Genomic DNA, 105,575 nt, shown 5'->3' on the forward strand with positions numbered 1-105,575 from the left:
ATATACGTCGATGAAGGGGATCGGGTTAGCGAAGGTGATATCTTGATGCAGCTGGATACCGAGCTGCTGGAGATTGAGTTCAAAGACCTACAGGCCCAGCTCCAGGTGATTGATGCCGACAGCGCGCTGGTGCGGGCCAACCTGCAACGGATCCGCTCCTTGAAGAAAAGCGGTTATGCCTCTGAGCAGAGCCTTGATGAGCTTACCGCCCAACAAAAATCCTTACGCGCTAACCGTGCCCGGGTTGAATCGTCGATTCAAGCCAACCGCACCCGGGTTGAAAAATCGACCTTGCTCGCTCCTTACGATGGCATCATCGACCGCCGCAGCGTGGCCGAAGGCACCGTGGTTGGCGCGTCTCAGCCGGTGCTGCAGGTACTGCAACAGGGTGGCAATGAGGTGAAGGTGGGGATCCCGGTACGGTTGATTCGTTATCTCGACCCGCGGCAAAAGCTAAGCGTTAGCGTGGGTGAGCAAAACTTTGCGGTGTCGCTGCTCACCAAAGGTGGCCAGGTTGACCCCACTACCCGCACGGTGCAGCTGCGCTTCGCGATTCAAGACCAAAACAACCAGTTAGTCAGCGGCCAGCTGGCCTACCTCAATGTGGTGGAGGATGTACCTGAGCCCGGCTATTGGGTGCCGTTAACCGCGATTACCGACGGCATTCGCGGCTTGTGGAACCTATACGCGATTACCCCCGCAGAGGATGGCTACTCGGTACTGGAGCGACGCGATGTGCTGGTGCGCTACGCCACCGAGACCGAGGCTTTCGTGCAGGGGGCACTGGCTGAGGATGAGGCCATTGTCGCCACCGGCATGCACCGTTATGTGCCGGGGCAGACGGTGGAAGTCTCCAACCCCAATGCCTTGCAAAACTAGGGGGAGGCCATGATTTCCTCTATCTACGCCAACAGTCGCTTTCAGTTGCTACTGGTGGCTCTGATTATCGTGGCCGGTTTGGGCGCAATCTCCAACCTGCCGCGCAGTGAAGACCCCAAGATTACCTCGCGCTTTGCTAGTATCGTGACCCAATATCCCGGCGCCTCGGCGGAGCGGGTGGAAGCGCTGGTGACCGAGCTGATTGAGAACAAGATCCGCACTCAGCCGGAGATTAATCTGGTGCAATCCTCCTCCCGCCCCGGTTTCTCGGTGCTGCAAGTGGAGCTCAAAGATGAGGTGATCGAGGTGGACCCGGTATGGTCACGGGTGCGCGATTTGGTGGGCGAGCTCAGCCCGCAGCTGCCTCCCGGCGCCTTTGACCCGGTGGTCGATGATGACCGCGGCTATGCCTTTACCACCTTGGTGGCGCTGCGCTGGGAAGGTCCCGGCGAAGAGAATTTGGCGATCCTCGGCCGCTACGCCAAGGAGCTGCAAAACCGTCTGCGTGGGGTGACTGGCACCGAGTTTGTCGATATGCAAGGGCAGGGCGAAGAAGAGATACTGGTGGAGCTGGAGCCGGAAGTGTCTGGCCGGCTGAATCTCAGCATCGAGCAGGTCTCACAACTGATTGCCGCCGCCGATGCCAAGGTGGCGGCCGGTGAACTAACCAATGATTTTAACCGCATGCAGCTGGAGCTGGTGGGCGAGCTGGACTCGGTGGAGCGCATCAAACGCATTCCACTGGTGAGCGCGGAAAATGGTTTTGTTTATCGCCTCGGCGATCTGGCCTCGGTAACGCGCCAGCTAAAATCGCCACCTGAGCAGCTGGCCACGGTAGAGCGCCAGCGGGCGATTGTGATTGGCATCCGTATGCTCTCGGAGTTTCGGGTCGATCGTTGGACCTCGTGGGTGAACGAGGAGCTGGATGAGTTTCGCGAGATCTTGCCGGCCAACGTCAGCGTCGAGGTGATCTTCGAGCAAGACGGCTACACCACCAAGCGTTTGGCGGAGCTGGTGGGCAATGTGCTGTTAGGTCTGGCGATTATCCTGGTGGTGCTGCTGTTAACCCTAGGCTGGCGCTCGGCGCTAATCGTCGGCTTCTCATTGCCGCTAACGGTGATGTTCACCTTGGCCTGTATGAATTTCTATGGCCTGCCAATTCACCAAATGTCGGTGACCGGCCTAGTGGTTGCGCTGGGGATCATGGTGGATAACGCCATCGTGATGGCCGATACGGTGGCGCAAAAACGCCAGCAAGGCTATTCCGGCAAAGACGCGGTCAGCTCGTCGATTAAGCACTTGTGGCTACCCTTGCTTGGTTCCACCCTGACCACCATACTGGCCTTTCTGCCGATTGTGTTGATGCCCGGTCCGGCGGGTGAGTTCGTTGGCGGGATCGCGCTTAGCGTGATCTTCTCGCTGATTGGCTCCTACTTTATCTCTCACGTGCTGGTATCGACCTTGTCAGGGCGCTTCCTGCCCGAATCCAAGGTGGCCGATCACTGGTATGAGCGCGGCATTCAGATCAACTGGCTGAGCCGGGTGTTCAAGGCCATGTTGGCCCTTAGCCTACGTTTTCCCAAGCTGACCATCTTGCTGGTGAGCGCGGTGCCGATGTTTGGCTTTTACAGCGCTGGTAGTCTGACCGAGCAGTTCTTCCCGCCCTCGGACCGGGATATGTTCCAGATAGAGGTGTATATGGCGCCGCAATCGAGCGTTATGGCCACCCAAGCGCTGACCGAGGACCTCACAGAGCACCTGTATGCCAAAGATGGCATCACCTCGGTGAGCTGGTTTGTCGGTAACAATGCGCCGTCGTTTTACTACAACCTGATGCTGCGCCAACAGGGCGCTAAGAACTACGCACAGGCGATGATCAAGACCGAAGACTTCCGCGCGGCCAACCGCTTGATCCCGGAGCTTCAGGCCGAGTTCGACCGCGACTTCCCCGAGGCGCAGATCCTAGTGCGCAAGCTCGAACAAGGCCCACCGTTTAATGCGCCCATCGAGCTGCGCATCTATGGGCCAAGCCTGGATGAGCTAAAACGCTTGGGCGAGCACTACCGTAGCCTGCTCTCGGAGGTGCCCCACGTATTACACACTCGGGCAACCTTGCTGGCAGGAACACCCAAGGTGTGGCTCAACGTTAACGAAGAGGCCTCGCGGATCAGCGGCTTGGCACTCACCGAGATGGCCAGCCAACTGCAGGCTCAGCTGCAAGGCCGCCTGAACGGTAGCGTGCTGGAGAGCAGCGAATCGCTGCCGGTGCGGGTGCGCATCGAAGATGAGCAGCGGGCGCGGGTGGAAAACCTCGGTAGTCTGACTTTGACCAGTATGGTTGCAGGCAGTATTCCTCTGGCCTCGCTGGCCGAGGTGGAAATTCGCCCTAGTCGGGGGGAGATCCCCCGCCGCGATGGCAAGCGGGTTAATACTGTGGAGGGCTATCTGGCGACCGACGTGCTGCCCGATCAGGTACTGGCGGTATTTCGCGAGCGTATAGCCAACGATGAGATGGTGCTACCGGCTGGCTACACCTTGGAGTTTGGCGGCGAAGGTGCTGAGCGTAACGAAGCGGTGGGCAACCTGCTAGCAAGCGTCGGCCTGATTGCGGTGATGCTGGTGACGGTGATTGTGCTGTCGTTTAACTCCTTCCGCTTGAGTGCGCTGATTGGTCTGACGGCGATTCAGGCGGCCGGTTTGGGTCTGCTGAGTGTGTTCCTTGGCCAATACCCCTTTGGCTTTACCGTGATTATCGGCCTGCTCGGTCTGATTGGTTTGGCGATCAACGCGGCCATCGTGATCCTCGCGGAGCTGCGCTCGGATGTGAAGGCCTGTAACGGCGACCCCGAGGCGATCCAGTTTGGGGTACTCTCGTGTACCCGTCATATCACCTCTACCACCATCACTACCGTGGGTGGCTTTATGCCGCTGATTCTGGCCGGTGGTGGTTTCTGGCCGCCGTTTGCGGTGGCGATTGCCGGCGGTACAGTGTTGACCACTATGCTGTCGTTCTTCTTTGTACCGACGGCGTTCTCGCTGTTGGCCAAGGGTAAGCGTGGGGTGGAGCCATCCGGCGATGAGCCAACGGTGGCTCACTAAGCCAGAGGCCGGTATCGGGGGTATCGTTAGAAGGTTGGAGGGGTTGCGGCGCTGATTAGCTCGCACTCTTCCTTGCCGGGGTTGCGAAAGCGGTGGGCTTGGCGGGTTTCAAAGTAATAGGCATCGCCCGCTTTGAGTCGCTCGGTTCGCTCGCCCACGGTTATCTCAATCTCGCCGCGTAACACTATCCCGCCTTCCTCGCCTTCGTGTTGGATAAAGTCAGGACCGGTATCGCTGCCCGGTGGGTAGATCTCGCGCAATATGGTGAGCTTGCGGCTGCTGGAGCTGGGGCCAACTAACAGCATCTTGATAATTCCATCGCCCAAATCAACCAACTCATCGGCGCGATACACCAGCTTTTCTTGCGGCTCTAGTTCGAGGCTAAAAAACTCGCCCATGGAGATGGGGATTGCATCGAGGATCTTCTTCAGCGAGCCCACCGAGGGGTTCACCTGATTCTGCTCGATTTGAGAGATCATGCTGTTGGTGACACCGCTAAGTTTGGCCAACTCACGTTGGCTCAAACCGCGCATGCTTCGTACACCTTTAAGGCGCTTGCCCAAATCCATGGCGTTGTACTCCTTGATGTCCCCGCCTTAGACCAAACTAACACGGGACTTTTGAACGGCTGGCTAGGTGTGGCCGACCAGGTGTGGCCGACTAGGTGCCGCCGGCCATACGCGCTTCCAGTATCCGGCGTTTCTCTGCCTTGGCCATAAACCACCACGCCAGGAAGCTGGCTAAAGCCACTACCGAGATAATGATGGTGGCCAGGGCGTTGATCTTGGGACTCACCCCCAAACGCACGCTGGAGAATACCACCATCGGCAAGGTGGTGGCGCTGGGACCGGAGACAAAGCTGGCAATCACCACATCGTCCAGCGACAGGGTGAAGGCTAGCAGCCAGCCAGATACGATCGCCGGCATAATGCTGGGCAGGGTCACCAGAAAGAACACCTTGAATGGGTGAGCGCCCAAGTCTTGCGCCGCCTCTTCGACGCTCAAATCCAGCTCTCGCAAACGCGAGCTTACCACCACCGCCACATAGGCGGTACAGAAGGTGGTGTGGGCAATCCAGATGGTTAACATGCCCCGCTGACTGAACAGGTCGAACACCTGACCGAGCGAGATAAACAGCAGCAGCATGCTCAGACCGGTAATCACCTCGGGCATCACCAAGGGCGCGGTAATCATAAAAGCGAAGCTGGTTTCACCACGCAACTTACCTAAGCGGGTCATGGCAAATGCGGCCAGAGTGCCGAGCACAACTGCGGCGGTGGCCGCCAAAAAGGCGATGGTCAAGCTAAGCACGATGCCGTTCATCAGCAGGTCATCACGGAATAGCTCGCCATACCACTTGGTGGAGAAGCCGCTCCACACGGTTACCAAGCGGTTAGCGTTAAACGAGTACACCACCAGGGACAAGATCGGCAGGTAGAGAAACGAGAAACCGAGACCGAGGATCAGCCATTTCCAGCGGGTTTTATAGACCGGGATCGATGACATCAGCTGGCCCCCATTTCACGTTTTTGATAGCGGTGGAAGTACATGATCGGCGCAACCAACAACAGCAACATAATGGTGGCAACCGCTGAGGCCACCGGCCAGTCGCGGTTGTTGAAGAACTCTTGCCACAGCACCTTACCGATCAATATCGAGTCGGGCCCACCGAGCAGTTCGGGGATCACGTACTCGCCCACCGACGGGATAAACACCAGCATCGAGCCTGCGATAATGCCGCCTTTGGCCAGCGGCAACAGCACCTTGAACAGCACCGTTAGGGTGGATGCGCCGAGGTCTCGGGCCGCTTCGATTAGTGAGTAGTCGATGCGCATCAGGGCGGTGTAGATGGGCAGAATCATGAACGGCAGGTAGGTATAGACGATGCCGATATACACCGCAGTATCGGTGTGCAGGATCTGCAGCGGCTTGTCGATAATCCCGATGCTCATCAGGAAGTTATTCAAGAAACCGTTGTTCCGCAGGATGCCGATCCAGGCGTACACCCGAATCAGAAAACTGGTCCAGGAGGGCAGGATAATCAGCATCAGCAAGATGTTGCGCGACGACGGGCTGGAGTGAACTATCGCCCAGGCCATCGGAAAGCCAATCAGCAGGCACAGAAAAGTCGAGATGGCAGCGATCTTCAGCGACAGCAAGTAGGCCGAGGCGTACAGGTCATCGTCGATCAGGTAGAAGTAGTTACCGACGTTAAGCAGGATCTGCAATTGCTCATCGGCGTAGCTAAGCAGCTCGCTAAACGGTGGAATGGCAATCTGCGCTTCAGCAAAGCTGATCTTGAACACGATAAAAAACGGCGCCAAAAAGAACAGCAGTAGCCAAAGGTAGGGCACACTGAGAACCAGGTACTTACTTGGTGGCAGCTTGCGACGGCGTTTGTTTTGGCGTGACTCACTCATATCTTCAGTACCACGCAGCTTTCTGCATCCCAAGAGAGACTCACTTGGTCTTCCCAGGTGGGCATGTTGTTACGGTGGCGCGCCGTGTTGGGCATGGTGGCGGTGATACGGGTGCCGCTGGGCAGGCGCACGTAGTAGATACTCTGATCGCCCAGATAGGCGATATCTTCCACCTTGCCGAGGCAGGCGTTGTAATCGTCGCAGTGATCGGCTTTGACCACCCGGATTTTCTCGGGGCGCACCGCCACCATCAGTGGTACGCCGGGGGCGGCCGACACGCCGTGGGTCAGCCGCAGTGGGCGGCCTAGCTGCTCGCTCTCGATCACCGCACCGGTGTAGTCGGTTTCTTGCAGCATACCATCGAATACGTTCACCGAGCCGATAAACTCGGCGCTAAAGCGCGAGTTGGGGTACTCGTAAATCTCTTCCGGCTCGCCGATCTGGACGAACTGACCACGATTCATAATGGCGACCCGGTCGGCCATGGTCATGGCTTCTTCTTGGTCATGGGTCACCATCACACAGGTGGCGCCCACTTTCTCAAGGATGTCTACCACCTCTAGCTGCATGCGCTCGCGCAGTTTTTTATCCAAAGCGCCCATCGGCTCGTCGAGCAACAGCAACTTGGGCCGTTTAGCTAGGCTGCGCGCTAGCGCAACCCGCTGCTTTTGCCCGCCGGAAAGCTGGTGGGGCTTGCGCTTGGCATAGTCTTGCATATGCACCAAGGAGAGCATGTAGCTGACCATGTCGGCGATCTCGCCCTTAGGCAGCTTGTCTTGCTTGAGGCCGAAGGCGATGTTCTGCTCCACCGACATATGCGGGAACAAGGCATAGGACTGGAACATCATATTGACCGGGCGCTGATGCGGCGGAACATTAATCAGCTCTTGGCCATCGAGTAGGATCTGGCCACTCGAGGGGCGCTCAAAGCCGGCCAGCATTCGCAGTAGTGTGGACTTGCCACAACCGGAGGCACCTAACAAGGCAAAAATCTCTCCCTTATCGATGGTCAGGGAGACCTGATCAACGGCCACTACACCGTCGAAATCCTTACTTAAGCTGTTTATCTGTAGCAGCGCTTCCTGGCTGGCTACCTTGGTTGCGGGTTTTGACACCACCGCCATAGGGCTATCTCCTTCGACAGTCGCGGGGCGCAGCGCGCCCCTTAGGACAGTTCAGTCCCAATGCCTTACTAATCTCTAGTTCTTCAAGAACCGGGTCCAGGAACGGGTCATCTCCCGGCTAACTTTAGCGGGCATGATTTTAGCGCCATAAAGCTTAGCCAAGGTTTCTTCACTCGGGTAGATGCCGGGGTGTTCCAAGATTTCCTGGTCGATAAATTCCCGCGAACTCGGGGTAGGGTTGGCGTACCAAACGTAGTTGGAGATCTCCGCTATCACTTCGGGGCGTAGCAGGAAGTTAATAAAGGCATGGGCGTTGTCCGGATGGGGGGCATCCGCAGGGATGGCCATCAAGTCGAACCAAGCCAGCGCGCCCTCTTCGGGGATCACATAGGCCACTTCCACACCGTTATCCGCTTCGGCTGCGCGGTCTGCTGCTTGCAGTACATCGCCTGACCAACCAATGGCAACACAGATGTCGCCGTTCGCGAGGTCGTTAATATACTGGGAAGAGTGGAAGTAAGTCACGTATGGACGCAATTTTTCCATCAAAAGAAAGGCTTCGGCGTCTTCTTTGTAATCGCTAAGCTCAGAACTGTTCGGATCTTTGCCTAAATAATGCAAGATGGCGGCATAGATCTCGGTGGGCGCATTAAGAAAGGCCACCCCACATTTTTCGAGCTTCGCCAGGTTCTCGGGTTTAAATACTAAATCCCAGCTGCCGATGGGGGCATCTTCGCCAAGCACTTCGGTCACCTTGGCCACGTTGTAACCGAGGCCGGTGGTTCCCCACAAGTACGGTACTGCATAGGTATTATCCGGATCGGAGGTCTCCTCGAGCATGCTCATGATCTTGGGGTCGAGATTGCCGTAGTTGCTTAGCTTGGACTTATCCAGTGGCATAAACGCCCCCGCCATCGCCTGACGCGCCAGAAAATCTGAGGTAGGAACCACTAAATCGAAGCCGGTGGAGCCGGCCAAGATCTTGGCTTCCAGCACTTCGTTGGAGTCGAATACGTCGTAGACCACATCAATGCCGGTTTCTTGCTCGAACTGCTCAATGGTCTCTTCGGCGATATAGTCCGACCAATTGTAGACATGCAGTACCTTGTCCTCGGCAGAGAGCGCCGGGGTGCTGAGCAGTAGGCTCGTGGTTAACGCGCTGGTAGCGAAGGCTGTTGAGTGTTTCATCCTTGAATCTCCTGATAATTGGGCGGGTGCCCACTATTAATCGTTACAACTAATCGATACAGCTTACTCTTCTATTTAACTCCCAATGTCGACGCGGTTTGATCCAAACTGCGGCGGATCAGCGTCAGCATTAAATCAATCTCTTCAATGGTCATCACCAGCGGCGGTGAGATAATCATGGTATCGCCACAGGCGCGCATGATGATGCCGTTCTCGATGCAGATATCGCGACAGACAACGCCGGCCTGGCGTGACTTGGCAAAACGCCCCATGGTTTGCTTGTTGGCGACCAGTTCGAGTGCGGCCACAAAGCCGCAGCTGCGCGCCTCACCAACCAGTGGGTGCTCGGCCAGCTTGGCCCATTGCTCGGCGAGGTAGGGGGCTAATTGCTCGCCGACTCGAGCCACATGGCCCTCGCTCTCCAGCAGCTCAATATTTTTAAGCGCAACGGCGCAGGCGGCTGGGTGGCCGCTGTAGGTAAAGCCGTGGGCGAACTCGGTATCGGCATCAATCAACACCTGCGCCACTTCGTCGCTGACCATTACCGCGCCCAGCGGCAGATAGCCCGAGGTAATGCCCTTGGCCAGGCACATCAAATCGGGGTGGATATTAAAGGTTTGGCTGGCGAACCAGTTGCCGGTGCGGCCAAAGCCACAGATCACCTCATCGGCCACCAACAGGATTTGGTACTTGTCGCAGATCCGCTGGATCTCCGGCCAGTAGCTATCCGGTGGAATGATTACCCCGCCTGCGCCTTGGATCGGTTCGGCGATAAAGGCGGCGACCTTGTCCTCACCCAGCTCTAAGATCTTCTGCTCAAGCTGAGCGGCGCGCTCTAAACCGAAGCTGTGCGGGTCTTGTCCTTGGCCTTCACCAAACCAATAAGGCTGGTCGATATGTTCGATATTGGGCAACGGCAGGCCGCCTTGGGCATGCATAAATTCCATGCCGCCGAGGCTGGCACCGGCCATGGTCGAGCCATGGTAGGCGTTGTGGCGGCTGATAATCACCTGTTTGTCAGGGTGGCCTTTGCTGGTCCAGTAGTGGCGCACCATCCGCACCACGGTGTCGTTACACTCCGAGCCGGAGCCGGTAAAAAAGGCGCGATTGAGATCCCCGGGGCACAGCTCTGCCAGCTTCTGAGAGAGCGCCATCGCTGGCGGGTGGGTGCTTTGAAAGAACAGGTTGTAATAGGGGAGCTGGCGCATCTGCGCGGCGGCGGCTTCGACTAACTCGTCGCGGCCGTAGCCGAGATTCACGCACCACAGACCGGCCATGCCATCGAGCAGGCGATTGCCCTTGTTGTCGAATACAAACACGCCTTCGGCGCGTTCGATAACCCGCGGCCCAGTCTGGTTGAGCTGTTTGTAGTTGGAAAATGGCGGTAGACAATAGTCGGCGCTGAGCTGTTGCATATTCACCTCAAAATTATCGTTAACAAGGGCTAGACGTTGAGCAGCAGGTACTCGCGTTCCCAGGAGCTGATGACCTTGAAGTAGGTCTGATACTCCTTGCGTTTTACTGCCACGTAGCAGTTCACGAAGTGCTCGCCCAACAGCTCTTTAAGCTCGTCACTTCGCTCTAGTTTGAACAGTGCCTCTTCCAAGGTGCCGGGCAGGGCATAGCGGTGCTCGCTGACATCGCGGGTCTCTTGGGCATTGGGTTTTAGCCCGCGCTTCATGCCCAAGTAGCCGCAAGCTAGGGTGACAGCCATGGCCAGATAGGGGTTGGCATCGGCGCCGGCAAAACGGTTTTCCACACGGCGATTGGCGGGATCGGCCCGGGGGACGCGTAAACCGACGCTGCGGTTATCTACGCCCCATTGCAGGTTAATGGGGGCGGAGTCGCCGAACATCAGCCGCCGATAGCTATTCACATTGGGGGCATAGAAGGAGATCGCGGCCGGGGTAAAGTGTTGTAACCCAGCCAAATAGCTGGAGAACATGGCACTGGCTTGGCCATCGGGCTGGCTAAACAGGTTGTTGCCGTTGCCATCTAACAGGCTTTGGTGGATGTGCATGGCACTGCCGGGCTCGTGCTCCATTGGCTTGGCCATAAAGGTGGCGTAGATATCGTGGGCCAGGGCTGCCTCGCGCATGGTGCGTTTAAACAGGAACACTTGGTCACACAAGTTGAGTGCTTCGCCGTGGTCGAAGTTGATCTCCATCTGCGCCGCGCCGGACTCATGTACCAGCGTGTCCACCTCCAGCTGCTGGATATCGCAGTAGTCGTACATGTCCTCGAACACCGGATCAAACTCGTTGACCGCGTCGATGCTAAAGGACTGGCGAGCGGTTTCCGGGCGGCCGTTGCGCCCTTCCGGTGGCTGCAGCGGGTAATCCCAGTCGAGGTTTTTCTTCACTAAGAAGAACTCCAGCTCGGGAGCTACGATGGGTCGCCAGCCTTCATCTTCATAGAGTTTGAGTACCCGCTTTAGCACTGAACGAGGGGCAAAGCCGATCAACTCGCCGCTGCTGTCGAAGCAGTCGTGGATCAGTTGGGCGGTGGGCTCCTTGGCCCAGGGGACTAAGCGCAGGCTGGATTCATCGGGCTCCAGCTGCATATCTTTCTCGGTCCAGTCGAACAGGCCCTCGTCTTCCGGCCATTCGCCGGTGACGGTTTGGAAGAAGATGGATTCGGGCAGGCGCATACCGCCTTCGCGCAGGTATTTCTTGGCCGGGATAATCTTACCCCGGGCGTTACCGGTGAGGTCGGGGATCAGACATTCAACCTCGGTAATCTGGTGTTGTGCAAACCACTTGGCGATACTTTCCATAGTCACCTTTTTCACAGGGTCCACAGTTTGATGTGGGCCGTCCTTTGAACATTATTTGCACATTAAGCATCGTCAGCTGATGACAAAAAGTCAATCAGCTGTTAAATATTTTGAAACAAAAACAGTCTCTACTGCCAAAGTTGCATGCTGAATTTGCGTTATACTGAACGCTAACGACGACATGGGAGGGATACCGTGTTCCAGCTGAAATCCACGCAAACGCTAGATAAAGGCTCCAGCCAATCGGCCTTGGAGCAGGAAGTTGCAGATTTTCTGGCTGCCAATCCGCAGTTAGAGAGCATCGACCTGATGCTCAGCGATATCAATGGGGTGATTCGCGGAAAACGGATTGAACCCGACAGCTTGGGCAAGATTGCCAAAGAAGGCATGTGCCTGCCTGCCTCGGTGTTTGCGCTGGATATCTGTGGCGAAACCGTCGAGGAGACCGGACTGGGCTTTGCCCAAGGCGATGCCGATCGGCTGTGCTTTATGGTGCCGGGCAGTCTCTGTTTGATTCCTTGGAAGCCGCAGGCCGCACAGGTGTTAGTCAGCATGTTCGAGCTTGATCATCGTCCCTTCTATGCCGACCCACGTCATTTACTCGAAACCCAGTTAGCCCGCTTGCACGAACAAAGCTTGTTTCCTTGTGTCGCCATTGAGTGGGAGTTCTACCTACTCGACCCCAAAGCCGATAACGAAGGCCAGCCGCGCCCGCCGATCCTACCCAAAGCCAAGCAGCGCATGCAGCAAACTCAAGTTTATTCATTGGATGAGTTGGACGAGTTCGAGGTGTTTATCCATGACGTGCACCTCGCTTGCCATGCCCAAGGCATTCCCAGCGACAATGTGATTGCCGAGTATGCGCCCGGCCAGTTTGAGGTGAACCTGCGTCATCAGCATGACCCGATGTTGGCCTGCGATCAGGCGATATTGCTAAAACGTACCATCAAGGCGATCGCCAAGCAGCACGGCTACGTGGCAACCTTTATGGCCAAACCTTACGCCGAGCACAGCGGCAATGGCTGCCATATGCACCTGAGCTTACTCGATGGGCAGGGGGAGAACCTGTTCGCCACTCAGCCTGCTTTGCTCGAACAGGCGGTGGCGGGGGTGTTGGACACCCTGCCCGATGCCATCGCCCTGCTGGCCCCCAATGCCAACTCCTACCGCCGCTTCCAGCCGGATATGTTTGTGCCCTTGCATGCCAACTGGGGCTGGGACAACCGCACGGTAGCGCTGCGCATCCCCTCGGGTACCGAGGAAAACACCCGTATCGAGAATCGTGTCGCCGGCGCCGACTGTAACCCCTACATCGCCATGGCCAGTATGCTGGCCGGGCTGCAACGCGGGATCAGCGAAAAGCTAAGCTGCCCAGCTCCTTGCGAAGGGGATGCCGGCGGCGTTGGGCCGACCTTGCCGTTGCATTGGCCGCAGGCCTTGGAACAGTTCCAAGACAGTGTGCTCTATCGTGAGTTGGGTGAGAATTTTAGCCATGTGTATTTAGCGAACAAGCAGCATGAACTGCAGCGTTTTGAGGCCAGTGTCTCTCCGCTGGAACAACGTTGGTACCAACAACAGGTGTAGGAGGCCTTATGGCGCGCGATGACAACGCTTCGTACTATTGGGCTTCGGCCAATCAACAGTTTGATTTAGACCCTCTGCGCGGCGAACAGCAGTTCGATGTGGCCGTCGTGGGGGCCGGTATCACCGGCCTGACGAGCGCCTTAGCGCTGGCAGAGCGTGGCTACAAGGTGTGTGTATTGGAAGGCCAAACGGTGGGCTTTGGTGCATCGGGGCGCAGCGGCGGACAAGCGATTTTTGGCTGGGCGGCCGAGCAAGATACTTTGGAAAAACTGGTGGGCAAGCAAGATGCCCGCACACTGTGGGAGTTAGCGTTGGAAGGACTGGCGCTGACCAAGCAGAACATCGCCAAGTACCATATCGACTGCGACTGGCAAGACGGTATGGCGCATCTGGGGATCAAGCCGCGGCATGCGCTGGATCTGGAAGAGTGGTATCACAGCCTGACCGAAGATTATGGCTATCAAGGGCTCGAGCTGTGGGACAAGCAACAGCTCGAGCAGCAGCTCGGCAGTACTCGCTACAACAGCGCGATTTTCGATCCCAACAGTGGCCACCTGCACCCCTTAAATTACACCCTTGGCCTGGCCAAGGCAGCGCTCGGGGCTGGCGTGAGCATCTTTGAGCACTCCCCGGTGACCAAGCTTGAGCGAGGTCCATCGACTTGCCTCCTCACTTCGCAAGGGCAAGTGCGTTGCCAGCATGTGGTATTGGCGTGCAATGCCTATATGCAGGGGCTGGAGTCTAAGCTGGAGTCGAAGGTGATGCCGGTGGGCACCTATATCTGCGCCACCAAGCCATTGGGGCAAGAGCGCGCCGAGCAGCTGATCCGCAACAATATGGCGGTGTGCGATATCAACTTCGTACTGGATTACTACCGCCGCTCGGTTGACCATCGCATGCTGTTTGGCGGGCGAGTTAGCTATTCCGGTGTGGCGCCGTGCGATCTGGCAGCCACCATGGCCAAGCGGATGCGCTGGGTGTTCCCGCAGCTAAGCCATGACGAGGTGGAGTTTGCCTGGGGCGGCAATGTGGCAATTACCATGAATCGCGCGCCCCACTTTGGCCGACTGGAGGATAACATCTACTTTGCCCAAGGCTTTTCCGGCCACGGTATCGCAGCGACGGCGCTGGCCGGCTCGTTGATGGCCGAAGCGGTGGCCGGCACCGCCGAGCGTTTGGATGTGTTCGAGAAGATCCCGCATTACCCTTTCCCGGGCGGGCGTTTGCTGCGCACGCCAGCGCTAGTGTTGGCAATGGCCTACTACCGGATTCGGGATCTGCTTTAACACCATGTGTTATCCCACCAAAGAGCCTCTGTTATGCGAGGCTCTTTTCATTTTCTGCGTGGGTTTTATACTGCGGGTGGGCGTCACGCTCTAACAATTACACAACAAAAGTACTGGGAAAGTGAACAATGTACAAAACTGCGATCTCTTCGCTCTATCCACAGGCAAGCCGAATGGTATACGGCTGCATGGGGCTGGGCGGCGACTGGACTGAGAACCCATATAACAGCGGGCATGTCGAGCAAGCGGCTGCAGCCATCGATGCAGCCATGGAAATCGGCATCAACTTCTTTGACCATGCCGATATCTACACCCGTGGCAAGGCCGAGCAAGTGTTCGGCGAGGTGCTGGCACAGCGCGCTGGCCTGCGTGAACAGCTGATTATCCAATCTAAATGCGGTATCCGCTTCGAAGACCAACACGGCTGCGGTCGCTATGACTGGTCGCGAGAGCATATTTTGCGCTCGGTGGAGCAAAGTCTGAACAACCTGAAGACCGACTATCTGGATATCTTGTTACTGCACCGCCCGGATCCGCTGGCAGACGTACATGAAGTGGCTGAGGTATTCGAGCAGTTGCGCAGCCAAGGCGTGGTGAAGCATTTTGGTGTGTCTAACATGCAGGCAGCGCAGATGGCCTATCTGCAAAGTGTGCTGCCAGAGCCGCTGGTGGCGAACCAACTGGAGTTGAGCCTGTCCCATCTCGATTGGTTGGAGCAGGGCATTGGCGAGAACAATGGCTTTGGCAAGAATCTGGCGTTCACTCCGGGCACCCTGGAGTACTGTGCCCAGCACAAGGTGCAGATCCAAGCATGGGGCAGCCTGTCGCAGGGGCGCTTCTCTGGTCGCCACTTCGATGATGCCTCGGACGCTGAGCGCCACACGGCCGAGTTGGTGGCGCGTTATGCCGATGAACTAGGGGCTAGCCGAGAGGCGGTGGTACTGGCTTGGCTGATGCGCCATCCTGTTGGGATTCAACCGGTTATCGGCTCTGCCAACGTGGATCGAATTAAGGCCTGCGCCGGTGCAGATCAGCTTGAACTGAGCCGCGAGCAATGGTATCAACTGTATGTGAGTTCTCGAGGTAATCCATTACCTTAGAGGCTTTGCCGCGCAAGCGTTGGCGTGTTTTAAGCCGTTTGTTGATTTCCTGAGCAAACAGGAAATTTTTTCGAAGAAACGGCTTTACAAGGGGGGGCGACTTCCCTAATATACGCCTCCGCCAGCGTTGAGCACCCGTAGCTCAGCTGGATAGAGCGTCGCCCTCCGGAGGCGAAGGTCACAGGTTCGACTCCTGTCGGGTGCGCCATGTGGCAACAAGCTCTAAAAAACAATGGTGGGTATAGCTCAGTTGGTAGAGCCCCGGATTGTGATTCCGGTTGTCGTGGGTTCAAATCCCATTACTCACCCCACTTGCGAAGGTGGTGAAATTGGTAGACACGCTAGCTTCAGGTGCTAGTGGCTTAACGGCCGTGGGGGTTCAAGTCCCCCCCTTCGCACCATAATCTTCTCGAAGATTATGAAACCTGACGATGAGCTTTTTTTGGTAGCGCATCGTTAATAGGGTAAACCAAAACTTGTCGGTGAATAGCGCAGTTTGGTAGCGCATCGTCGCGAAGCTCATAAAGAGCGGGACCTGAGGTCACAAACCTCAGCAAGTAATTTAGCCAAAATTTGTCGGTGAATAGCGCAGTTTGGTAGCGCATCTGGTTTGGGACCAGAGGGTCGGGGGTTCGAATCCCTCTTCACCGACCACTATTTTGAAGACCCGCTCGTTGAGCGGGTTTTTCTATAGATGGGTTTTAACCCATTACTCACCCCATTTGCGAAGGTGGTGAAATTGGTAGACACGCTAGCTTCAGGTGCTAGTGACTTAACGGTCGTGGGGGTTCAAGTCCCCCCCTTCGCACCATAATCTTCTGAAAGATTATGACCTGTCGGTGAATAGCGCAGTTTGGTAGCGCATCTGGTTTGGGACCAGAGGGTCGGGGGTTCGAATCCCTCTTCACCGACCACCTTCCGAAGCCCTGCTCAATCGAGCAGGGCTTTTTCGTTTGCCCAATGAAAGTGCCTGCGCATCTTCGCGAAGCCAATAAAGAGCGGACCAGAGGGGGCCGAAGGCCCGAATCCCTCTTCACCGACCACTTTTCGAAAGCCCAATGAACGTGCTAGCGCATCGTCGCGAAGCCAATAAAAAGCGGACCAGAGGGGGCCGAAGGCCCGAATCCCTCTTCACCGACCACTTTTCGAAAGCCCTGCTCAATCGAGCGGGGCTTTTTTCGTTTAAGCCCAATATATCCATTAAAAAAGCCCGCAAAATGCGGGCTTAGAAAGTCAGACTTAAGCTGTTAGCTCACGCAGCTAACAGCGGGTCATGATAGGGCAACCATGCGAAGTGGTAGTCTTGCTGGGATTGCTCGCGAAGCTGGGCGATGGTGGCAGATTCGTGTTGGTTAAGTGGGCGGCTTTCCCCCTGAGCCAGTCGTTCAATTTTCTGGATTTGCTGATAACGCTGGTGGTCGGGGCCATTTTTCAACTCATAGATTGAGCGCAGGTGTAGCTGCACCTCGGCAATCAAACCGGATTGAGGCAGGGTCACCAACACCTTCAAATCGCGATAGCCAGAAGGGCCGGGCTCGGCGAAGCGGTTCTTCACCGCAACTAACTCGGCCTGCTGCTCTAGCTGCTCATAGGCTTGTACCAATTGCTCCGGGCTGTCGGCGATAATGCTAGCGCGAACCAGATCGGTCAGTTCGGCGGCTTGATGGTTAAGCTCGGTGGCGACTTTGGTTTCGGCGCGTGCCGGAGATTTTACGTCGGCGATGACACTTTCGCAGTGGCTGTGCCCGGCAGAGCGTTCCAGTATCAAGGCCAGTTCTTGTTGGGCCTGTGGGGCCAGCTGATAGAGCTTGTCCAGCGAGTCATAGGGTTGCTGGCTGTCACGGCGGCGATTACGGATATCGTTGAGACGAAGGTTGCTGCGATGATTACCGCTGTGTTGAAAGGCTGAAGGGTTGCAAAGACTACGGCTGGGTGTAGCTGATTGAGAGGCCTGGCTGGGAACCAAAAATACCGCAGTAGAGAGAACCAGGGCTTTAAACAGATTCGACATATTGCTCCTATACAACAACACAAGTGCATTGAGTTTACGGCAGCTGTTAGTGCCATACAGTGGTATAGATCGCGTTTATCGGTGTTTAGTTCTGTAAAGTTGTGTAAATGCCAACCAGAACACGGTTAAAGGGTAAACAATTGGAGCATTCCGCTAGCGTTGCGCAAGCAGGTGAATGTAGCGTCCTAGCTCGATAAAGGGGCGGTGTTGCGAGTAGCGCAGCTCCATATCGATGATCTGTTGCTCATCGACTTGCTCACGCGCGCCGGCCTTAAAGTAGTCATTGATAATCCGCACCCCGCTGACCTGCTTGCTGGTTAACAGCCACTGTTGCATCCACTGCTTCACTTCGTCCAGCGTGAGTGGGTGTTGCGGGGTTAGCCTGACCGGTTTTTTCACCTTCAAGCCCTTGTTGATGTAATCGAAGTTGCCGCTCACCAGTGAGTGAAAGCGCTGGGCTTCGCGGTTGTAGAACATCAGTGACAGGTGGCCGCCGGGTTTGAGTAAGGGCAGTAGCCCCGCCACCGTAGCTTTGGCGTCGCTCAACCACTCCACCACGGCATGACACAGGATCAGGTCGAACTGGCCAAGCTGTTCAACATCGAGCTGCTGGATGGGGCAATGTAGCAGTTGCATATCCAAGGGGGTGGGCGCGGCGGCAATTTGCTCGCGGGCCTGAGCTAAGAGCTGCTCGGAGATATCGCACAACACAACCTGATGACCCATGGCCGCAAGCTGCTGGCTAAGGTGGCCATAGCCGCCACCGGCATCGAGGATCCGCAGCGGAGGACTGTTCTCGATGTTCAGCACTTGTTGCAGGTCGCGCCGCAGAACCGCCAGGCGGATCTTGCCCTTGATGGTGCCGTAGATGTTGCGGGTGAACTTGTTGGCGATGGCATCGAAGTTCTGATCTTGCATCGGTATCTCCTGACCCGTTGAGCAGCGGTTTGGCGGAAGTGACTGTGCGGGAATATAGAGAGCGGCGGCTTCCTTGTAAAGCGTGGCTAGATTTCATCTTGGCCTTACTAAAACTGACAACGTTGGTGTGAATTATGGTGGGTGGGGTTAATCGTTTACACTTGCAGTGAAAACTGTGAGCTGGTTAACGCTTCAATGGGCTCAGATCCCTTGTCAGCCATAGGGGCAGCCAACACAATGGGCGCAGTTTTGTTTTTATCATTTAATGGAGTTGGATTGTGACGAATCAATCGATGCCGGGTGCAGTCGTGCTGCGCAACAAGCAGGGAAGTGAGGCTCAGGTTATTGCGCTAGGGGCAACCCTGACCAGCTTTACTATCCGCCTGAGTGATGGCGAAGTGCGCGATGCTGTTTTGGGCTGCGCCAGCTTGGAAGACTACCAGCGTCAGCAAGGTTTTCTGGGAATGACGGTGGGGCGCTTTGCCAACCGCATCAAAGGTGCGCGCTTTGAGCGTGATGGCGTGGAATATAAAGTGACCGCCAACCAAGACGAGCACCAGCTGCATGGCGCCTGCGATCTTAGCCATCGTGATTGGCAGCTACAGCAAGTGGCCGACAATGAGCTGCTGTGCACCATCGAATCAGCCGACGGCTCGCTCGGCTACCCGGGCAACTTGACTGTCGAGCTGCGCTACCTGTTGGATGATGACAACCAGCTGCACCTGGATTACCGCGCCAAGGTCGACAAGGCTTGCCCTATCAACCTTACCGATCACTCCTACTTCAACCTCAATCCCGCGGCTGCCGATATCAAGCAGCACAGCGTATGGATTGGTGCCGACCATTATCTACCGGTTGGCGCAGATGGGATCCCGCCAGCGGGCCTGCGTGAGGTTAGCGGCACCAGCTTCGATTTTCGCCAGAGCAAGACTATTGGCCAAGACTTTCTGACCGAGCACGATCAAGAGTTGGTGGGTGGCTACGACCATAGCTATCTGATTAAGCCTGAATTGGTAGGCTGTGAGCAGCCGATCGCCCGAGTGATTGCTGATGACGGCAAGCTGGCGCTCGAGGTACTGACCACCAAGCCGGCGGTACAGCTTTACACCGGCAATTTTGTCGATGGTAATCCTCGTCGTGAAGGTGGCGAGTATGGAAAGCAAGCTGGCCTGTGTTTGGAAACTCAGTATCTGCCGGATGCGCCTAACCGCCCTGACTACCCGCATCAAAGCTGCTGGTTGGAGCCTGGTCAAAGCTATCAGCACAAAACCATCTACAAGCTCTACCAGCCCGCCTAGAAAACTGGCTCAAAGCACTCTTTATCGGTTATCCTGCAAAGACATTCGTCAAGGGACATCTGATAAGGAGTGCTCACAATGAAACGCCTGTTTTCACTCGCATTTTTATTGGTCTTCGCGCTGCCAAGCAGCTTTGCTGATGATTACTCAGCGACCATCGAGCAGTTTCGCGAATCCCCACGTACCCACTCATTTTTTGACACTGCCTATGGCTACGCTGTGTTCCCCACTGTGGGTAAAGGCGGCATCGGTTTAGGCGGCGCTTATGGCAAGGGCAAGGTCTACCAAGACGGCAGCCCAACCGGTGAGGCCAGTCTGGCGCAGGTGAGCTTTGGTCTGCAGCTGGGCGGCCAGGCTTTTAGCCAGATCGTGTTCTTGCAAGACAAGCGTGCCTACGACGCCTTCACCAGCGGTAGCTTCGAGTTTGGCGCTCAGGCCAGTGCGGTGGCGCTGACCCTTGGCGCATCGGCGCAAGCGGGCAGCACCGGAACCGGCGCGCAAGCGGCGGATACCCAGAGCAAGGCCAACTACGTGAGTGGCTATGCGGTGTTTACCATGGCTAAGGGCGGTCTGATGTACGAGGCAGCGATCAGCGGCCAGAAGTTTGGCTTCAAACCTTATTAGTCTTTACTGTCTTAAAGGAGTATTCAGTTGGGCAAGAAGTTAGCATTTATCGGCTTGGGCACCATGGGCTATCCCATGGCCGGCCACTTGCAGCAGGCGGGTTATCAAGTCTGCGTGTATAACCGCACAGGCAGCAAAGCTGAGGCGTGGTGCGAGCAATATGGCGGCAGCTCTGCAGCTACCCCTGCCGGTGCGGCGAAGGATGCGGATATCGTGTTCAGCTGTGTCGGAAACGACCAAGATGTGCGCAGTGTCTATTACGGCGAACAGGGCATTATCGCGGGCGCGAGAGCGGGTGCGGTGCTGGTGGATCACACCACCGCATCGGCAGAGCTGGCTGTTGAGCTGGCGCAAGCCGCGGCGGATGCCGGCTTGCAGTTCTTAGATGCGCCGGTGTCCGGCGGCCAAGCGGGCGCCGAAAACGGCTGCTTGACCGTAATGGTCGGTGGCGCGCAGGCAACCTTAGCCAAGGTTGAAGCTGTGATGGATAGCTACGCGCAAGCGATCACCTTGGTGGGTGAGCATGGTAAAGGCCAGCTATGTAAGATGGTCAATCAGCTGTGTATCGCTGGCATTTTGCAGGGCTTGTCTGAAGGGCTCCAGCTAGCCAGCAAGACCGGCCTCGATGTCACCACCTTGGTGGAGGTACTCAAGCACGGGGCTGCAGGTAGTTGGCAGTTGGAGAACCGTGCTGAGAATGTCGCTAAGGGACATTTTGATTACGGCTTTGCCATCGATTGGATGAGAAAAGACCTCGGTATCTGTCTTGAGCAAGCCAGCCAGCTTGGCCTGAGTCTGCCATTGGCCGAGCAAGTCGACCAACGTTACGCCGAGCTGCAACAGCGTGGCTTTGGCCGCAGTGATACATCGGTGCTGTACAAACAGTTCGATCAAGAACACCACGATTAGGTAACACATGAACAAGCAATTACGCGAATTAGAGGCACGAGTGATTGGCGTGCTACTGGAAAAAGAGACCACCACGCCGGATCAGTACCCGCTGTCGGTGAATGCTCTAACCGTGGGATGCAACCAGAAGAGTAACCGCGAGCCGGTACTCGAGCTGAGCGAGGCCGAGGTGCTGGACACCCTGCATGGCCTGCTAGAGAAGCGCTTAGTACAAGAAGCGCCACAAAGCGGCCGGGTGGTGCGCTATCAGCAGCGTTTTTGCAACAGCACCTTCGGTGGCCTGCAGCTTAGTGAGCAGCAGCGCGCTGTGATCACCTTGTTGCTACTGCGCGGCCCGCAAACCCCGGGCGAGCTGCGCTCGCGCTCAGGGCGCTTGGCCGAGTTTGCATCGGTGGCCGAGCTGGAGTCGTGCTTGAGCAGCCTACAGCAGTTTGAGTCAGGCCCGCTGGTGGAGCGTTTAGAGCGCCAAGCGGGCAAGCGTGAGAGCCGCTATGCGGAGCTGTTTACCGAAGGTAGTGGCGATGCACCAGCTGCCGCGGAGGCAAGCTCTCAGCCATCCTCGTTGGAAGATGCCGGTGAGGTGGCGCGGATGCGCACAGAGCTTGAGCTACTAGCCGAGAAAGTCGCCGAGCTGACTGCGCGGCTGGATAAAGCCGGGCTGTAGTTTCCAAACCAAAACGCAACGCACTGTGGGTGCGTTGCGTTCATTTCTTTAAGCCACTTCCATGATGTGGCTTCTAATCACGCTTAGAAGCGATATCCCATACCCAATGCTGCAAAGGTACCGCTGCTGTCGTAGAAGGTGATGTTGGCGTTGTTGCGACTAAAGCCTGTGGTCACGTTGAACATGCTGTTTTTCCAACCGAAGGGCTCTTGGTAGACGTAGAGCGCGAACAGCGAGTAGTGATCATCCTTTTGGGTGCGATTAAACACTGGATTCGCCTCGTCAAACTTGCGTTGTCCCCACTCCAGGTTGAGGTTTAACAGGTGCTGCTGTTGGCGGTAGACGGTGTTGATGCGCAGCATGTAATCATCGTTGCTCATGGCATCGCCGTCAGCGTTAACTCGGGTGTAGACAAACGAGGGAGACATAAACAGTCGTTGGCTTAGAGGGAAGCTTAGCCCCAGATCCAACCGGTGGATATCTGCTTCCCGGCGCAGCAGCGCAGTGTTGATGCCAGCTAGCGACTCGCCCGAGTGTTCGTCATCGATTTTGCGCTGGGCAAATACATATTCGGCGCTGAATGGGCTCTCGGCGATGGCCTTCCACTCGACCCGCAGGCCCTGTACCGACTCATCGGTTTTATGACGCTTGCTGCCGATAGCAAAGGGGTCTTCCCAGGTTTCACTAAACAGCTTGAGGCGCGGGAAGTAGGCGGCGGTTAGTTGGCTGCGCTCACCCATGGCACGGGTATAGCCGAGCTCGTATTGCAGCTGGCCACGACCGACGTTCTCCGGGCTGTTACCCAAGAACCATTGGTTTTTAAGATCCTGAGTGGTGTACTCCACCCGCAGTAAAGGGTAACCGAGAAAGCTGTCCTGCTTCTTGCCTGAGTTGTTGAGGTCATCGGTAACGGCATTATCGCTATCGGTATTGAACTGGCTTTCGCTGGAGGCGAAGCCGACGTTGAGATTAAGGGTGGTCGACCAACCCGGCTCTTTGGCGAGTGGCGCCGCCGCGCTTACATGACTTGCCAGTAGCGTGCCGATAGCCGTACAGACCAACAACTTGCGCATGGGGATATCCTTATCAAGTTAACTGTATGTCTTAGGTTACACCTGTAACCGACCGATAGATCACTTATTTATCATTATATTACATGTAGATAGCTGACAAAAAAAAGACAACCATAAAGTGGTTGCCTTTTTATCGAGTTATCCGGTTTTTGCTTATGATTAATCGAGCTCGGAGAACAGGTTGGTGCTGTAAGACTTCTCACAGTAGTGGCACTTGAGCTTGGTATCGCCGTCGTTGCTGCGCACATGGAAGCGACTATCCACCGGCTCGTTGTGGCTGATGCAGTTGCTGTTAGGGCAGGCAAACACTCGGGTGATCTGCTCGGGTAGCGCCACCTTAAACTTCTTCACCACATCAAACTCGTTAATCAAGTTAACCGTGGCGTTGGGCGCAAACAGGGCTAGCTGGTTGGCTTGCTCTTCACTGAAGGTGGTGTCTTCGATCTTGATCAGATCTTTGTTCGGGCGATTGCCGCTGGGCAGGTTCAACCCCACGGTGATGCGCTTATTGTCATCGGCCAGGTGGAAGAACTTGAGGATCTTAATGCCTTGGCCTGCCGGAATATGGTCGATCACGGTGCCGTGCTGAATGGCTTCGACTTGTAGTTGCTTTTTCATTAGGCCGCTCCGAATTCGTTGGTCATCACCAGGGCCAATAAGGCTTGGCGGGCAAATACCCCGTTGCGAGCCTGCTCAAAATAGTAGGCGTAGGGGGTGGCATCTACATCGGTGGTGATCTCGTCGACCCGTGGCAGTGGGTGGAGTACCTTCAGGTTCGACTTCACGCCCTCCAGCAAGTCGGCGCTTAGGATAAAGCTCGACTTAATGTGCTGGTATTCGGTCTCGTCGAAGCGCTCTTTCTGCACGCGGGTCATGTACAGGATATCGACCTGGTCGATCACCCCATCGAAGCCGTCGTGCTCGGTGTACTTGACGCCTTTCTCGCGTAGCTCTTCCAGCAGGTAGTCTGGCATCGCCAAGGCTTTCGGGGCGATAAAGTGGAACTCACAGCCAAACAGCGACAGCGCTTGGGTGAGTGAGTGCACGGTGCGGCCGTATTTGAGGTCGCCGACAAACGCGACCTGTAGCCCTTCCAACGACCCTTGAGTCTCGTAGATGCTGAACAAGTCCAGCAGGGTTTGGGTTGGGTGTTGGTTGGAGCCATCGCCACCGTTGATGACCGGTACGCTGGAGAACTCGCTAGCCAATCGGGCGGCGCCTTCTTGGGGGTGGCGCATAAAGAACGCGTCGCTGTACGAAGAGATAATCTTCACTGAGTCAGCGAGGGTTTCGCCTTTTTGCCCCAGTGAGGTGTTACCGCCATCGGGGAAGCCGATGACGCTGCCGCCAAGGCGTTGCACTGCGGTCTCAAATGACAGGCGGGTGCGGGTTGAGGCTTCGAAAAAACAGCTGGCGACAACTTTGTTTTTGAGAAGCTCGGGTCTTGGCTGGTCTTTAATTTTACCAGCGGTTTCGACGATAAGTTCCAGTTCTGCGCGAGAGAGGTCGGCGATGGAAACGATGTGCTTCTGATAGAGCGGGTTGGTCATGCTCGCAGATCCTAATCCGATATGAAATCGGGTGGAAAGTATATCAGCGAGTGGCGTTGGAGAATATGATCTTGGCGCATAAAGCTATCAAATAGCGTCAGCGCCAAGTTTTAAGAGGGAGATGAAGGGCTTACGCGTAGTGGGTTTGCTTGCGCTCGCGTAGGTCCTGACATTCGATGCAGTAGCGCGACTCAGGGCGCGCTTTCAGGCGTTGCAGGCTGATATCATCACCGCAGCTTTCGCAAAAGCCGTAATCTTCCTCACTGATCCGCTTGAGCGCATCACGAATGCTTTTCACATGGGCCAGGTCGTGCTGACGACGATTCAGCAGCATCTGTTGGTTCTCTTCCTGGCTGGCACGATCGGCCTCGTCACATTGCTCATTTTCCCGTTTAATCGCGCTGTCATCCTCAAGACGCGCTTGGATCTCTGCTAGCTGGGACTCCAGCTGCTGGCGGAATTGTTCGATTTGTTCGTGAGTGATCATTAGTGTGAAAACGGCTCCAATCTTTACTGGCCAGATGCTTGTGCTGCCTGGCTGAATTTAAACAAACGAACATTGTAGCCAAGTGGTTAACTAATGCCCAGATTTTAAACTAGATTATTTAAGCTATTGCACAAATTCTCGACATCTACATATTCACAGCGATTGGGGTTATGGGCTAGAATCGGCGGCAAAAATCCCTTCATCTATACGAGGATACTGAGGTGAAAACTCCACTACGTGCTTCACTGGCCCTATCAATGGGTCTGTTGGCCAGCTCGGTTGCCAACGCGCAAGAACAGGTTCTGCATATCTACAACTGGACGGATTACATTGCAGAAGACACCTTGGCCAATTTTGAAGCCGAAACCGGCATCAAAGTGGTGTACGACGTGTTCGATACCAACGAAGTACTAGAAGCTAAATTGCTTTCTGGCAGCACCGGCTTCGACATTGTTTCTCCTTCCCACGACTTTTACGCACGCCAAATCCTGGCCGGCGTTTACCAGCCGCTGGATCGCAGCAAGTTAAGCAACTGGGAAAATCTGGATGAAGGCCTGATGGAGGCGCTGGAAACCTACGATCCGGGCAACCTATACGGCATTCCTTACATGTGGGGCACCACCGGTATTGGCTATAACGTTGAAGCGGTGAAAGCGCGCTTGGGCGAAGATTTCCCCATCGATAGCTGGGATCTGGTATTCGACCCAGAAGTGGTGGCTAAGCTGGCCGACTGTGGCGTGACCTACCTGGACACCCCGGCCGAGGTGATCCCCTCGCTACTGGATTACATGGGTAAAGACCCGCATACCGCCAAGCCTGCCGATTACCAAGGCGAGCTGGAAGAGCGCCTGGACGCACTGCGCCCACACATTCGCTACTTCCACAGCTCTCAGTACATCAATGACCTGGCTAGTGGCGACATCTGTGTAGCGATCTCTTGGTCTGGCGATGCCCTGATTGCTGCTGATCGCGCCGCCGAAGCCGACAACGGCATCGAGATTGATTACATCATCCCGAAAGAGGGCGCTGGCCTGTGGTTTGATATGTTCGCCATCCCAGCCGATGCGCCAAACCCCGATGCGGCACATAAGTTCATCAACTACATTCTGCGTCCAGAAGTGATTGCCGATATAACCGACTACGTGTGGTACGCCAACCCAAACCCGAAGGCCGATGAGCTGATTGACCCAGAGATCCTGGAGCACCCAGGTCTGTACCCAAGCGATGAAGTGCGTGAGAGCTTGTACAGCTTTGAGAGCATTCCGCCTCGCGCCGAGCGTGCCCGCACCCGTGCCTGGACCCGTTTCAAGTCTGGCCGCTAGTTCGCGCTAAACGTAAAAAGCCACTCAATTGAGTGGCTTTTTTTATGCCGCTGACCCGTCCTAAATAAGGTTGACACTTTTCCTCACCCAGAAGGAGAGTTGTCATGAAACCAATCACTAAGCGCACTCAACGTGATTACAGCCTTGCCTTTAAATTGGCGGTTGTAGACCAAGTTAAAAAGGGCGAAATGACCTACCATCAGGCACAAACTCGTTACGGTATACAAGGGCGGTCAACGGTACTGGTTTGGCTTAGAAAGCACGGTAGGCTAGATTGGTCTGTAGGGAAGCCGGGTAGTATGACTGGGAGTGTTGCTATGTCAGGCAAAAAGACCACACTTACCCCCGAACAACGAATCAAACAGCTAGAAGCGCAACTGCATGAAGCCGAACTGAAGGCCCAGTTCTTTGAGGCTGTTGTCGACGTACTCAAGCAAGATTATGGGGTACGTGTGACAAAGAAGCACATCGTCAGGTCATCAAAAGTCGTCTCATCCTCGGACTAACTGTCACTCAAGCCTGCCGCTTTATTGGAATATCCAGACAGGCGTATTACCAGCAGTGTCAGGCTGCAACAGCACTTGAGCATAGGCAGCACGCGGTGCTGGACTTCGTGACGCAAGTGTGCTGCTCTCAACCGCGCTTAGGGGGCCGTAAACTGGCACACTTACTCGCGCTACATGATGAATCAATAGTGATTGGTCGGGATAAACTGTTTAGTCTGCTGCGTGAGCACCGTATGCTAGTGCCTTCCCGGCGTGCTTATCACAAAACGACTCAGAGTCATCATCGCTTCTACTGCCACCCGAACCTGCTAAAAGCAGGACCAGAGCAAGTGTTACCCCAGAGACCCAATCATGTTTGGGTGGCAGACATCACCTACTTGCCGGTACGCCATGGCGAAGCCTATCTGAGCCTGGTTACTGACGCCTTCTCAAGGAAAATCGTCGGCTATCATGTCCACGATAACTTGAAGGCGATATCGGTAGCCGAAGCCTTCAAGCACGCACTAAAGCAGAGGAAGGGAGCACAGCCTCTGATACACCACTCCGACAGAGGGATACAATACTGTTCGGGGCTGTATCAGCAGATACACCAACGCCATGGCGTTACCTGTTCGATGACAGATGGATACGATTGCTACCAAAACGCATTAGCTGAACGCGTGAACGGAATACTGAAGCAGGAGTACCTACCTGCCAAAGGCTATGATATGAAGGAGATGGTGACGCTGGTTGCGGAAGCGGTTGAGCTATACAACACGCGACGGCCGCATATGTCTTTAGAATACAAAACGCCCGATGAGATACACCGGGCGCTTTAAGAAAAGTGTCAACCTATATCAGGATAACACACGCCAGCGGGGCTGGCGGTATCGGCAGAGTATTAGTCTTCCAGTTGCGGTCCTGCTGCAACCAGTGCCTGACCTTCTGCATTATCGGTATAACGTTTGAAGTTATTGATAAAGCGTTGGCCCAAGTCTTCTGCCTTGCTTTGCCACTGCAGTGGATCCTGATAGGTATCGCGTGGGTCGAGGATCTCTGGGTCGGCACCAGGTAGTGAGGTTGGCACTTCCAAGTTAAAGATAGGCAGTTGCTTAGTTTCCTGCTTCTCAATCGAGCCGTTGAGGATCGCATCGATAATCGCGCGGGTATCCTGAATCGAGATACGTTTGCCAGTGCCGTTCCAACCGGTGTTCACCAGGTAGGCTTCTGCGCCAGCCGCTTCCATACGCTTAACCAGTACTTCTGCATACTTGGTTGGGTGCAGGGTCAAGAAGGCTGCGCCGAAACAAGCGGAGAAGGTTGGGGTCGGCTCGGTGATGCCGCGCTCAGTACCAGCTAGCTTGGCGGTGAAGCCAGACAGGAAGTGGTACTTGGTTTGCTCTGGAGTGAGCTTGGCAACCGGAGGTAGTACGCCGAAGGCGTCAGCGGTTAGGAAGATAACCTTCTGTGCGTGGCCTGCTTTAGACACCGGCTTAACGATGTTCTCGATGTGATCGATAGGATAGGTAACACGCGTGTTTTCGGTCTTCGAGCCATCATCGTAATCAACGCTGCCATCGTTAAACACGGTGACGTTTTCCAGTAGCGCGTCGCGTTTGATCGCGTTGTAGATATCAGGCTCGGCTTCTTTACTCAACTTGATGGTCTTGGCATAACAGCCGCCTTCGTAGTTGAATACGCCGTCGTCATCCCAGCCATGCTCGTCATCACCAATCAGGCGACGTTTTGGATCGGTAGATAGAGTCGTCTTACCGGTGCCTGATAGGCCGAAGAAGATGGCCACATCGTCTTTTTCGCCGACGTTGGCCGAGCAGTGCATGGACGCGATGCCTTGCAGCGGCAGGTAGTAGTTCATCATCGCGAACATACCTTTCTTCATCTCGCCGCCATACCAGGTACCACCGATGACCTGCATCTTTTCGCTCATGTTGAACACGGTGAAGTTCTCGGAGTTTAAACCGTGCTCTTCCCACTTCTTATTAGTGGTTTTCGAGCCATTCATTACCACGAAGTCTGGCTCATAGTCTTTCAGCTCTTCTTCGGTGGGGCGAATGAACATGTTAGTGACGAAGTGGGCCTGCCATGCAACTTCTACGATAAAGCGCACTTTGAGGCGGGTATCTGGGTTAGCGCCACAGAAGGTATCAACCACGAACAAGCGTTTGCCAGATAGCTGTTCAACAACAGTCTGTTTAAGGTCGTTCCACACTTCAGTGGTGATGGGTTTGTTATCGTTGGGAGCGAATTCGCTGGTCCACCAGAAGTCTTTCGCGGTGGTATCGTCGAGGACGATGTATTTATCTTTGGGAGAGCGGCCGGTGAAGATACCGGTGTCTACGGCAACAGCACCACTTTCGGTGACTACCCCGCGTTCATATCCTTCAAGGTCATCGCGGGTCTCTTCTTGGAAGAGTTGCTCATAGGAGGGGTTTCGTACAATTTCAGTTACACCTTTAATGCCGTATTGTTCTAAGTCTACGGTCTGGCTTTTTTCTGCAACGTCTAGCATGGCAGTCTCCTGATTTGTAATGTAGAGAGGTAGTTTTGTTATCTAATATTTTCATTATTTTATTTATTAAGTTTGTTCACATTCTATCGCTTAAGACTTAAGCAAAAGATAGAGTTAGTTCAAATTACCGTAATTTTAATATGGTTATTGTTTGTTCTAATTGGGAAGTGAGAAGCAGCTCCCACTTCCCCGGATATTTTAGTGAACTTGATCCTGCTTTGTCGCGGTTTGATTGCTGAAAATGTTTTCTACGTCTGCCGCATTAAATCGATAATTGTGCCCACAGTAGTCACAATGCATGGCGATTTCGCCGCGTTCCTCGCAGATATCTCTAAGCTCTTGCAGATCCATAGTCAATAGTGCTGACTCGCAACGCTCTTGGGAGCAGGTGCATTTGAATTGCACGTTTTGTGGTTCATACGTGCGAACGTCTTCCTGATGATAGAGACGGAAGAGTACTTGTTCGGCATCTAAGGTGAACAACTCGTTGGCGGTCATGGTTTCGTTGAGCTGAGAAACGTGGCTGAAATTTTCCTCATTTTTTTCATCATCGCCCGGCAGTGCTTGTAGGAACAAACCGGCGCAGTGGAACTGGCCGTCTACTTGTCCGGTGTGCAGCCATAGACGAGTCGGCAACTGTTCGCTTTGGGCGAAGTAGTTTTCCAGGCTCTTGGCAACGCCAGCGCTATCCAACTCGACAATGCCTTGGTAGCGTTCGCCTTTCTCTGGGGTGATGGTGATAACAATGTGGCCTTTGCCAACCAGCTCGGCAAAGGGCAGATCTTGTACCTGTTCGCCTTCCCAGCGGGCAATACCGCGTAGCTCTTGGCGGTGGTTACCGCTGATTGCCACGAAGTTAAGCGGGCCATCGCCTTGCAGCTGCACGGTAATGTCGCCTTCAAACTTTAAGGTGGCGGTTAGCAGGCTGGTGGCGCTGAGCAGTTCACCGAGCAGCTTCTGAACGGAAACTGGGTAGCTACGTTGTTCGAGGATCGACTGATAGCTTTGCTGAAGCTGTACCAGCTCGCCACGCAGGTGGTAGTTGTCGAAGGTGAAACGGGTGAGCAAATCTTGCTTCATCTTATATACCTACTGTTGTTTAAACTGGATGATTTGACGGCGTTGCTTTTTGTCCGGGCGACGTTCAGGCGCTTGATTTTGTGCGAGCAGCTTGCGTTGGCTGGCTTGCTGTTCGCGCTTAGCGATGCTGTCCGTTGTCTCCTGATAGAGCTGCTGGGCCTGGGGCGCCGGGCCGCGCTTATCACTCAAGGCTTGCACTACCACTTCCAAAGGCTGGTGTCCCTGCCAGAGGTTAATAGTAGCGCCAATCTCAACAGATCGGCTGGGTTTGCAGCGCTGTTGGTTGTAATGCACTTTTCCGCCTTGAATCATCTCTCGAGCCAGGCTGCGAGTCTTGTAAAAACGCGCCGCCCAAAGCCACTTATCGAGACGGATCTGCTGAGAATTATCGCTCATTTAGTTACATCGTCATGTTTGTTTCATATTGGCACGCGATTATATACCCAAACCGCCACTTGGTGCATGAGTGAGCGTTCGTTGACCACGATACTCTGGTGTAACGCTCTGCAGACGCACTGAAAACCAGCACAGCGCTATGGTTTTGGTCGACCTACTACAAAAGGTTAACTAATTTGCGTTAGATCCATAGGCAATCCTTATAAAAGGTATATTGTTACAGCCCGCACTTTTTCTCTTATAAGCCCTTGTCCTTAATAGCAGTCTCTTTAGAATGGGCAAACAAATTGCTCATTAGGACAGCACTTGGGCCGCGAATACAAAGCATGAATACTCAGCCCTAAAAGACCAAAGGATGAACGCATTTCTATCTGTTACTAAAGCCGGTGAGCGCCTCGCTTTAGCCCCTGCCACCGCACGCACCTGCTTCGCTGCACTACTCTGCGTTGTTGCCTATCAACTGGCGGCGTTGACGTGGCTAGCATTTCCTCAGCAGCAGAGCGCCAGCGCTTGGCAGCCAAACATTCGTGCCAGTCAGTCGGGTAGTCGCGGCATCGACCTCGCACCGCTGTTAAGCGCCAATCTCTTTGGTAAATATGTGTCGCCCGAGTTGGCCAATCAGCAGAAACCGGTGGAAGAGGCTCCCTCCAGTGCCGATGCGCCGAAGACCCAACTGCGGGTTAAGTTGGCCGGGCTGGTCGCCAGTAGCGATCCGAGCCGCTCCATCGCAATTATTGAACATCGTAACAAACAGCAAACCTATGCCTTGGAAGAAGAGATTGATGGCACTAAGGCGACGGTGGTTGAGATCTATGCCGATCGGGTGATTTTGGATAACCAAGGCAAGCTGGAAAGCCTGCTGTTAGACCCTGATGGTAAGTCATCACCGCGGGGCGCGGCCTCGCGTCCACAGCGTACCACCCGACCAGCTGCGCAGAATACTGCGTCAAATACCGGTTCGAGTGCTGCAGAGGTACGCGAAGCGCTGCGTGATCCCTCGAAGATTACCGACTTTGTCCGCATCAACCCGCACCGCGAGGACGGGCAGTTGCGCGGCTATCGGGTCAACCCGGGCAAGAGTCCACAGATTTTTAACGAATTTGGGCTACGGCCAAATGATTTGGCGGTAGCCATCAATGGTTACGATTTGACCGACAATGCACAAGCCATGCAGATAATGCAGGAACTCAGCGAGCTCACCGAAGTTAGTTTGACGGTTGAGCGTGAAGGGCAGCTAGAAGAGCTCTACCTGAGCCTGCCAGAATAAGTAGAATTGGAGATTGGGAAGTAAATGAAATTTCAATTGGGGAAACTGGCTCGGGCTGCATGTCTTGCGCTTTGTGGTTTTAGTTTAAGCTTGTCTGCGGTTGGCGACGAGCTGAGCTTTACACCTGATTTCACTGATACCGACATCAGCGAGATGATTACCACGGTGGGCCGCAATTTAGACAAGACCATCATTGTCGACCCCTCAGTGCGCGGTAAGGTTAACGTACGTAGCTACGATGAACTGACCGAAGAACAATACTACCAATTCTTCTTGAGCATCCTCGATGTCTATGGCTTTGCGGTTGTGGACATGCCCAACGGCTTTGTCAAGGTTATTCGCGCCAAAGATGCCAAAGGTGCCGCCATCCCGGTGGTTGACTCCGACAGCGATGCGATCGGCGATGAGATGGTCACCCGTGTGGTGCCGGTAAAGAACGTATCGGTACGTGAACTGGCCCCGCTGCTGCGCCAGCTCAACGACAACGCCGGTGGCGGTAACGTGGTGCACTACGACCCCTCGAATGTGATCATGCTGACTGGCCGCGCCGCTGTGGTGAACCGTTTGGTGGAGATCATCCGCCGCGTGGACAAGGCCGGCGACCAAGAAGTGGACATCGTGAAGCTGAAATATGCCTCGGCCGATGAAATGGTGCGGATTATCTCCTCGCTAACCGCAACTGCAGCCAAAGGCGGTGGCGGCGGTGCGGCGGCAACCAACCTGCTAACCCCGAAAGTGGTGGCCGACGAGCGTACTAACAGCATCGTGATCTCCGGTGAGCCAAGCGCCCGTGAGCGGATTGTTCGCTTGGTCGAAAAATTGGATAGCGAGCTGGAAACCTTTGGTAATACCCGTGTTTTCTATATCCGTTACGCCAAAGCCGGCGATCTGGTGGATGTACTTAAAGGCGTAAGCGAAACCGTCGCGGCAGAAGCCGCCGGTGGCAGCAGCAATACCGGTGGCAACCGCTCAAGCCGTAGTTCCTCCCGTGGACAGTTCTCCATCGAGGCCCACGAAGAGACCAACGCCTTGGTGATCACCGCCCAGCCTGACACCATGCGTACCCTCGAAACCGTGATTAAGCAGCTGGATATCCGCCGCGCCCAAGTACACGTGGAAGCGATGATCGTGGAAGTGTCTGATGGTGATGGTATCAGCCTAGGCGTGCAGTGGGCTACCGAAGCCGGCGGTACCCAGTTTAACGATGGCCTGACGGTGCCGATTACCGAGATTGGCGCGGGCGTATGGCAAGCCCAGCCCACCGAAGGTACCACGACTTGTTCTGGTGCGGGAGACAACCAAAACTGTACCAGTAACCCCGACCAGCTAGGTAACATCGTACCGCTGGCTAACACCCTGAGCCGGATTAGTGGTGCAGCCTTTGGTTTCTATGGTTCAAACTGGGCGGCCTTGATTCAAGCGGCTGCCAACGACACCCGTTCAAACCTGCTGGCAACTCCTTCGATTACCACTCTGGATAACCAAGAAGCCTTTTTTATCGTCGGTCAGGAAGTGCCGGTAGTGACCGGCTCTTCGGCTGGCTCTAACAATGAGAATCCGTTTACCACGGTGGATCGCCGTGAAGTGGGTATCAAGCTTAAAGTAACCCCTCAGATCAACGAAGGTGATGCGGTGCAGCTCACCATCGAGCAGGAGGTCTCTAGCGTACAGGGCCAAACCAATATCGATGTGGTGTTCGCGACTCGTCAACTGACGACCACGGTGCTGGTGGACAGCGGTGATATGATCATCTTGGGTGGCCTGTTGGACGATCAAGTGGAAGAGAGTAACTCTAAGGTGCCACTGCTGGGCGATATCCCGGTATTGGGCCATCTGTTCCGCTCCACCGGTACCTCTCAGTCCAAGCGCAACCTGATGGTGTTTATCCGTCCGACCATTATTCGCGACTCGGCAACTATGCGTAACGTGAGCTCGCGTAAGTACAGCCAGATCCGAGCGCAGCAGTTACTACGTCAGGAAGAGGGCGTTAACTTGATGCCTGACCTGCAGATGCCGGTACTACCCGAGTACGGCATCGATCAGGAAATCTCGCCGGAAGAGCAAGCCTATCTGGACTACCTGAAAGAAAAAGCGGCCGCAGAAGCTGAGGAGTAAGCGGTGAGCGATTTAGCCAAGTTTGAAGATGAAAAGGCACTGGTTAGCGACACCCCTCATCTAAGCGAAGAGGGAAGCCTGCAGCTGCCTTACATGTTCGCCAAGCAGCACGGTGTGCTGCTCGAGGCCGCCGAGCAAGGCTTGGTGTTGCAGCACAAAGCTCAGCCAAGCTTGGCAGTGCTGTGTGAAGTACGCCGGGTTGTCGGAAAGGCCTTTAGCTGCCAGCCGCTGGATGATGAAGCCTTTGAAGCGCGTATGGCCGAGGCCTATCAGCGCGACTCCTCAGAGGCTCGCCAGTTGATGGAAGATATCGGTAACGATATGGACTTCTACACCTTGGCTGAAGAGCTACCCGAGAACGAAGACCTGCTCGAATCAGAAGATGATGCGCCGATTATCAAGCTGATCAACGCCATGCTGGGCGAAGCGATCAAAGAAGGCGCCAGTGATATCCATATCGAGACCTTCGAAGCCACCTTGGTGATCCGCTTCCGTATTGATGGGGTGCTGCGCGAAATCCTGCGCCCCAACCGTAAACTGGCGGCGCTGCTGGTATCGCGGATCAAGGTAATGGCGCGCCTCGATATTGCCGAGAAGCGGGTACCGCAAGATGGCCGGATCTCGCTGCGAGTGGCCGGCCGTGCGGTGGATGTGCGGGTATCGACCATGCCATCGAGCCATGGCGAGCGGGTGGTGCTGCGTCTTCTCGATAAGAACAACGCCCGTTTGATGTTGGCCAACTTAGGTTTGGCGAAAGAGTACCAAGAGCATATCAGCGAGCTGCTGCGTAAGCCGCACGGGATTATTCTGGTAACCGGTCCGACCGGTTCCGGTAAGTCCACCACGTTGTATGCTGGCCTCAATGAAATCAACAGCAAAGACCGCAATATCCTGACCGTGGAAGACCCCATCGAGTACAACATCGAAGGAATCGGCCAAACCCAGGTGAACACCAAGGTGGATATGACCTTTGCCCGTGGCCTGCGCGCGATTTTGCGTCAAGACCCGGATGTGGTGATGATCGGTGAGATCCGTGACCTGGAAACCGCCCAGATTGCGGTGCAAGCCAGTTTGACCGGTCACCTTGTACTATCGACCCTGCACACTAACACCGCGATTGGCTCGGTGACCCGTCTGCGGGACATGGGGGTTGAGCCCTTCCTGCTGTCTTCAAGTTTGTTGGCAGTGCTGGCCCAGCGCTTGGTGCGTACCCTGTGCCCGGATTGCCGCGAACCCCACCACGCCACTGCCCGTGAGCAGAAGATGCTGGGTATTGAGATCGATGCTCAAGTGTATCGACCCGTGGGTTGTGAGAGCTGTAACCACACCGGCTACCGTGGCCGTACCGGTATCCACGAGCTACTACTGGTGACCGATGAAGTGCGTGAGATGATCCACAGTGGCGGCAGCGAGCAGGAGATCGAAGCTGCCGTGCGCGACCACTGCCCAAGTATTCGTCAGGATGGCTTGAACAAAGTATTGGCCGGCATTACCAGCCTTGAAGAAGTATTGCGGGTGACGAGGGAAGGATAGCGTGCCAGCATTTGAGTATCAGGCCTTTGATGGTAAGGGCAAAAAACGCAAAGGCGTGATGGAGGCGGACAACGCTCGCCAAGTGCGCAGTAACCTGCGTGAGCAGCGTCTGACCCCCTTATATATCGAGCCGATTGCCGACAAACAACAAGCAAGCAAAGGTAAAACCAGCTTCCGCAGAGGCATCAGTGCCTCCGATTTGGCCTTGGTCACCCGCCAACTGGCGACGCTGGTAGCAGCGGCCATGCCAGTGGAAGAAGCGCTAAGAGCGGTGGCCCAGCAGAGCGAAAAGTCCCGCATCAAAAGCATTATGCTGGGGGTGCGCGGCAAGGTCGTTGAGGGTTACTCCTTGGCCGAAAGTCTGGCGGATTATCCGCAAGCCTTTGAAAAACTCTATTGCTCGATGGTGGCGGCGGGTGAGAAATCTGGCCACTTAGACGAAGTACTGGAGCGCTTGGCCGACTACACCGAACAGCGCCAAGCGATGCGCATGAAGACCATGCAGGCGCTGATCTACCCCACCGTACTGACCTTGGTCTCCATCGGCATTATCGCCATCTTGCTAGTAGCGGTGGTGCCAAAAGTGGTGCAGCAGTTTGAGCATATGGGCCAGGATTTGCCCGGGATGACCGTGGCATTGATTGCCATGAGTGATTTTGTCGCTGCCTACGGTCTTTATGTGCTGGTGACGATCTTGCTGCTGATGGTGCTAGGCCAACGCTTGTTGATGCGCGATAGTCTGCGCCTTGGTTGGCATCGCCAGTATCTTAAACTGCCGGTGCTGGGCAAGGTGGCCAAAGGCCTGAACACCGCCCGTTTTGCCCGTACTTTAAGTATTTTGAACTCATCGGCGGTACCGCTACTCGAAGGGATGAACATCGCCGGTGACGTACTGACCAATGACTACGCGCGGGGGCAGGTACTAGAAGCCGCCGGCAAGGTTCGTGAAGGGACCAGCCTGCATCAATCGTTGGATGCAACCGGCTTGTTCCCGCCCATGATGCTGCATATGATCGCCTCCGGTGAGCGCTCTGGCGAGTTGGACTCGATGCTGGAGCGGGCAGCTGATAACCAAGAACGGCAATTTGCCAATCAGGTTACCCTGGCCTTAGGGATATTTGAGCCAGCGCTAATCATCACTATGGCAGGTGTGGTGCTATTTATCGTAATGGCCATCATGCTGCCCTTATTAGAATTAAACAATATGGTCGGCTAAGGCCGACAGTTCAGGGGGAGTAACTATGAACAAGCAAAAGCGCCAGGGTCAGAAGGGTTTTACCTTGTTGGAAGTAATGGTGGTCATCGTAATTCTGGGGATCTTGGCCAGCCTGGTGGTGCCCAACTTGATGGGTAACAAAGAACAAGCGGATCGCCAGAAAGCGATCGCCGATATCGTGGCATTAGAAAATGCCCTCGATATGTACCGTCTCAACCACAGCCGCTACCCAACTACCGACCAAGGTCTGGAAGCGTTAGTGAGCCAACCAACCTCTGGCCCTGAGCCGCGTAACTACCCAGATGGTGGCTACTTGCGCCGTTTGCCAAAAGACCCATGGGGCAACGACTACATCCTGATCAGCCCGGGAGAGCGCGGTCGCGTTGATGTGTTCACTGCTGGCCCTGATGGCGAGGAAGGCACCAACGACGATATCGGTAACTGGAATCTAGACCAGTAACCATGCGAACTCGCCTGCCCAAGTGCCAGCAGGGCTTCACCCTGCTGGAGATCATTTTGGTGTGTGTGATGATGGCGGTGGCGGTAAGCGTCGCGGTAATGAACATCTCCACCTCCAATGACAGCAAAGACATGGAGATCCAGGTTAAGCGGCTGGCCGCGTTGCTGCAGTTTGCGCAAGAGCAGGCGTTGATGACCGGCCGTGATTACGGCCTGATTAGCGATGAGATCAGCTACCAGTTTCTGGAGTTGGAAGGCGATAACTGGCAACCCGCTACCGATGAGATGTTCCGCCGCCGTGAGCTACAAGAGCCCTATACCTTGGAGCTGTCGCTCGGCGACTGGCAACAAGATAGCGACGGCTACGTTAGCCAAAGTCTGGGCCTGTTCGAAGGCGGCCTGTTGGAGCAAGACTTTATTACCGCTGATGACGAGAAGAAGATTCAGCCGCAGGTGATGATCCTCAGTAGCGGCGAAGTGACGCCCTTTAGTTTGACCGTTGAACACGAAGATCTGGACCTTATCTGGAGCGTACGTAGCGATGACTTGGGTCAGATTGAGGTCTACCCCGGGGAGCCAGAGCAATGAAGCGCCAGCGCGGGATGACCCTGCTAGAGGTAATGGTGGCGATGGCGATTCTGGCGACAGCCGGTGCGGCGGTGGTCAAGGCTGCTGCAGAAAACCTCAATAGTATCAGTTTTTTACGTGAAAAGAGCTTTGCCCTATGGGTGGCAGACAACCGCTTGTCGGAGATTAAACTCTCCGGTGCCTGGCCGGGAACCGCCCTGCGAAAAGGCGAGGAAGAGTTCGCCGATCGCACCTGGTATTGGCAAAGCCAGGGCGTTGAGACCGCCAGCAATGATTTTTTAGCGGTGCGCGTGACGGTCAGCAAGGACAAGGAGGGCAAGCAGGTGATGGCTGAGCTGACCTCCTATGTGAGTCGCTGATGAGGGCGAACACCAAGCGCCAGCAACGCGGCTTCACCTTTCTAGAGATGCTGATGGCCATCGCCATCTTTGCCTTTTTGGCTGTCGCCGCGTATCAGCTTTTGGCGGGCGTGCAGCAATCGGATGAGCTCTCCGAGCGCCATGGCGCTCGCTTGCGCCAAGTACAGCGCGCCATGACGGTGATGCAGCGTGATTTTAGCCAGATGGCCGCGCGGCCATTTCGCGATGAGAGCCAAGAGCAGCGCCCACTGTTTAAGATGGAAAAGTTTCTCCATGGCAGCGATGCCGGTGCGGTGGAGATGGTCAGCCTCGGTTGGCGAAACCCACAGGCGATGTTGCCGCGCTCGGAGCTGCAGCGCAGCAGCTACCTGCTTAAAGACCAGCAGTTGATTAAGGCCTTTTACAACTACCCCGATGCGGTGGTGGGGCAAGAGCCACGCGAACAGGTGCTGCTGGACCAGGTTGAAGACCTCAACTTTCGGGTTTATCAAAACGGTAGCTGGCGCGAGAGTTTCGGCGAGACCGACGCCTTGCCGCAAGGGGTGGAAGTGACCATCCTTACTGCCGACTACGGCGAGCTGCGCCGAGTGTTTTTGGTACCGCAAGGTGAGCGCGGCGTTGTGTTGCAACAGGCACAGGATCAGCCGACCAACAGCAACCAAGGGAATAATAATCAGGGTGGCAACAGCCAAGGTGGGAACAACCAGGGCGGGAATAACCAAGGCGGAGGTCAGCAGTGAGCGGACTGAAGCGCCAACGTGGGGTCGCACTGCTTACCATCATGTTGATACTGGCGGTGATGGTACTGATCGCCTCCCAGTTTAGTCAGCGCTTGCAGCTAGACATTGCCCGCGCCACCAACTTACAGCAGTACACCCACTTGCAGTGGCTGGCATCGGGTGGTGAGGCCTTCGCTGTGTCAGTGCTTAAGCAGGATGTGAAGGACGACGATAACGTTCACCTCGAGCAATACTGGGCTACCGAGGGGCTGGTGCTGCCAGTAGAAGATTCGATGCTCAGCGGCCGCATTCGCGATATGCAGGCCTGCTTTAACCTGAATGCGCTGGGCCAGCCAAACCGCGCCGATGGTCAACCGCCGCGGGTGGTCGATCAGTTTATTGCCTTGCTGGTGGCGCTTGAGGTGGAGGGCTATCTGGCTGAGCAGATCGCTGACTCGCTGCGAGACTGGATCGATGCCGATACCATTCCCCATCCGCTGGGCGCTGAAGATAGTACCTATGAAGCGATGAACCCGCCGTATTTGCCAGCCAATGGGCCGCTGGCCGACCGCTCTGAGTTGCGGGCGATTAATGGGGTGACTGCTGCGGTGTATCAAAAGGTCGAGCCCTATGTTTGTGCCTTGCCAGAAGGCACCCAAGTTTTTAATGTGAATACTATCAGTGAAGAGCATCCGGAGTTATTGGTAGCCCTGTTTCAACCGCAGTTGGATCTGTATGGCGCACAGCAGGTGTTGGCCGATCGACCACGCGAGGGTTACAACAGTGTGGAGGAGTATATGACTCACCCAATGCTGACCGGTATTTCACTGACTCAGAGTAATCTTTCCAATGCCATGTCACTGAGCTCCAGTTATTTTGAAGCCGACGTGAAAGTAGAAAATGAACAAGGACAAGCGCACATGAGAAGCTTGATCAAGCGCAGCGGCAATGACCAGTTTGTGGTACTGCGCCGGAAAACAGGGGGTGGCCTGTGAGTGAACAGTTATTCGTTCGCCTAAGCGCCGACCCGCTCGCCGCCATTCCGTGGTTGGTGTGGTCCTCGAGCGAGAAAGAGGTCATCGCCTCCGGTGAGCTGAGTGACGCCAGCCAGTTGGTGAGCTTGCAAGATAAGCAACAGCAGCGCCCGTTGCAGATCCTGGTTAGTGCCGCCGATCTGCTAATTACCCCGCTTGAGCTGCCACGCTCCGCCCAACGCTCTTGGCAGCAAGTGGCGGTGTTTATGCTGGAAGAGCAGCTGGCCCAAGCGCCGGAAGATCTGCATGTCGCACTGCTCGGTAAGACTGGCAATCAGATGATGTTTGCAGTACTGGACCATCAACTGATGACCCGTTGGCAAGGCTGGCTAGAGGATGCCGGGCTGGAAAGCAGCAGCTGGCAGGTGGATGCGCTGTGCCTGCCACAGCCTGACTCCGGGCAGCTGAGCGCGCTGCAATTAGGCCAACAATGGCTACTACGAGATGCCCAAGGGCGGGCGCTCGCCGTCGATCAAAGCTGGCTAGATAGCGCCATTGCCGCTCTGGCAGACGAACAGGCCCTGCAACAGGCTGCTGAGTCCGATCCATCAGAAGGTGAAGAAGACGAGTCAGACCAACTGCAAGCGGACGAAGTCAGCGACACGTTGGTGGTACGCCATTACAGCAGCGCACCCGCAAGCAAACCCGCTGGCGTGCAGTGGCAGGCAGAAACCCCTGAGCTGGCGATGCAGTTACTGGCTGAGGGCGCGAGAGCCTATAGTCACAACCTGCTGCAAGGCATCTATCGCAGCGAAGGCGCGCTGACCAAACTGTGGCGTCAATGGCGCAAGGTCGCAGTGGCTGCCGGTGTCTGCTTTGTGATGGCGTTAGGTCAGCAAGGCGCCCAGTGGTATGTTGCCAAGCAACAGGCGGATCAGCTACAGGAGCAAATCCGCGAGGTCTATCAGCGGGTATTCCCAGATGTACAACGGGTGCGCGATGGCCGTATTCGTGGCGATTTCCGCCGCGCCTTGGCGCAACTGGAGCAGGGCGATGAGCAGGCCTTCTTTGCCATGATGAATCACGTGGGCAGCGAGATCGCTAAGATCGATGATTTCTCGCCACGCAGTATGCGTTTTGAGCAAAACAAGCAAGAGATCCGCCTACAGGCCCAAGCCAAAGAGTTCCAACATTTTGAGCAGCTGCGACAGGCGCTGGCGCCGCTAGAGACCGAGCAGGGCACTTTGAACAGTACCGATCAGGGCGTTAACGGCTCGCTGGTAATTAGGAGGCAGCCATGAAGCAGTGGTGGCAAGGTCTGAATCTACGTGAACAGCAACTGGTCGGCATAATGGCCGTGTTGGTGCTGATTGCCGTCTTGTTCTGGGGCGTGTGGCGCCCGGTGGTAGAGGCCAAAGAGCAGCAGCAACAGCGCGTCACTAGCCAGCAGCAGACTCTGAGCTGGGTGCGTCAGCAAGGCGAGTTGCTGTTGTCTCAAGGAAATCGTCAAGCCCGTCCGGATTCGGTGAACGTGAACCAGGCGGTGAGTTCAAGTGCACGTCAACAAGCGATTAAGCTGGCGCGTATTCAGCCGCGTGGCGATGAGGTGGAGGTGTGGATCGAGGACGTGGTGTTTGATCGGCTGGTGAACTGGCTGCGCCTGCTCGATACCCGTTATGGCATCGTCATCGATACTTTGGATATCGAAGCCCAGCAAACCCCGGGCGTAGTCAATGTGCGTCGTTTGAAGTTGAGTAAACGCCAATGAAGAAGTTTTTCCTGAGTGCGCTGCTACTGATACTGGTGTATCTGGGTAGCCTGCTCTATACCCTACCAGCCCATGTGGTGCTGCAGTTTGTGCCCCTACCTAAGGGGCTGACCATCGGCCAGGTAGATGGCCGCATCTGGGAAGGCAGCGCCAAACAGGTGCGCGTTGAAGGGATTGAGCTTGATAAGCTCGAATGGGATTTCAGGCCGTTTGCCCTGCTTACCGGTAAGCTTGCGCTTGAACTGGAAGCGGAGCACCCCTCGTTACGTGCCAGTGGCGTGGTGGAGTATGGCAGTGCCGGGCTTGCGGCCAAGGGCTGGAAAGCCAATGTGGATGCTGAGTGGCTGATTTCGCAGATCGCTCTGCCGGTGCCAGCTTCGGCCGAAGGACGTTTGTTTCTTGAGCTAAGTGAAGCCTTAGTGCAGCCAGAAAATCTGCGCTGCGACGCCTTACAAGGCACCTTAGAGTGGGTTGAACCGGTGCTGCAAACGCCTATCGCCGAACTCGGCTTTGACGATATGTTTGCTCGCCTCGACAGTGTTGACGGGCAACTGCGTCTGGCGCTTAACCATCAAGACCCGATGATCGATCTTGAATCCGAGGTGTTGGTGGGCGCCGGTAACTGGCGCAGCTCAGGCAAGCTCAAAGCCGGTGCTGAGCTACCGGAGATGCTAGCCAACAATATGCACTACATCGGTAACAGCGACTCGCAGGGCTATTACCGATTCAATCAGCGCGGGCGGTTGTAATACCAATCCACATAAGTAACTGACCGTCCTTGCTGGTTAAAATCATTGATGACAGCGTCAACGCTTTTGTAATTAGCCCACTAGTTACGGCAAGCGCTTCCTCGTCCTCAATGATTTTCCCTTCGCCATACCTGGCCACTTACTTATCCGGATTGGTATAGCCCCACCATCAACTCGCGATAATCGTCGATCCCGATGTGGCGGCTCGCGGTATCTGCTGGGAGCGCTGGGCGTTTGGAATCGGGGTTGAGGATGGCAACCCGATGGGCAATGCCAAACTGGGCGGCCACGTCGAGCAGTGCTTGGTTGTCATCGATAAACAGGCTGCGCGCTGGCTCGAAGTGATGATGGCGCTGCAACTGGTGCCACAGCTCCAGTTCCTCTTTGGGCAGCTGGAACTGATGGGTGCTGTAGATGGCGTCGAGATGCTCGCCAAGGTTGGTGCGCTCCAGCTTAAGGGCCAGCCCATCGGGGTGGCAGTTGGTCACTAGCACCCGCTGTTTTCCGGCTTGTTTCAAGGCCACTAAAAACGCCTCGGCATGCTCTCGCCAGGCTATTTTCTCTTGTACTTCGCGTTTTAGCTGCATGATGTCTAAGCCGGTGTGTTCACGCCAGTGATCAAGGCAGTACCAGGTCAGTTTTCCAAGGTTTTGCTGGTAATCGGCATATAGCGCTTGCTGTGCCTGTTGCTCGCTGATTTGGTTAACTTCGGCATAGCGCCGTGGCAGGTGTTGCTGCCAGAAGTAATCGTCGTAGTGTAGATCGAGCAGGGTGCCATCCATATCTAGCAATACGGTATCAATGGTATTCCAATCGAGCATAAAACCGGCTTCTCCTTGAGGCTTTGCCACAGCAGTGTAACAATGAAAATGAATACCGCCACCCTGACTGTCGGGATCAGAAAAGGATAACAATGACAAAGCGAGTTGGGCCGAAACTTTTACACTCAGCGATCACCGCCCGCAGCCGATACTTTCAAGTAGAAGAGCTGCACCTGGAGTTTGCCAACGGCGAGCAGCGTGTTTACGAGCGGCTTGGGGGCTCTGGACGGGGCGCGGTAATGGTAGTGCCGGTCACCGATGACGGATATTTATTACTGGTGAAAGAATATGCTGCTGCAACCGAGCGTTATGAGCTAGGCTTTCCCAAAGGCTTGGTCGACCCGGGCGAGTTGCCCATCGATGCGGCCAATCGAGAGTTACAAGAAGAGATCGGTTTTTCGGCTGGACAGCTGGTGGAGCTCAGTGAACTGTCGGTAGCGCCCGGTTTTATGTCGGCGCAGATGAAGGTATTTGCCGCCAGTGGCCTAACGGCCAGCCGGTTAAAAGGCGATGAACCTGAGCCGCTAGAGCTGGTGCGGGTTCCGTTAGATCAGGCGTTTAGCCTGCTGCAGCGAGATGATTTTAACGAGGCGCGCAGTGTAGCCGCGCTGTTTTTGTACGAGCAATGGCACAGAGAACAGTCTTGAACAACCAGCAACATGATTTGGCTCAGTCGCTGCTGAGCAGCGCCTGTGAGATAGCCGAGCAGGCCGGAGACCTGATAAACAGCATCTACCAGCAAGGTGATTACCAGAGCGAGTGGAAATCCGACTCGACCCCGGTAACCAGCGCCGACTATGCGGCGCATCACTTCCTGCTTGAGCAACTAGAAAAGCTTACTCCCGATATTCCGGTGCTGTCAGAAGAACACGCCGCCATCCCCTTAGAAAAGCGCGCTCATTGGTCGCGTTATTGGCTAGTTGACCCGCTCGATGGCACCCAAGAGTTTGTTTCTGGTAGCGGTGATTTTGCGACCGAGCTGGCGCTGGTCGAGAACAACCAGCCGGTATTGGGCGTGGTCTACGGACCGGTGGTGGGCAAGCGCTACAGCGCAGTCAAGGGCCATGGTGCTAGCTTGCGTTTTCAAGGCAAAGAGCTGCCGATTCACAGCTCGCATTACGCCACAGCGCCTGAGCGTATTCGAGTCGCGACCAGCAGGGTACAGAACCCGGCCTTGCTGCAAGCCATCTTAAGTGGTGATTTTCGTTATCATCTCCAGCCCTTGGGCAGTGCCAGCTTAAAGAGTTGCTTGGTGGCGGAAGGGCTGGCTGATTGCTATATCCGTATTGGTCCAACCGGCGAATGGGATACCGGCGCGCCGCAGATTATCTTGCAAGAAGCCGGCGGCGACCTGTTCGATCTGCAGCTGCAAGCCCTTAGCTATAACCAGCGTGAGTCCTTGGAGAACCCCAACTTTATCTCCTTGGGGGATGCCTCACTGCCGTGGCACGAGATCCTTAAGCGCAATCATTAGTGCGGGTTTTTGCTACCTGGGTTTAACATATGCAAATACAATGGTTTAACCATTGAGGGTTGGTGTTATACTTGGCCCCAAATAACAGGGACGCACGGCCTAGCCGTGGATGTATAAGGAGAGACAAGGTGACGCAGTTGTTCAGGCCACTTCAATTTGTACTGAGCGTGTTGGCTGGCGCAGCAATCAGCCTAAATGCAATGGCTGTCGATATGTCTGACGAAGCCATTAGCGAGCGTATCAAACCCGTGGGTAACGTCTATCTCGATGGCGAGCTGGATATTGCCAAAGCCCCCGAAGCCAGTGCGGGTCCCCGCGATGGCGCAACCATCTACAATACCTTCTGTACTGCGTGTCATAGCACCGGTGTCGCAGGCGCGCCTAAGCGCGGCGATGCTGATGAGTGGGCGGCGCGTATGGGCAAAGGCGAAGACACGGTATTTGCGAACGCCTGGAACGGTATCAACGCGATGCCCGCCAAAGGTACCTGCGGTGATTGTAGCGAAGATGAAATCAAGGCAGCGATTGCCTACCTGACTCAGTAGTCGCTGATACCGCGAATCTGTTAAAGGCTCCTTTCGGAGCCTTTGTTGTTTCTGGCGCCGACAGAGACGCTTTAGTAATAGCTTGATTGCTGTTACTCAAGGCCGTGCAAGGTATAATCTTCGCAGTAACTAGAACCCGAGTGAGTAAGAAATGAAGTTCAAAGGCATCTTGTTTGATTTAGATGGCACCTTGGTCAACTCTATGGCCTCTGTTGAGCGCGCGTGGCGTGCCTGGGCCGGACGTAATGGCCTGGAAGCCGACTTTGTAATGGAGAACATTCACGGCCGCCCGGCGCGTGAATCGGTAGCGATGCTGCTCAAAGACTCCCATGAGATGGAAGTGAAGGGCGAGGCGATGTGGCTGGAGATGATGGAAGCCACTGACACCGACGATGTGGTGGCTGAACCGGGCGCATTAGCATTGCTGGACAAGCTCGCTGAGCTGGGCCTGCCATGGGCGATCGTAACCTCTGGCACTGACAAGGTGGCACGAGCGCGGATTAAGGCGGCGGGCTTGCCAGAGCCTAGCGTATTGGTCACCGCCAATCAGGTGGAGAAAGGCAAACCTGAGCCCGAGCCGTTCTTGCTTGGTGCGGAAAAGCTGGGCTTGGCAGCGCAAGACTGCTTGGTGTTTGAAGATTCTGCAGCGGGCGTGACCGCCGGTAAGGCGGCGGGTGCTAAGGTTGCTGCACTCACCGCGTACAGCAGCCAGCAAGAACTGCCTGAGGCGGATGCTTATCTGTCATCCCTTGAGCTTGCGGCGATCGAAGTGAGCGAGCAAGGCTTTGTGCTGCAGCAACTGAGCAGCTAGTTCTCTGCGCGCTTTAGGGCGTAGTAGATACGAGGGCGCAGCCTAACGGCGGCGCCTTTTCTTTTTCTTCTTACCGTTCTGCTCTTCTTCCTCGGCTTTGCGGGCCAGCATTTCATCCACCGCAGCTTGCTCGGTCACCGCCATCTCTGGGGTCTCCAAGGTGATCTGGCCGATAGTGCCGTCGCGCAACTCGTTGAGGATAATGGTTGCAACCTTAACAAAGTCGACATGGCCACCGCGTACTAAACAGCCGCGTTTCGCGCCGATCACTTCCATCAGCTCCACTTCATATTCAGGCAGCTCATCGAGCTGGTAGCGGGCTTTAAGTAGCTCAGGGTAGGCCCCAATTAGGTACTCGCAGGCAAAGGCTGCCACATCGTCGTAGTCCATGGCGGTGTCTTTCACCGCTCCGGTGGTAGCCAGACGGTAGCCACTGGCTTCGTTGTCGAACTTGGGCCAGAGGATCCCGGGGGTGTCCGACAGGATGATATTGCCTTCCAGCTTGATGCGCTGCTGCGCCTTGGTGACTGCGGGCTCGTTACCGGTTTTAGCGATGATGCGCCCCGCCAAGGTGTTAATCAGGGTCGACTTACCGACATTGGGGATGCCACAGATCATGGTGTGAATGGGCTTATCTACGGTGCCCTTGTTAGGCAACATGCTGCGGCACAGATCTAACAGTTGTTGGGTCTGGTTACCTTTGATGGTGCAGAGCGGAATGGCGCGCACGCCTTTCTCTTGCTCCAAGTGCTGGCGCCAGCGCTCGGTGAGCTCAGGGTCCGCTAGATCGCTCTTGTTCAGCACTTTGATACAAGGGGTATCGCCCCGCAGCTTGTGGATCAGCGGGTTCTCACTGCTGAAGGGGATACGCGCATCCAGCACTTCGATAACCAGATCGATCTTGGGCATCACCTCTTTGATCTGTTTCTGAGCCTTGTGCATATGGCCCGGATACCATTGAATTGCCATCTGTTCCCCCGATTCGAGTGATACTCTTCATCTCAGTGAGTGGTTCTGTTGGCAGTTAACCACAGGTGATCGCCAAAGATAATAGCAAGGAGATATCACCCTAATTAAGCGCCGACTCACTACAGCTATCATAGGCGGCAGTGAAAAATCTCGGCATCTGGCCTGCGTGCCGACTGAGTGCGAGTGTGTTTGAAAACGCGCCATTGTACTTGAAGGGCGAACAATCTGCAGAGTTTATTGCCACATCCCCGATCCCTGATTAGAGTTATAGATGAATAACCCAGTGGCTCAAGGACTTATGGACAAGGACATGTCAAATAGTGTGGCCGAAGACTTGGAAAGAGAAGACCTCGATCTCAAGCATCGCAAGGAATATCACAAATCTCGACACTTCCACTATAAAAAGCGCTACCGTCATGCGCGGCGCTTCTTCTGGTACTTTATCGCGGCACTGATTCTACTGTTGGTGATGCTAGTGTCGGTGGCGATCCTCTACAGCAAAGTCAAAGCTGAACAACAGCAGCTACAGGCGGTGCTGAGAAACTTGGAGAAGGCCGACCAACAAATGGCGCTGTTATCCCAGCAGCTCAGTGAGTCGCGGGTGCAAAACTATCTGCTGACCAAGGAGCGTTATCCGCAGCTGCGCTTGCTCGAGCACAATCAACTATTGCCAGTCGATTACGCCGGGATCACCTCGGTGATGTTTAGCAATGAAAACAGTGGGCTAAGCTCCGTCTACTTGAATTACCAACTGTTACTTGAAGAGCAGCTTGAGGGGAATCTCAACTTGGTATTGTTAGGCGATGATGTGCAGGTGATCCAACGCTTTGCTATCGATGTGAGCAAGCACGACGAAGACAATCCGATGCTGTTGCAGGGTAAGTTGCGTTTGAGTACTGAGGGGGAGACGGTTCGCTATTTTCGCTTCGAGCAGAATAGTGATGAGTCTGACTAGTTGTTAAGAGCTGGTGGTGAAACGGGCAATAAAGCGGAGCTAGGGCTCCGCTTTATTGTTGAAGCTAGCGAAGCGTCACAAACTCTTCAGCGCTAGTCGGGTGGATCGCCACACAGGCGTCGAAATCGGCCTTGGTGGCACCCATCTTCATGGCTACGCCGAAGCCTTGTAGGATCTCATCCATTCCCAAGCCAATACCATGCAGGCCCACGACTTTTTCGTTTGGTCCAGCGCAGATCAGCTTCATCTTGGTGACTTGGCGGTGGCGGGTCACCGCGGTGTACATGGCACCAAAGCTAGAGTTGTACACCTTCACGTTCTGCTCGCCGTACTCGGCAATCGCTTCTGGTTCGGTCAGGCCGATGGTGCCGATGGCGGGGTGACTGAATACCACGGTGGGGACTAATGAGTAGTCCATCTTGGCATTGCTCTGGCCGTTGAACAGACGCTCGGAGAGCAAGCGACCGGCTTTAACTGCCACCGGGGTCAGCTCAATCTTGCCGATGTTATCGCCCACTGCATACACGCCCGGCGCGCTGGTGTTGGAGTACTCATCGACTTCGATATAGCCCCACTGATTGGTTTTCACCCCTGCGCTGTCTAAGTTGATCGCATCGGTGGCGGGCTCACGGCCAATCGCCCAGATCAAGCAGTCCACGGTCAGGCTGTTGCCGTTTTCGAAGGTGACAAGTAGGTCGCCATCGGATAGTTGCTCTACAGATTTGGGTACATGGTTGGTGTGCAGCGTAGGGCCGTGTTCAGCCATTAGCTCTACTAAGGTCTCACTGAGCATCGGGTCGAAGTTACGTAGCGGGCTGTGTTTGCGTACCGCCAGATGGGTATCTGTACCGAGTGCGTGTAGCACCCCTGCCAGTTCTACGGCGATGTAACCCGCGCCGATAACCAAGGCGCTCTTGGGTTGCTGTTGCAGGGCAAAGAATCCATCTGAGTCGATACCCAGCTCAGCGCCTGGAATGGAAGGAATGCTCGGGCGGCCACCGGTGGCAATCAGGATATGCTTGGCGCGGTAGAGCTCGCCATCTACTTCCACGGTGTTGCTGTCCACAAAGCGGGCAAAGCCATTGATCAGGGTGATGCCGTTGTTGGCCAACACGCGGTCGTAAGAGCCATGAATCCGTTCGATGTAGGCTTCACGGCTTTTCACCAAGGTGGCCCAATCAAACTTGTTTACCGACACATCGAAGCCATAGTCTTCGGCATAGAGGTGGATGGCCTCGGCCACTTGGGCGCCAAACCACATGGCTTTCTTCGGTACACAACCGACGTTAACGCAGGTGCCGCCCACGTGGCGAGCCTCAATCAGGCCGACTTTTTGGCCGTGCATCGCAGCGCGGTTTGCAGAGGCAATACCACCGCTTCCAGCACCAATACAGAGATAATCGAATTCAGTCATCTAGCTGCTCCTTAATTAGTGGCACTAGTATAAACGCAAGTCGTGGCGAGATGCGCGAGGAATTGATCCCCATCAATCCTTGATGATGATTTCGGCATCAACAGCGGCCCTGATTGAGCCGCTTAGATGCGAAATTCCTCGGGGTCGATATCCGACTTTGGTTCAGGCTCGGGTTTTTCTGCCTGATAAGGCAGGCGGATGGAGAAGTGCACCCCTTTGTCGGGCTCACTTTCGAAGGCGATATAGCCTTTGAGTAGCTGCACCACCAAGTTGTAGACGATATGGGTACCCAGCCCACTGCCGCCTTGGCCACGCTTGGTAGTCACGAAGGGGTCGAAGATCCGGTTAGCCAGCTCGGGTGGCACTCCGCAGCCGCTATCGCGGTAGTCGATCAACAGCTGCTCGTTCTCGCGTACGATGGAGATGGAGATCTTGCGCTCGCCCTCCCAGTTGTTAAAGGCATGGGTGACCGAGTTGATGATCAGGTTGGAGTATATCTGGGTAAAGCTGCCGGGGTAGCTATAGAGCTCGAGTTGGCGGTCGCAGTCTACCACTACCTCGGTATTGGCACGCTTGAGCTTATGGCCAAGTGAGGTGATCACCTGATGGACATTCTCGCTGAGATTAAAGGTGTAGCAGGCCTCGGAGCTTTGATCGACCGCCACCTGCTTAAAGCTGCTGATTAAGTCAGAGGCGCGTCGCAGGTTGCTTAGCAGCAGCTCAGAGCTTTGGTTAAGGTTCTCGATGAGATCCTCCATAAAGCTACGACTGAGTTTACCGCTGCTGACGTTCTCTTCCAGCTGCTTGCTCTGCTCTTGCAGGTAGGAAGCGGCGGTTACGCTGATACCGATGGGGGTGTTGATCTCATGGGCCACACCCGCCACTAGGCTACCCAGCGAGGCCATCTTCTCTGCCTCCACCAGGCTTTGCTGGGCGTTCTTGAGCTTGTCGAAGGCGCTGGCTAGCTGGCGGTTACTCTCTTCCAGTTTTTCGGTGCGCACTTCCACCTTGTGCTCCAGCTCGTCATTGAGCTGCTTGATCTCGTTCTCCACCTGTTTGAGCGGCGTGACGTCGTAGCCAAAGGCGATCATCCGGGCGACTTCGTTGCCCTCGTAGAAGGGCACAAAGGTCCAGATCAGGGTGTATTGGGTATCGTTTTGATCGCTAAGGGTTAGCTCTTGGTCTTCAATCACCCTCAGCTGGCGCAGCTCGTCCTCGATAAAGTCGCGCTTGTTGGCATCGACAAACACGCTCAGCCAGCTCTGGCCGACTAGCTCAGCCTGATGGAAGCCGGTAAGCATCACCCCGGCCGGGTTGACGTTGATAATGTCGAGGTGGTTGTCCAGCGTCACGATAATCGCGTTACTGGCATTAATAATGGTGGCCGAGAAGTCACGCTCTTTTTCTAGCTGCTCGGTGGCCTTGAGTCGTTGTTCGAACTCGTGATTGATCTTAAAGGTCATCTGGTTGAGGGTATTAACCAGCTCACTAAGCTCATCGTTGCGGGTACGGCCGTGACCGAGTTCCAGTGGCGCGCCCAGATTATCTAAATCAAGGTTACGGGTGTATTCCACAATGGTGTTGAGGTGGCGCACAATCACGTAGTAGATGATAAACAGGATCACAATCGAGACCACCAGGGTCTTGATGGTCTGGCTGATCAGGATCAGCATGGCCTTTTCCCACAGCCGCTTATAAACCTGATCCAGAGAGGCGGCCACAAACAGCTTACCAACCAACTCGCCTTGATAACTCAGCTCAAACTCCTGCTGCAGGTCGTAGCGCTCGGAGGAGCGGCCGCGCGCTAATAAAGGTACTTCCGAGCTACCGAGGATCTCTTTAACCAGCACGTACTGCATATTCGGCAGATTCATAATCCCTTCAATCTGCACCTGTACCTGCTCTTCATCGAGGTTCCACAAACTGGCTGCGATGGGCTGCAGAAAGCTCACCTCGATCTGGGCGATGCTGTCCTTAATCACTTTTACATCTTGGCGGTAGTCGTAGCGTAGCTGGATAAGGGTAATGACCAGCGCCAGCAGGGTGGAGCAGATCAAGATATAGGAAAGCATCCGTAGTGAGAGGCTGTTGGTTCCCTTGTTCAGGGCCAGTTTTTTGATGAGGCTGGTTTGGTCTTCTGGAACCAGATCATGCTCGGTGTGCTCCATTCACCCGTCCTTGCTTCGTGCTGTGGAGTTGTAGTTATGCTTATCGCAATCATAGTCCAAACGCTCACTATGTAAACTGGCTAAGTGATTAGCCGACTTGAATTTCTTGGTGTAAACCCGCATCTTTTTAGTTTGTCCGCCAAGTTGGCCAGCCCAAGGAATTCAAATGAGCAACCCATTACTCTGTATTACCGGATTACCGCCTTTTAGCGAGATTAAACCTGAGCATGTTAAACCTGCTGTAGAGCAAGCGATTGCAGACTGCCGCGAGGTGATCGAGCAGGTAGTGGCAGAGGCCGAGCCTAGCTGGGAGAACCTGATCCTGCCGCTGGACGAAGTGAACGACAAGCTGAGCCGCTTGTGGTCGCCGGTCAGCCATATGAATGCGGTGGTCAACAGCAAGGAGCTACGCGAGGCCTATGAGTCTTGCTTGGGCATGCTGTCTGAGTACTCCACCTTTGTCGGCCAGCATAGCGGCCTGTATCAGGCCTACGAGAAGCTGGCGGCCAGTGAGGCCTTTGCCGCCTACTCGCCAGCCCAGCAGAAATCCATCGACGATGCCCTACGCGATTTTAAACTGTCGGGGATTGCTCTAGAGAGCGACAAACAGCAGCGCTATGGCGAGATTGTGGCGCGTCTATCGGAGCTTAGCTCCAGTTTCTCTAACAATGTGCTCGATGCTACCGTCGCCTGGCAAAAACAGGTTGCTGATGAAGCCGAGCTGGCTGGCCTGCCAGAATCAGCGCTGGCTGCCGCCAAGCAAGCCGCAGAGCTGAAAGAGCTCGACGGTTACCTGCTGACGCTGGAGTTCCCCAGCTATCTGGCGGTGATGACCTACGCCGATAAACGCGAGCTGCGCGAAGAGGTGTACCGCGCCTTCTGTACCCGCGCGTCGGAAAACGGTCCGCATCAAGATCAGTACGACAACACCGCCATCATTGAAGAAGAGCTGGCCCTGCGCCAAGAGCTGGCTGCGCTACTTGGCTTTGAAAGCTACGCGCACAAATCTCTGGCCACCAAGATGGCAGAATCCCCTGAGCAGGTGCTGGGCTTTCTAGAAGACCTCGGCAAACGCTCCAAGCCACAAGCCGAGCGAGAGCTAGCTGAGCTGCTGGCCTTTGCCAAGCAAGAGCATGGTGTGGAGGAGTTGGCCGCCTGGGATATCGCTTACTATGGCGAGAAGCTCAAGCAGCATACCTACTCTATCTCCGATGAGCTGCTACGCCCTTACTTCCCTGAAGATCGGGTACTGAGCGGCCTGTTCGAAGTAGTTAAGCGCCTGTTCAAGGTTGAGGTGAAAGAGCGCCAAGGCGTGGATAGCTGGCATGACGATGTGCGCTTCTTCGAGCTGTTCGATGAGAACGGTGCGCTGCGCGGTAGCTTTTACCTAGACCTGTATGCCCGCGAGCACAAGCGCGGCGGCGCCTGGATGGATGAGTGCATTGGCCGCCGGGTCGACGCGCAAGGTCAGGTGATCCTGCCGGTGGCCTACCTGACTTGTAACTTCAACAAGCCAGTGGGCGATAAGCCAGCGCTGTTCACCCACGACGAAGTAGTCACCTTGTTCCACGAATTTGGCCATGGCATCCACCATATGCTTACGCAAGTGGATGTGGCTGCGGTGTCGGGCATCAACGGTGTGGCCTGGGATGCGGTTGAGTTGCCAAGCCAGTTCCTCGAGAACTGGTGCTGGGAAGAGCAAGCGCTAGCGTTTATCTCTGGCCACTATCAAAGCGGTGAGCCGCTGCCTCACGAGCTGCTTGAGAAGATGCTGGCAGCCAAGAACTTCCAGTCGGCGATGATGATGGTGCGCCAGCTAGAGTTCGCAATTTTTGATTTCGAGCTGCATGCCCAGAGTGCGCTGCAAGGTTCGGTGCAGGAGTATCTGGACAAGGTGCGTGAGCGCGTGGCGGTAATCATCCCACCGGCGTTTAACCGCTTCCAGAATAGCTTTAGCCACATCTTTGCCGGTGGCTATAGCGCGGGTTACTACAGCTACAAGTGGGCTGAAGTGCTATCGGCGGATGCCTTCTCACTATTTGAAGAAGAGGGGATCTTCAACCCAGACACCGGCCGCTCGTTTATGCAGAATATCTTGGAGAAAGGTGGCTCAGAGAAGCCGATGGCCTTGTTCAAGGCCTTCCGTGGTCGCGAACCCGAGGTTGATGCGTTGCTGCGTCACAGCGGAATTAGCGCCTAGGTAACAGCTTTGCCGCTGCGCAGGTACGGTGCAGCGGCTGCAATACAGGGAAGAAGGACCCGCAAAATGGAAGAGCTCTATCAGTGGTTGGAGCAACAAACCACATACCTGGAAACCAGTAATTGGCTGGTTGATGTTTCAGTCGTGTTATCCATCACCGTAGTGGCTTTCGTGGCTTGGCGCATGCTCGCGTCACGCTTAGAACGGTTGGCTGCAGGCACTCGCTACCGGTGGGATGAAGCCGTATGGTTCGCCCTGTGGAAGCCGATCAACTGGTTGATTGCAGTAGTGGGCCTGTCGCTGGTAGCGACGGTGTTCGCCAAGCAGTTAGACCCAGACGTCGCCCAGTTAATACCATTTAGCCGCAAGATTGCGGTGGTGATGATGCTAACTTGGGCCGCGCTGCGCTTTATTCGTAAGGCCGAGCAGGTGTTGGTGAACGAGCAGCATCGTGACCAAACCACGGTATTGGCCGTAGGCAAGCTGCTGCGGGCATCAGTGGTTATCCTGATGCTGCTGGCGGTGATGCAGATCCTCGGTTTTAGCATCTCTGGTGTGCTGGCCTTCGGCGGTATGGGTGGTCTGATTGTCGGTATGGCGGCAAAAGATCTGCTGTCGAACTTCTTTGGCGCGCTGATCATCTATCTGGACAAGCCCTTCAAGGTGGGCGACTGGGTGCGCTCGCCGGATCGCAGCATCGAAGGCACCGTCGAGAACATCGGCTGGCGGGTCACTCGCATTCGTACCTTCGACAAGCGCCCGCTGTATATCCCCAATGCGATCTTCTCCAGCATTGTGGTGGAGAACCCGAGCCGAATGAGCCACCGCCGAATCAAAGAGACCATCGGTATCCGCTACGGCGATGCCGCCAAGATGCAGGTGATTGTTGAGCAGGTCAAACAGATGCTGGAGCAGCATCCGGAGATAGATACGACGCAAACCCTGATGGTCAACTTCGATGCCTTCGGTCCGTCCTCGCTGGATTTCTTTATCTATACCTTCACCAAAACCACCAACTGGGTGAAGTACCATCAGGTGAAACAGGACGTGCTGAATAAAATTGTCGCCATCGTTGAGGCCCATGGCGCTGAGTTTGCCTTCCCAACGCGCACCTTGCATGTGGTAGCGGAGGGTGCTGAGCAAAGCCTTAACTCGCAACTAAGCAGTGTGGGTGAATAACTATTCGTTTTACTTGCGTATGTTTATGATGCATTAGTGAATGTTCTGGCGATTCTTTGGCCATGTAAGAGCATTATGCTGGGTTTGGAAGAGAATCCCTTAAATTCGGGGGACTAAACCCAGCAAATTGGATGAATGTATAAAATAACGACAAGATTTTTCAATGCTGCGCAAATGGCAGTGCAATGTGCTGTCAAAGCATGACATCGTTCTAAAACCCCTCTGAATATCCTTCAAATGACAGTGATTAACTGGGCGTGAATAGTCACATCCTCTGCCTGCCCGACCCCGCTAGCTTGTGTCGTTATCCGCTATTGAGGTAAAACAGAGCTGTAATAACAACGACACAATGGCTAGCGCTGTGCCCTTTTGGTAGCCAGCGACTCGCCGTATCGCAAACACAATCTACGTTACATGGAGCGAACGATGAATAAATGGAAGACCTGTGTCTTAGCCTCGGCGGTATCGGCTGCTTTACTTGGAGCGGGCGCTGCGAACGCCGCTACCGTTAAAGTGGCGGTTGCAGGCCCGGTAACCGGCCCTGTTGCTCAGTATGGTGATATGCAATTCGCCGGTGCTGGCATCGCTCAAGACTTACTTGATGGCGAAACCAAGCTGGAAGTCGTGGTTTACGATGATGCCTGTGAGCCTAAGCAAGCGGTCGCGGTAGCCAACAAGATCATCAATGACGGCATTCAATACGTAATCGGCCACCTGTGTTCAGGTGCCACCCAGCCAGCTTCTGACGTATACGAAGACGAAGGTGTGCTGATGATTACTCCAGCAGCAACCAGCCCTGACATTACTGCTCGTGGCCACGAGCTGGTGTTCCGCACCATCGGCCTGGATAGCGACCAAGGCCCAACCGCAGCACGCTACATTCTGACCAGCGTTAAGCCATCAAAAGTAGCGGTTATCCACGATAAGCAGCAGTACGGTGAAGGTATCGCCACCTCGGTGAAGCAAGAGCTGGAAGCGGCTGGCACCGAGGTTGTTGCCTTTGAAGGTGTGACTGCCGGTGACAAAGACTTTTCAGCCCTTATCGCCAAGCTTAAGCGCTTGAACGTTGATTTCGTTTACTACGGTGGCTACCACCCTGAGCTGGGCCTGCTGTTGCGTCAGTCTTATGAGCAAGGTTTGGAAGCGCGTTACATGGGCCCCGAAGGCGTAGGTAACAAAGATATCTCGGCGATTGCCCAAGAAGCCTCTGAAGGCCTGCTGGTTACCCTGCCTAAGAAATACGACCTGGTTCCAGCGAACGCCCCAATCGTCGATGCGCTGAAAGCCAAGGGTGAAGACCCAACTGGCCCATTCGTATGGACCGCCTATGCCGCAATGCAGGCGATTCAAGCGGGTGTCACTGCGGCGGGTGATGACCCAGAAGCCGTGGCTGAATACCTACGCGCTAACACTGTGGATACCGTCATGGGCCCTCTGCAGTGGGACGATAAAGGCGACCTGAAAGGGTTCGACTTTGGCGTGTTCAGCTGGCACGCCGATGGCACCTCTTCGGTGGCTGAGTAACCTCCAAGCAGCGCCCGCTTAACGCGGGCGCTGTCCTGTTCTATATGCAACAGTATCCGCTACCGTACGGCTACCTTGCAGTTTGGATGAACCATGTCTGAGCAACTTTTTTATTTTCTACAGCAGCTAACTAATGGCCTGACCATTGGTAGCACTTACGCCTTGATCGCGATTGGCTATACCATGGTCTACGGGATTATCGGCATGATTAACTTCGCCCACGGCGAGGTCTACATGATTGGCTCCTACGTCTCGTTTATCGTATTGGCCGGTCTGGCGATGCTGGGGATTGATGCCTTACCGGTGTTAATCGCAGGCGCCTTTATTATCAGTATGATTGTCACCAGCGTGTATGGCTGGAGTATCGAAAAGATCGCCTATCGCCCGGTGCGTGGTGGTAACCGTTTGATTGCCCTTATCTCGGCAATCGGTATGTCGATCTTTCTACAGAATTTAGTGCGCTTGGCACAGGGCAGTCGCGATATTGCCATGCCGCGCATGATTAAAGGTGGCTGGACCTTCGGCTCGGAAGCCGGTTTCCAGTGGAGCATCTCCTATATGCAGCTGGTGATCTTCGCGGTCACCTTTGCGGCGATGACCGCGCTGACCCTGTTTATCTCCCGCTCTCGGATGGGCCGTGCTTGTCGCGCCTGTAGCGAAGATATCTCGATGGCCAACCTGCTGGGCATCGACACCAACCGGGTGATCTCACTGACCTTCATCATCGGTGCCGCACTGGCAGCAGTGGCCGGTGTACTACTGGGCATGTACTACGGCGTGATTAATCCTTACATCGGCTTTATGGCTGGCCTGAAGGCCTTTACCGCAGCAGTATTGGGCGGGATTGGCTCAATCCCCGGGGCCGTGCTAGGTGGCTTGCTGCTGGGCATCACCGAGGCGATTACCGCGGGTTATTTCAGTACCGAATATAAGGATGTGGTCTCCTTCGGCTTACTCTGTTTTGTTCTGTTGTTTATGCCGACTGGCATACTCGGTAAGCCTGAGGTGGAAAAAGTATGAGTAAGCAAGTAATTGTTAATGCGCTGATTTCTGCTGTTACCTTCCTGGTGCTGGCGGGTTGGCTGTTGGGCATTTCGATGCAAGCGGAGCCGGGCGGTGTACAACTGGTGTTTGCCGAGCCATCACACCTGCACTGGCTGTGGGGCGGTATGGCGGCGGTGTTCTTTGGCCAGCTATTCCTGCCTAATCTGTTTGGTAAGCTGCGAAGTGGCGTGAGTGCTAATAAGCCGAGCTTCAAACTGCCGAGTATGGACCGTAAAGGTGGCAACCTTATCGCCTGCTTTGTGTTGGCCGGTGCGATTATCTGGCCGTTTATGGTGAGCCGTGGCTCGGTGGACTTGGCGACCTTGACCCTGATCTACGTGATGCTCGGCTTGGGCCTAAACGTGGTGGTGGGCCTCGCCGGTCTGCTGGATTTGGGCTACGTGGGCTTCTACGCGGTTGGTGCTTATAGCTATGCGCTACTGGCTGCTGAAGGCTGGGGTTTTTGGACCTGTCTGCCTATCGCTGGTGCGATGGCGGCGCTGTTTGGCTTCCTGCTGGGCTTCCCGGTATTGCGGCTGCGGGGCGACTATCTGGCGATTGTGACCCTCGGTTTTGGTGAGATTATTCGTCTATTGCTGAACAACCTCACCGAGCTCACCGGTGGTCCGAATGGGATCAGTGGTATCGCCAAACCCACCCTGTTTGGTCTGGAGTTTAACCGCAAGCTCAAAGATGGCGGTTTCGATACCTTCCATAACTTCTTTGATATCTCCTACAACTCCCAGTACAAGGTGATCTTCCTATACCTGATGGCGCTGTTGCTGGTGGTGCTGACGATTATCGTGATCAACCGCCTGCTACGTATGCCAATTGGTCGCGCCTGGGAGGCCTTGCGGGAAGATGAGATCGCTTGTCGCTCATTGGGCCTCAGCCCCACCGTGGTGAAACTGAGTGCCTTTACCATTGGCGCTGCCTTTGCCGGTTTTGCCGGTAGCTTCTTTGCGGCGCGTCAGGGCTTTATCAGTCCAGAGTCGTTCACCTTTATCGAGTCGGCGATCATTCTGGCGATTGTGGTACTTGGCGGTATGGGCTCGCAGATCGGGGTGATTCTCGCCGCGATCATGATGACGGTACTGCCGGAGCTGGCGCGTGAGTTTAACGAGTACCGGATGCTGATGTTCGGTTTGATGATGGTGTTTATGATGATTTGGCGCCCACAGGGGCTGTTGCCAATGAGCCGTCCCCACATGCAGCTAAAGCAGGAGGCCTAAGATGAGTCTATTACTCGATGTAACCGGCCTAACCATGCGCTTTGGTGGTCTGTTGGCAGTGGACAACGTGGCCTTGCGCCTACACGAAAAAGAAGTGGTATCGGTGATCGGCCCCAATGGCGCCGGTAAAACCACGGTGTTTAACTGCCTGACTGGCTTCTACCAACCGACCTCCGGGCAGATCGTTTATCGCGGCGAGCATTTAGAGGGCATGAAGGGCCATCTGATTGCTCGCAAAGGCATTGTGCGTACCTTCCAGCATGTTCGCTTGTTCAAGGACATGACAGTGGTTGAGAACCTGCTGGTGGCGCAGCATCGCCATCTGGATACTAACTTCTTTTCGGGCCTGCTTAACACCAAGCGTTTTCGTAAGAGTGAGCGCAGCGCACTGGAGTTCGCCAAGTACTGGCTCGATAAGGTGGGGCTAACCGAGTTTGCCAACCGTAAGGCCGGCAACTTGGCCTATGGCCAGCAGCGCCGCTTGGAGATTGCCCGCTGTATGGTCACCCGCCCTGAGATCTTGATGCTGGACGAGCCGGCTGCCGGCCTAAACCCGCGTGAAACGGAAGATCTGGATCGGCTGATTCTGGAGTTGCGTGACCAAGAAGATGTCTCGATTTTGCTGATTGAGCACGACATGAAGCTGGTGATGGGCATCTCCGATCGCATCTACGTGGTAAACCAAGGCTGTCCGCTAGCTGATGGTACGCCGGAGCAGGTGCGTAATAACCCCGAGGTGATCAAAGCCTATCTGGGCGAGTTCTAGGAGAGGACGATGTTAGAGTTTAAGAATGTGTCCACTCACTATGGACAGATCCAGGCCCTGCACGACGTGAATATGTCGGTATCAAAGGGTGAGATTGTGAGCCTTATCGGTGCCAACGGCGCCGGCAAGACCACCTTGCTGATGACCCTGTGTGGCGACCCGAAAGCCTCCAGTGGTGAGGTACTGTTTGAAGGTAAGAACATTACCCGCGAAAGCACCCACCAGATCATGCGTGGCGATATCGCCATCGTGCCGGAAGGTCGTCGTATCTTCTCGCGCTTAACCGTGGAGGAGAACCTGCATATGGGCGGCTTCTTTGCCACTAAAGAGCAGGTGGAGGAGCGCATCGAGGAGGTGTATCAGTTGTTCCCACGCCTGAAAGAGCGAATCAGCCAGCGCGCTGGCACCATGTCTGGTGGTGAGCAGCAGATGTTGGCGATTGGCCGCGCACTGATGAGCAACCCTCGCTTGCTGCTGTTGGATGAGCCATCACTAGGGCTAGCGCCGATTATTATTCAGCAGATCTTCGATATTATCGAAAGCCTGCGCGAGCGCGGTATGACCATCTTCCTGGTGGAGCAGAATGCTAACCAGGCACTACGCTTGGCCGATCGCGGCTATGTGCTGGAGAATGGCCGGATCGTGCTGGAAGACAGCGGCGACAATCTGCTGGTCAACGAAGAGGTACGTAAGGCCTACCTCGGCGCGTAATCCTTCCCCGGATTCTCACCCTGACAAAGCAAGCTTCGGCTTGCTTTTTGTTTAGCCCTACCGTTACATTGGGCGAAAATCCTGTTGGAGCTAACATGCAAGAGATTGCTCAGATCGCGCCGCTTGAGGCGCTTAAAATGATGGAAGAACGCGGTGCTTGGTTGGTAGATATTCGCGACCCGCAATCCTTTGCTCAAGCCCACCCTCGGGGAGCCTTTCACCTTAGTGATGGCAGCTTGGTCGCGCTGATGCAGCAAACCGAGTTCGAAACGCCACTGATCGTGATGTGTTACCACGGCATATCCAGTGTTGGCGCCGCTCAATACCTGCATCATCAGGGCTATGAAGAGGTGTATAACCTGCAAGGTGGCTTCGAGGAGTGGCGTAAAGTGGCTGAGGTGGAGCAGGGCGAGTGAAGCAGTTAGTAGTACTGGGCAATGCCCGCATGGCCCAAGCCTTTATTGATTATCTGGCGACCATCCATATCGAATGTAAGTTAGCGCCTGCCGGTGACGGTGTGGCTATCTGGCTGGTTAACGACGAACAATACCAGCAGGCAGATGCTGAGCTGCAGCAGTTTATGCAGAACCCGAATGATCAACGCTACCACGCGGCCTCCTGGCAGACTGGTGATCACAGTAAGGTCCGCTTCCGCTACGGTGGCCAGAATAGTTTTATCAGCAATATCGTGGCCCACGCTGGCCCGGTTACGTTGAGCGTGCTGGTGGCGGCTGTGGCGATATACGTGTTGATGAACATTGGCTTTCAAAACCTGCTGTTCAACAACCTGCGAATTACCGACACACTGGAACAGTTGCTGTCGCTGGAGTTTTGGCGTGCCATCACCCCGATTTTCCTGCACTTCTCAATAGTCCATATCGCCTTTAACTGTCTGTGGTGGTGGCAACTGGGCGGTGAGATTGAGCAGCGCTTAGGCAGCCAGAAGCTGCTGCTAGTCACCTTGGTGGCGGCGGTAATTCCCAATGTCGCACAACTACTGGCGGCTGGGCCTTTGTTCGGTGGTTTGTCTGGGGTGGTCTATGCGCTGCTGGGATATATCTGGTTTACCGGGTGGCTGAATCCACGTGTGGGCTTGTCGGTGAGCCCGTCGATTGTCGGCTTTATGCTGCTGTGGCTGGTGTTTGGCTTTATGAATGTGATCGGCCCGCCGATGGCCAACCTGGCTCACCTGTTTGGCTTGCTGGTTGGTTGTGGGCAGGCGCTAATCGATAAGGCTACTGATAAAGGTACTTCGTAAACAGTAGGTTATTGACCATCTTACGGCCTGTCTCTTGAACCAGCAGGTCGTTGACCACTTCCAGGCAGCGGCGGCGGATCTCTTCCCGTCCATCCAGTGAGCGAATATCGTCGTAGTCTTGCTTGCCAAGTATCTCGATAATGGCATCACGGATCAGCGGGGAGTGGTGCTCGATATGGGTCAGGTTCGACTCGTTGTCCACCATCACTTCCACCGTGACTCGAACATAGCCTAGCTTGCGTCCTTTATTGATGTAGTTGGTGATAATGTCTGGCTCGAAGGCAAAGTAGGCGTAACCTCCGGCTGGCGCGGCGGGTTCTGCCTGAGCGCCAAGCGCCACAAGCAATGCCAGACTGGCCAGAAGGTTGGAAAGTAACTTCATCACGCTGATCCCTTTGAAATTTGCAACTATTGTTGATGTTAAACTTATTCCGGTCAAGGCTTGGCGCGGCGTAACGCGTTTCGCATCTTGTTTGCTTGCCGGTTTACTTCTGCGTTTTAGATCCGAGATAATGCCTGAAGGATTAGTCACGGATGTTATATGTGAAAAGGCGTTTTATTCCACAACAGGGACTTTGGTATGCAGCAGGATCGGCGTTGGAGCTCCCTTCTACAATTCAGCCCTGGCTACTTGATATCGGCTCGCTGACTGCTCGCCTTAAGCAATGTTGTGATAATTTTCAGGTCGAGATCCTCAATCAGGATTATGCCGAGATTAGCGCGGATGAACAGCAAGCGCTAGGTGTGGATGGCCCGTACTGGGTTCGTGAGGTTTTGCTCAAAGGCAATCAACAGCCTTGGGTGTATGCGCGCAGTATCGTTCCCCAAACTAGCCTGGATGGCGAGGCCGCCCAGATCCTCGAGCTCAACTCGCAACCCTTAGGTGAGCTGTTGTTCTCCCACCCAGATAGTGAACGCCAGGAGTTGGAGCTAGCCTTGTTACCGCCGCACTCGTTGCCCGATTCCCTGCAGGTTCAGCAGCGGGTATGGGCGCGCCGCTCCCGTTTCTTGTTGGCCAGTTGTCCGTTGTTAGTATCAGAAGTGTTTTTGCCCGATTGCCCAGTGTTTCCGGAGGCGCAGCATGCTGAGTGTTAGCGGTCGCATTCAACCCTATTGGCAGCTGATGCGGGCCGACAAGCCGATTGGCACCTTGTTGTTGCTGTGGCCGACCTTGTGGGCCCTATGGCTGGCAGCCGCCGGTGAGCCGCCGCTGCAGGCCTTGGTGATCTTCTCGCTGGGGGTGTTTGTGATGCGCTCGGCGGGTTGCGTGATTAATGATTACGCCGACCGCAATATCGACGGCAAGGTAAAACGCACTAAGGCTCGGCCGCTGGCCTCGGGACAGGTGAGTGAGAAGGGCGCGCTGGCGCTGTTCGCTGTTCTGGTGGTGATCGCCTTTGTATTGGTGTTAAACCTTAACCTGTTAACCATACAACTGTCGGTGATGGCGCTAGTGCTGGCGGCGCTGTATCCGTTTATGAAGCGGGTGACACAACTGCCACAGCTGTTTTTGGGCCTGGCCTTTAGCTGGGGGATCCCGATGGCCTTCACCGCGGTTCAAGAACAGATCCCGGCCTACGCCTGGTGGTTGATGCTGGCAAATATTTGCTGGGTGGTGGCCTACGACACCATGTATGCGATGGTCGATCGCGACGACGACCTGAAGATTGGCGTGAAATCCACCGCGATCCTGTTTGGTCGCTTCGATAAGTTGGCGGTTGGCGTATTGCAGGCCTTGAGCCTGGTATGCCTCGCTGTCGTTGCTCATCTAAGCGAGCTGGGTATGGCCTTTCATGTTGCGTGGTTAGCGGCGGCTGTGCTGTTTGTCTACCAACAGGCGCTGATCCGTTTTCGCGAGCGCGATGCCTGCTTTAAGGCTTTTTTGAACAATAACTACGTGGGGCTGGCTATCTTTGCTGGAGTTGCCAGCCACTATCTGTGGCTGGCGATAAGCGCATAAGCGGTTAGGGGTTTAGAAGCTCGTTGATCGAGTCATAAACCCCGGCTGCCAATAGTGGCGCTAGCTGATCGTAGAGGGCTTGCGCGCTCTCTGGTCGGTTATCCAGATAGCCCTGCTCTTTGAGTAAGCTAATCAGCTTGCTGAATACCTTCTTATCGTAGTATTCCGGTGCGTTCACCTTGTGTAGCTGTGACAGGCTCTGGCAGCAGGCCGCAGTTTGCTTCTCCAGCTCGCTGCGTTCCAGCTCTGGCTGGTGCACTGCTAAGGCTGCCACGACCGCGTAACGGTGCAGGCTTTCTTGTGCCAGCGAGGCCAGCAGCGCGACGCGGCCACGGCGGTGTTGCGCCAGCTGATAGCCTTGCTCGGTCGCTTCCAGCAGCTTCATCTTGGTGAACTGCTCTAGATAACGCTCCACCAAATCCGGAATGTCTTCTGCTTGGTAGTGCATATACAGCTCACCTTGCAGCAGCGGATAGAGCTGGGCGACCAACTCGACCACCGCCTGCTTGCTTAGCCTGCGCTGTCGCAGCATCGCAGTGGCGATCAGGGCAGGAATAATCAGCAAGTGGATTACGTTGTTGCGATAGAAGCTCTGCAGTACCTGCTCTTTCTCATTGAGTGAGATGATGCTGCCAAGGGATGCTTCTTCAACCTCAAACTTACCCAGCGATAGCGCATGTTCGAGCAGTTCTCCCGCCTCTTCTTCAGGCAGCGAGCTGTGTTCGCTGTAGGGCATTGCACGAAGCAGGTCGAGATAGAGTTGCATCTGCTTGGTGAGCTGTTGGCGTGGCAGGTTGTAGTTCTCGGATACGGTTAGCACCGACGCGGCTAAGCACAGGCCATTCACGGCTGCAGCGCTGTTGATGTTGACCATCAACTGGTCGGCAATCTGATTGACCGACGGCACCAGCCAGGCAGGGCGATCCTCACCACTATTGATGCTGTCACGCCACTCTGGGGCCAGTTGGTTGAGCATCTGGTTGACGTTAATCGGCTCACCGAAGTTCACATAGCCATTACCGAAGTTGCGCAACTTACGCAAAATGGTGAACAGCGAGAAGATCGACTCTTTCTCTTTCTTCTTACCTTTGAGCTCTTTGTAATAGGTGCTCACTTCCATCACGTGCTCATAGCCAAAGTAGATTGGCACGATGGTTACCGGGCGGTCCAGGCCGCGCAGCATGGCTTGCACTGTCATTGCCAGCATGCCGGTTTTCGGTGGCAGCAAGCGGCCAGTGCGCGAGCGGCCACCCTCGGTGAAGTACTCCACCGAGTAGCCACGGGCAAACAGGTGGTTGAGGTACTCGCGGAACACGATCGAGTAGAGCTTGTTGCCTTTGAAGCTACGGCGGATAAAGAACGCACCACCACGGCGGAAGATCGGGCCGGCAGGCCAGAAGTTCAGGTTAATACCGGCGGCGATATGCGGCGGCATCATCCCTTGGTGATACAACACGTAGGACAGCAACAGGTAGTCCATGTGGCTGCGATGGCAGGGGGCAAACACGATCTCATGGCCTTCTTGGGCCAGCTTGCGCACCGCTTCGGCATTGTTCACCGAGATGCCTGAGTAGATCTTGTTCCACACAAAGCTCAGCACACCATCGCCGGCACGCAGCATTTGATAGGAGAAGTCGGTGGCGATCTCGTCAAGGTAGCGCTGGGCTTTTTGCTGGGCCAGATTGAGCTCAATATTACTGGCGGCAGCTTCGTCGCGGATCGCTTGGCGAATCACTGGAGAGGCTAACAGCTGCTCGAACAGGTGGCGACGGTTAGGCAGTTTCGGGCCGGTGGCGATGTGCTGCATACGCGAGAAGTGAATGCGCGCCACCCGGGCGAGTTTGTGTCCGGCACGTTGGTCGGCGCCTTGGCGCTGGGCCATCTCTCGCATCGAAACGGGCTGGCTGAAACGCACTAAGTTCTCGCGCCCCTTAAACAGAATCTGCAAAATCTTGCGTAACTTGCCCGGCGGCTTGGGATACTTACCGGTCACGATATCGTCAAGCTTTTCACGGCCCGGGTAGCGATCCCAGAACAGTTTTACCGGCAGCAGTTGGGCGTCGTGGCTATCGTCTTGCTGGTGGACCTCCAGCGCGCTGGTGAAATCGCGCACGGTCTCTGGCAGAGTCTCGCCAAGGTTGTCCATCAGGTAGTGAACCCGTTTGTAGGACTTACCGGCGAAGATCTGTGGCTCGAGCGGGTCGGGCATGCCTAAGTTCTTACAGGCAATCTGCAGGGTGAGTAAGTCGGAAACCGATGCGTGCGGGATCACGTAGATAATCGGCTGCTCTAAGTCGAGCTGGAATTCTTCAATCGGGTTTTGCGGAACTACTTTACCGCGGGTCAACCAGCGAATCATTGTTCTGAGGATAAACAGAACAGCAGCGGGCAGTCGTGACATGAGGATCTTCAATGGTGTATTCAGTTGCCGCAATGTTAGCAGAAATCTGCCAGTGCTTCTTTGCCTGGATCATGAATGCTGTATGAATCGTCACCGGAATTAGACGATTCGCTAAGATCCCAAAACGTGTTGATTAAGTTGCACAAAAACTAAGCTTGCCTCGCTGAAAATACTGGATATACTAACAGTGTGCTGTATAAACTTACAGGTGAGCAATGAAGCCCTTAACCCCCCGACAAACCGAAGTCTACGAACTGATCAAACGCCATCTTAACGATACCGGTATGCCGCCGACCCGCGCAGAGATCGCCAGGGAGTTGGGCTTTCGTTCCGCCAACTCAGCCGAAGAGCACTTGCGCGCCTTGGCCAAGAAAGGGGTGATCGAGATGATTCCCGGTGCATCCCGTGGGTTGCGCCTGGTGGACGACGAGCCTGAAGGGGCTATCTCTGAGCAGTTAGGGCTGCCCTTAGTCGGGCAAGTTGCAGCCGGTGAGCCCATCTTGGCCCAGCAGCATGTTGAGTCCCACTACCAAGTCGATCCTAGCCTGTTCCACCCTTCGGCAGATTTCTTGCTGCGGGTGCAAGGTATGAGCATGAAGAACATCGGCATCATGGATGGCGACCTCCTGGCAGTGCACAAAACCCAGACTGCGCTGAACGGTCAGGTGGTAGTAGCGCGACTAGATGACGATGTGACGGTGAAACGCTTTGAGCGCAAAGGCAACAAGGTGATGCTGCATCCTGAGAATGAAGACCTTTCAACCATCCACGTCGACTTGGAATACCAAGCGCTGGAAATCGAAGGCTTGGCTGTTGGTGTGATTCGTAACAGCGACTGGATGTAACGCCTATCATCGCAGGGTCTGGTTAAGACTCTTCTTCTACAAAGGGCCCGCTGCGGCCCTTTTTGTTTGCCAAAACACGCCTTCTCTCCCTAATCCCGCTTTTTTCTCTGATATACGCGTTTTGCTGGTCACTTCACCTTTACTCCGACCAGATCAAAAATAATTAACAATAGATTTACAATTGCTTAGCCTTGTGGCTACTTTAATAAAGTAAAGTGTTTGCTTTTTGTTCAATGAGAAGAAAAGGCAGCATTCTGAGCACCTAAATAGCAACACTCTCCCTTCAATGCAGCACGTTACACCAGAACCCAAGGTGGAAGGGCGTTTTAAGCAGGTTTGGATCAATTAAAGGAAGTCGTAGCATTGCACAGGAGCGCAACGTGACCCGATGTATTCAGTTATTGCTTTTATTGGCTAGCTCGCCGGCGGCGCTTGCCGAAGGAGGTATGTCCTACAACCTTCGGCCGGGCGTGACCGCCATCAGTCAACAGGTGTATGGCCTGCACATGACCATCTTCTATATCTGCTGCGCCATCGGTGTGGTGGTATTTGGCGCCATGTTCTGGGCGATTATTCATCACCGCAAGTCTAAGGGCGCCAAGCCAGCCAGCTTTCACGAGAGCACCAAGGTAGAGATTGTCTGGACAGTTATCCCCTTCCTGATCCTTATTGGAATGGCGATTCCGGCTACTAAGACTTTGCTAGCGATGGAAGACCCATCCAATGCCGACCTCACCGTGCAGGTCACCGGCTCCCAATGGAAGTGGCACTACAAGTACTTTGACTACGAGCTGGAGTACTACAGCCTACTGGCATCCGATCAAGACGAGATCACCGGCAAGCGGGCGAAGCGTGAAAACTACCTGCTCGAGGTGGACCGTCCCTTAGTGCTGCCGGTTGGCAAAAAAGTACGCTTCCTGATGACCTCTGAGGATGTCATCCACTCTTGGTGGGTACCCGATTTTGCGGTGAAAAAAGATGCCAACCCAGGCTTTATCAATGAGGCATGGACTATTATCGATGAGCCGGGGATCTACCGCGGTCAATGTGCCGAGCTTTGCGGCAAAGACCACGGCTTTATGCCGGTGGTGGTGATTGCCAAAGAACAAGACGAATTCGACCAGTGGATGGCTGAGCAGCAACAAGCCTACCAGCAAGCCAAACAAGAAGAGCAGGCGCTGCTGGCCATGACGATGGATGAGGCTGAGCTGATGTCGGTGGGCAAGCAGGTCTACGACAAACACTGCGCTGCCTGTCACCAAGCCAACGGCGAAGGCCTACCCGGAGTATTCCCGGCGTTAAAAGACAGCCCGATCGCCCTAGGTGATGTAGATGCGCATATCGACATCATCGTTAACGGCAAGGCGGGAACGGCGATGCAAGCCTTTGGTAAGCAACTGACATTGAAAGAGATTGCCGCGGTAACCACCTACGAGCGCAATGCTTGGGGCAATGATACTGGCGACTTGGTGCAGGCCAAGGATGTGGCTGCATTAAAGGGACAGGAGTAAGGAGATCACCATGAGTAGCATTAGCGACGTGCAAATCGACCACGATGATCATCACCACGCTCCACCCAAGGGGCTGATGCGCTGGGTATTAACCACCAACCACAAAGACATCGGTTCGATGTACCTGTGGTTCAGTTTTGCGATGTTTTTAACTGGCGGTGCCATGGCTATGGTCATTCGCGCCGAACTGTTCCAGCCCGGGCTGCAGTTTGTTGAGCCTAACTTCTTTAACCAAATGACCACGGTGCATGGCCTTATCATGGTATTCGGTGCGGTAATGCCGGCCTTCACCGGTTTGGCTAACTGGCTGATCCCAATGATGATTGGCGCACCCGACATGGCCTTGCCGCGGATGAATAACTGGTCGTTTTGGATCCTACCCTTTGCCTTTGCCATCTTGCTGGCTTCGCTCTTTATGGAAGGCGGCGGTCCCAACTTTGGTTGGACCTTCTATGCGCCATTGTCGACAACCTACGCGCCAGACAGCGTGGCGCTGTTTGTGTTCTCGGTGCATATCATGGGTATCAGCTCGATTATGGGGGCAATCAATGTGATTGTGACTATCATGAATATGCGCGCTCCGGGTATGACCTACATGAAGCTGCCGCTGTTTGTGTGGACCTGGCTGATTACCGCCTTCTTGCTGATCGCAGTGATGCCGGTGCTGGCCGGGGTGGTGACCATGGTGCTCACCGATAAGTTCTTTGGCACCTCCTTCTTCGACGCCGCAGGCGGCGGTGATCCGGTCTTGTTCCAGCACATCTTCTGGTTCTTCGGTCACCCCGAGGTGTACATCATGATCCTGCCTTCGTTTGGGATCATCTCGGCAATTGTGCCGGCCTTCTCACGTAAGAAGCTGTTTGGCTATGCCTCTATGGTTTACGCCACCGCGTCTATCGCTGGACTGAGCTTTATCGTGTGGGCCCACCATATGTTCACCACCGGTATGCCGGTGCAGGCAGAGCTGTTCTTTATGTACTGCACCATGCTGATCTCGGTGCCCACCGGGGTTAAGGTGTTTAACTGGGTGGCGACGATGTGGCGCGGTGCCATCAGCTTTGAGACACCGATGCTGTTCGCGCTGGCCTTTATTGTTCTGTTTACCATTGGCGGCTTCTCCGGATTGATGCTGGCAATTACCCCGGTGGACTTCCAATACCACGACACCTACTTCGTGGTGGCGCACTTCCACTACGTGCTGGTGAGCGGTGCCATCTTTTCGATTATGGCAGCCTGTTATTTCTGGTTGCCCAAGTGGACCGGCAAGATGTACGACGAAGGCCTGGCCAAGCTGCACTTCTGGTGCTCGCTGATCTCAGTCAACGTGTTGTTCTTCCCGATGCACTTCCTCGGCTTGGGCGGGATGCCACGGCGGATCCCCGACTACGCGCTGCAGTTTGCCGACGTGAATGCCATTGTCAGCCTTGGTGGCTTTGCCTTTGGCCTATCGCAGCTGATTTTCCTAGCGGTGGTGATCAAGTGCATCCGCGGTGGTGAGCCGACCACGGCGAAGCCATGGGAAGGTGCCGAAGGGCTGGAATGGGATCTGCTGCCTGCCAAGGCCCCTTATCACAGCTTCTCTACCCCACCCGAGGTTAAGTAGATGAGTGCCCATGCGCCACTGGTAAAACGCCTGATAGTGGTGGTGTTCGCCATGTTTGGCTTTGGTTTTGCCTTGGTGCCGCTGTATGAGGTGTTCTGCGATATCACCGGCATCAATGGCAAAACCGACAATGTTGCCAGTCAAGCGGCCACCGAGCAGGATTTGAGTCGCAAGGTGACGGTCGAGTTTATCAGCTATGTGCCCAACCAGCTGGCTTGGCAGTTTGAGCCAAAGGTTAAGCGGGTTGAGGTCTATCCGGGTGAGTCGATGCAGATTGAGTTCATCGCGGCCAATCAAAGCCGCGCGGTGGGAACGGTGCAGGCGGTACCCTCGGTGAGCCCGGGACCGGCGGCGACACACCTGAAGAAGGTCTCCTGCTTCTGTTTTGAGCAGCAGACCCTCTCGCCCGGCGAGCATCAGGATATGCCGCTGCTGTTCTACCTCGACCCTGACCTGCCAGCGCACATCTCAACGGTGACGCTGGCCTATACCCTTTTTGATGTGACTCCCGAAACCACGCTCAAGGCGTCTGTGGATACAACTGAAGATGGAGCTAAGTTATGAGCCAAGCGCACGACAATTACTACGTACCAGCCCAGAGCATCTGGCCCATTGTTGGTGCGGTCGGGTTGTTCTTGATCGCCAGCGGTGCCGGCTTCACGGTACAGCAGCTAGATAGCGAACAAGGTTGGGGCGTATGGGTGTTAAGCCTCGGCGTGGTGGTGATCATTGCCATGTTGTTTGGCTGGTTTGGCAATGTGATACAAGAGAGTATGAGCGGCCTCTACAGCGAGCAGATGGACAGATCGTTCCGTCAGGGGATGAGCTGGTTCATCTTCTCGGAGGTGATGTTCTTTGCCGCCTTTTTTGGCGCGCTGTTCTACGCGCGCATGATTGCAGTGCCTTGGCTGGGCGGAGCCAGCAACAATGCGATGACTGCAGAGGTGCTGTGGCCCGAGTTTGAAGCGATTTGGCCACTAATCAAAACGCCGGACGGCACCACCACCCAAGCCATGGGCTGGATGGGCCTACCGCTGATTAACACTCTGATCTTGGTGACCTCTTCGATAACGCTGCACTTTGCCCATGTGGGTATGGAGAAGGATCAACGCAAACCGCTCAAGCTTTGGCTCTTTATTACCTTGGTGCTCGGCTTTGCGTTCTTGGTGTTGCAAGTTGAAGAGTATATCCATGCCTATCAGGAGATGGGGCTGACTCTGGATTCCGGCATCTATGGCAACACCTTCTTCCTGCTCACCGGTTTTCACGGGATGCACGTGACCCTCGGGGTGATCATCCTAACGGTGATGTTCCTGCGGATCTTAAAAGGTCATTTCACCGGTAAGCAGCATTTTGGCTTTATGGCGGCCAGTTGGTATTGGCACTTTGTCGATGTGGTGTGGCTGCTGCTGTTTGTGTTTGTCTACATCTTGTAAGTGTGCCGCGGAGCAACTAGTAAGGGCGCGGGTTGGGCTGGATCCAACCCACCACAACTGCGGCTAGCAACAACAACAGTACCAGTACCGAGAACAGTAAACGAAAGCCCAGATGACGTGACATCTGATGCTGGCCACCTTTCAACATGGTGCGTAAGGCCAAGAACATATTGACTATCACGATAGCCAGCAGTGCAACAATGATTAGCTTGAGTAGCATGGCAAATCCTTTTGGGAGGACGCGGTTGAAACGGATTTGGTGGTTCCTTTTACTTATGTTTGCGTTGATCGCGCTAATGGTCAAGGCCAGTGTTTGGCAGTGGCAGCGTGCGGCGGATAAACAACGTCTGCTCGATGAGTATCAACTGGCCAGCAAGCAAAATAGTTCTTGGGAGCAAGTCCAGCGCCATGGTCCAACACGTTTTCAATCAGTGGATATACGGGCAGCGCAAGCGGTTGGGCCTTTTATCTACTTGGACAACCAGATCCAGCACGGACAAGTGGGCTACGACGTGTACCAGGTGTTCGCCACCAACTACTCACCGGTGCTGGTGCGCTTGGGCTGGGTAGCCGCGGGCAGTAACAGGGCGCAGTTGCCGATGCCGCCAAGCATGCTCGGCTTTCCTGCTACCTTGCGGCTGCGCGAGCGCTCACAGGCGCTGATGTTAGATCAGCAGTACTGGCTGGAGCGCTTCGATCAAGGTTTACGCGTACAGTCGCTCAATATTCCCCGTATTGCTGAGCAACTAGATATGGCTTTACCCGGGTATTTTCTTGATACCCAACTCGATTTTGACCCTGAGCAGTTGGTCTCTGTATCGCCTGCCAAACATAAGGGCTATGCAGTTCAGTGGGCGCTGATGGCACTAACCGCAGTGTTACTCAGCTCGGTATTTTTACGTCGTTCACGATTTCTACGAGGGATGAAGTGATGAATGAAGTGACGGACTCTGGTTCTGTAGTTAGCGCTGAACAGCGCGCAAAGGGGCGACGACAACTGCTGCTGGTGGCGGCAGTGTTTGTGCTGCCGATACTGCTCGCGTGGTTAGTGTTGAAGTTTCAATGGTTTGAGACCGGGGTGATGAGCCACGGTGAGTGGGTCGACCCTCCCATGCAACTGGACGGTTACCCATCAGGTAAATGGGGGCTGGCAAAAATAGAGCCCCGCCTTTGCAGCGAAAGCTGCCTTGAGCAGCGGGAGTTGTTGCAGCAAGTATGGCTATCGCTAGGCGCCGCGCGACAACAAACCGGCCTATGGGTTATCGCTGACAGCGAGCCCGCCAACCTGCCGGAAGGTGCTCAGTGGCTAGCATCATCGCCAGTGCCTGCTGAGTTTGCCGGTTCTGAGCCCAGCTGGTTGGTCATCGACCCTAAGGGTTGGGTAATCCTCAGCTACCAGCCCGAGCTTGGACATGAGCATCTGAAAGGCTTGGTTGCCGATGTGAAAAAGCTAGTCAAGTTGTCGCGGTTTAAGTAGGGGGAAGCTATGAAGCAAGCATTATTCGGTTCGTTATTGCTGGCTGTAGTGGTGATTGGCTTAGGCGCCTTTACTCGCCTGACTGATGCCGGGTTGGGCTGTCCCGACTGGCCGGGCTGTTATGGCCAATTGGCAGTGCCCTCCGACTCGTCGCAAATAGCCAAAGCAGAACAGGCTTACCCCGAGCGTCCCTTTGAAGCGCATAAGGCGTGGAATGAAATGGTGCATCGCTATTTTGCCGGCAGCCTCGGTTTGTTGGTGTTTGTGCTAACCGTGATGGCATGGCGCCGCAAACAGCGGGCTGGTTTAGCACTGTTAGCGACTGCGGTGATCGTATTTCAAGCTGCATTGGGGATGTGGACGGTAACCCTCGGCCTTATGCCCTTGGTGGTGATGGGGCATCTGCTTGGGGGCTTCTCCATGCTGAGCATCTTGTATTTGTGGTACCGCACTAGCGATGGTGGGCTGAGCCTGCCTGGTAGACGAGCCTGGCCGGTCTATCTCGGTATGCTCATCTTGGTGGGGCAAATCGCTCTTGGCGGTTGGACCTCGGCCAATTACGCAGCACTATCCTGCCAGGGCCTGCCCGTCTGTCATGAGCCTTGGACCGAGCAATATCGTTTGGATGCCTTTCATCCCCTGCCGCAAAGCGAGCGGGGCGATTACGAGTTTGGTGTATTGAGTCATCAGCAACGCGTGTCTATCCACGTTACCCATCGGATCTGGGCAGCAGTCACCGCCGCCTATTGGTTGTTACTGTGCTTGAGCTTGCTGCAAACACGAAATCCAACAAACCGCGCGGCGGCTACGGTGCTGACTTTGCTGTTTTGCCAAGTGGGCTTGGGTGTGGCGAATGTGCTTTGGCAGATCCCGCTGGGCGTAGCGGTCGCCCACAATTTAGGTGCCGCGCTGTTACTTCTTAGTGGCTGGGAGCTGCTGCTGAGCCACTCGCGACAAATCGTTTCAACATCGAAGGAGGTGGTGCATGGCACGTATTCACATTCAGCCTGAGCAGCTAGCTTTAGCTATCGATTGGCGTGCTCTGCTGGCCTTAACCAAGCCGAAAGTAGTGGCGCTGATTGTGTTGACCTCGGTAGTGGGTGCCTGTCTGGCAACCGCTGGGCTACCACCTGTGATGCCCTTGCTGCTAGGTAACATCGGTATCGCATTGATGGCTGCCGGAGCCGCGGCGTTTAACCACTGTATCGACCACGAAGCCGACGCCCGGATGGCGCGCACCATGGGTCGGCCTCTGCCGCAGGGCTCGGTTCCGATGGCGTTGGCGCTAAGCTGGGCTTGTGCCTTATCGCTACTTGGATTCGTCCTGCTGTATGCCCTCGTCAATCCGCTTACCGCATGGCTGACCTCTGCATCGTTGGTGGGCTACGCGGTGGTGTATACCTTGTGGCTCAAGCGGGCTACTCCACAGAATATCGTGATTGGCGGCATGGCTGGTGCCTTGCCACCTTTGCTAGGCTGGACCGCCATTAACAACAGTATCTCGGCTGAGCCCCTGCTGCTGGTGATGATCATCTTTACCTGGACGCCTCCGCACTTTTGGGCGCTGGCAATCGCTCGGCGAGAAGATTACGCCAAGGTGGATATACCCATGCTACCGGTGACCCACGGCGTGCAGTTTACCAAGGTGCTGATCCTGCTTTACTGCGCCCTGTTGTTCGCGGTGTGTTGGCTACCCTTTCTGATTGGCATGAGTGGCCTTATCTATCTAACCGCAAGCTTGCTGTTGAATTTACGCTTTAGCCAGCTGGCTTGGCGCTTGTATCGCGACCCCGAGCATCGCAATGCGATGCCACTGTTTGGCTACTCCATTGTTTACTTGCTAGCAATGTTTGTGGCTTTGCTTGCCGATCACTGGCTGCTGGCCTTGATCTGATGTAAACACAGCGCTATTCGATTGTTCTAAAGGGGCGGCAGTTCTACACTGTAGCCCCTTTCTCGTCGTGTAGAGTCTATGAAAATTCAACAGCTTGGCGTGATCTTGAGTATTGCACTGCCAATGATGCTGTCTAACATCACCGTTCCTCTGCTAGGGCTAGTTGATACTGCGGTGATTGGCCATTTGGAACATAGTTACTATCTCGCTGGCGTTGCGCTGGGCTCGATGGTGGTGACCTTGGTTTACTGGTTGTGTGGCTTCCTGCGTATGGCGACAACCGGGCTATGTGCACAGGCCTATGGCAGTGGCTCTCGCGAGCGGATGTTGCAGATCTTGGTCAATGCCTTGTTCTGCGCCTCTTTGATTTCTTTGCTACTGCTGGTGTTGCGCGCGCCACTTATCGATTTTGCCCTTAGCTTGGCTGGCGGTTCGGCTGAGGTGCAGCAGCAAGCACGGGGCTATATCGGTATTCGTATCCTCAGTGCCCCAGCAGCGCTGGCCAACCTAGCACTGCTGGGCTGGATGCTGGGGATGCAGAGCGCTAAGGCCCCGATGTGGCAGCTGATTGTGACCAATACCCTGAATATTGCATTCGATCTCTTGCTGGTTGTGGGCTTGGACATGAAGGTCGAAGGTGCAGCCTGGGCCTCGGTGATGGCTGATTATTGTGGCTTGGCGATGGCGCTGATGTTGAGCCGAAAGCTGTGGCTCGCGCAATGGCAACAACTCCCCAGCTTCAAAGAGTGCCGAGCGGTATTTAACTGGCTTGGCTTGCGTCAGCTACTGGCGCTCAATCGCGACATCTTTGTACGTTCGATGGCGCTGCAAGCCTGCTTCGCGTTTATGACTTTTAAAGGCTCTCATCTTGGCGACCATGTGGTGGCGGCTAATGCAGTGCTGCTGAACTTCTTACTGTTTGTTTCGTTCGCGCTCGATGGGCTGGCCTATGCGGTTGAAGCTTTGGCTGGCAAAGCAAAGGGCGAGGGTGACGAGGCGAGCTTCCGCCAGTTAGTGCGCTCCTGCATGCTGCTAGCAGCTTACTGCGCAGGGGTGTTTAGCCTCGGCTTTGTGGTAGCAGGTGATCAGCTAATTGCATTACTCACCGACTTGCCGGAAGTACGTTCTACCGCACAGCAATACTTAAGTTGGTTGCAGTTATTACCGGTACTGGCGGTCTGGTGTTTCGTGTTGGATGGGGTGTTTATTGCTGTTGCTGAAGGGCGGGCAATGCGCAACTCGATGCTTATCGCCAGCTTAGGCGTATTCTTTCCACTGTGGTGGCTCGCCCAAGATTGGGGAAATCATGCGCTGTGGCTGGCAATGTCAGGCTTTATGCTCAGCCGCGGTATTGGCTTGGGGCTGCTCTACCGCCAAGCCATAGCCCGTCGGCGCTGGTTTAATCAGACTGCGCCGGGATAGCCTAGTTGGCGCCATGCTTCATACACGAACACCGATACCGCGTTGGATAGGTTCATACTGCGGCTTTCTGGCAACATTGGGATACGCAGACGCTGAGCGGGAGGTAAGCTCTCGATAAGCTCCGCTGGCAAGCCGCGGGTTTCCGGGCCGAACATTAAGTAGTCACCTTGCTGGAAGGTAAATTCGCTATGAAAGCCGCTGGCTTTGGTGGTGCAGGCGAGTAGGCGCGCCGGTTGCTCGCTATCGAGAAAGGCCTGGTAATCGCTGTGGCGTTTGACCTCGGCAAACTCGTGATAGTCGAGCCCAGCGCGGCGGACTTTCTTATCGTCCCAGTTAAATCCCAGTGGCTCGATAAGATGAAGCTTACAGCCACTGTTGGCCGCCAGGCGAATAATCGCACCGGTGTTCTGGGGAATTTCAGGTTGATAAAGGACGATGTTGATCATGCTGGCCGCCGGTTAACTAAAACAGGCGGCTATTTTAGAGGCAAGCGGATGGTGACTTCCAGCCCTTTATCCTCGCCATTGCTTGCGGCGATCTGTCCGCCATGCTGGCGAATAGCGGACTCGGCAATCGCCAGCCCCAGACCGACCCCGCCGCTGTCGCGATCGCGTGCCTCATTGCTGCGATAGAAGGGGCGGAAGATGTTCTCTAGCTCATGGCTTGGCAGCCCCGGCCCATCGTCACTCACCGTTAAGCTCAGCTCGAACTCGTTGTGCTCGAGAGTGAGGCGAACCGTTGACTCGGCATATTTGAGCGCGTTGCGGCAGATATTCTCGATGGCGCTGCTTAAAAGTTCGGGGTAGGCGACTAGCTCGATACCTTGCGACCCAATAGCTTTTGGATAATGGGCAAAGAACTGTTTGCCCAGTTGCTCTGCTTCAAACTGACAGTCACTGGTAAGCGGGTTTAGCAGCTCTTCAAGCTTAAGGTGTTGCTGCTGGGCATTGATCTGCATTCTCGACAGCGACAGCAAGGCGGCAATCATCTGCTCTAGCCGCTGGGCTTCGCGCTCGATGCGCTGCACTTCGCTGGTGGTTTCGCCTTGGCGTTTTTTGTGTAGTGCCAGCGCCATGTTCAAACGGGTCAAGGGTGAGCGAAGCTCATGGCTGATATCGCTTAGCAAGCGGCGCTGGTTCTCGATGGCTTGGTGAAGGGTGACTACCATGCGGTTGAGGCTGCCGGACAGCCGGCCGATCTCATCACCGCGGCTAAACTCTGGCAGTGGGGTATCTAAGTGGCCCAGCGACACTTGGTTAGCAGCTGATTGCAGCTGCTTGAGCGGCCTGACTAAGTGGCGAGTGAGTAGCATACACAGACCGATGCTCAGTATTATCGCCACTCCCCAAATCAGCTCAGGTGCCACCGCTAAACGGCGCAGCGACGCCGCACTGGTGGGGCTGACCGGGCGCTCCAAATAAAACAGATAGTCCTGGCCGCTGATCTCCACCGAAATCGGGCCGAACAGGATCAATTGATTGTTGCGCGGCTCGCCGTTTTCTCCTCGAGGCTCGCCTCCGCGGTGCTCAATGATCGACAGCTTAGGGACGCCAATTTGATCGTTGGTGGCGATAAAGCGGCGCATATGTCGGGGGACTTTTGGGGTATTAATACTGACCCCTTGTTCGTTAATCAAGAACGGTCTGCCGAAGCGGCGCTGGAACTCACGGCTTGGCCGGGGAGTGATTGACAAGGGGTCGCCTTCAATCCGCTTAGCGGCGTTGTGCAGGGTTCGCACTGCCCAATCTGGCGCTTCCATATTCTCGGTGTTGGTGAGTTTAATCAGGCCGATGGTGATCACCGCGGTAATCACCAAAATTCCCCAGAAGGTCAGGAATATCTTAACGAACAGGTTGTTTACCAAGCGATTCATACTACCAATCCAACCAGATATAGCCCTTGCCACGCACGGTTTTGATGCGAGGATTGCCATCGGCCCGCTCGGGGATCTTTTTGCGTAGGTTACTCAGGTGCATATCGATGCTGCGATCGAAGGCCTGCAGACGTTTGCCCAATACCGCCATGTGCAGGCCGGCTTTGTCTTGGATCTCGCCCGGGTGAGTGAGTAGCTGCTGAAGAAGCAACAGTTCGGTGCCGGTCAGGTCCAGCTCTTGCTCATTGCAGTAGGCTTGCTGTTTGCTCGGCAGTAAGCGAATGTCTTGATGGCATAGCTCATCGCTAGGGGCGTTCGAGTTGCTTTGCTGGGTACGGCGTAATATCGCGCGGATCCGAGCGAGTAGTTCCCGTTCGCTAAAGGGTTTAGGCAGGTAGTCATCGGCGCCAAGCTCTAAGCCGACAACTCGGTCGATCTCTTCGCCTTTGGCGGTGAGCATTAGAACCGGCTGGTCACTGTCTTTGCGCAGTTTCTTTAACAGCTCGAAGCCGTTCATGCCGGGCATCATCACGTCCAGCAGTACCAAATCGAAACGCTGTTCTTGCAAGCGCTGAAAACCGCTGTTGCCGTCATTGCATACTTCACAGCTAAAGCCTTCCAGCTCCAGCAGCTCGCTAACCAACTCGGTCAGCTCTTTGTCATCGTCGATAATCAGCAGGTTCACAGGTTACCCCTTATGGTGTTTTCGAGGTTTATAGTACCGCGAGTGGCATTCCTGAGGTTAGTGTAAAGTCTCCTTTTACACAGCTTTACACAGCCTTGGCACTAGTTTGCAGTGGGGAAGTTAGGATTGGTAGCGTCACTTTTCAACGAGGTTTAGGCAATGAAAAAATCGATTACTACTGCAGTTCTGGCTTTGAGTTTGGTTGTTCCATCGGCGTTTGCTGCGGGTGGTCAAGAGCGTGGCCATGGCCCAGCGATGAAGGTGTTTAAACAGCTAGACTTGAGCGCGGAACAGAAACAGCAAATCCGCGACATCATGCAGGCTAATCGCCCGGCTGATCGTGAACAAGCGAAACAGCAGCGCAGCGAAATGCGCGATGCGCAGCGCGCCCAGCGCCTGGCACTGATGGAAGCGGAGCAGTTTGATAGCGAAGCGGCAGAAAGCTTGATTGAGCAGCGCCAAGCGCGTCAAGCGGAGCGCGAGCTGCGGATGCTGGAGATTCAACACCAGATCTATCAAGTGCTCGACGACGAGCAGCAGCAGAAGTTCCAGCAGCTACAAGCTGAGGGGCCACAACGTGGTGGCAAGAAAGGTCGTGGTGGTAACTGCCAGAGCTAAATTCTATTCAGCAAAGGGGCGAATAGCCCCTGTTCCTACCGGCATATCTCCTCAGTGGTGACATGCTATACTGCCCAGCACGCTCGAGTATCAAGGACGTGCCGTGGGCAGCTTTCAATATAAGCGTCTGGTGACGATTGCAACCTGGACTGCAACCCTGGTCGCCACCCTGCTACTAATCATCAAAAGTATCGCGGTGTTTTACACCGGTTCGGTCAGTATCTTGGCGTCGATGATCGACTCGCTAATGGATATCGGCATGTCGGTGGTGAACCTACTGGCAGTGCGCTATGCCCTGCAGCCGCCAGATAGCGAACATCGTTTTGGTCATGGCAAGGCCGAGCATCTGGCGGGCCTTGCTCAAGCGGCGTTTATCAGTGGCTCCGGCTTGATGCTGATCTACACCGGCGCGAACAGTATCCACCGCCAGGCGCCCCTTGAAGGTGACTCATTAGGATTGTGGGTGATGCTGGTATCGACCGCATTGACCGTGGCACTGGTTGGATTCCAGCGTTATGTTGTCCGGCGAACTAATAACAGCGTGATCAAAGCCGACTCTCTGCATTATGTGATGGATATCTTGATGAATGCAGCGGTGCTGCTAGCCCTGCTGTTCACCCACTATGGTTGGTTCTGGGCTGATGGCGTGTTTGCCATCATCATCGCACTGTATATCATGGTCGAAGCGCTGAAGATTGGCCGCGAGGCGGTGCAAAACCTGCTTGATCGCGAGTTACCTAAGGAAGAGCAGGCAACTGTTCGCAGCGTGAGTCTGGCGGTTGACGGGGTGCTAGGGGTACATGATCTGCGCACCCGTCAGTCCGGTGCAACGCGCTTTGTCCAGCTACACATTGAGTTAGCCGATGAGTTAAGCTTGTACCAGTCGCACCAGATAGCCGATTTAGTGGAAGAGGCGATTCAGCAGCAGTGGCAGGATGTGGACGTAATTGTTCACCAAGATCCACGGTCTGTAGTGAGCAGTGAACAAAAACAACAGTTTGATTGAGGAAGTAGAGTGGCAAGGCAAAGTAAGAAACAGTATGGGTTAACCCAGTCTCTGACCGAGACGGTGTGGTTACAGATCCGCGATGAAGCCCGCCGTATGGCCGAAGACGAGCCGATGCTCGCCAGCTTCTTTTACTCGACCATTCTGAACCACGAAACCCTGCCTTGTGCCTTGAGCTTCCAGCTTGCCAGTAAGCTTGATAGCACCACCGTGCCAGCGATTTTGCTGCGTGAGTTTATCGAAGAAGCCTTTGTCGAAGAGCCAGAGATGCTAGCGGCGGTGGCGGCGGACATCGTGGCGGTTAAGGATCGCGATCCGGCGGTGCAGTACTATGCGATCCCGCTGCTGTACCTTAAGGGCTTCCATGCGCTGCAAGGTTACCGCGTGTCTAACTGGCTATGGCGCCAAGGTCGCTTAGCGCTGGCCCGCTATATCCAGAACCAGATCTCTACCGTGTTCGCCGTGGATATCCACCCGGCGGCAAACATCGGTAAAGGTATCTTGCTCGACCACGCCACCGGTATCGTGATTGGTGAAACCGCGGTGATTGAGGATGAAGTGTCTATCTTGCAATCGGTTACCTTGGGCGGTACCGGTAAAGAGATGGGCGACCGTCATCCTAAGATACGCCGCGGCGTGCTTATCGGCGCTGGCGCTAAAATCTTGGGCAATATCGAAGTGGGCTGTGGCGCCAAAGTGGGTGCCGGTAGCGTGGTACTCGAGCCGGTGCCACCGCATACCACGGTGGCGGGCGTGCCAGCGAAGGTGGTAGGTACTCCGAGCTGCGATATGCCTGCTATCGATATGGGGCAGAATATCTAACCTAAGAGGTTTGCCGCAGCAAGGTCTGCGGCAGCCAGTTTACTCTTCTACTTTCTACTCTTTTCTTATCCTACTCTTCTCTTACCCTACTCTTCTCTTACCCTACTCTTCTCTTACCCTACTCTTCGTGGAGCAGGGCAAAGCGTGGTACGCGTTTACCACTTTCCAGGGTGACATCTTCAACAAACATCGCCAGTGGCCGAACCCACAACCTACCTTCGCCATAAAGTGGTCGGTAGAGCACCATTAGCTCTTCGGTTTCGGAGTGGATTACGGTGTCGATAACCTGATATTCATTGCCTTTGTAGTGGCGGTAGCGGCCGGGAAGCGGGGCGTGACTCATATTGCTGTATTTCTCATCAGTTGCATTGGCTTTTTAAGTTCTACCCTTGTTGGCATAGCATGACAAGAGTATGCTGCCTGTAACTTCAACGTGGATTGTTTTAGGAGACCTTGATGTCTTTTGATGTATTGGAAAAGCTGGAAGCAAAAGTCCAGGCTGCGGTAGAAAACATTGAATTGCTGCGTATGGAAATTGACGAGCTCAAGGAGCAGAACAGTCAACTCAGCGATGAAAATGGCCGTCTGTTGCAAGAGCAACAAGCATGGCAAGAACGCCTTCGTGCCTTGCTAGGCCGTATGGAAGACGTTCATCCAGAATAGTTCGCTTAAGTGAGCGATGAGCCCGGGCGTTATTCGATATCTAACGGCTCGGGCGAAAGAATCACCCCAGTGGTATCGGCATAGACATGGTCCTCTGGCAAGAAGGTCACCCCACCAAAGTTCACCGGCACATTCTCTTCACCGGTATCGTTTTCCACATCAGCACCCACTGGAATTGAGGCCAGCGCTTGCACGCCTAACTCGAGTTCTTCCAGCGCATCCACATCACGCACACAGCCATAAACGATGATGCCTTCCCATTCGTTTTCTGCTGCGGTTTCAGCAATGCTCAGATCGATCAATGCTCGGCGCAACGAACCGCCACCATCGATCAGTAGCACACGTCCGGTGCCAGGTTCTTGAACCATCTGATTGATAAGACCGGAATTCTCGAAGCACTTGATGGTCGTGACTTCGCCGCCAAAAGAGCTGCGGCCGCCAAAGCTGGCAAACATCGGCTCGACCACGTCGACGGTGTCTGCGTACAAATCGCACAGCTCTGAGGTGTTATATTCCATGATAGCGATCCTAGAAGGTAAGCAAATTACGCTACCAGTATAATCGCTAAGTAGCCGTTTTCAATTGAGAAAACGCAAAGGACGGGAAACTCGGCAGCTGACAGTACAGCCAGCTGCCGGAGGGCTTACAGAATGAAGCGAGTGAGATCTTCGTCAGCAACCAGCTCATCGAGATTTTGGTTCACATAGCTGGCGTCGATGATCACGTTGTCGCCATCTTTATCTGAGGCGATAAAGCTCAGCTCTTCCATCAGCTTTTCCATCACGGTGTGCAGACGGCGGGCGCCGATGTTTTCGGTGCGCTCATTGACCTGCCAAGCGGCGTCGGCGATGCGGCGTATGCCATCGTCGGTGAAGTCGATGTTCAGCCCTTCGGTTTTCATCAGCGCGCGGTATTGCTCGGTCAGAGACGCATTCGGCTCGGTCAAAATCCGCTCGAAATCCCCCGCGCTAAGTGCGCTAAGGTTCACTCGGATCGGCAGGCGGCCTTGCAGCTCTGGGATCAGATCAGACGGCTTAGCTACCTGAAACGCGCCAGAGGCGATAAACAGGATGTGGTCGGTCTTCACCATGCCGTGCTTGGTGCTAACAGTAGAGCCTTCTACCAAAGGCAGTAGGTCGCGCTGTACACCTTCGCGGCTTACATCCGGGCCTGAGGCTTCGCCACGCTTGCAGATCTTGTCGATTTCATCGAGGAACACGATGCCGTGGTTTTCCACCGACTCCAGCGCTTTCTCTTTGATCTCTTCTGGGTTGAGCATCTTGGCGGCTTCTTCTTCCACCATCAGCTTGAAGGCTTCTTTGATCTTCAGCTTGCGCTTCTTGGTCTGGTTGTTACCAGATAGGTTCTGGAACATGCCCTGCAGCTGATTGGTCATCTCTTCCATACCCGGAGGCGCCATGATCTCAACGCCAACCTGTGGCTGGGCGATGTCCACTTCGATCTCTTTGTCGTCCAGTTTGCCTTCGCGCAGTTTTTTGCGGAAGGTCTGGCGGGTGCTGCTCTCTTCTTGGCGCTCTTCTTCGCCGAAGTTATTGCGGGCAGGGGGCAGTAGGGCATCTAGGATGCGCTCTTCTGCTTGATCCTCGGCGCGGAAACGGAACTTCTCCATTTCTTGTTCACGGGTTTGCTTGAAGGCAACATCGGCCAAGTCGCGGATAATGGTTTCCACTTCTTTACCCACGTAGCCCACTTCGGTGAACTTAGTCGCTTCTACCTTGATAAACGGCGCATTGGCCAGTTTGGCCAGGCGGCGGGCGATCTCGGTTTTACCAACACCGGTTGGGCCGATCATCAGGATGTTCTTTGGGGTTACTTCCTGGCGCAGTTCGCTGGGAAGTTGCATACGGCGCCAGCGGTTGCGCAGGGCAATGGCAACGGCGCGCTTAGCTTCTGACTGACCAATGATGTGATTGTCCAGCTCAGATACGATTTCGCGAGGGGTCATCTCAGACATGTTAACTCCTGTCTCAAGCCGTTGCGTCGAGTTCTTCAACGGTTTGATTTGAATTGGTGAACACACAGATGTCGCCGGCGATGCTCAGAGCTTTCTCAGCAATGTCGCGGGCACCTAGTTCAGTGTTTTCAAGTAAGGCGGTGGCTGCAGCTTGGGCAAACGGGCCACCCGAGCCGATGGCGATCAGGTCGTTCTCCGGCTGAATCACATCGCCGTTACCGGTAATGATCAGTGATGCTTCTTCATCGGCGACGGCCAGCAGGGCCTCTAAGCGGCGCAGCATTCGGTCGGTGCGCCAATCTTTGGCCAACTCAACCGCGGCGCGGGTCAGGTGACCTTGGTGCATCTCTAGTTTGGCTTCGAAGCGTTCAAACAGGGTGAAGGCGTCGGCGGTGCCGCCAGCAAAGCCTGCCAGCACGCGGCCGTTGTAGAGGCGGCGCACTTTCTTCGCGTTGCCTTTCATTACGGTATTACCAAGAGATACCTGACCATCGCCTGCGATGATCACTTTGCCGTTACGGCGGACGGATACAATAGTCGTCACGTTTTACCTCATTCTGTGCTCTGGTACGAGTATCACTAAGAAATGGGGCGAGGGAGGGAGTATTTCAAGGAGCGGAGAAAAAAATCTCGGCCCCGGGGAGAGTTGCTAGCTGCAACTCAATAACAACTATGGACTTACTTGGTCAATAAAAAGACGTGGTAGGTGGTAAAGTTTTTGCGGTGACAACGGGAGACTTTGGCCTCGAGCGGGTCGCAATCTGCTTGTTTACTCAGAAAGCGTACGTTGACCTTGGTGCCCATGGTGACTTGGTCAGAAAGCTGTATCAGCATGCCACGGCGTGACATATCAATACACATAGCGTCGATGGCGTGACTTTTGCCCGCTGTGTCGGTCCAGCTGAGTCTCAGTGGTTCTTGTTCAAGCTCGATGCGTTGATCCAATCGGCGGTCAACTTGAGAGAGTTCCACGTTGTCCATGTTGAGATGTCCTTAGAGCTAATGTGGGTCTAAGTCAGGTCTTTTGTCCAGTCGACCAGTTGAAGGCATAGCCTATACAGTTCTGCTCAATATAGATGAGAACCGTCTCAAAAAACCAGCATTTTTATAGCCTTAACTGGAAAATTTAGCCTAACAACCAATTTATAGCGAGATTGCTGCCGAATACCGTGTTTTTATCACTTTTAAGGTGCAACCGAATCCTGACAGCTAAGGGATGGGAGCTAGCTGCTAATCCCAGTTCCAATGCCATATCTGGCAGCCATTGATGTTGGCGCGCTGCAGAGCATGGCGGTCGCGTTCGGCATCGCGTTTGCTGGGATAAGGACCCAGAACTACCCTATACCAAGAACCGTTGCTGCCGTCTGTATGTTTAATATCGCTCTCTAAGCCGGCGAAAGCGATCAAAGCCTTACTTTCTTCAGCTCTGTCTCGACTGCGGAACGAAGCACATTGCATTTGATAGGGGCGACTGGGTTCGCTGCTTTGTTCGGCCACTTCCACTTCTACGCTCTTCTCTTCCAGCTCTTTGACGTAGCGACGCTCTTCAGGCGGTTCGGGAAGCGCTGGGCTATCGGCAGGTTTGAGTGGCCGCTCTGCGGACATGCTCGGAAGCGGCGCCGGCTCAGGCGCACTTCCTTGAATGTTGTAGAGCAAAAAGGCGAAGCCACTGACTGCGGCTACCACAACCAAAGCCAGGCCAAGCGGGAAGCGCTTGGCTTTGGGGGCGGCTTTGGTTTTTTTGGCTCTACGTTTGGCGGGTTTACTACGGCTAACGTAATCCTTGGCCATGCTTACATCCGTTCTAGGGTCTCAATTCCAAGTAGTGACAAGCCTTGGGTGATGACCTGCGCGGTTAGGGCAGCTAAGCGCAAGCGGCTCTGCTGCTGCTGTTCGCTGGCATTCTTAAGGATTGGGCAGGCTTCGTAGAAGCTCATAAAGGCGCCCGCTAACTCATACAGGTAGTTACACATCATGTGTGGCATACCTTTGTTGGCAACACCGTGCACGGTATCGCTGAACTGAATCAGTTTTTGACCCAAAGCAATCTCAGCATCGTGCTCTAGTTCGATGGTTTGAGTCAAGCTGCTAACATCGATATCAGCGCGACGCAGGATCGATTGAATACGGGTGTAAGCGTACTGCAGGTAAGGGGCCGTGTTGCCGTTGAACGCCAGCATGTTATCCCAATCAAAGATGTAATCGGTGGTGCGGTTCTTCGACAGGTCGGCGTACTTCACCGCGCCCATAGCGATGGCTTTAGCGGCTTGTTGTTGCTCTTGCTCGTTCAGGTCGCGCGATTTTTCAGCCACGATCTGCTGGGCGCGTTCTTCGGCTTCGTTAAGCAGGTCTACCAGTTTTACGGTGCCGCCGCTGCGGGTTTTAAATGGACGGCCATCTTTACCCAGCATCATACCGAAGGCGTGGTGCTCCAGTGGCACCTCTTCAGGTACGTAACCAGCTTTGCGCACAATGCTCCAGGCTTGCATCAGGTGTTGGTGCTGACGTGAGTCGATAAAATACAGTACGCGGTCGGCGCCTAGTTGCTGATAGCGGTACTTGGCACAGGCGATATCGGTGGTGGTATACAGGAAGCCACCGTCTTTCTTTTGCACGATAACGCCCATCGGGTCGCCGTCTTTGTTCTTGTACTCGTCCAAGAACACCACTTTCGCGCCGTTATCTTCCACTGCCAGGCCTTGTTTTTCTAAGTCGGCAACGATCTCTGGCAGCATGGCGTTGTATTGGCTCTCGCCCATGGCATCGCTCATCTGCAGGCTCACATTCAAACGGTCGTACACCGCTTGGTTGTGGCTCAGGGTGATGTCGACCAGCTTGCGCCACATGGTGTTGCAGTACTCGTCGCCACCTTGCAGTTTCACCACGTAGTGACGGGCGCGTACCGCGAACTCTTCGTCGCTGTCATAGCGCTGTTTGGCTTCACGGTAGAAGGCTTCCAGATCGCTCAGCTCGATGCTGCCCGCGTCGGTGCCTTGCTTTTCCACTTCTTCCAGGTTGGCGATAAGCATACCGAACTGGGTACCCCAGTCGCCGATATGGTTGGCGCGAACCACCTTGTGGCCCAAGAACTCTAGTGTGCGCACAACGGCATCGCCGATGATGGTCGAACGCAGGTGGCCTACGTGCATCTCTTTAGCAACGTTAGGTGCTGAGTAATCCACCACGATGGTTTGCGGCGCGTCGGCCAGCTTAACGTTGGACTTAGCATCGCGGCTCATGGCATCGAGCTGCTCGCTCAGCCAAGCGTTGTTCAGGTAGAAGTTGATAAAACCCGGGCCGGCAATCTCGGTTTTCTCAACCAAGGTCGATTCAGGCAGGTTGTCGCAGATCAGCTGTGCCAGTTCACGTGGGTTCTTACCGGCTGGTTTGGCTGTCATCAGAGCCAGGTTGGTGGCCAGATCGCCGTGAGCTTTATCCTTGGTTCGGTCAACCTGAATTCGCGGCGCGAGATCCTCTGGCAGGATTTGCTGGCTTTTTAAGGTTGTGACTGCTTGTTCGAGCAGCTGTTGGATAAGCTCTTTCATTGAGAAGTACACCGATTCTGACTGTGAATATTGGAATCGGACATTTTACCGACATTATTTTGTGAAGACTATCTCCTTTAAGCCCGGATATTGCCTAATTTGGTTAATTTCTGGCTTTGCCGGAGATCCTGCTGGTGCTGAGAGGGCTAGTCGCTCGCCATTCCTGCCATGAATGGCTCCGAGAGGCCCTGTCTAGAGCATGTCTTGAGGGTCGACATCGAGCGACCAACGCACTCGGTTGGCACTGGGGAGCTGGTCGATTTGCGGTCGCAAGCGCGCCAGTAACTGATGAAGTGCACGGCGCTGCTCGGCTTGCAGCAGCAACTGCATGCGATACTTCCCCGCGCGCCGAGGTTGCGGGGCCTCGGTAGCGGGAAACACCCAACAACCAAACTGATTGAGTTGCAGGGCTTGCTGATAGCACTGCTCGGCGAAGGCGTTAACCGCATTGGCCTGTGGGGCTTCGAAGCGCAGCAGCGCTTGGTAGTTAAACGGCGGCAGCTGGGTTTGCTGACGCTCGTTCAAGGCAAAGCGAGCGAAGTGTTGGTAGCCGTTGTTGACCAGATCCTGCAGCAGCTCATGTTCGGGGTGGTGAGATTGCAGCAACACCTCGCCAGCCAATTCGGCGCGACCCGCCCGCCCGGCCACCTGCACATAGAGCTGGGCCAGTTTCTCTGCGGCGCGAAAGTCGCTGCTAAACAGTGCGTGGTCGATATCGAGCAAGGCCACCAAAGTGACCTTGGGGAAGTGGTGGCCTTTGGCCAGCATCTGGGTGCCGAGCAGAATAGAGTACTTTTGCTGGTTAATCTTATCCAGCAGCGCCTCTAGGCTGCCCTTGCGGCGGGTGCTATCGCGGTCTATGCGCGCGACCGGGTAGTCGGGGAAGAGTTGCTCTAGGGTATCTTGCACCTGCTCGGTGCCAAGGCCAGTGGTCACCAAGTTGGTCGAGCCACAGTTTTCACACTGATGCGGCACTGGTCGCTGGGAGCCACAGTGGTGACACGCCAGATAACTGGGATTCTGATGCAGGGTGTAGTAGGCATCGCAGCGCGCGCATTCACACACCGTACCGCACTCGTGGCACAGCAGCGCTGGCGCGTAGCCGCGCCGGTTTAAGAACAGCATCACCTGATTACCGGCTTTTAGCTCTTGCTTCATCCGCTTGAGCAACAGGGGTGACATGCCTCCTTGCAAGGGCTGCTGGCGAATGTCTACCAAGGTTTGCTTGGCCAATGAGGCGCGCCCGGCCCGCTGCTTTAGCTCAAGGTGCGAGAATCGCCCAGCCAGGGCATTTTGCAGGGTTTCCAGACAGGGTGTTGCGGAGCCGAGGATCACCGGGGTTTGCTCCAGCTTTCCGCGCACCAAGGCCAGATCGCGGGCGTGATAGCGGAAGCTGTCTTGCTGTTTGAACGAGCTGTCGTGCTCTTCGTCGATCACGATAAGGCCGGGGTGTTTGAGAGGAGTAAACACCGCCGAGCGGGTGCCAATGATAATGGCAGCTTCACCACTGCGCGCTTGCAGCCAGGCCGATAGCCGTTCGTTATCGTTCAGCCCGGAGTGTAGCGCAACGATAGGCACCGCAAAGCGTTTGGCAAAGCGCTGCAAGGTTTGCGGGGTTAGGCCAATCTCGGGAACCATTACTAGCACCTGTTTGCCTTGCTGCAACACGTTGGCAATGGCCTGCAGATACACCTCGGTCTTGCCAGAGCCGGTAATGCCTTCGAGTAGAAAACCCTGAAAGCCGTCGGCGTTGTTGATCGCGGCCACTGCCAGTGCCTGCTCGGTGTTAAGGCGCAGTCCATCTTCGCTTTGTTGATAGTGCCATTGACCCGTTTGGGGAGTGTGCTCTACCTGCTCGGCCAGGTCTTTTTTAGCGAGGCCTTGTAGCGCGGCATTGGCAATATCCTGCAGGCGCAGTTCTGCATTGGTCAGTCCGGGCTCGGCGTGGCGCAGTGCGTTGAGGGCTATCTGTTGCTTTACCGCACGTTTTAAGTCGTTGAGGTCACAGGCTCGGCCTTGCTTGGTTGCTTGCCAATAGCTGATCGGGCTGGGGCGGGCGGGCTCGCCACGGCGCAGCGGTGCTGGGATCGCTTGGCTGAATACCTCGCCAAAGCCGTAGTGGTAGTAATCGCTGGCCCAGCGCAGTAGCTTCCAGATACTGTCGGGTAGCAGTGCTTCGGGCTCAAGGATCTCGGTCAGAGGGCGTAGCTTGTCTTGGGGCACTTCGCTTTGCACATCCAGCTCAACCACCACCGCAATGCGCTGGCTATTGCCAAAAGGCACCTTCACTCGGCTGCCCACTTCAAGGGCGCTAACGCCGCCGGGTAGCAGGTAGTCGAAATACTTAAGCAGGGGAATGGCCAGTGCCACCCGAACGATCTTCACAGGGCATAACTTGTTGGGAAATATCGGCTTATTCTAAACCGGAAGAGGGGAATGTCTAAACTCGATATGTTTAATCGCAAGCTTGGTGAAAAAATCCTCAATAATTGTTCGGGGATCCTTGCTTGGTTGAGCGGCTTACTATAGAATTCGCGACCTAAAATTTGTTAAGGCTCTGATAGAGTTTAATTCGTGTGGTGTTTGGTGCTGGTTACAGTGATCAAATGGCGACACGGCCCATGATTGAGGTAATCCCATGAAAACTGATATCCATCCTACCTACGAGACTCTTACTGCTAAGTGTTCTTGCGGTAACGTAATCGAAACCAAATCAACCCGTACTGGTGAGATGTTCTTGGACGTATGTGACAAGTGCCACCCGTTCTACACTGGTAAGCAACGTGTTGTTGATACCGGCGGTCGTGTTGATCGTTTCAACAAAAAATTCGGCATGCTGGGTGGCAAGAAGTAAGACTTCTTACTGCACCAACACGCAAAGAGAAGCGCCGCAAGGCGCTTTTTTTATATCTATAGCAAGCCTGTGAATGTGTTATGCCCCATCGATATGTCGCTAATCTGCTGATAGACGATGTTTTTATAACGCATTTTTACTAACATGCCTTAGAGAACAATAATCACCTAACTTAACTTCGCTCAGGAAGCGCTATGTCGGATCTAAGAGAACGAGCCCTCGATTACCATGCTAACCCTCGCCCGGGGAAGATCAGTGTAGAACTGACCAAGCCGGCAGAAAACGCCGATGACCTATCATTGGCCTACAGCCCCGGGGTTGCAGAGCCGGTACGCGAGATTGCCGACAACCCAGAAAACGCTTATCGCTACACCGCCAAAGGCAACTTGGTGGCGGTGATTTCCAACGGTACCGCGATCCTCGGTCTGGGTAACTTGGGTCCACTTGCCTCGAAGCCGGTGATGGAAGGCAAGGCCCTATTGTTTAAGCGCTTTGCTGGTCTGGACTCGATTGATATTGAGGTGACTCACCGTAGTCCGCAAGAGTTTATCGACACCGTAGCGAACATTGCTGACACCTTCGGCGGTATCAACCTGGAAGACATCAAAGCTCCGGAGTGCTTTGAGATTGAGAAAGCCCTGGTCGAGCGCTGCCAAATCCCGGTGTTCCATGATGACCAACACGGCACCGCGATTGTGACCGCCGCCGGTATGCTGAACGCGTTAGAGGTACAGGGTAAGCGTATAGAGGATGCGATCATTGTCTGTATGGGCGCTGGCGCAGCGGCAATTGCCTGTATGGAGCTGCTGATCAAGTGTGGCGCGATGCGCGAGAAGATCTACATGCTCGACCGCAAAGGCGTGATCCACACCCGCCGTGACGACCTCAATGAGTACAAGATGCTGTTTGCCAACAATACCGACAAGCGCACCTTGGAAGATGTTATCTCAGGCGCCGATGTATTCGTTGGGGTATCGGGGCCGGACTTGCTGCCGCCAGAGGCGGTGGCACTAATGGCTGAGAACCCGGTGATCTTCGCCTGCTCAAACCCCGACCCTGAGATTAAGCCAGAGCTGGCTCACGAGGTACGTGACGATCTGATAATGGCCACCGGCCGCAGCGATTACCCGAATCAGGTAAACAACGTGCTGTGCTTCCCATTTATCTTCCGTGGCGCTTTGGATGCGCGCGCCCACACCATCAATGATGAAATGAAGGTGGCGGCGGTAAACGCGATTCGTGAAGTGGCAAAGTTGCCGGTGCCAAAAGAAGTGTTGGCTGCATCGGGCGATACCAGCCTAGAGTTTGGCCGTGAGTACATAATCCCTAAACCGATGGACCCGCGCCTGCTGCCCTATGTGGCAAAAGCGGTGGCTGAAGCTGCGGTTGAATCGGGCGTTGCGCGAGTGGAACTGCCGGAAGGTTATATGGCATAAGTGCCGCTTAGATACTAAAAAGCCCAGTCTCGGAACTGGGCTTTTTTGCGTTAGGGCTTTAACTTAAGAAGATAACTACTCTTCTTCAGATGGCTCGATATTGAGCTCTTTCATCAACTCAATGGCGCTGCTGGGAATTACCTGATTCTTATCTTTGGTTAGGTCTTCATCGGCAGGAAGTGGCTGGCCGGTGTAGGCATGCAGAAACGCTTCGCACAGTAGCTCGCTGTTGGTGGCGTGGCGCAGGTTGTTTACCTGGCGGCGGGTACGTTCATCGGTAAGGATCTTCAGTACCTTTAATGGGATAGATACAGTAATCTTTTTGACCTGCTCATTTTTTTTGCCATGTTCTGCATATGGGCTGATCCACTCACCGTTCCACTTCATGGTATTTTCTTCAGTTGACAGTTAAACACGCAGATATTGTAACCAGCAGCTGTAAATTTGGCAATCCAAGGGCTTAGATTTCTAGACGTCCAGATGCCTTGACGTCTTTGTTTGTGCTGGTAAAGTGTCTGCCTCAAGGAAAAGAACCATGGAGTTAGCGGTCATGTCCAAACAACCTCTGCAAAGTGCCACCACCGCGGTACGCACTGGTATCGAAAGCGATACCCAACACGGCGCGGTAGTACCGCCGATCTATCTATCCACCAATTACAGCTTTGCCGGGTTTAATCAAAAGCGCGATTTTGACTACAGCCGCTCGGGCAATCCTACCCGTCAGGTGCTGGCCGATGCCATGGCTGGCTTGGAGCATGGTGCCGGTGCGATTATTACTAACACCGGTATGTCGGCGGTAAACCTGGTGACTTCGTTGCTCTCTCCTGGCGATCTGCTGGTGGCTCCGCACGACTGCTATGGCGGCAGCTACCGCTTGTTCGACTCATTGGCCAAGAAGCAGGCCTTTGAAGTGCTGTTTGTCGACCAAACCGATAGTGAGGCCTTGGCAGAAGCGTTGGCACGCAAGCCAAAACTAATCTGGCTGGAAACCCCCAGCAACCCGCTGCTGCGTCTGGTGGATATCGAAGCCATCTGCCAGCAGGCCAAGGCTATCGATGCGCTTACCGTGGTCGATAACACCTTCTTATCGCCAGCCCTGCAGCAGCCAATTACTTTGGGTGCTGATATCGTGGTGCACTCTGCCACCAAGTATCTTAATGGCCACTCCGATGTAGTCTCTGGCGTGGTGGTCACCAAAGAAGCGGAACTTCATGAAGAACTAAGCTGGTGGGCAAACTGCTTGGGCTTAACCGGCTCGGCGTTCGACTCCTACCTTTGCTTGCGCGGTCTACGCACACTGGCGGCGCGCATGGATTACCACCAACGTAATGCCCAAGTATTGGTGGAGTATTTACAGCGAGAAGAGCTGGTCAGCAAGGTGTACTACCCGGGGCTGGAGGATCACCCTCAGTATCAGTTGGCTAAGCGTCAGCAGCATGGTTTTGGTGCGATGTTTAGCTTCGAAGTCGACATGGATCAGAGACAACTGGAATGCTTTCTGCAAGAGTTACAGTTGTTTTCACTGGCCGAGTCGCTGGGCGGCGTAGAAAGTTTGATCGCCCACCCCGCAACCATGACCCATGCCGCCATGTCTGAAGAAGCATTGGCGCAAGCGGGAATATCGCAACGCTTGTTGCGGGTATCGGTGGGGCTAGAGGATGGCCAGGACCTGCTGGCCGATTTACAGCGGGCGTTTGAAGCTAGCAGATAGACCGCTCACGAGGGCCTTAATGAGCAATCGACACGTACATAAATTTGGAGGGAGCAGCCTGGCCGATGCCGCCTGCTTCCAGCGAGTAGCTGAGATCGTTATCTCTCACAGCGATCAGCAGGATCTGGTCGTTGTCTCTGCTGCCGGTAAAACCACCAACCGTATCCTTACTATCCTACAGCTCGCCAGCGATGCCGATATGGCTGCCGCCGAAGGGCTAAGCAGCTTGATTGCCTTTCAGCGCGGCTTGGTTGAGCAACTGCTCGAGTCGGTTCCCGCCGCCGAGCTTATCGATATGCTGGAAGCCGATCACCGTGAGATGAGTGGACTGCTCGAAGGCGGCCTCGATCCTTTCGTGCGCAACGAGCTGTTATCGTTTGGTGAGCGCTGGTCGGCCCGGCTGCTAAATGCGCTGCTAAATCAGCGTGGTTGCGAGAGCCATTGGCTGGACTCGCGGCAGTTTTTTAAGGCAGAGCGTGGCGCTCAACCGCAGGTCGATGCCGAGCAAAGTGCGCCATTATTGGGCGCCTTGTTGGAGCAACATCCCGGTTGTCGCATCGTGGTGACCGGTTTTATTGCCAGCGACAGCCAAGGGCGCACTGTTACCCTTGGGCGCAATGGCAGTGATTACTCAGCGACCGAAGTGGCAGCGCTTTGCGACGCCGTATCCACCACCATCTGGAGTGATGTGGCAGGGATCTACAGCGCCGACCCACGCTTGGTCAAAGACGCCCGGCTACTTGAAAAGCTCGCGCTCAACGAAGCCGCCGAGCTCTCTCGCATTGGCAACTCGGTGCTGCATGCCCGTACCCTCGAGCCGGTACGCCGTTCCCGCCAACGGGTGAGTCTGCGTTGCAGTTATAGCCCGGACGAAGGCCAGACCCAGATCCATCGCCAACGGCTAAAATCCAGTGGTGCCAAGATCGTTACTTCAGTGGAGCAACTGGTGCTATGCGAGCTGCAGTTTGCTCCCGACCAAGCGGACAATGCCACGGCCGTGCTCAGCGAGCTGGAAGCCTGCCATCTGTCGCCGATTACCCTGCATCACCATCAAGCCTCGGGCGCGTTGCGCCTTGCCTATACCCCAGAGCTTGTCGACGAAGTGCTGGCAAGGCTCAACGAGTGGCAGGCGCGTTTCGAGATTACCGATATCGCCCGCCGCGAAGATTATTCACTGATTGCTTTAGTGGGCGCCGGAGTGGCTGAAAACACTGAGCAGTGTTATCACTTTTTCCAGCACTTGGCTAAGCAGCCGCTGGAGTTTATCCACTCCAGTAAGGACAAGCTCAGCCTGTGTGCGGTGTTGCGTAAGGTGGCTCTCGAGCCGCTGATTAAAGAGCTGCATGGGGTGATGTTTAAGCCGCCGGTGAAGCTTGGTTTGGTGGTGTTTGGTCGCGGCAATATTGGCTCGCACTGGCTAGAGTTACTGGCCCGTCAGCGCAAGTCGCTGGAGGACAAGCACAATATCCAGTTGAGCTTGGCGGCGCTGCTCGATAGCGACGGCCTGCAGCTCGATTTTAACGGGCTGGACTTGGATAGCATCCTCGATGAGTTCTCGCCCCAGCCCTTTGTCTGGCAGGAGCTACTCGATACCCTCAAGCTTCATCCCTTTGATGAGCTGGTGGTGGTCGATATTACCGCCAGCGAAACGGTGAGCAACTATTATGGCGAGTTTGCCTCGCGTGGCTTCCATGTGATTGCCGCCAACAAGCTGGCCAGTAGCGCCCCCTATGAGGAGTATCGTGCGCTCAAGCAACGCTTTGTTGATCACAACGCCTACTGGCTGGCCAATGCCACCGTGGGTGGAGCACTGCCGGTGCAGTCGGCGATCCATATGCTCAATCAGGCAGGGGATCAGGTTAAGGCGATCTCTGGGATCTTCTCCGGCACTTTGAGTTTGCTGTTCCAGCAGTTCGATGGCTCGGTGCCATTCTCGGTATTGCTGGAGCAAGCTTGGCAGCGTGGCCTGACCGAACCCGATCCGCGTGAAGACTTATCGGGACAAGACGTGCGCCGTAAGCTGTTGATGCTGGCGCGCGAGGCGGGAATGGCGCTAGACATTCGCCAGATCAAACTGCAATCGCTGATCCCCGAGTCGCTATTGGAGCTAAGTGTCGACGAGTTCCTCGACGAGCTACACCAGTTGGATGAGCTGATGGAGCAGGCGCTGGAAGATGCCCGCGAGGATGGGCTAGTGTTGCGTTATGTGGCGCGCATCGAGCGTGATGGCAGCGCGACTGTTGGCTTGGAAACGCTGGAGCCGGATGAGCCCTTCGCCAACCTTAAACCCTGTGACCATGTGTTTGCCATCGAGTCTGATTGGTATAAGCCTTACCCAATGGTTATCCAAGGGCCGGGCTCGGGTCGCGATGTAACGGCAGGTGCGCTGCAGGCTGACTTAGTGAGCCTGTGTAAGCGTTTCTCCTAGCGCTACTGATAAAAAAAGCCCTAACACGCAAAGTGTTAGGGCAAGGCACCAATATAGTGAGACGAGAGTGACTCAGTGTTGTGCTAAGGAACGAACGACAGTTAGAAATTGAAACCGAGGGGCCGTAAGGCCCCTTTTTACTTACTCACAGAGGCTGACCATCATTGAGCCAGACTCTAGACCGCTATCAACCTCCATGCTGTAGACATAACGCCCAGCCTGAGGGATCACGATATTCATTTCAGTACCGTTACCGGAGATCTTGGCCAGATCTTGTGTTGCTGCGATATTCACAACTGCACTAGGTGTAGAGAGCTCGAAATCCCAGTCGGCATCGGCAAACTTAAAGCCAAACGCGGTAGCCGCAGGCTCGTCAATCACCACCTGATAGAGATTACCGCCTTTGTACTGAAGCTGGTGGCTAGCGGGTGTGCCCCAGTCGCCGCCGCTGTAGTTACCGCGCATGTATACTGCGGTGCCAACTGGCCCGCTACCAGATACCGTTGGGGTATCACAGCGAGCGAGTGGGCCGCTGCCGGTCAGGCCGCCGTCACCACCTTGTTGCGGCCCATCGGCACTTGGACTGAGTACTTCCAAGAACAGGCTCTCTAGCGCAGCAACCTCGATGGTGTAGCCTCCGGAGGCGATATCCATGGTTTGCTCGGTCAGCAGGTCTTTCAGCTGGCCTTCACTACCGATCTCTTCACCGGTTACTGCAATTGAGACAGCGCTATTTGAGGTGTTGCTAATAAATAGCACCACGTTGCTGCCGGATTGCTTGTGGGCAAAGAATACCTCTGCTGAGTCATCGTGACCGATAATGGTTTGCTCACCTTTGTACAGCGCCGGGTTCGCGGCGCGCACACTCATCAACTCGCTGATGTAGTCGCGCAGATCGCTTTGCTGAGCATTCGCTGTGAACACGGCGCCAGACTCGCCACTCGGCATGCCTTCGATCTTGCCGCTGGTGCGTGCAACATGGTCATCACACAAGCCATTGATGGCGCAAGAGCTGCTACTATCTCTGTCGGCAAAGCCTTCCAGTTCATCACCGATCTCATCGCCGTAGTACATGGTGATGGGGCCAGAATAGGCGCTCAAGAAGGCATAGGCAGCTTTATGGCGATCCCAGTACTCCTGCTCGTTTGGTTGGGTAATGTCGCCACGTTCAAGTAAGTCGCCGAAGCGAACCAAATCGTGGTTGCCGATAAAGCCATTCGGTACTGCGTGAGAAGGGTTAGCCAGCTGGGTGTTGTAACCGGCAACCAAGGTGTTGGCGTTACCACCACCGCTACCACTTTCTTCCACAGCATAGGTTTGTACCATGCGATAACGCATCGGGAAGTCGAAGGCTGAGCAGAGTCCCGGCGCCTCCTCTGGGCCATAGCCTTCTTCACGAATTTGGGTACCGCCACCGTCCCATATCTCGGCCACCATGTAGCCAAGCGGGTTAACGGTTTCACCATCAGCATTGGTATAAGTTACCGTTGCGGCTGCATCTTCTACTGCCTTGCGGATCTCACCCCATGCACCAACCGGCACCTGATAGGCTTGGTCCAAACGCCAGCCGTCGATCTTTAGCTCCTCAACCCAATAGCTGGCAACCTCTTTAAAGAAGTCGATATCGCCGGGGTAGACCGCTTCGCGCCCTGTTGCGCCTTGAGCAACCCCATTGGTGCTTAGCGTTAGGCCGGAAGGTGAGGGATAGTCTTGAGCGTTGGTCTTAAAGTGGCCGAATACGCCATCGAAGAACACATACATACCGCGGGCGTGCGCCTGCTCAACTAAGCTGCGGGCGGTATCCATATCGCCAAAGTTCGGGTCGATATTGAAGAAGTTGGTGGCGAAGTAGCCGGTGGCATCTAAGCGATCTGCCCAGTGGTCCTGCCCTGAAATCGGCACAGACTCGAACACGGGGGTTAGCCAAATCGCGTTCATGCCCAAGTCTTGGATGTAATCCAGTGAGTCGATGATCCCCTGCAGATCGCCCATATGGTGGCTGGTGCCATAACCCGTGCCATGGCCGATGTTGCTGTCGCCATTAATAAAGGCCTCGGTCATCACCTGATAGATACGCAGTTCCATTGCTTTGTCGTAGACCGCATCAGTACAGGCATAAGGGGTGTATTGGTGATCGCCGCCACCGCCACTACCGCCGCCGTTGTCGCTTGAGCCACCGCCTCCGCCGCCACAGGCCGCTAAGGTCAAGCTCATTGCTAGAACCAATGAAGAGTGTTTCATGCTACTTTCCCATTTCCTTTTGGTATTATGGCTTGATTACAACACAGACTTTTTTTGAAGTCGGATGACAGCGTTTTCAACTTTGATAAAGATTGAAGCAGCTCCCAAGAAAGGCTTTTCAAAGTTTTCGCTTAGTAAGGGTCCTCATGTATCATGAGGCGGATTTTGGAGGAGTTGCATGAGTGGCGTAAGAGCACAGCAAAAAGAAAAGACCCGTCGGGCGATTATCGAGGCGGCATTTCGCCAGCTAAGTCCCGAGCATAGCTTGGCCAATTTGAGCCTGCGTGAAGTTGCGCGCGAGGCGGGTATCGCACCGACCTCGTTCTATCGCCATTTCGACGACATGGAGCAGCTCGGCCTGACCTTGGTGGATGAGGGCGGTCTCACCCTTCGCCAGTTGATGCGCAAAGCGCGCCAGCGAATCCAAAACTCCGGCGGTAGCGTCATCGCCACATCGGTCAGCACCTTTATGGAGTTTGTAAGCGACAACCCCAACATCTTTCGCCTGCTACTTCGTGAACGCTCTGGCACCTCACCGGCTTTTCGTGCTGCGGTTGAGCGCGAGATCAGCCACTTTATTGCCGAACTAGGCGATTATCTGGAAGTGAAAAACCCGTGTTCGGCAGAAGATGCCCGCTTGCAAGCCGAGGCCATGGTGATTGTGGTGTTCCATGCCGGCGCATCTGCGCTGGATATGCTTGAGCCTGAGCGCAAAGAGCTGGCCGAACGCACCATCAAGCAGCTAAAGATCATCGCTAAAGGTGCCAGTCACTATAATCAGGCCAAGCCTTTGAGCTAATCTGTCAGCAGCGAACCCTAAAGATAAAAGAACCCGACTAGCTCGGGTTCTGTTTTATCTGGCTGGGGAAACTCTGTGCTTACTTGCGGCGTAGGTAGACACCCGCTTCCATATGGTGGGTATAGGGAAACTGATCAAACAGCGCCCAGTGCTCGATAACATGGGTGTCGGTCAGCTGCTTAAGGTTATCGAACAGGGTGTCAGGGTTACACGAAACATACAGGATGTTGTCGTAGCCTTGCACCATATCCAGGGTTGCCTGATCGAGGCCAGCGCGCGGTGGGTCCACAAAGATGGTGTTGCACTGGTAGTCGGCTAAGTCGATACCTGCCTGCTCAAGGCGGCGGAAGCTGCGCTCGCCATTGATCGCCTGGGTAAACTCTTCCGCTGACAGGCGTAGGATCTTGAGATTATCCACGCCGTTTTTCTCGATATTGTATTGGGCAGAGTCTACCGATGGCTTGGCGATCTCGGTGGCTAGCACCTTGTCAAAGTTCTGGGCGAGCGCGATAGAGAAGTTGCCGTTACCGCAGTACAACTCAAGTAGGTCGCCCTCGCTGTGTGCCGTGGCTTGTAGCGCCCACTCCAGCATATGCTGATTCACTACTGCGTTGGGCTGAGTAAAGCTGTTCTCGATCTGTTTGTAGTAAAGGGTATTGCCGTTGACGGTCAGCGCTTCCTCGACCCAGTCTTGGTCAAGGCACCACTTCTGTTTACGGGCGCGGCCAATTAATTGCACATCGTAGTCTTGGCGCAGCTCGTCGCGCATCGCTTCGGCTTGTGCTTGCCACTCGTCATCCAACTGTCGGTGATACAGCAGGCTGATGATGACTTGGCCGCTCAAGGTCGACAGGTAGTCAATCTGGAACACTTTGTTGCGCAGCCGCGGGCGCTGCTTGAGCTGCTCAAGCACCTTGGGCATCAACTCATTAATCAGCGCGCTAGCTGGCGGGAAGCTATCAACCCGGTACTTCTGCTTGGTCTGCTGATCAAACATGATGTAGTAGAGGTCATCGCCATCGTGCCACACCCGAAATTCGGCGCGCATCCGATAGTGCTTGAGCGGTGAGGCAAATACCTGAGGTTGTGGCGGTGAGAACTCGGCAAACTGTTGGCAGCGTTGCTGGGTCTTGTCATCCAGTTGAGTTTGATATTGCTCTGGGTAATAAGGTAGTGGGCTCATCGACACATACTCAGGGTTAAAGGGAGCGCAATTTAGCCAGTCAAACAGCGAATTGTCCAGTTTAGACGCATTTTTAGTGAAAAAACTTTAAAGTCTAAAAGGCACTGGCCGATACAGAGTGACTCGGGGTGTTCTAACTATTTAAGCATTGCTTACAGGAGGCGATATGAACAAGGTTGATGGATTAGCGAACTCCCACCTGCGCCAGTACGCGGAACAACTACTGCAGCAACATCGCGGCAGTGCGGCCACCAAGCTGGCGGGGCCAGCGCAAGACAAAGCAGAGTTGCATCAGCGAGGGACCATTGCCACCCACGTTGTGCTCAGCTCGGTCGAGAAATACAGTATGGCGCTCAACCCTGCCAAACCGGTTGAGATGCCCAAGCCAGAGAACACCTCGCTGTTCGACGCCAAAGAGGTGGCGAATAATGTATTGAGTTTCGTTGCCGGGGCGCTGTTCGGTGCCAAACAAGAGGGCGCCGATGACGACACCTTGCTGGAGATGATGAGTCAGGCGCGCAAAGGTGTGGATATGGGCTTCGAGTCGGCTCGAGAAGAGCTTAGTGATGCAGGCCTGCTCGATGAAGAGTTGGAGCAGGGGATTACCTCAGCTTACGACCTGATCCAAAAAGGCCTCGACGATCTTGAAGCTAATGATTTTGAGCGCCCGCAAGCATCACCGCTTGGCGGACTAACAGGCATTGGCATGTCGCAAAGCCAAGCTGGCTCGCTTGAGCTCGAGACCCGCGAAGGTGACAAGGTATCCATCAGCTTTAATTACGGACGTGCATCGAGCTGGGAAGTGGGCTCCAACGAACAGGGTAACTATCTTGTCGGCAGTATGAGCCAGAGTCAGTCGATTAGCTTTAGCGTAGAGGGCGATCTCAATGAAGATGAACTCGCCGCTATCGCGGATTTGATTAAGCAAGTCGATGAAGTGGGTGCGCAGTTCTTCAATGGCAATCTGGATCAGGCGTTTAACCAAGCGCTGGAAATCGGCTTTGACCAAGAGCAGCTAGTGGGCTTTGCCGTGGAATACACTCAGCAAACATCGGTCAGTGCGACAGCAGCCTACCAGCCTCAGTCTCAAGGTGGTGCGCCTGCTGGCAACCAGTTGGTACCAGAGCTCAGCCAGTTTATTGACCAATGGCAGCAAGTCCAAGACCGTGTGCGCAATTTGTTTGCCGAGCCCAATATTGCGCAGCAAGGGCTACTTGAGCAGATCCTCCCGCTAGCTGCAGCCGGACTGCAGCCTGCTGAAGAGAGCGATGATCAAGAGGCCGGTGAGAATGCGCCAGCACAGGCTAACCCGGTGGAGCGTTTCACCTCTTTTACCTCGGTTCTTGAGCAAGTATTGGCTAACCTACCTGAGCAAAGCCGCGACCAAAACGTTGAATAATCACATCTAAATGTCACCCGGAGCTGCTTTTTGCTCCGGGCTTCTCTATAATTGCCCGCGCTGTGGTGATCGAGCGATGTCTGTATCGACTCGATTGAAAAGGGAATCCGGTGAGAATCCGGAGCTGTCGCGCAGCGGTATTGAGGAACGAAAGCTCAAGGATGGGGAAGCCCCATATCCAGACACTATGCCATGCATGGGAAGTCGTAGCCTAGGACCACAAACCAGCTCTTGGTTTGCCTGCCTCTAAGTCCGAAGACCTGCCACAACCGAGCTGCAATCAGCAGCATATTCTACGCGTAATAGGATTGATAAAAATGGACGCTAAAAAAACCTTGGCGCTGGCAGTGGCAGCCACGCTTTCGCATGCCGTTTCGGCAGAGCAAACTTCCCCTGATGAAACCTTTGTGGTTACCGCAAGTCGATTCGAACAACCTATCGACTCTGTGATTGCTCCTCTGACCATCATTGACCGCCAACAGATCGAGCAGAGTGCTGCTAACGACCTGCTTGATCTGCTCGCTGCCCAGCCGGGGATTCAAATTGCCCGTAACGGCGGTCGTGGTCAGACCGGAGCAATATTTATCCGTGGCGCTGCCTCTAACCAGAGTGTGGTGTTGCTCAATGGCACCCGCCTCAATAGCGCAACTAACGGGACGGCTCAGATTGGCCTGCTGGCGCTTGATCTGATCGAGCGGGTGGAAATTGTGCGCGGTGCCAGGGCTTCCATCTATGGTGCTGATGTGATTGGCGGGGTCATCAACATCATTACGCGGCCTAAGACAGGAACCAACCAGCTTGACCTGCTGCTGGGGGCGGGCAGTGATGACCGTTACTTTGGAGGCGTCCGGGCAGTAAGGCAGATTGCAGACACACAACTGTATCTGGCGGCAAACCGTGACGAGAGTAAGGGTTATGACTTTTTGCCGGAAGATGGTGCCAGTGAGCGTTACGGTTATGAGAGCAATAACCTTCAGCTGGGACTAAGCTCGGCACTGACTCAGGAGCTGAGTCTAGATCTGAGTTACCTCTATCAGAAGGGTGAAGCGGACTTTGATGCCAATGGTAGGTCACTAAGTGAGGGCCGTAAACATCTGGTCGATGCGGCCCTTGAGTACCGCCGCTCGGCCTGGTTCAGCAAACTGATGCTCAACTACATGGATGATCGCGATAAAAGTACCGCGCCTTCCTGGAGCAGCCTCTATTCCACTCAGCGCTCTCAGGCGCACTGGCTGGGTGGTTTGCAGTTGAACCCGAATTGGTTGCTACAGGCAGGAGCCGAGTGGAAGGAGGACGACGTCTCTGAGTCGGTAGCCGGCTTTACGGATGACAAGCGTATCAACCGTGCCGTGCATGCAGGCCTGATGTTTGAACAGGGACCTTACAATGCCGAATTGGGCCTTCGTTATGATGACAACTCGGATTATGGTTCAGACACGAACTACAACTTGGGCGCCAGTGCCTGGCTAGGCGACAACTGGAAAATTCTTGCCCTTCACAGTACGGCATTCCGTGCCCCCAATTTTAATGAGCTCTACAATCCCTGGGGTGGAAATCCGACCCTAAATCCTGAAAAAGCTACTAACTATGAGCTGGGGCTCCAGGGGCACTTTAGCAGGTTTGAACTGAGCCTGAATGCCTATCGCAATGATATTGACGATCTGATCTCGGTGTGGCCGATTGAGAACATCGGTAGAGCAAGAATTACCGGTGTGGAGCTGGATCTCGGATTTGAGACTGGGTCGGTCGACCACCGGTTAATCGCTGAGTGGATGGATCCGGAAGATCGGATCAGCGGAAATCAGCTAGCTCGACGCGCCAAAGAGAAGTTAACCTGGCAGACCGGAGTGAGCATCGCGAAGTGGCAGCTCAACGGCGAGTGGTTATGGCGCGGCAAAGCCTATGAGGATGCTGCGAATACCATCGAAATTGATGCCTACCAGTTGTTGAACCTATCGGCCCGTTATCTGCTCAAGGATAACTGGAGTGTCGATGCTAAACTGCATAACTTATTGGACGAGGAGTATACAACCGCCCTTGGCTTCGCACCGGCACACTTACCCTACCTAGCTCCGGGACGCAGTTTTGAGTTAAGCACTCGTTATCGTTTCTGATACATAGAGCGGCTTGCAACTCTGCCCTGGCTTTTATTAAGCTAGGGCTGAATTTTATGTGGTAAGGCTATGAGTAAGCATATTCTCTTTTTTGATTCCGGTGTCGGCGGCCTGAGCGTTCTGGAGGAAACCCGCCGACTTAACCCGTATTATTGCTATAGCTACCTGTTTGATAATCATTGCTTTCCTTATGGCGAACTCAGTGAAGCGGCGTTGCTGAAGCGTGTCGCTACTTTGCTGGATGCCGCTGCCGCTCGACTGGCCCCTAATTTAGTTGTAATCGCCTGCAATACTGCCAGTACGATTGTGTTACCAGTGCTGCGAAGGCATCTTAGTGTTCCGGTGGTGGGGGTTGTACCTGCCATTAAGCCAGCCGCAAAGCTATCCGCCAATCGCCACATCGGTTTGCTTGCAACGCCGGGCACGGTAAAGCGCACCTATACCGAAGCCTTGATCAACGAGTTTGCGGCCGATTGCCGGATAGAGTTTCTCGGTTCTACCCGTTTAGTGGAACTGGCTGAGATGAAGTTAGCAGGGGAGTCGCTGGATTATCGACGTGAAGTTACTGAGATAGTAAAGCCTTGGTCGACCCTATCCTCCTTAGATTGTGTGGTGCTCGGCTGCACTCACTTTCCTTTATTAAAGGAAGAGGTGACCCAAGCCTTGGGCGGACGCGTGAGTTGTGTTGACTCCGGGGAAGCGATCGCAAGACGTGTCGCTAGCTTGCTTCCGGATGCATCTAGTAGTGCGGTAAGTCCTATATTGCACGCATACGCCACCAAGGCTGTTGACCAGCGATTGGTTGAACGTGGTCTAGCTAAATATGGTTTTAACCATATTCAGCTATTTAACTAACCTTCTTTACGTTCGTTCGCCACACGCACTTTCAGGGTGCGCTGCTGGTACTCATGTTCGTTTAGCGCATCGATAGCACGGTCGGCATCGTTTGCCGCCATCTCGACAAAGCCAAAGCCTCGACGTTTTCCGGTCTGCTTATCTTTCAACAAGCGCACAGAGACGACTTTACCGTGCTCTGAAAACAGCTCGCGTACCGCTGACTCGTTTGCACGATAAGGAAGGTTCCCAACATAAAGCGTCTGAGTATCGGTAACGGCTTCTGGAGAACTGGTTTCAGTAGCGTTCTTTTCTGAAGACTTAGGAATAAAGGAAAGTGCTCCACCGACTAATACAGCGAATGAAAGGTAGATAGGGTGGAAAGCATCATTAATAGCGCCGCCAACGAAATACGCGAGCACAGCAGCGACGAGCAAAAGCATCACAAGTATCGAATTGTTCATAATTAAATCAAAGCTATCTAATTGTAAGTATTACTGTTCCAACGCCAGACATGTTAGCTGGCTAATTTCTAGTTAGCTAGAAATTGAACAACTTTATTTAATAAATTTGCATTAAACCACAAATACTTTTAAATCATAGGCTTAGTTTGAGACCTTCGCCATTGTCTGTGGATAAGTCTGTGAGTTAGTTGGGGCTTGTCTGGGGGCTGTTTTTTGTCCCAAATTTTCTTCAAAAAAACGCTTGCGCAAAAGAATCCGATCCCTATAATGCACCTCCGCTGACAGGGCAAACGCCCACGGTTAGCAAGGCGTCGACACTAAGTGTTACGCCGGGTGAGTCAGGATTCACCGCTTGAAAAAACTTTTAAAAAAAGCTTTGACAAGCACTCAGAAATCCTTAGAATTCGCCCTCGCTTCTCACGGGAAGCAACGTTCTTTAACAAGTTATCAAGCAATCTGTGTGGGCACTCACGAGATGTGAAGCGACAAAAAAATTCGCTTCAAATTATCCTGAGTGAACGCAACGTTAATTCAGTGATTTATTTGAGCAAACAACTTTTATTTGAAGAGTTTGATCATGGCTCAGATTGAACGCTGGCGGCAGGCTTAACACATGCAAGTCGAGCGGAAACGACAGTAACAATCCTTCGGGTGCGTTATTGGGCGTCGAGCGGCGGACGGGTGAGTAATGCTTGGGAATATGCCTTTACGTGGGGGACAACAGTTGGAAACGACTGCTAATACCGCATAATGTC

98 protein-coding genes, 6 tRNA genes, 1 rRNA gene, 1 pseudogene and 1 riboswitch (1 of these 107 cut by a window edge) are annotated in these 105,575 nt (G+C 54.7%); of the genes and pseudogenes, 68 read left to right on the forward strand and 38 right to left on the reverse strand.

Annotation, left to right across the window (positions count from 1 at the left end):
- Together G462_RS0102330 and G462_RS0102335 are read left to right on the forward strand one after the other, a co-directional pair.
- Positions 1–879: the 3' portion of an efflux RND transporter periplasmic adaptor subunit gene (locus G462_RS0102330; RefSeq protein WP_245579518.1), read on the forward strand. Its footprint begins 210 nt before the window's first position; the window shows 879 of its 1,089 coding nt (coding positions 211–1,089); its start codon lies beyond the left edge, outside the window; the stop codon is at positions 877–879.
- A 9-nt stretch (positions 880–888) separates the two neighbouring features.
- A complete protein-coding gene (locus G462_RS0102335; RefSeq protein ID WP_026957547.1) occupies positions 889–3,978 on the forward strand; it encodes an efflux RND transporter permease subunit in 3,090 nt (1,029 codons plus the stop codon).
- A 26-nt stretch (positions 3,979–4,004) separates the two neighbouring features.
- On the opposite strand, the gene G462_RS0102340 is transcribed toward G462_RS0102335, so the two are convergent.
- From G462_RS0102340 to G462_RS0102370, 7 genes are all read right to left on the reverse strand, one after another.
- Complete coding sequence (locus G462_RS0102340; protein WP_026957548.1) at positions 4,005–4,547, reverse strand: cupin domain-containing protein; 543 nt, start codon at positions 4,545–4,547, stop codon at positions 4,005–4,007.
- A 91-nt stretch (positions 4,548–4,638) separates the two neighbouring features.
- Positions 4,639–5,484: an ABC transporter permease subunit gene (locus tag G462_RS0102345; RefSeq protein WP_026957549.1), complete on the reverse strand. Its 846-nt coding sequence runs from the start codon at positions 5,482–5,484 to the stop codon at positions 4,639–4,641.
- Positions 5,484–6,398 carry a putrescine ABC transporter permease PotH gene (potH, locus tag G462_RS0102350; protein WP_026957550.1) on the reverse strand — a complete coding sequence of 305 codons (915 nt, stop codon included), beginning with the start codon at positions 6,396–6,398 and terminating at the stop codon, positions 5,484–5,486. Before potH ends, G462_RS0102345 begins: the two co-directional genes overlap by 1 nt.
- A complete protein-coding gene (gene potG, locus G462_RS0102355; RefSeq protein ID WP_026957551.1) occupies positions 6,395–7,522 on the reverse strand; it encodes a putrescine ABC transporter ATP-binding subunit PotG in 1,128 nt (375 codons plus the stop codon). Before potG ends, potH begins: the two co-directional genes overlap by 4 nt.
- Before the next feature lie 75 nt (positions 7,523–7,597).
- Positions 7,598–8,710 (reverse strand): extracellular solute-binding protein, encoded by a 1,113-nt coding sequence (locus tag G462_RS0102360; RefSeq protein WP_026957552.1) that lies wholly within the window; start codon positions 8,708–8,710, stop codon positions 7,598–7,600.
- A gap of 71 nt (positions 8,711–8,781) precedes the next feature.
- Entirely contained in the window at positions 8,782–10,125 is a 1,344-nt protein-coding gene (locus G462_RS0102365) for an aspartate aminotransferase family protein (protein ID WP_035476482.1), read from the reverse strand.
- A gap of 29 nt (positions 10,126–10,154) precedes the next feature.
- On the reverse strand, positions 10,155–11,486 hold the full coding sequence (locus tag G462_RS0102370) for a glutamine synthetase family protein (protein WP_026957554.1): 1,332 nt from the start codon (positions 11,484–11,486) through the stop codon (positions 10,155–10,157).
- A gap of 195 nt (positions 11,487–11,681) precedes the next feature.
- On the opposite strand from G462_RS0102370, the gene G462_RS0102375 reads away from it, so the two are divergent.
- The 9 genes from G462_RS0102375 (at position 11,682) to G462_RS0102415 (ending at position 16,370) form a co-directional block, all read left to right on the forward strand.
- The gene (locus tag G462_RS0102375; RefSeq protein ID WP_245579519.1) at positions 11,682–13,070 is read left to right on the forward strand and encodes a glutamine synthetase family protein; all 1,389 of its coding nucleotides are present in this window, start codon (positions 11,682–11,684) and stop codon (positions 13,068–13,070) included.
- Between the two features lie 8 nt (positions 13,071–13,078).
- Positions 13,079–14,356 (forward strand): NAD(P)/FAD-dependent oxidoreductase, encoded by a 1,278-nt coding sequence (locus G462_RS0102380; RefSeq protein ID WP_026957556.1) that lies wholly within the window; start codon positions 13,079–13,081, stop codon positions 14,354–14,356.
- 128 nt (positions 14,357–14,484) lie between these two features.
- Positions 14,485–15,456 (forward strand): aldo/keto reductase, encoded by a 972-nt coding sequence (locus G462_RS0102385; RefSeq protein WP_026957557.1) that lies wholly within the window; start codon positions 14,485–14,487, stop codon positions 15,454–15,456.
- Positions 15,457–15,587: 131 nt separating this feature from the next.
- Positions 15,588–15,664: transfer RNA gene (locus G462_RS0102390), tRNA-Arg, on the forward strand.
- Between the two features lie 27 nt (positions 15,665–15,691).
- Positions 15,692–15,767 (forward strand) — tRNA-His (locus G462_RS0102395).
- A 3-nt stretch (positions 15,768–15,770) separates the two neighbouring features.
- Positions 15,771–15,857: transfer RNA gene (locus G462_RS0102400), tRNA-Leu, on the forward strand.
- A 176-nt stretch (positions 15,858–16,033) separates the two neighbouring features.
- A tRNA-Pro gene (locus G462_RS0102405) sits at positions 16,034–16,110 on the forward strand.
- 70 nt (positions 16,111–16,180) lie between these two features.
- Positions 16,181–16,267: transfer RNA gene (locus G462_RS0102410), tRNA-Leu, on the forward strand.
- Between the two features lie 26 nt (positions 16,268–16,293).
- A tRNA-Pro gene (locus tag G462_RS0102415) sits at positions 16,294–16,370 on the forward strand.
- Positions 16,371–16,708: 338 nt separating this feature from the next.
- On the opposite strand, the gene G462_RS0102420 is transcribed toward G462_RS0102415, so the two are convergent.
- Both G462_RS0102420 and G462_RS0102425 read right to left on the reverse strand, forming a co-directional pair.
- Complete coding sequence (locus G462_RS0102420; protein WP_035476486.1) at positions 16,709–17,467, reverse strand: RelA/SpoT domain-containing protein; 759 nt, start codon at positions 17,465–17,467, stop codon at positions 16,709–16,711.
- Positions 17,468–17,620: 153 nt separating this feature from the next.
- Complete coding sequence (locus G462_RS0102425; protein ID WP_026957559.1) at positions 17,621–18,385, reverse strand: methyltransferase domain-containing protein; 765 nt, start codon at positions 18,383–18,385, stop codon at positions 17,621–17,623.
- 278 nt (positions 18,386–18,663) lie between these two features.
- Here G462_RS0102425 and G462_RS0102430 point away from each other — a divergent pair, with 278 nt between their 5' ends.
- From G462_RS0102430 to G462_RS0102445, 4 genes are all read left to right on the forward strand, one after another.
- Positions 18,664–19,683, forward strand: a complete 1,020-nt coding sequence (locus G462_RS0102430) for a galactose-1-epimerase (protein ID WP_026957560.1) — start codon at positions 18,664–18,666, stop codon at positions 19,681–19,683.
- Positions 19,684–19,761: 78 nt separating this feature from the next.
- Positions 19,762–20,307 carry a lipid-binding SYLF domain-containing protein gene (locus tag G462_RS0102435; protein ID WP_026957561.1) on the forward strand — a complete coding sequence of 182 codons (546 nt, stop codon included), beginning with the start codon at positions 19,762–19,764 and terminating at the stop codon, positions 20,305–20,307.
- A 27-nt stretch (positions 20,308–20,334) separates the two neighbouring features.
- Entirely contained in the window at positions 20,335–21,216 is an 882-nt protein-coding gene (locus G462_RS0102440) for an NAD(P)-dependent oxidoreductase (RefSeq protein WP_026957562.1), read from the forward strand.
- A gap of 7 nt (positions 21,217–21,223) precedes the next feature.
- Positions 21,224–21,880 carry a YceH family protein gene (locus tag G462_RS0102445; protein ID WP_026957563.1) on the forward strand — a complete coding sequence of 219 codons (657 nt, stop codon included), beginning with the start codon at positions 21,224–21,226 and terminating at the stop codon, positions 21,878–21,880.
- Positions 21,881–21,963: 83 nt separating this feature from the next.
- Here the strand turns inward: G462_RS0102445 and G462_RS0102450 are convergent, their stop codons facing one another.
- The 4 genes from G462_RS0102450 to G462_RS0102465 form a co-directional block, all read right to left on the reverse strand.
- On the reverse strand, positions 21,964–22,953 hold the full coding sequence (locus G462_RS0102450) for a DUF2860 domain-containing protein (RefSeq protein WP_026957564.1): 990 nt from the start codon (positions 22,951–22,953) through the stop codon (positions 21,964–21,966).
- 159 nt (positions 22,954–23,112) lie between these two features.
- On the reverse strand, positions 23,113–23,571 hold the full coding sequence (gene pyrI / locus G462_RS0102455) for an aspartate carbamoyltransferase regulatory subunit (protein WP_026957565.1): 459 nt from the start codon (positions 23,569–23,571) through the stop codon (positions 23,113–23,115).
- Entirely contained in the window at positions 23,571–24,503 is a 933-nt protein-coding gene (pyrB, locus tag G462_RS0102460) for an aspartate carbamoyltransferase (protein ID WP_026957566.1), read from the reverse strand. The genes pyrI and pyrB overlap by 1 nt, the downstream gene beginning before the upstream one ends.
- 130 nt (positions 24,504–24,633) lie before the next feature.
- The gene (locus G462_RS0102465; RefSeq protein WP_035476489.1) at positions 24,634–24,990 is read right to left on the reverse strand and encodes a TraR/DksA family transcriptional regulator; all 357 of its coding nucleotides are present in this window, start codon (positions 24,988–24,990) and stop codon (positions 24,634–24,636) included.
- 257 nt (positions 24,991–25,247) lie between these two features.
- On the opposite strand from G462_RS0102465, the gene G462_RS0102470 reads away from it, so the two are divergent.
- Entirely contained in the window at positions 25,248–26,312 is a 1,065-nt protein-coding gene (locus G462_RS0102470; protein ID WP_051326474.1) for an extracellular solute-binding protein, read from the forward strand.
- A gap of 104 nt (positions 26,313–26,416) precedes the next feature.
- A pseudogene (locus G462_RS0102480) lies at positions 26,417–27,630 on the forward strand (IS3 family transposase); the annotation flags it as partial.
- A 68-nt stretch (positions 27,631–27,698) separates the two neighbouring features.
- Here the strand turns inward: G462_RS0102480 and pckA are convergent.
- The 3 genes from pckA to hslR all read right to left on the reverse strand — a co-directional run bounded on the left by pckA (position 27,699) and on the right by hslR (position 30,803).
- On the reverse strand, positions 27,699–29,327 hold the full coding sequence (gene pckA / locus G462_RS0102485) for a phosphoenolpyruvate carboxykinase (ATP) (protein WP_026957571.1): 1,629 nt from the start codon (positions 29,325–29,327) through the stop codon (positions 27,699–27,701).
- 198 nt (positions 29,328–29,525) lie between these two features.
- Positions 29,526–30,407, reverse strand: coding sequence for an Hsp33 family molecular chaperone HslO (gene hslO / locus G462_RS0102490; protein WP_026957572.1), 882 nt, complete (start codon positions 30,405–30,407; stop codon positions 29,526–29,528).
- Between the two features lie 9 nt (positions 30,408–30,416).
- A complete protein-coding gene (gene hslR / locus G462_RS0102495; protein WP_026957573.1) occupies positions 30,417–30,803 on the reverse strand; it encodes a ribosome-associated heat shock protein Hsp15 in 387 nt (128 codons plus the stop codon).
- A gap of 355 nt (positions 30,804–31,158) precedes the next feature.
- Here hslR and gspC point away from each other — a divergent pair, with 355 nt between their 5' ends.
- From gspC to G462_RS0102555, 12 genes are all read left to right on the forward strand, one after another.
- Positions 31,159–32,070 (forward strand): type II secretion system protein GspC, encoded by a 912-nt coding sequence (gene gspC, locus G462_RS0102500; protein ID WP_026957574.1) that lies wholly within the window; start codon positions 31,159–31,161, stop codon positions 32,068–32,070.
- Between the two features lie 24 nt (positions 32,071–32,094).
- The gene (gspD, locus tag G462_RS0102505) at positions 32,095–34,185 is read left to right on the forward strand and encodes a type II secretion system secretin GspD (protein ID WP_026957575.1); all 2,091 of its coding nucleotides are present in this window, start codon (positions 32,095–32,097) and stop codon (positions 34,183–34,185) included.
- A gap of 93 nt (positions 34,186–34,278) precedes the next feature.
- The gene (gene gspE, locus G462_RS0102510; RefSeq protein WP_051326484.1) at positions 34,279–35,718 is read left to right on the forward strand and encodes a type II secretion system ATPase GspE; all 1,440 of its coding nucleotides are present in this window, start codon (positions 34,279–34,281) and stop codon (positions 35,716–35,718) included.
- Position 35,719: 1 nt separating this feature from the next.
- A complete protein-coding gene (gspF, locus tag G462_RS0102515; protein ID WP_026957577.1) occupies positions 35,720–36,934 on the forward strand; it encodes a type II secretion system inner membrane protein GspF in 1,215 nt (404 codons plus the stop codon).
- 25 nt (positions 36,935–36,959) lie between these two features.
- Entirely contained in the window at positions 36,960–37,394 is a 435-nt protein-coding gene (gspG, locus tag G462_RS0102520) for a type II secretion system major pseudopilin GspG (protein ID WP_026957578.1), read from the forward strand.
- A gap of 2 nt (positions 37,395–37,396) precedes the next feature.
- The gene (gspH, locus tag G462_RS0102525) at positions 37,397–37,981 is read left to right on the forward strand and encodes a type II secretion system minor pseudopilin GspH (protein WP_026957579.1); all 585 of its coding nucleotides are present in this window, start codon (positions 37,397–37,399) and stop codon (positions 37,979–37,981) included.
- The gene (gene gspI / locus G462_RS0102530; RefSeq protein WP_026957580.1) at positions 37,978–38,340 is read left to right on the forward strand and encodes a type II secretion system minor pseudopilin GspI; all 363 of its coding nucleotides are present in this window, start codon (positions 37,978–37,980) and stop codon (positions 38,338–38,340) included. The genes gspH and gspI overlap by 4 nt, the downstream gene beginning before the upstream one ends.
- Positions 38,340–39,080: a type II secretion system minor pseudopilin GspJ gene (gene gspJ / locus G462_RS0102535; protein WP_035476501.1), complete on the forward strand. Its 741-nt coding sequence runs from the start codon at positions 38,340–38,342 to the stop codon at positions 39,078–39,080. Before gspI ends, gspJ begins: the two co-directional genes overlap by 1 nt.
- Positions 39,077–40,054, forward strand: a complete 978-nt coding sequence (gene gspK, locus G462_RS0102540; RefSeq protein ID WP_026957582.1) for a type II secretion system minor pseudopilin GspK — start codon at positions 39,077–39,079, stop codon at positions 40,052–40,054. The genes gspJ and gspK overlap by 4 nt, the downstream gene beginning before the upstream one ends.
- Positions 40,051–41,334, forward strand: coding sequence for a type II secretion system protein GspL (gspL, locus tag G462_RS0102545; protein ID WP_026957583.1), 1,284 nt, complete (start codon positions 40,051–40,053; stop codon positions 41,332–41,334). Before gspK ends, gspL begins: the two co-directional genes overlap by 4 nt.
- Complete coding sequence (gspM, locus tag G462_RS0102550) at positions 41,331–41,801, forward strand: type II secretion system protein GspM (RefSeq protein WP_026957584.1); 471 nt, start codon at positions 41,331–41,333, stop codon at positions 41,799–41,801. The genes gspL and gspM overlap by 4 nt, the downstream gene beginning before the upstream one ends.
- Positions 41,798–42,550: a type II secretion system protein N gene (locus G462_RS0102555; protein ID WP_026957585.1), complete on the forward strand. Its 753-nt coding sequence runs from the start codon at positions 41,798–41,800 to the stop codon at positions 42,548–42,550. The genes gspM and G462_RS0102555 overlap by 4 nt, the downstream gene beginning before the upstream one ends.
- 143 nt (positions 42,551–42,693) lie before the next feature.
- Here the strand turns inward: G462_RS0102555 and yrfG are convergent, their stop codons facing one another.
- Complete coding sequence (gene yrfG / locus G462_RS0102560) at positions 42,694–43,371, reverse strand: GMP/IMP nucleotidase (protein ID WP_026957586.1); 678 nt, start codon at positions 43,369–43,371, stop codon at positions 42,694–42,696.
- Between the two features lie 92 nt (positions 43,372–43,463).
- Between yrfG and nudE the strand changes: the two genes are divergently transcribed.
- The 4 genes from nudE (at position 43,464) to G462_RS0102580 (ending at position 46,201) form a co-directional block, all read left to right on the forward strand.
- Entirely contained in the window at positions 43,464–44,018 is a 555-nt protein-coding gene (gene nudE / locus G462_RS0102565) for an ADP compounds hydrolase NudE (protein WP_026957587.1), read from the forward strand.
- On the forward strand, positions 44,015–44,845 hold the full coding sequence (cysQ, locus tag G462_RS0102570) for a 3'(2'),5'-bisphosphate nucleotidase CysQ (RefSeq protein ID WP_245579520.1): 831 nt from the start codon (positions 44,015–44,017) through the stop codon (positions 44,843–44,845). Before nudE ends, cysQ begins: the two co-directional genes overlap by 4 nt.
- A gap of 128 nt (positions 44,846–44,973) precedes the next feature.
- Positions 44,974–45,390, forward strand: a complete 417-nt coding sequence (locus G462_RS0102575; protein ID WP_026957589.1) for a c-type cytochrome — start codon at positions 44,974–44,976, stop codon at positions 45,388–45,390.
- A gap of 151 nt (positions 45,391–45,541) precedes the next feature.
- Positions 45,542–46,201, forward strand: a complete 660-nt coding sequence (locus G462_RS0102580) for an HAD-IA family hydrolase (protein ID WP_026957590.1) — start codon at positions 45,542–45,544, stop codon at positions 46,199–46,201.
- Between the two features lie 42 nt (positions 46,202–46,243).
- Here the strand turns inward: G462_RS0102580 and ylqF are convergent, their stop codons facing one another.
- Positions 46,244–47,170, reverse strand: a complete 927-nt coding sequence (gene ylqF / locus G462_RS0102585) for a ribosome biogenesis GTPase YlqF (protein WP_026957591.1) — start codon at positions 47,168–47,170, stop codon at positions 46,244–46,246.
- Between the two features lie 310 nt (positions 47,171–47,480).
- Here ylqF and G462_RS0102590 point away from each other — a divergent pair, with 310 nt between their 5' ends.
- Positions 47,481–48,125 carry a hypothetical protein gene (locus G462_RS0102590; RefSeq protein WP_157378537.1) on the forward strand — a complete coding sequence of 215 codons (645 nt, stop codon included), beginning with the start codon at positions 47,481–47,483 and terminating at the stop codon, positions 48,123–48,125.
- Between the two features lie 64 nt (positions 48,126–48,189).
- Here the strand turns inward: G462_RS0102590 and gorA are convergent, their stop codons facing one another.
- Positions 48,190–49,539 (reverse strand): glutathione-disulfide reductase, encoded by a 1,350-nt coding sequence (gene gorA, locus G462_RS0102595; protein WP_026957593.1) that lies wholly within the window; start codon positions 49,537–49,539, stop codon positions 48,190–48,192.
- Between the two features lie 122 nt (positions 49,540–49,661).
- Positions 49,662–51,707 carry an ATP-binding protein gene (locus tag G462_RS21555; protein ID WP_051326476.1) on the reverse strand — a complete coding sequence of 682 codons (2,046 nt, stop codon included), beginning with the start codon at positions 51,705–51,707 and terminating at the stop codon, positions 49,662–49,664.
- Positions 51,708–51,873: 166 nt separating this feature from the next.
- On the opposite strand from G462_RS21555, the gene prlC reads away from it, so the two are divergent.
- The 9 genes from prlC to glpG all read left to right on the forward strand — a co-directional run bounded on the left by prlC (position 51,874) and on the right by glpG (position 61,621).
- Entirely contained in the window at positions 51,874–53,907 is a 2,034-nt protein-coding gene (gene prlC, locus G462_RS0102605) for an oligopeptidase A (protein WP_026957594.1), read from the forward strand.
- A 66-nt stretch (positions 53,908–53,973) separates the two neighbouring features.
- A complete protein-coding gene (locus G462_RS0102610; protein ID WP_026957595.1) occupies positions 53,974–55,086 on the forward strand; it encodes a mechanosensitive ion channel family protein in 1,113 nt (370 codons plus the stop codon).
- Positions 55,087–55,512: 426 nt separating this feature from the next.
- Entirely contained in the window at positions 55,513–56,610 is a 1,098-nt protein-coding gene (locus G462_RS0102615) for a branched-chain amino acid ABC transporter substrate-binding protein (RefSeq protein ID WP_026957596.1), read from the forward strand.
- Between the two features lie 93 nt (positions 56,611–56,703).
- A complete protein-coding gene (gene livH, locus G462_RS0102620; RefSeq protein ID WP_026957597.1) occupies positions 56,704–57,630 on the forward strand; it encodes a high-affinity branched-chain amino acid ABC transporter permease LivH in 927 nt (308 codons plus the stop codon).
- Positions 57,627–58,886 carry a high-affinity branched-chain amino acid ABC transporter permease LivM gene (locus G462_RS0102625; RefSeq protein WP_026957598.1) on the forward strand — a complete coding sequence of 420 codons (1,260 nt, stop codon included), beginning with the start codon at positions 57,627–57,629 and terminating at the stop codon, positions 58,884–58,886. The genes livH and G462_RS0102625 overlap by 4 nt, the downstream gene beginning before the upstream one ends.
- Position 58,887: 1 nt before the next feature.
- Entirely contained in the window at positions 58,888–59,652 is a 765-nt protein-coding gene (gene livG, locus G462_RS0102630) for a high-affinity branched-chain amino acid ABC transporter ATP-binding protein LivG (RefSeq protein ID WP_026957599.1), read from the forward strand.
- 9 nt (positions 59,653–59,661) lie between these two features.
- On the forward strand, positions 59,662–60,363 hold the full coding sequence (locus G462_RS0102635; protein WP_026957600.1) for an ABC transporter ATP-binding protein: 702 nt from the start codon (positions 59,662–59,664) through the stop codon (positions 60,361–60,363).
- Positions 60,364–60,458: 95 nt separating this feature from the next.
- Positions 60,459–60,779 carry a thiosulfate sulfurtransferase GlpE gene (gene glpE / locus G462_RS0102640; RefSeq protein WP_026957601.1) on the forward strand — a complete coding sequence of 107 codons (321 nt, stop codon included), beginning with the start codon at positions 60,459–60,461 and terminating at the stop codon, positions 60,777–60,779.
- Entirely contained in the window at positions 60,776–61,621 is an 846-nt protein-coding gene (glpG, locus tag G462_RS0102645) for a rhomboid family intramembrane serine protease GlpG (RefSeq protein WP_026957602.1), read from the forward strand. The genes glpE and glpG overlap by 4 nt, the downstream gene beginning before the upstream one ends.
- Here glpG and G462_RS0102650 read toward each other — a convergent pair.
- Positions 61,599–62,003 (reverse strand): flagellar basal body-associated protein FliL, encoded by a 405-nt coding sequence (locus G462_RS0102650; protein WP_211234178.1) that lies wholly within the window; start codon positions 62,001–62,003, stop codon positions 61,599–61,601. The two genes, glpG and G462_RS0102650, sit on opposite strands and share 23 nt — an antisense overlap.
- 152 nt (positions 62,004–62,155) lie before the next feature.
- On the opposite strand from G462_RS0102650, the gene G462_RS24140 reads away from it, so the two are divergent.
- Both G462_RS24140 and ubiA read left to right on the forward strand, forming a co-directional pair.
- Positions 62,156–62,716 carry a chorismate--pyruvate lyase family protein gene (locus G462_RS24140; RefSeq protein WP_084404903.1) on the forward strand — a complete coding sequence of 187 codons (561 nt, stop codon included), beginning with the start codon at positions 62,156–62,158 and terminating at the stop codon, positions 62,714–62,716.
- Positions 62,703–63,581, forward strand: coding sequence for a 4-hydroxybenzoate octaprenyltransferase (ubiA, locus tag G462_RS0102660; RefSeq protein WP_035476507.1), 879 nt, complete (start codon positions 62,703–62,705; stop codon positions 63,579–63,581). Before G462_RS24140 ends, ubiA begins: the two co-directional genes overlap by 14 nt.
- Positions 63,582–63,585: 4 nt before the next feature.
- Here the strand turns inward: ubiA and plsB are convergent, their stop codons facing one another.
- Positions 63,586–65,982 carry a glycerol-3-phosphate 1-O-acyltransferase PlsB gene (gene plsB / locus G462_RS0102665; protein WP_026957605.1) on the reverse strand — a complete coding sequence of 799 codons (2,397 nt, stop codon included), beginning with the start codon at positions 65,980–65,982 and terminating at the stop codon, positions 63,586–63,588.
- Between the two features lie 215 nt (positions 65,983–66,197).
- On the opposite strand from plsB, the gene lexA reads away from it, so the two are divergent.
- From lexA to G462_RS0102690, 5 genes are all read left to right on the forward strand, one after another.
- Positions 66,198–66,827 carry a transcriptional repressor LexA gene (gene lexA / locus G462_RS0102670; RefSeq protein WP_026957606.1) on the forward strand — a complete coding sequence of 210 codons (630 nt, stop codon included), beginning with the start codon at positions 66,198–66,200 and terminating at the stop codon, positions 66,825–66,827.
- Positions 66,828–67,273: 446 nt separating this feature from the next.
- Positions 67,274–68,338: a cytochrome c oxidase subunit II gene (gene coxB, locus G462_RS0102675; protein WP_084404896.1), complete on the forward strand. Its 1,065-nt coding sequence runs from the start codon at positions 67,274–67,276 to the stop codon at positions 68,336–68,338.
- A 10-nt stretch (positions 68,339–68,348) separates the two neighbouring features.
- Entirely contained in the window at positions 68,349–69,941 is a 1,593-nt protein-coding gene (gene ctaD, locus G462_RS0102680; protein ID WP_026957608.1) for a cytochrome c oxidase subunit I, read from the forward strand.
- A complete protein-coding gene (locus G462_RS0102685) occupies positions 69,942–70,505 on the forward strand; it encodes a cytochrome c oxidase assembly protein (protein ID WP_026957609.1) in 564 nt (187 codons plus the stop codon). It abuts the gene before it with no gap.
- Positions 70,502–71,377, forward strand: a complete 876-nt coding sequence (locus tag G462_RS0102690) for a cytochrome c oxidase subunit 3 (protein WP_026957610.1) — start codon at positions 70,502–70,504, stop codon at positions 71,375–71,377. Before G462_RS0102685 ends, G462_RS0102690 begins: the two co-directional genes overlap by 4 nt.
- Positions 71,378–71,393: 16 nt before the next feature.
- On the opposite strand, the gene G462_RS0102695 is transcribed toward G462_RS0102690, so the two are convergent.
- Positions 71,394–71,597 (reverse strand): DUF2909 family protein, encoded by a 204-nt coding sequence (locus tag G462_RS0102695; RefSeq protein ID WP_026957611.1) that lies wholly within the window; start codon positions 71,595–71,597, stop codon positions 71,394–71,396.
- Between the two features lie 55 nt (positions 71,598–71,652).
- Here G462_RS0102695 and G462_RS0102700 point away from each other — a divergent pair, with 55 nt between their 5' ends.
- From G462_RS0102700 to dinF, 5 genes are all read left to right on the forward strand, one after another.
- Positions 71,653–72,309: an SURF1 family protein gene (locus tag G462_RS0102700; RefSeq protein WP_026957612.1), complete on the forward strand. Its 657-nt coding sequence runs from the start codon at positions 71,653–71,655 to the stop codon at positions 72,307–72,309.
- Positions 72,309–72,854 (forward strand): hypothetical protein, encoded by a 546-nt coding sequence (locus G462_RS0102705; RefSeq protein ID WP_026957613.1) that lies wholly within the window; start codon positions 72,309–72,311, stop codon positions 72,852–72,854. Before G462_RS0102700 ends, G462_RS0102705 begins: the two co-directional genes overlap by 1 nt.
- Positions 72,855–72,863: 9 nt before the next feature.
- Positions 72,864–73,865: a COX15/CtaA family protein gene (locus G462_RS0102710; protein ID WP_026957614.1), complete on the forward strand. Its 1,002-nt coding sequence runs from the start codon at positions 72,864–72,866 to the stop codon at positions 73,863–73,865.
- Positions 73,840–74,748 carry a heme o synthase gene (gene cyoE / locus G462_RS0102715; RefSeq protein WP_026957615.1) on the forward strand — a complete coding sequence of 303 codons (909 nt, stop codon included), beginning with the start codon at positions 73,840–73,842 and terminating at the stop codon, positions 74,746–74,748. Before G462_RS0102710 ends, cyoE begins: the two co-directional genes overlap by 26 nt.
- Before the next feature lie 78 nt (positions 74,749–74,826).
- The gene (gene dinF, locus G462_RS0102720; protein WP_026957616.1) at positions 74,827–76,170 is read left to right on the forward strand and encodes an MATE family efflux transporter DinF; all 1,344 of its coding nucleotides are present in this window, start codon (positions 74,827–74,829) and stop codon (positions 76,168–76,170) included.
- Here the strand turns inward: dinF and trmL are convergent.
- From trmL to G462_RS0102735, 3 genes are read right to left on the reverse strand one after another with little or no spacing between them, the layout of a single operon-like run.
- Complete coding sequence (trmL, locus tag G462_RS0102725; RefSeq protein WP_026957617.1) at positions 76,152–76,616, reverse strand: tRNA (uridine(34)/cytosine(34)/5-carboxymethylaminomethyluridine(34)-2'-O)-methyltransferase TrmL; 465 nt, start codon at positions 76,614–76,616, stop codon at positions 76,152–76,154. The genes dinF and trmL overlap by 19 nt on opposite strands.
- 29 nt (positions 76,617–76,645) lie before the next feature.
- Positions 76,646–78,043, reverse strand: coding sequence for an ATP-binding protein (locus G462_RS21565; RefSeq protein ID WP_051326477.1), 1,398 nt, complete (start codon positions 78,041–78,043; stop codon positions 76,646–76,648).
- Between the two features lies 1 nt (position 78,044).
- Positions 78,045–78,728, reverse strand: a complete 684-nt coding sequence (locus tag G462_RS0102735) for a response regulator (RefSeq protein WP_026957618.1) — start codon at positions 78,726–78,728, stop codon at positions 78,045–78,047.
- Between the two features lie 159 nt (positions 78,729–78,887).
- Here G462_RS0102735 and G462_RS0102740 point away from each other — a divergent pair, with 159 nt between their 5' ends.
- The 3 genes from G462_RS0102740 (at position 78,888) to cysE (ending at position 81,174) form a co-directional block, all read left to right on the forward strand.
- Positions 78,888–79,346, forward strand: coding sequence for a Spy/CpxP family protein refolding chaperone (locus tag G462_RS0102740; RefSeq protein WP_026957619.1), 459 nt, complete (start codon positions 78,888–78,890; stop codon positions 79,344–79,346).
- 103 nt (positions 79,347–79,449) lie between these two features.
- The gene (locus tag G462_RS0102745; protein ID WP_035476511.1) at positions 79,450–80,352 is read left to right on the forward strand and encodes a cation diffusion facilitator family transporter; all 903 of its coding nucleotides are present in this window, start codon (positions 79,450–79,452) and stop codon (positions 80,350–80,352) included.
- Positions 80,353–80,403: 51 nt separating this feature from the next.
- Positions 80,404–81,174: a serine O-acetyltransferase gene (gene cysE, locus G462_RS0102750; protein WP_035476580.1), complete on the forward strand. Its 771-nt coding sequence runs from the start codon at positions 80,404–80,406 to the stop codon at positions 81,172–81,174.
- A 118-nt stretch (positions 81,175–81,292) separates the two neighbouring features.
- On the opposite strand, the gene G462_RS0102755 is transcribed toward cysE, so the two are convergent.
- Positions 81,293–81,517, reverse strand: coding sequence for a DUF1653 domain-containing protein (locus tag G462_RS0102755; protein ID WP_026957622.1), 225 nt, complete (start codon positions 81,515–81,517; stop codon positions 81,293–81,295).
- Positions 81,518–81,630: 113 nt separating this feature from the next.
- Between G462_RS0102755 and G462_RS0102760 the strand changes: the two genes are divergently transcribed.
- Positions 81,631–81,837 (forward strand): cell division protein ZapB, encoded by a 207-nt coding sequence (locus G462_RS0102760; protein WP_026957623.1) that lies wholly within the window; start codon positions 81,631–81,633, stop codon positions 81,835–81,837.
- Between the two features lie 29 nt (positions 81,838–81,866).
- Here G462_RS0102760 and rraA read toward each other — a convergent pair whose 3' ends face one another.
- The 7 genes from rraA to priA all read right to left on the reverse strand — a co-directional run bounded on the left by rraA (position 81,867) and on the right by priA (position 89,742).
- Positions 81,867–82,355: a ribonuclease E activity regulator RraA gene (rraA, locus tag G462_RS0102765; RefSeq protein WP_026957624.1), complete on the reverse strand. Its 489-nt coding sequence runs from the start codon at positions 82,353–82,355 to the stop codon at positions 81,867–81,869.
- Positions 82,356–82,480: 125 nt separating this feature from the next.
- A complete protein-coding gene (hslU, locus tag G462_RS0102770) occupies positions 82,481–83,812 on the reverse strand; it encodes an ATP-dependent protease ATPase subunit HslU (RefSeq protein ID WP_026957625.1) in 1,332 nt (443 codons plus the stop codon).
- Positions 83,813–83,825: 13 nt separating this feature from the next.
- Positions 83,826–84,356: an ATP-dependent protease subunit HslV gene (gene hslV, locus G462_RS0102775; protein WP_026957626.1), complete on the reverse strand. Its 531-nt coding sequence runs from the start codon at positions 84,354–84,356 to the stop codon at positions 83,826–83,828.
- Positions 84,357–84,490: 134 nt separating this feature from the next.
- Positions 84,491–84,793 (reverse strand): PilZ domain-containing protein, encoded by a 303-nt coding sequence (locus tag G462_RS0102780; protein WP_026957627.1) that lies wholly within the window; start codon positions 84,791–84,793, stop codon positions 84,491–84,493.
- Positions 84,794–85,042: 249 nt separating this feature from the next.
- Positions 85,043–85,603: an SPOR domain-containing protein gene (locus G462_RS0102785; RefSeq protein ID WP_026957628.1), complete on the reverse strand. Its 561-nt coding sequence runs from the start codon at positions 85,601–85,603 to the stop codon at positions 85,043–85,045.
- 2 nt (positions 85,604–85,605) lie between these two features.
- Positions 85,606–87,357, reverse strand: coding sequence for an arginine--tRNA ligase (gene argS / locus G462_RS0102790; RefSeq protein ID WP_026957629.1), 1,752 nt, complete (start codon positions 87,355–87,357; stop codon positions 85,606–85,608).
- A gap of 192 nt (positions 87,358–87,549) precedes the next feature.
- Positions 87,550–89,742 (reverse strand): primosomal protein N', encoded by a 2,193-nt coding sequence (priA, locus tag G462_RS0102795; RefSeq protein ID WP_026957630.1) that lies wholly within the window; start codon positions 89,740–89,742, stop codon positions 87,550–87,552.
- 253 nt (positions 89,743–89,995) lie between these two features.
- Between priA and rpmE the strand changes: the two genes are divergently transcribed.
- Positions 89,996–90,211: a 50S ribosomal protein L31 gene (gene rpmE, locus G462_RS0102800; RefSeq protein ID WP_026957631.1), complete on the forward strand. Its 216-nt coding sequence runs from the start codon at positions 89,996–89,998 to the stop codon at positions 90,209–90,211.
- A gap of 194 nt (positions 90,212–90,405) precedes the next feature.
- Complete coding sequence (locus G462_RS0102805; RefSeq protein WP_026957632.1) at positions 90,406–91,647, forward strand: malic enzyme-like NAD(P)-binding protein; 1,242 nt, start codon at positions 90,406–90,408, stop codon at positions 91,645–91,647.
- Between the two features lie 75 nt (positions 91,648–91,722).
- Here G462_RS0102805 and metJ read toward each other — a convergent pair whose 3' ends face one another.
- The gene (gene metJ, locus G462_RS0102810) at positions 91,723–92,034 is read right to left on the reverse strand and encodes a met regulon transcriptional regulator MetJ (RefSeq protein ID WP_035476515.1); all 312 of its coding nucleotides are present in this window, start codon (positions 92,032–92,034) and stop codon (positions 91,723–91,725) included.
- Positions 92,035–92,197: 163 nt separating this feature from the next.
- Here metJ and metB point away from each other — a divergent pair, with 163 nt between their 5' ends.
- Positions 92,198–93,358: a cystathionine gamma-synthase gene (gene metB / locus G462_RS0102815; RefSeq protein ID WP_026957634.1), complete on the forward strand. Its 1,161-nt coding sequence runs from the start codon at positions 92,198–92,200 to the stop codon at positions 93,356–93,358.
- Between the two features lie 19 nt (positions 93,359–93,377).
- Positions 93,378–95,786: a bifunctional aspartate kinase/homoserine dehydrogenase II gene (gene metL / locus G462_RS0102820; RefSeq protein ID WP_084404900.1), complete on the forward strand. Its 2,409-nt coding sequence runs from the start codon at positions 93,378–93,380 to the stop codon at positions 95,784–95,786.
- A gap of 141 nt (positions 95,787–95,927) precedes the next feature.
- Here the strand turns inward: metL and G462_RS0102825 are convergent, their stop codons facing one another.
- Positions 95,928–98,027, reverse strand: a complete 2,100-nt coding sequence (locus G462_RS0102825; RefSeq protein ID WP_026957636.1) for an alpha-amylase family glycosyl hydrolase — start codon at positions 98,025–98,027, stop codon at positions 95,928–95,930.
- A 178-nt stretch (positions 98,028–98,205) separates the two neighbouring features.
- On the opposite strand from G462_RS0102825, the gene fabR reads away from it, so the two are divergent.
- Positions 98,206–98,826, forward strand: coding sequence for an HTH-type transcriptional repressor FabR (gene fabR, locus G462_RS0102830; protein ID WP_026957637.1), 621 nt, complete (start codon positions 98,206–98,208; stop codon positions 98,824–98,826).
- A 79-nt stretch (positions 98,827–98,905) separates the two neighbouring features.
- On the opposite strand, the gene trmA is transcribed toward fabR, so the two are convergent.
- Complete coding sequence (gene trmA / locus G462_RS0102835) at positions 98,906–100,009, reverse strand: tRNA (uridine(54)-C5)-methyltransferase TrmA (protein ID WP_026957638.1); 1,104 nt, start codon at positions 100,007–100,009, stop codon at positions 98,906–98,908.
- Between the two features lie 166 nt (positions 100,010–100,175).
- Here trmA and G462_RS21570 point away from each other — a divergent pair, with 166 nt between their 5' ends.
- The 3 genes from G462_RS21570 (at position 100,176) to murI (ending at position 104,377) form a co-directional block, all read left to right on the forward strand.
- Positions 100,176–101,408: a DUF5610 domain-containing protein gene (locus tag G462_RS21570; RefSeq protein WP_051326478.1), complete on the forward strand. Its 1,233-nt coding sequence runs from the start codon at positions 100,176–100,178 to the stop codon at positions 101,406–101,408.
- 46 nt (positions 101,409–101,454) lie between these two features.
- Positions 101,455–101,690: riboswitch (cobalamin riboswitch) on the forward strand.
- A gap of 35 nt (positions 101,691–101,725) precedes the next feature.
- Complete coding sequence (locus tag G462_RS0102845; RefSeq protein WP_026957639.1) at positions 101,726–103,522, forward strand: TonB-dependent receptor domain-containing protein; 1,797 nt, start codon at positions 101,726–101,728, stop codon at positions 103,520–103,522.
- Between the two features lie 69 nt (positions 103,523–103,591).
- Complete coding sequence (murI, locus tag G462_RS0102850) at positions 103,592–104,377, forward strand: glutamate racemase (protein WP_026957640.1); 786 nt, start codon at positions 103,592–103,594, stop codon at positions 104,375–104,377.
- Here the strand turns inward: murI and G462_RS0102855 are convergent.
- Positions 104,374–104,820 (reverse strand): RNA recognition motif domain-containing protein, encoded by a 447-nt coding sequence (locus G462_RS0102855; protein ID WP_026957641.1) that lies wholly within the window; start codon positions 104,818–104,820, stop codon positions 104,374–104,376. The two genes, murI and G462_RS0102855, sit on opposite strands and share 4 nt — an antisense overlap.
- A gap of 559 nt (positions 104,821–105,379) precedes the next feature.
- On the opposite strand from G462_RS0102855, the gene G462_RS0102860 reads away from it, so the two are divergent.
- Positions 105,380–105,575, forward strand: a 16S ribosomal RNA gene (locus G462_RS0102860); the annotation flags it as partial.

The organism is Aliagarivorans taiwanensis DSM 22990 (assembly GCF_000429505.1).
Lineage (GTDB): Bacteria > Pseudomonadota > Gammaproteobacteria > Enterobacterales > Celerinatantimonadaceae > Aliagarivorans > Aliagarivorans taiwanensis.

Bases quoted from the DNA above. Each gene is read 5' to 3' on its own strand.
- G462_RS0102335 (WP_026957547.1), top strand. From the start codon at position 889: ATGATTTCCTCTATCTACGCCAACAGTCGCTTTCAGTTGCTACTGGTG.
- G462_RS0102340 (WP_026957548.1), bottom strand. From the start codon at position 4,547: ATGGATTTGGGCAAGCGCCTTAAAGGTGTACGAAGCATGCGCGGTTTG.
- G462_RS0102345 (WP_026957549.1), bottom strand. From the start codon at position 5,484: ATGTCATCGATCCCGGTCTATAAAACCCGCTGGAAATGGCTGATCCTC.
- potH (WP_026957550.1), bottom strand. From the start codon at position 6,398: ATGAGTGAGTCACGCCAAAACAAACGCCGTCGCAAGCTGCCACCAAGT.
- potG (WP_026957551.1), bottom strand. From the start codon at position 7,522: ATGGCGGTGGTGTCAAAACCCGCAACCAAGGTAGCCAGCCAGGAAGCG.
- G462_RS0102360 (WP_026957552.1), bottom strand. From the start codon at position 8,710: ATGAAACACTCAACAGCCTTCGCTACCAGCGCGTTAACCACGAGCCTA.
- G462_RS0102365 (WP_035476482.1), bottom strand. From the start codon at position 10,125: ATGCAACAGCTCAGCGCCGACTATTGTCTACCGCCATTTTCCAACTAC.
- G462_RS0102370 (WP_026957554.1), bottom strand. From the start codon at position 11,486: ATGGAAAGTATCGCCAAGTGGTTTGCACAACACCAGATTACCGAGGTT.
- G462_RS0102380 (WP_026957556.1), top strand. From the start codon at position 13,079: ATGGCGCGCGATGACAACGCTTCGTACTATTGGGCTTCGGCCAATCAA.
- G462_RS0102385 (WP_026957557.1), top strand. From the start codon at position 14,485: ATGTACAAAACTGCGATCTCTTCGCTCTATCCACAGGCAAGCCGAATG.
- G462_RS0102420 (WP_035476486.1), bottom strand. From the start codon at position 17,467: ATGTCGAATCTGTTTAAAGCCCTGGTTCTCTCTACTGCGGTATTTTTG.
- G462_RS0102425 (WP_026957559.1), bottom strand. From the start codon at position 18,385: ATGCAAGATCAGAACTTCGATGCCATCGCCAACAAGTTCACCCGCAAC.
- G462_RS0102435 (WP_026957561.1), top strand. From the start codon at position 19,762: ATGAAACGCCTGTTTTCACTCGCATTTTTATTGGTCTTCGCGCTGCCA.
- G462_RS0102445 (WP_026957563.1), top strand. From the start codon at position 21,224: ATGAACAAGCAATTACGCGAATTAGAGGCACGAGTGATTGGCGTGCTA.
- G462_RS0102450 (WP_026957564.1), bottom strand. From the start codon at position 22,953: ATGCGCAAGTTGTTGGTCTGTACGGCTATCGGCACGCTACTGGCAAGT.
- pyrI (WP_026957565.1), bottom strand. From the start codon at position 23,571: ATGAAAAAGCAACTACAAGTCGAAGCCATTCAGCACGGCACCGTGATC.
- pyrB (WP_026957566.1), bottom strand. From the start codon at position 24,503: ATGACCAACCCGCTCTATCAGAAGCACATCGTTTCCATCGCCGACCTC.
- G462_RS0102465 (WP_035476489.1), bottom strand. From the start codon at position 24,990: ATGATCACTCACGAACAAATCGAACAATTCCGCCAGCAGCTGGAGTCC.
- G462_RS0102470 (WP_051326474.1), top strand. From the start codon at position 25,248: ATGGGTCTGTTGGCCAGCTCGGTTGCCAACGCGCAAGAACAGGTTCTG.
- pckA (WP_026957571.1), bottom strand. From the start codon at position 29,327: ATGCTAGACGTTGCAGAAAAAAGCCAGACCGTAGACTTAGAACAATAC.
- hslO (WP_026957572.1), bottom strand. From the start codon at position 30,407: ATGAAGCAAGATTTGCTCACCCGTTTCACCTTCGACAACTACCACCTG.
- hslR (WP_026957573.1), bottom strand. From the start codon at position 30,803: ATGAGCGATAATTCTCAGCAGATCCGTCTCGATAAGTGGCTTTGGGCG.
- gspC (WP_026957574.1), top strand. From the start codon at position 31,159: ATGAACGCATTTCTATCTGTTACTAAAGCCGGTGAGCGCCTCGCTTTA.
- gspD (WP_026957575.1), top strand. From the start codon at position 32,095: ATGAAATTTCAATTGGGGAAACTGGCTCGGGCTGCATGTCTTGCGCTT.
- gspE (WP_051326484.1), top strand. From the start codon at position 34,279: ATGTTCGCCAAGCAGCACGGTGTGCTGCTCGAGGCCGCCGAGCAAGGC.
- gspG (WP_026957578.1), top strand. From the start codon at position 36,960: ATGAACAAGCAAAAGCGCCAGGGTCAGAAGGGTTTTACCTTGTTGGAA.
- gspH (WP_026957579.1), top strand. From the start codon at position 37,397: ATGCGAACTCGCCTGCCCAAGTGCCAGCAGGGCTTCACCCTGCTGGAG.
- gspI (WP_026957580.1), top strand. From the start codon at position 37,978: ATGAAGCGCCAGCGCGGGATGACCCTGCTAGAGGTAATGGTGGCGATG.
- gspJ (WP_035476501.1), top strand. From the start codon at position 38,340: ATGAGGGCGAACACCAAGCGCCAGCAACGCGGCTTCACCTTTCTAGAG.
- gspM (WP_026957584.1), top strand. From the start codon at position 41,331: ATGAAGCAGTGGTGGCAAGGTCTGAATCTACGTGAACAGCAACTGGTC.
- G462_RS0102555 (WP_026957585.1), top strand. From the start codon at position 41,798: ATGAAGAAGTTTTTCCTGAGTGCGCTGCTACTGATACTGGTGTATCTG.
- yrfG (WP_026957586.1), bottom strand. From the start codon at position 43,371: ATGCTCGATTGGAATACCATTGATACCGTATTGCTAGATATGGATGGC.
- nudE (WP_026957587.1), top strand. From the start codon at position 43,464: ATGACAAAGCGAGTTGGGCCGAAACTTTTACACTCAGCGATCACCGCC.
- G462_RS0102580 (WP_026957590.1), top strand. From the start codon at position 45,542: ATGAAGTTCAAAGGCATCTTGTTTGATTTAGATGGCACCTTGGTCAAC.
- ylqF (WP_026957591.1), bottom strand. From the start codon at position 47,170: ATGGCAATTCAATGGTATCCGGGCCATATGCACAAGGCTCAGAAACAG.
- G462_RS0102590 (WP_157378537.1), top strand. From the start codon at position 47,481: ATGTCAAATAGTGTGGCCGAAGACTTGGAAAGAGAAGACCTCGATCTC.
- gorA (WP_026957593.1), bottom strand. From the start codon at position 49,539: ATGACTGAATTCGATTATCTCTGTATTGGTGCTGGAAGCGGTGGTATT.
- G462_RS21555 (WP_051326476.1), bottom strand. From the start codon at position 51,707: ATGGAGCACACCGAGCATGATCTGGTTCCAGAAGACCAAACCAGCCTC.
- prlC (WP_026957594.1), top strand. From the start codon at position 51,874: ATGAGCAACCCATTACTCTGTATTACCGGATTACCGCCTTTTAGCGAG.
- G462_RS0102610 (WP_026957595.1), top strand. From the start codon at position 53,974: ATGGAAGAGCTCTATCAGTGGTTGGAGCAACAAACCACATACCTGGAA.
- G462_RS0102615 (WP_026957596.1), top strand. From the start codon at position 55,513: ATGAATAAATGGAAGACCTGTGTCTTAGCCTCGGCGGTATCGGCTGCT.
- livH (WP_026957597.1), top strand. From the start codon at position 56,704: ATGTCTGAGCAACTTTTTTATTTTCTACAGCAGCTAACTAATGGCCTG.
- G462_RS0102625 (WP_026957598.1), top strand. From the start codon at position 57,627: ATGAGTAAGCAAGTAATTGTTAATGCGCTGATTTCTGCTGTTACCTTC.
- livG (WP_026957599.1), top strand. From the start codon at position 58,888: ATGAGTCTATTACTCGATGTAACCGGCCTAACCATGCGCTTTGGTGGT.
- G462_RS0102635 (WP_026957600.1), top strand. From the start codon at position 59,662: ATGTTAGAGTTTAAGAATGTGTCCACTCACTATGGACAGATCCAGGCC.
- glpE (WP_026957601.1), top strand. From the start codon at position 60,459: ATGCAAGAGATTGCTCAGATCGCGCCGCTTGAGGCGCTTAAAATGATG.
- G462_RS0102650 (WP_211234178.1), bottom strand. From the start codon at position 62,003: ATGAAGTTACTTTCCAACCTTCTGGCCAGTCTGGCATTGCTTGTGGCG.
- G462_RS24140 (WP_084404903.1), top strand. From the start codon at position 62,156: ATGTTATATGTGAAAAGGCGTTTTATTCCACAACAGGGACTTTGGTAT.
- ubiA (WP_035476507.1), top strand. From the start codon at position 62,703: ATGCTGAGTGTTAGCGGTCGCATTCAACCCTATTGGCAGCTGATGCGG.
- plsB (WP_026957605.1), bottom strand. From the start codon at position 65,982: ATGTCACGACTGCCCGCTGCTGTTCTGTTTATCCTCAGAACAATGATT.
- lexA (WP_026957606.1), top strand. From the start codon at position 66,198: ATGAAGCCCTTAACCCCCCGACAAACCGAAGTCTACGAACTGATCAAA.
- coxB (WP_084404896.1), top strand. From the start codon at position 67,274: ATGTCCTACAACCTTCGGCCGGGCGTGACCGCCATCAGTCAACAGGTG.
- ctaD (WP_026957608.1), top strand. From the start codon at position 68,349: ATGAGTAGCATTAGCGACGTGCAAATCGACCACGATGATCATCACCAC.
- G462_RS0102685 (WP_026957609.1), top strand. From the start codon at position 69,942: ATGAGTGCCCATGCGCCACTGGTAAAACGCCTGATAGTGGTGGTGTTC.
- G462_RS0102690 (WP_026957610.1), top strand. From the start codon at position 70,502: ATGAGCCAAGCGCACGACAATTACTACGTACCAGCCCAGAGCATCTGG.
- G462_RS0102695 (WP_026957611.1), bottom strand. From the start codon at position 71,597: ATGCTACTCAAGCTAATCATTGTTGCACTGCTGGCTATCGTGATAGTC.
- G462_RS0102700 (WP_026957612.1), top strand. From the start codon at position 71,653: ATGTTTGCGTTGATCGCGCTAATGGTCAAGGCCAGTGTTTGGCAGTGG.
- G462_RS0102705 (WP_026957613.1), top strand. From the start codon at position 72,309: ATGAATGAAGTGACGGACTCTGGTTCTGTAGTTAGCGCTGAACAGCGC.
- G462_RS0102710 (WP_026957614.1), top strand. From the start codon at position 72,864: ATGAAGCAAGCATTATTCGGTTCGTTATTGCTGGCTGTAGTGGTGATT.
- cyoE (WP_026957615.1), top strand. From the start codon at position 73,840: ATGGCACGTATTCACATTCAGCCTGAGCAGCTAGCTTTAGCTATCGAT.
- dinF (WP_026957616.1), top strand. From the start codon at position 74,827: ATGAAAATTCAACAGCTTGGCGTGATCTTGAGTATTGCACTGCCAATG.
- trmL (WP_026957617.1), bottom strand. From the start codon at position 76,616: ATGATCAACATCGTCCTTTATCAACCTGAAATTCCCCAGAACACCGGT.
- G462_RS21565 (WP_051326477.1), bottom strand. From the start codon at position 78,043: ATGAATCGCTTGGTAAACAACCTGTTCGTTAAGATATTCCTGACCTTC.
- G462_RS0102740 (WP_026957619.1), top strand. From the start codon at position 78,888: ATGAAAAAATCGATTACTACTGCAGTTCTGGCTTTGAGTTTGGTTGTT.
- G462_RS0102755 (WP_026957622.1), bottom strand. From the start codon at position 81,517: ATGAGTCACGCCCCGCTTCCCGGCCGCTACCGCCACTACAAAGGCAAT.
- G462_RS0102760 (WP_026957623.1), top strand. From the start codon at position 81,631: ATGTCTTTTGATGTATTGGAAAAGCTGGAAGCAAAAGTCCAGGCTGCG.
- rraA (WP_026957624.1), bottom strand. From the start codon at position 82,355: ATGGAATATAACACCTCAGAGCTGTGCGATTTGTACGCAGACACCGTC.
- hslU (WP_026957625.1), bottom strand. From the start codon at position 83,812: ATGTCTGAGATGACCCCTCGCGAAATCGTATCTGAGCTGGACAATCAC.
- G462_RS0102780 (WP_026957627.1), bottom strand. From the start codon at position 84,793: ATGGACAACGTGGAACTCTCTCAAGTTGACCGCCGATTGGATCAACGC.
- G462_RS0102785 (WP_026957628.1), bottom strand. From the start codon at position 85,603: ATGGCCAAGGATTACGTTAGCCGTAGTAAACCCGCCAAACGTAGAGCC.
- argS (WP_026957629.1), bottom strand. From the start codon at position 87,357: ATGAAAGAGCTTATCCAACAGCTGCTCGAACAAGCAGTCACAACCTTA.
- rpmE (WP_026957631.1), top strand. From the start codon at position 89,996: ATGAAAACTGATATCCATCCTACCTACGAGACTCTTACTGCTAAGTGT.
- G462_RS0102805 (WP_026957632.1), top strand. From the start codon at position 90,406: ATGTCGGATCTAAGAGAACGAGCCCTCGATTACCATGCTAACCCTCGC.
- metJ (WP_035476515.1), bottom strand. From the start codon at position 92,034: ATGAAGTGGAACGGTGAGTGGATCAGCCCATATGCAGAACATGGCAAA.
- metB (WP_026957634.1), top strand. From the start codon at position 92,198: ATGTCCAAACAACCTCTGCAAAGTGCCACCACCGCGGTACGCACTGGT.
- metL (WP_084404900.1), top strand. From the start codon at position 93,378: ATGAGCAATCGACACGTACATAAATTTGGAGGGAGCAGCCTGGCCGAT.
- G462_RS0102825 (WP_026957636.1), bottom strand. From the start codon at position 98,027: ATGAAACACTCTTCATTGGTTCTAGCAATGAGCTTGACCTTAGCGGCC.
- fabR (WP_026957637.1), top strand. From the start codon at position 98,206: ATGAGTGGCGTAAGAGCACAGCAAAAAGAAAAGACCCGTCGGGCGATT.
- trmA (WP_026957638.1), bottom strand. From the start codon at position 100,009: ATGAGCCCACTACCTTATTACCCAGAGCAATATCAAACTCAACTGGAT.
- G462_RS21570 (WP_051326478.1), top strand. From the start codon at position 100,176: ATGAACAAGGTTGATGGATTAGCGAACTCCCACCTGCGCCAGTACGCG.
- G462_RS0102845 (WP_026957639.1), top strand. From the start codon at position 101,726: ATGGACGCTAAAAAAACCTTGGCGCTGGCAGTGGCAGCCACGCTTTCG.
- murI (WP_026957640.1), top strand. From the start codon at position 103,592: ATGAGTAAGCATATTCTCTTTTTTGATTCCGGTGTCGGCGGCCTGAGC.
- G462_RS0102855 (WP_026957641.1), bottom strand. From the start codon at position 104,820: ATGAACAATTCGATACTTGTGATGCTTTTGCTCGTCGCTGCTGTGCTC.